The sequence below is a fragment of the Actinoplanes ianthinogenes genome (assembly GCF_018324205.1).
Classification (GTDB): domain Bacteria; phylum Actinomycetota; class Actinomycetes; order Mycobacteriales; family Micromonosporaceae; genus Actinoplanes; species Actinoplanes ianthinogenes.
The window spans coordinates 7,861,843-7,976,373 of record NZ_AP023356.1 but is presented as its reverse complement, the minus strand read 5'-3'; the positions used below and the strand labels follow the sequence as shown (position 1 = coordinate 7,976,373).

96 protein-coding genes, 1 pseudogene and 1 riboswitch (2 of these 98 cut by a window edge) are annotated in these 114,531 nt (G+C 71.8%); of the genes and pseudogenes, 45 read left to right on the top strand and 52 right to left on the bottom strand.

The window, feature by feature from the left end; translation table 11 throughout:
• The 4 genes from Aiant_RS35915 to Aiant_RS35900 form a co-directional block, all read right to left on the bottom strand.
• Window positions 1–569 carry the 5' portion of a phosphatase PAP2 family protein gene (locus Aiant_RS35915; RefSeq protein ID WP_229830292.1) on the bottom strand. It extends 208 nt beyond the left edge of the window, so only the first 569 of its 777 coding nucleotides appear in the window; it begins with the start codon at window positions 567–569; the stop codon falls past the left edge of the window.
• Window positions 570–826: 257 nt separating this feature from the next.
• A complete protein-coding gene (locus Aiant_RS35910; protein WP_189331797.1) occupies window positions 827–1,831 on the bottom strand; it encodes a tetratricopeptide repeat protein in 1,005 nt (334 codons plus the stop codon).
• Between the two features lie 112 nt (window positions 1,832–1,943).
• On the bottom strand, window positions 1,944–3,272 hold the full coding sequence (locus Aiant_RS35905) for an AAA family ATPase (protein ID WP_189331798.1): 1,329 nt from the start codon (window positions 3,270–3,272) through the stop codon (window positions 1,944–1,946).
• 204 nt (window positions 3,273–3,476) lie between these two features.
• The gene (locus Aiant_RS35900; protein WP_189331799.1) at window positions 3,477–4,550 is read right to left on the bottom strand and encodes an epoxide hydrolase family protein; all 1,074 of its coding nucleotides are present in this window, start codon (window positions 4,548–4,550) and stop codon (window positions 3,477–3,479) included.
• 53 nt (window positions 4,551–4,603) lie between these two features.
• Between Aiant_RS35900 and Aiant_RS35895 the strand changes: the two genes are divergently transcribed.
• The gene (locus Aiant_RS35895) at window positions 4,604–5,035 is read left to right on the top strand and encodes a MarR family winged helix-turn-helix transcriptional regulator (protein ID WP_189331800.1); all 432 of its coding nucleotides are present in this window, start codon (window positions 4,604–4,606) and stop codon (window positions 5,033–5,035) included.
• Window positions 5,036–5,091: 56 nt separating this feature from the next.
• On the opposite strand, the gene Aiant_RS35890 is transcribed toward Aiant_RS35895, so the two are convergent.
• The 3 genes from Aiant_RS35890 to Aiant_RS35880 all read right to left on the bottom strand — a co-directional run bounded on the left by Aiant_RS35890 (window position 5,092) and on the right by Aiant_RS35880 (window position 7,583).
• Window positions 5,092–6,054: a C40 family peptidase gene (locus Aiant_RS35890; RefSeq protein ID WP_189331801.1), complete on the bottom strand. Its 963-nt coding sequence runs from the start codon at window positions 6,052–6,054 to the stop codon at window positions 5,092–5,094.
• 15 nt (window positions 6,055–6,069) lie between these two features.
• A riboswitch (cyclic di-AMP (ydaO/yuaA leader) is annotated at window positions 6,070–6,205 on the bottom strand.
• Between the two features lie 113 nt (window positions 6,206–6,318).
• Window positions 6,319–7,236, bottom strand: a complete 918-nt coding sequence (locus tag Aiant_RS35885) for a M56 family metallopeptidase (RefSeq protein WP_189331802.1) — start codon at window positions 7,234–7,236, stop codon at window positions 6,319–6,321.
• A complete protein-coding gene (locus Aiant_RS35880) occupies window positions 7,233–7,583 on the bottom strand; it encodes a BlaI/MecI/CopY family transcriptional regulator (protein WP_189331803.1) in 351 nt (116 codons plus the stop codon). Before Aiant_RS35880 ends, Aiant_RS35885 begins: the two co-directional genes overlap by 4 nt.
• 76 nt (window positions 7,584–7,659) lie before the next feature.
• On the opposite strand from Aiant_RS35880, the gene Aiant_RS35875 reads away from it, so the two are divergent.
• From Aiant_RS35875 to Aiant_RS35860, 4 genes are all read left to right on the top strand, one after another.
• Complete coding sequence (locus Aiant_RS35875; protein ID WP_189331804.1) at window positions 7,660–9,075, top strand: cytochrome ubiquinol oxidase subunit I; 1,416 nt, start codon at window positions 7,660–7,662, stop codon at window positions 9,073–9,075.
• 11 nt (window positions 9,076–9,086) lie between these two features.
• On the top strand, window positions 9,087–10,067 hold the full coding sequence (cydB, locus tag Aiant_RS35870; RefSeq protein WP_189331805.1) for a cytochrome d ubiquinol oxidase subunit II: 981 nt from the start codon (window positions 9,087–9,089) through the stop codon (window positions 10,065–10,067).
• Between the two features lie 275 nt (window positions 10,068–10,342).
• On the top strand, window positions 10,343–14,641 hold the full coding sequence (locus tag Aiant_RS35865) for an ATP-binding cassette domain-containing protein (protein WP_189331879.1): 4,299 nt from the start codon (window positions 10,343–10,345) through the stop codon (window positions 14,639–14,641).
• A gap of 9 nt (window positions 14,642–14,650) precedes the next feature.
• The gene (locus Aiant_RS35860; RefSeq protein WP_189331806.1) at window positions 14,651–15,193 is read left to right on the top strand and encodes a TetR/AcrR family transcriptional regulator; all 543 of its coding nucleotides are present in this window, start codon (window positions 14,651–14,653) and stop codon (window positions 15,191–15,193) included.
• On the opposite strand, the gene Aiant_RS35855 is transcribed toward Aiant_RS35860, so the two are convergent.
• From Aiant_RS35855 to Aiant_RS35845, 3 genes are read right to left on the bottom strand one after another with little or no spacing between them, the layout of a single operon-like run.
• Window positions 15,183–15,689, bottom strand: coding sequence for a GNAT family N-acetyltransferase (locus Aiant_RS35855; protein ID WP_229830294.1), 507 nt, complete (start codon window positions 15,687–15,689; stop codon window positions 15,183–15,185). The two genes, Aiant_RS35860 and Aiant_RS35855, sit on opposite strands and share 11 nt — an antisense overlap.
• A gap of 12 nt (window positions 15,690–15,701) precedes the next feature.
• Entirely contained in the window at window positions 15,702–17,303 is a 1,602-nt protein-coding gene (locus Aiant_RS35850; RefSeq protein WP_229830295.1) for a methyl-accepting chemotaxis protein, read from the bottom strand.
• Window positions 17,300–17,827 (bottom strand): hypothetical protein, encoded by a 528-nt coding sequence (locus tag Aiant_RS35845; protein ID WP_189331807.1) that lies wholly within the window; start codon window positions 17,825–17,827, stop codon window positions 17,300–17,302. The genes Aiant_RS35850 and Aiant_RS35845 overlap by 4 nt, the downstream gene beginning before the upstream one ends.
• 47 nt (window positions 17,828–17,874) lie before the next feature.
• On the opposite strand from Aiant_RS35845, the gene folP reads away from it, so the two are divergent.
• Entirely contained in the window at window positions 17,875–18,732 is an 858-nt protein-coding gene (folP, locus tag Aiant_RS35840) for a dihydropteroate synthase (protein ID WP_425322728.1), read from the top strand.
• A gap of 1,008 nt (window positions 18,733–19,740) precedes the next feature.
• Here the strand turns inward: folP and Aiant_RS35835 are convergent.
• Window positions 19,741–20,295, bottom strand: coding sequence for a TetR/AcrR family transcriptional regulator (locus Aiant_RS35835; protein ID WP_189331809.1), 555 nt, complete (start codon window positions 20,293–20,295; stop codon window positions 19,741–19,743).
• 79 nt (window positions 20,296–20,374) lie between these two features.
• Here Aiant_RS35835 and Aiant_RS35830 point away from each other — a divergent pair, with 79 nt between their 5' ends.
• Window positions 20,375–21,775 carry an MFS transporter gene (locus Aiant_RS35830; RefSeq protein ID WP_189331810.1) on the top strand — a complete coding sequence of 467 codons (1,401 nt, stop codon included), beginning with the start codon at window positions 20,375–20,377 and terminating at the stop codon, window positions 21,773–21,775.
• Between the two features lie 409 nt (window positions 21,776–22,184).
• On the opposite strand, the gene Aiant_RS35825 is transcribed toward Aiant_RS35830, so the two are convergent.
• The 3 genes from Aiant_RS35825 to Aiant_RS35815 form a co-directional block, all read right to left on the bottom strand.
• Window positions 22,185–22,532, bottom strand: a complete 348-nt coding sequence (locus tag Aiant_RS35825) for a hypothetical protein (RefSeq protein WP_229830298.1) — start codon at window positions 22,530–22,532, stop codon at window positions 22,185–22,187.
• Window positions 22,533–22,700: 168 nt separating this feature from the next.
• Window positions 22,701–23,330: a DUF4241 domain-containing protein gene (locus tag Aiant_RS35820; protein WP_189331812.1), complete on the bottom strand. Its 630-nt coding sequence runs from the start codon at window positions 23,328–23,330 to the stop codon at window positions 22,701–22,703.
• 29 nt (window positions 23,331–23,359) lie between these two features.
• Window positions 23,360–25,120, bottom strand: coding sequence for a LamG domain-containing protein (locus tag Aiant_RS35815; RefSeq protein ID WP_189331813.1), 1,761 nt, complete (start codon window positions 25,118–25,120; stop codon window positions 23,360–23,362).
• Between the two features lie 146 nt (window positions 25,121–25,266).
• Between Aiant_RS35815 and Aiant_RS35810 the strand changes: the two genes are divergently transcribed.
• Genes Aiant_RS35810 through Aiant_RS35800 form a run of 3 tightly spaced genes read left to right on the top strand, consistent with a single transcriptional unit; the run spans window position 25,267 to window position 27,119 of the window.
• Window positions 25,267–25,698 carry a hypothetical protein gene (locus Aiant_RS35810; RefSeq protein WP_189331882.1) on the top strand — a complete coding sequence of 144 codons (432 nt, stop codon included), beginning with the start codon at window positions 25,267–25,269 and terminating at the stop codon, window positions 25,696–25,698.
• Between the two features lie 10 nt (window positions 25,699–25,708).
• Window positions 25,709–26,479 carry an LLM class F420-dependent oxidoreductase gene (locus tag Aiant_RS35805; RefSeq protein WP_189331814.1) on the top strand — a complete coding sequence of 257 codons (771 nt, stop codon included), beginning with the start codon at window positions 25,709–25,711 and terminating at the stop codon, window positions 26,477–26,479.
• Window positions 26,480–26,534: 55 nt separating this feature from the next.
• Entirely contained in the window at window positions 26,535–27,119 is a 585-nt protein-coding gene (locus tag Aiant_RS35800) for an ATP-binding protein (RefSeq protein ID WP_189331815.1), read from the top strand.
• On the opposite strand, the gene Aiant_RS35795 is transcribed toward Aiant_RS35800, so the two are convergent.
• Window positions 27,103–28,545 carry a GntP family permease gene (locus tag Aiant_RS35795; RefSeq protein ID WP_189331816.1) on the bottom strand — a complete coding sequence of 481 codons (1,443 nt, stop codon included), beginning with the start codon at window positions 28,543–28,545 and terminating at the stop codon, window positions 27,103–27,105. The genes Aiant_RS35800 and Aiant_RS35795 overlap by 17 nt on opposite strands.
• A gap of 29 nt (window positions 28,546–28,574) precedes the next feature.
• Window positions 28,575–29,009, bottom strand: a complete 435-nt coding sequence (locus Aiant_RS35790) for a MarR family winged helix-turn-helix transcriptional regulator (protein ID WP_189331817.1) — start codon at window positions 29,007–29,009, stop codon at window positions 28,575–28,577.
• 86 nt (window positions 29,010–29,095) lie between these two features.
• On the opposite strand from Aiant_RS35790, the gene Aiant_RS35785 reads away from it, so the two are divergent.
• Window positions 29,096–29,728, top strand: coding sequence for an FMN-dependent NADH-azoreductase (locus Aiant_RS35785; protein WP_189331818.1), 633 nt, complete (start codon window positions 29,096–29,098; stop codon window positions 29,726–29,728).
• A gap of 1,787 nt (window positions 29,729–31,515) precedes the next feature.
• Here Aiant_RS35785 and Aiant_RS35780 read toward each other — a convergent pair.
• Window positions 31,516–32,196, bottom strand: coding sequence for an SDR family oxidoreductase (locus tag Aiant_RS35780; protein WP_189331819.1), 681 nt, complete (start codon window positions 32,194–32,196; stop codon window positions 31,516–31,518).
• Between the two features lie 72 nt (window positions 32,197–32,268).
• Here Aiant_RS35780 and Aiant_RS35775 point away from each other — a divergent pair, with 72 nt between their 5' ends.
• Window positions 32,269–32,826, top strand: a complete 558-nt coding sequence (locus tag Aiant_RS35775) for a TetR/AcrR family transcriptional regulator (protein WP_189331820.1) — start codon at window positions 32,269–32,271, stop codon at window positions 32,824–32,826.
• Here Aiant_RS35775 and Aiant_RS35770 read toward each other — a convergent pair.
• Both Aiant_RS35770 and Aiant_RS35765 read right to left on the bottom strand, forming a co-directional pair.
• On the bottom strand, window positions 32,797–33,399 hold the full coding sequence (locus Aiant_RS35770; protein WP_189331821.1) for an acyl-CoA-like ligand-binding transcription factor: 603 nt from the start codon (window positions 33,397–33,399) through the stop codon (window positions 32,797–32,799). The genes Aiant_RS35775 and Aiant_RS35770 overlap by 30 nt on opposite strands.
• Window positions 33,396–34,907 (bottom strand): MFS transporter, encoded by a 1,512-nt coding sequence (locus Aiant_RS35765; RefSeq protein WP_189331822.1) that lies wholly within the window; start codon window positions 34,905–34,907, stop codon window positions 33,396–33,398. Before Aiant_RS35765 ends, Aiant_RS35770 begins: the two co-directional genes overlap by 4 nt.
• 132 nt (window positions 34,908–35,039) lie before the next feature.
• Between Aiant_RS35765 and Aiant_RS35760 the strand changes: the two genes are divergently transcribed.
• From Aiant_RS35760 to Aiant_RS35745, 4 genes are all read left to right on the top strand, one after another.
• Window positions 35,040–35,198 carry a hypothetical protein gene (locus tag Aiant_RS35760; protein WP_189331823.1) on the top strand — a complete coding sequence of 53 codons (159 nt, stop codon included), beginning with the start codon at window positions 35,040–35,042 and terminating at the stop codon, window positions 35,196–35,198.
• A gap of 90 nt (window positions 35,199–35,288) precedes the next feature.
• Window positions 35,289–37,037: a hypothetical protein gene (locus Aiant_RS35755; protein WP_189331824.1), complete on the top strand. Its 1,749-nt coding sequence runs from the start codon at window positions 35,289–35,291 to the stop codon at window positions 37,035–37,037.
• On the top strand, window positions 37,030–37,368 hold the full coding sequence (locus tag Aiant_RS35750) for a hypothetical protein (protein ID WP_189331825.1): 339 nt from the start codon (window positions 37,030–37,032) through the stop codon (window positions 37,366–37,368). The genes Aiant_RS35755 and Aiant_RS35750 overlap by 8 nt, the downstream gene beginning before the upstream one ends.
• A gap of 275 nt (window positions 37,369–37,643) precedes the next feature.
• On the top strand, window positions 37,644–39,107 hold the full coding sequence (locus tag Aiant_RS35745; protein WP_212846604.1) for an NF041680 family putative transposase: 1,464 nt from the start codon (window positions 37,644–37,646) through the stop codon (window positions 39,105–39,107).
• A gap of 8 nt (window positions 39,108–39,115) precedes the next feature.
• Here the strand turns inward: Aiant_RS35745 and Aiant_RS35740 are convergent, their stop codons facing one another.
• Window positions 39,116–39,976 (bottom strand): zinc finger Ran-binding domain-containing protein, encoded by an 861-nt coding sequence (locus Aiant_RS35740; RefSeq protein ID WP_189334042.1) that lies wholly within the window; start codon window positions 39,974–39,976, stop codon window positions 39,116–39,118.
• A gap of 76 nt (window positions 39,977–40,052) precedes the next feature.
• The gene (locus Aiant_RS35735) at window positions 40,053–42,968 is read right to left on the bottom strand and encodes a galactose oxidase family protein (RefSeq protein ID WP_189334041.1); all 2,916 of its coding nucleotides are present in this window, start codon (window positions 42,966–42,968) and stop codon (window positions 40,053–40,055) included.
• 171 nt (window positions 42,969–43,139) lie between these two features.
• On the opposite strand from Aiant_RS35735, the gene htpG reads away from it, so the two are divergent.
• Window positions 43,140–44,984 carry a molecular chaperone HtpG gene (gene htpG / locus Aiant_RS35730; RefSeq protein ID WP_212846603.1) on the top strand — a complete coding sequence of 615 codons (1,845 nt, stop codon included), beginning with the start codon at window positions 43,140–43,142 and terminating at the stop codon, window positions 44,982–44,984.
• 78 nt (window positions 44,985–45,062) lie between these two features.
• Here the strand turns inward: htpG and Aiant_RS35725 are convergent, their stop codons facing one another.
• Window positions 45,063–46,376 carry a nucleobase:cation symporter-2 family protein gene (locus tag Aiant_RS35725; RefSeq protein ID WP_189334039.1) on the bottom strand — a complete coding sequence of 438 codons (1,314 nt, stop codon included), beginning with the start codon at window positions 46,374–46,376 and terminating at the stop codon, window positions 45,063–45,065.
• Window positions 46,377–46,384: 8 nt separating this feature from the next.
• Entirely contained in the window at window positions 46,385–46,654 is a 270-nt protein-coding gene (locus tag Aiant_RS35720) for a hypothetical protein (protein WP_189334038.1), read from the bottom strand.
• A 188-nt stretch (window positions 46,655–46,842) separates the two neighbouring features.
• Here Aiant_RS35720 and Aiant_RS35715 point away from each other — a divergent pair, with 188 nt between their 5' ends.
• On the top strand, window positions 46,843–47,208 hold the full coding sequence (locus Aiant_RS35715; protein ID WP_189334037.1) for a hypothetical protein: 366 nt from the start codon (window positions 46,843–46,845) through the stop codon (window positions 47,206–47,208).
• On the opposite strand, the gene Aiant_RS35710 is transcribed toward Aiant_RS35715, so the two are convergent.
• Window positions 47,205–47,549 carry a hypothetical protein gene (locus Aiant_RS35710; protein WP_189334036.1) on the bottom strand — a complete coding sequence of 115 codons (345 nt, stop codon included), beginning with the start codon at window positions 47,547–47,549 and terminating at the stop codon, window positions 47,205–47,207. The two genes, Aiant_RS35715 and Aiant_RS35710, sit on opposite strands and share 4 nt — an antisense overlap.
• 115 nt (window positions 47,550–47,664) lie before the next feature.
• Between Aiant_RS35710 and Aiant_RS35705 the strand changes: the two genes are divergently transcribed.
• A complete protein-coding gene (locus Aiant_RS35705; protein ID WP_229830867.1) occupies window positions 47,665–48,534 on the top strand; it encodes an alpha/beta fold hydrolase in 870 nt (289 codons plus the stop codon).
• Window positions 48,535–48,568: 34 nt separating this feature from the next.
• Here the strand turns inward: Aiant_RS35705 and Aiant_RS35700 are convergent, their stop codons facing one another.
• Window positions 48,569–49,168: an HAAS signaling domain-containing protein gene (locus Aiant_RS35700; protein WP_189334035.1), complete on the bottom strand. Its 600-nt coding sequence runs from the start codon at window positions 49,166–49,168 to the stop codon at window positions 48,569–48,571.
• 116 nt (window positions 49,169–49,284) lie between these two features.
• Between Aiant_RS35700 and Aiant_RS35695 the strand changes: the two genes are divergently transcribed.
• Complete coding sequence (locus Aiant_RS35695; RefSeq protein ID WP_189334034.1) at window positions 49,285–50,169, top strand: ABC transporter substrate-binding protein; 885 nt, start codon at window positions 49,285–49,287, stop codon at window positions 50,167–50,169.
• Here the strand turns inward: Aiant_RS35695 and Aiant_RS35690 are convergent.
• Window positions 50,153–50,896, bottom strand: coding sequence for a CDP-alcohol phosphatidyltransferase family protein (locus Aiant_RS35690; protein WP_189334033.1), 744 nt, complete (start codon window positions 50,894–50,896; stop codon window positions 50,153–50,155). The two genes, Aiant_RS35695 and Aiant_RS35690, sit on opposite strands and share 17 nt — an antisense overlap.
• Before the next feature lie 82 nt (window positions 50,897–50,978).
• On the opposite strand from Aiant_RS35690, the gene Aiant_RS35685 reads away from it, so the two are divergent.
• From Aiant_RS35685 to Aiant_RS35665, 5 genes are read left to right on the top strand one after another with little or no spacing between them, the layout of a single operon-like run.
• Window positions 50,979–51,953 (top strand): zinc-dependent alcohol dehydrogenase, encoded by a 975-nt coding sequence (locus Aiant_RS35685; protein ID WP_189334032.1) that lies wholly within the window; start codon window positions 50,979–50,981, stop codon window positions 51,951–51,953.
• Between the two features lie 59 nt (window positions 51,954–52,012).
• Window positions 52,013–52,414 carry a 6-pyruvoyl trahydropterin synthase family protein gene (locus Aiant_RS35680; protein ID WP_189334031.1) on the top strand — a complete coding sequence of 134 codons (402 nt, stop codon included), beginning with the start codon at window positions 52,013–52,015 and terminating at the stop codon, window positions 52,412–52,414.
• Window positions 52,411–53,436, top strand: a complete 1,026-nt coding sequence (locus tag Aiant_RS35675) for a glycosyltransferase family 4 protein (RefSeq protein ID WP_229830865.1) — start codon at window positions 52,411–52,413, stop codon at window positions 53,434–53,436. Before Aiant_RS35680 ends, Aiant_RS35675 begins: the two co-directional genes overlap by 4 nt.
• A complete protein-coding gene (locus Aiant_RS35670; RefSeq protein WP_189334030.1) occupies window positions 53,433–54,185 on the top strand; it encodes a class I SAM-dependent methyltransferase in 753 nt (250 codons plus the stop codon). Before Aiant_RS35675 ends, Aiant_RS35670 begins: the two co-directional genes overlap by 4 nt.
• A gap of 59 nt (window positions 54,186–54,244) precedes the next feature.
• Window positions 54,245–55,333: a lysylphosphatidylglycerol synthase transmembrane domain-containing protein gene (locus Aiant_RS35665; protein WP_189334029.1), complete on the top strand. Its 1,089-nt coding sequence runs from the start codon at window positions 54,245–54,247 to the stop codon at window positions 55,331–55,333.
• Window positions 55,334–55,335: 2 nt separating this feature from the next.
• Here Aiant_RS35665 and Aiant_RS35660 read toward each other — a convergent pair whose 3' ends face one another.
• Window positions 55,336–56,025 carry a RibD family protein gene (locus tag Aiant_RS35660; protein ID WP_189334028.1) on the bottom strand — a complete coding sequence of 230 codons (690 nt, stop codon included), beginning with the start codon at window positions 56,023–56,025 and terminating at the stop codon, window positions 55,336–55,338.
• An 86-nt stretch (window positions 56,026–56,111) separates the two neighbouring features.
• Here Aiant_RS35660 and Aiant_RS35655 point away from each other — a divergent pair, with 86 nt between their 5' ends.
• From Aiant_RS35655 to recQ, 3 genes are read left to right on the top strand one after another with little or no spacing between them, the layout of a single operon-like run.
• On the top strand, window positions 56,112–56,753 hold the full coding sequence (locus Aiant_RS35655) for a GTP cyclohydrolase II (RefSeq protein WP_189334027.1): 642 nt from the start codon (window positions 56,112–56,114) through the stop codon (window positions 56,751–56,753).
• 50 nt (window positions 56,754–56,803) lie between these two features.
• On the top strand, window positions 56,804–58,708 hold the full coding sequence (locus tag Aiant_RS35650) for a SpoIIE family protein phosphatase (protein WP_245006635.1): 1,905 nt from the start codon (window positions 56,804–56,806) through the stop codon (window positions 58,706–58,708).
• Window positions 58,709–58,760: 52 nt separating this feature from the next.
• On the top strand, window positions 58,761–60,875 hold the full coding sequence (recQ, locus tag Aiant_RS35645; RefSeq protein ID WP_189334025.1) for a DNA helicase RecQ: 2,115 nt from the start codon (window positions 58,761–58,763) through the stop codon (window positions 60,873–60,875).
• A gap of 1,247 nt (window positions 60,876–62,122) precedes the next feature.
• On the opposite strand, the gene Aiant_RS35640 is transcribed toward recQ, so the two are convergent.
• Entirely contained in the window at window positions 62,123–62,530 is a 408-nt protein-coding gene (locus Aiant_RS35640) for a VOC family protein (protein WP_189334024.1), read from the bottom strand.
• A gap of 121 nt (window positions 62,531–62,651) precedes the next feature.
• On the opposite strand from Aiant_RS35640, the gene Aiant_RS35635 reads away from it, so the two are divergent.
• The gene (locus Aiant_RS35635; RefSeq protein ID WP_189334023.1) at window positions 62,652–63,515 is read left to right on the top strand and encodes a class I SAM-dependent methyltransferase; all 864 of its coding nucleotides are present in this window, start codon (window positions 62,652–62,654) and stop codon (window positions 63,513–63,515) included.
• Between the two features lie 64 nt (window positions 63,516–63,579).
• Here Aiant_RS35635 and ppdK read toward each other — a convergent pair whose 3' ends face one another.
• Window positions 63,580–66,258 (bottom strand): pyruvate, phosphate dikinase, encoded by a 2,679-nt coding sequence (ppdK, locus tag Aiant_RS35630; RefSeq protein WP_189334022.1) that lies wholly within the window; start codon window positions 66,256–66,258, stop codon window positions 63,580–63,582.
• 280 nt (window positions 66,259–66,538) lie between these two features.
• On the opposite strand from ppdK, the gene Aiant_RS35625 reads away from it, so the two are divergent.
• Window positions 66,539–66,922, top strand: coding sequence for a hypothetical protein (locus Aiant_RS35625; RefSeq protein WP_212846602.1), 384 nt, complete (start codon window positions 66,539–66,541; stop codon window positions 66,920–66,922).
• Window positions 66,919–68,022 carry an MAB_1171c family putative transporter gene (locus Aiant_RS35620; protein WP_189334020.1) on the top strand — a complete coding sequence of 368 codons (1,104 nt, stop codon included), beginning with the start codon at window positions 66,919–66,921 and terminating at the stop codon, window positions 68,020–68,022. Before Aiant_RS35625 ends, Aiant_RS35620 begins: the two co-directional genes overlap by 4 nt.
• On the opposite strand, the gene Aiant_RS35615 is transcribed toward Aiant_RS35620, so the two are convergent.
• Both Aiant_RS35615 and Aiant_RS35610 read right to left on the bottom strand, forming a co-directional pair.
• A complete protein-coding gene (locus Aiant_RS35615) occupies window positions 67,970–68,380 on the bottom strand; it encodes a helix-turn-helix domain-containing protein (RefSeq protein WP_189334019.1) in 411 nt (136 codons plus the stop codon). The genes Aiant_RS35620 and Aiant_RS35615 overlap by 53 nt on opposite strands.
• A 273-nt stretch (window positions 68,381–68,653) precedes the next feature.
• Complete coding sequence (locus Aiant_RS35610) at window positions 68,654–69,343, bottom strand: hypothetical protein (protein ID WP_189334018.1); 690 nt, start codon at window positions 69,341–69,343, stop codon at window positions 68,654–68,656.
• A 175-nt stretch (window positions 69,344–69,518) separates the two neighbouring features.
• Between Aiant_RS35610 and Aiant_RS35605 the strand changes: the two genes are divergently transcribed.
• From Aiant_RS35605 to Aiant_RS35595, 3 genes are read left to right on the top strand one after another with little or no spacing between them, the layout of a single operon-like run.
• Window positions 69,519–70,979 carry an FAD-linked oxidase C-terminal domain-containing protein gene (locus Aiant_RS35605; RefSeq protein ID WP_189334017.1) on the top strand — a complete coding sequence of 487 codons (1,461 nt, stop codon included), beginning with the start codon at window positions 69,519–69,521 and terminating at the stop codon, window positions 70,977–70,979.
• Window positions 70,979–72,154 carry an FAD-binding oxidoreductase gene (locus Aiant_RS35600; RefSeq protein ID WP_189334016.1) on the top strand — a complete coding sequence of 392 codons (1,176 nt, stop codon included), beginning with the start codon at window positions 70,979–70,981 and terminating at the stop codon, window positions 72,152–72,154. Before Aiant_RS35605 ends, Aiant_RS35600 begins: the two co-directional genes overlap by 1 nt.
• Window positions 72,154–73,530, top strand: a complete 1,377-nt coding sequence (locus tag Aiant_RS35595) for a (Fe-S)-binding protein (RefSeq protein WP_189334015.1) — start codon at window positions 72,154–72,156, stop codon at window positions 73,528–73,530. Before Aiant_RS35600 ends, Aiant_RS35595 begins: the two co-directional genes overlap by 1 nt.
• 159 nt (window positions 73,531–73,689) lie before the next feature.
• Here the strand turns inward: Aiant_RS35595 and Aiant_RS35590 are convergent, their stop codons facing one another.
• On the bottom strand, window positions 73,690–75,405 hold the full coding sequence (locus Aiant_RS35590) for a SulP family inorganic anion transporter (protein WP_189334014.1): 1,716 nt from the start codon (window positions 75,403–75,405) through the stop codon (window positions 73,690–73,692).
• Entirely contained in the window at window positions 75,405–76,715 is a 1,311-nt protein-coding gene (locus tag Aiant_RS35585) for a chloride channel protein (RefSeq protein ID WP_189334013.1), read from the bottom strand. The genes Aiant_RS35590 and Aiant_RS35585 overlap by 1 nt, the downstream gene beginning before the upstream one ends.
• Before the next feature lie 122 nt (window positions 76,716–76,837).
• Between Aiant_RS35585 and Aiant_RS35580 the strand changes: the two genes are divergently transcribed.
• A complete protein-coding gene (locus Aiant_RS35580) occupies window positions 76,838–77,887 on the top strand; it encodes a cellulose binding domain-containing protein (RefSeq protein ID WP_189334012.1) in 1,050 nt (349 codons plus the stop codon).
• A 113-nt stretch (window positions 77,888–78,000) separates the two neighbouring features.
• Here Aiant_RS35580 and Aiant_RS35575 read toward each other — a convergent pair whose 3' ends face one another.
• The 3 genes from Aiant_RS35575 to Aiant_RS35565 form a co-directional block, all read right to left on the bottom strand.
• Window positions 78,001–78,738, bottom strand: a complete 738-nt coding sequence (locus Aiant_RS35575) for a DUF6348 family protein (RefSeq protein WP_189334011.1) — start codon at window positions 78,736–78,738, stop codon at window positions 78,001–78,003.
• A gap of 18 nt (window positions 78,739–78,756) precedes the next feature.
• Window positions 78,757–79,083, bottom strand: a complete 327-nt coding sequence (locus tag Aiant_RS35570) for a putative quinol monooxygenase (RefSeq protein ID WP_189334010.1) — start codon at window positions 79,081–79,083, stop codon at window positions 78,757–78,759.
• Between the two features lie 180 nt (window positions 79,084–79,263).
• Window positions 79,264–81,381, bottom strand: coding sequence for an MMPL family transporter (locus Aiant_RS35565; RefSeq protein ID WP_189334009.1), 2,118 nt, complete (start codon window positions 81,379–81,381; stop codon window positions 79,264–79,266).
• Between the two features lie 172 nt (window positions 81,382–81,553).
• Here Aiant_RS35565 and Aiant_RS35560 point away from each other — a divergent pair, with 172 nt between their 5' ends.
• From Aiant_RS35560 to Aiant_RS35550, 3 genes are read left to right on the top strand one after another with little or no spacing between them, the layout of a single operon-like run.
• Entirely contained in the window at window positions 81,554–81,826 is a 273-nt protein-coding gene (locus Aiant_RS35560; RefSeq protein ID WP_189334008.1) for a hypothetical protein, read from the top strand.
• Between the two features lie 16 nt (window positions 81,827–81,842).
• A complete protein-coding gene (gene smpB, locus Aiant_RS35555) occupies window positions 81,843–82,322 on the top strand; it encodes an SsrA-binding protein SmpB (protein WP_185041330.1) in 480 nt (159 codons plus the stop codon).
• A gap of 11 nt (window positions 82,323–82,333) precedes the next feature.
• A complete protein-coding gene (locus Aiant_RS35550; protein ID WP_189334007.1) occupies window positions 82,334–83,068 on the top strand; it encodes an alanyl-tRNA editing protein in 735 nt (244 codons plus the stop codon).
• On the opposite strand, the gene Aiant_RS35545 is transcribed toward Aiant_RS35550, so the two are convergent.
• The 5 genes and pseudogenes from Aiant_RS35545 to Aiant_RS35525 form a co-directional block, all read right to left on the bottom strand.
• Window positions 83,069–84,205: a sugar ABC transporter substrate-binding protein gene (locus Aiant_RS35545; protein ID WP_189334006.1), complete on the bottom strand. Its 1,137-nt coding sequence runs from the start codon at window positions 84,203–84,205 to the stop codon at window positions 83,069–83,071.
• A gap of 249 nt (window positions 84,206–84,454) precedes the next feature.
• Window positions 84,455–85,471, bottom strand: coding sequence for an ABC transporter permease subunit (locus Aiant_RS35540; protein WP_189334005.1), 1,017 nt, complete (start codon window positions 85,469–85,471; stop codon window positions 84,455–84,457).
• Window positions 85,468–86,346 (bottom strand): annotated as a pseudogene (locus Aiant_RS35535) (ABC transporter ATP-binding protein). Before Aiant_RS35535 ends, Aiant_RS35540 begins: the two are co-directional and overlap by 4 nt.
• A complete protein-coding gene (locus tag Aiant_RS35530; RefSeq protein ID WP_189334004.1) occupies window positions 86,343–86,726 on the bottom strand; it encodes a GntR family transcriptional regulator in 384 nt (127 codons plus the stop codon). Before Aiant_RS35530 ends, Aiant_RS35535 begins: the two are co-directional and overlap by 4 nt.
• Before the next feature lie 85 nt (window positions 86,727–86,811).
• The gene (locus Aiant_RS35525) at window positions 86,812–88,239 is read right to left on the bottom strand and encodes an NAD-dependent succinate-semialdehyde dehydrogenase (RefSeq protein WP_189334003.1); all 1,428 of its coding nucleotides are present in this window, start codon (window positions 88,237–88,239) and stop codon (window positions 86,812–86,814) included.
• Window positions 88,240–88,328: 89 nt separating this feature from the next.
• Here Aiant_RS35525 and Aiant_RS47135 point away from each other — a divergent pair, with 89 nt between their 5' ends.
• Entirely contained in the window at window positions 88,329–89,198 is an 870-nt protein-coding gene (locus Aiant_RS47135) for an NAD(P)-dependent oxidoreductase (RefSeq protein WP_229830862.1), read from the top strand.
• 145 nt (window positions 89,199–89,343) lie between these two features.
• On the opposite strand, the gene Aiant_RS35515 is transcribed toward Aiant_RS47135, so the two are convergent.
• Window positions 89,344–89,802 (bottom strand): NUDIX hydrolase, encoded by a 459-nt coding sequence (locus Aiant_RS35515; RefSeq protein ID WP_189334002.1) that lies wholly within the window; start codon window positions 89,800–89,802, stop codon window positions 89,344–89,346.
• Window positions 89,803–89,847: 45 nt separating this feature from the next.
• On the opposite strand from Aiant_RS35515, the gene Aiant_RS35510 reads away from it, so the two are divergent.
• Window positions 89,848–90,471, top strand: a complete 624-nt coding sequence (locus tag Aiant_RS35510) for an L-threonylcarbamoyladenylate synthase (RefSeq protein ID WP_189334001.1) — start codon at window positions 89,848–89,850, stop codon at window positions 90,469–90,471.
• Here the strand turns inward: Aiant_RS35510 and Aiant_RS35505 are convergent.
• The 5 genes from Aiant_RS35505 to Aiant_RS35485 form a co-directional block, all read right to left on the bottom strand.
• Window positions 90,461–92,206 carry an AfsR/SARP family transcriptional regulator gene (locus tag Aiant_RS35505; protein WP_189334000.1) on the bottom strand — a complete coding sequence of 582 codons (1,746 nt, stop codon included), beginning with the start codon at window positions 92,204–92,206 and terminating at the stop codon, window positions 90,461–90,463. The two genes, Aiant_RS35510 and Aiant_RS35505, sit on opposite strands and share 11 nt — an antisense overlap.
• A 126-nt stretch (window positions 92,207–92,332) precedes the next feature.
• Entirely contained in the window at window positions 92,333–93,643 is a 1,311-nt protein-coding gene (locus Aiant_RS35500; protein WP_229830859.1) for a GDSL-type esterase/lipase family protein, read from the bottom strand.
• 98 nt (window positions 93,644–93,741) lie between these two features.
• The gene (locus tag Aiant_RS35495; protein WP_189333999.1) at window positions 93,742–94,830 is read right to left on the bottom strand and encodes a lytic polysaccharide monooxygenase auxiliary activity family 9 protein; all 1,089 of its coding nucleotides are present in this window, start codon (window positions 94,828–94,830) and stop codon (window positions 93,742–93,744) included.
• 4 nt (window positions 94,831–94,834) lie between these two features.
• Window positions 94,835–97,756 carry a glycoside hydrolase family 48 protein gene (locus tag Aiant_RS35490; RefSeq protein WP_189333998.1) on the bottom strand — a complete coding sequence of 974 codons (2,922 nt, stop codon included), beginning with the start codon at window positions 97,754–97,756 and terminating at the stop codon, window positions 94,835–94,837.
• Between the two features lie 12 nt (window positions 97,757–97,768).
• Window positions 97,769–100,414: a cellulose binding domain-containing protein gene (locus Aiant_RS35485; protein ID WP_189333997.1), complete on the bottom strand. Its 2,646-nt coding sequence runs from the start codon at window positions 100,412–100,414 to the stop codon at window positions 97,769–97,771.
• A gap of 331 nt (window positions 100,415–100,745) precedes the next feature.
• Between Aiant_RS35485 and Aiant_RS35480 the strand changes: the two genes are divergently transcribed.
• The 4 genes from Aiant_RS35480 to Aiant_RS35465 all read left to right on the top strand — a co-directional run bounded on the left by Aiant_RS35480 (window position 100,746) and on the right by Aiant_RS35465 (window position 105,829).
• The gene (locus tag Aiant_RS35480; RefSeq protein WP_189333996.1) at window positions 100,746–102,110 is read left to right on the top strand and encodes a UDP-glucose dehydrogenase family protein; all 1,365 of its coding nucleotides are present in this window, start codon (window positions 100,746–100,748) and stop codon (window positions 102,108–102,110) included.
• Between the two features lie 357 nt (window positions 102,111–102,467).
• Complete coding sequence (locus Aiant_RS35475) at window positions 102,468–103,838, top strand: ABC transporter substrate-binding protein (RefSeq protein ID WP_189333995.1); 1,371 nt, start codon at window positions 102,468–102,470, stop codon at window positions 103,836–103,838.
• Window positions 103,839–103,976: 138 nt separating this feature from the next.
• Complete coding sequence (locus Aiant_RS35470) at window positions 103,977–104,918, top strand: carbohydrate ABC transporter permease (protein WP_212847283.1); 942 nt, start codon at window positions 103,977–103,979, stop codon at window positions 104,916–104,918.
• Window positions 104,915–105,829 carry a carbohydrate ABC transporter permease gene (locus Aiant_RS35465; RefSeq protein WP_425322638.1) on the top strand — a complete coding sequence of 305 codons (915 nt, stop codon included), beginning with the start codon at window positions 104,915–104,917 and terminating at the stop codon, window positions 105,827–105,829. The genes Aiant_RS35470 and Aiant_RS35465 overlap by 4 nt, the downstream gene beginning before the upstream one ends.
• A gap of 961 nt (window positions 105,830–106,790) precedes the next feature.
• On the opposite strand, the gene Aiant_RS35460 is transcribed toward Aiant_RS35465, so the two are convergent.
• Window positions 106,791–107,510 (bottom strand): NADPH-dependent FMN reductase, encoded by a 720-nt coding sequence (locus Aiant_RS35460; RefSeq protein WP_229830857.1) that lies wholly within the window; start codon window positions 107,508–107,510, stop codon window positions 106,791–106,793.
• 63 nt (window positions 107,511–107,573) lie between these two features.
• Here Aiant_RS35460 and Aiant_RS35455 point away from each other — a divergent pair, with 63 nt between their 5' ends.
• Window positions 107,574–107,945: a MerR family transcriptional regulator gene (locus tag Aiant_RS35455; RefSeq protein ID WP_189333992.1), complete on the top strand. Its 372-nt coding sequence runs from the start codon at window positions 107,574–107,576 to the stop codon at window positions 107,943–107,945.
• 78 nt (window positions 107,946–108,023) lie between these two features.
• Here the strand turns inward: Aiant_RS35455 and Aiant_RS35450 are convergent, their stop codons facing one another.
• The 4 genes from Aiant_RS35450 to Aiant_RS35435 all read right to left on the bottom strand — a co-directional run.
• A complete protein-coding gene (locus tag Aiant_RS35450; protein WP_189333991.1) occupies window positions 108,024–108,701 on the bottom strand; it encodes an ABC transporter ATP-binding protein in 678 nt (225 codons plus the stop codon).
• Complete coding sequence (locus Aiant_RS35445) at window positions 108,698–109,630, bottom strand: ABC transporter ATP-binding protein (RefSeq protein ID WP_189333990.1); 933 nt, start codon at window positions 109,628–109,630, stop codon at window positions 108,698–108,700. Before Aiant_RS35445 ends, Aiant_RS35450 begins: the two co-directional genes overlap by 4 nt.
• On the bottom strand, window positions 109,627–112,284 hold the full coding sequence (locus Aiant_RS35440; protein WP_189333989.1) for an FtsX-like permease family protein: 2,658 nt from the start codon (window positions 112,282–112,284) through the stop codon (window positions 109,627–109,629). Before Aiant_RS35440 ends, Aiant_RS35445 begins: the two co-directional genes overlap by 4 nt.
• Before the next feature lie 73 nt (window positions 112,285–112,357).
• Window positions 112,358–114,531, bottom strand: the 3' portion of a protein-coding gene (locus Aiant_RS35435; RefSeq protein ID WP_189333988.1) for an ABC transporter permease. It continues 706 nt past the right edge of the window; only the last 2,174 of its 2,880 coding nucleotides appear in the window; its start codon lies beyond the right edge, outside the window; the stop codon is at window positions 112,358–112,360.

The following is a 114,531-nucleotide window of genomic DNA, read 5'->3' as shown; positions in this document are numbered from 1 at the left end:
CGGGACGACGTCGCGGCGATCAGGGCGATCGCGACGACCACGGCCCAGCCGACGTGCAGGGAGGGCATGGCGGCGTACTGGTTGGACAGGTGGTCGGTCTCCGGGGCGCCGTAGACGGCCGGGCCGTAGAGGCGGCCCAGGTCGAGCATGCCGGTGTCGGTGACCATGCGGGGCGGGGCCAGCGGCATCACGAAGTGCACCAGCAGCGCGGCGCCGGTCGCCAGCGCGAGCACGTTGCGGGTCCAGCGGTAGTGGGCCGGCCGGCGCAGGTAGAGCCAGATCAGGCAGGCGACGGTGGCCGGGAAGTGGACGTAGGCGTAGTAGCAGTTCGCCAGCTCGACCAGGGTGGGCCAGGACAGCAGGCGGCGCTGGACGCTCAGCTCGCCGGGCAGGCGCAGCCAGCGCTCCAGGTCCCAGATGGTGCGGGCGTTGCCGAACGCCTCACCCACGTGACCGTTCGCGGCCAGGCGTCCGATCTTGTAGACCACGAACATGACCGCGACCAGGCCGAGCTCACGGAGCGCGGAGAGCCAGCGGGACCGGGTGGCGGCGGGTGGGGCGACGGTCACGCCAGGCTCCTCGGCGACGAAGAACGGAAAGGGAACGGGAGGTAGCGCGGCACCGGCCCGATAAATAGAGAAAAGTCGCTACATCGCGGGAGGAGGGCGATATGACGGGACACCGGGGTGACCCTAGTACCGGCTCGCAACACCGGTCCTGACCTGCGGGTTCAGCAGAACGGCAAAGTCCCGGTGTCCACCGCTCAAGCGGAACCTGAATCAACCATGACGCACAGCATCCGGCGATCTTGCCAGGCGTGCAAGATTCATCGGGCCGATAGTGACGTTCCCCGCACCCCGCTCGCCACCGAGACGAGCCACAGGACGGCGGCCGCGGCGAGGGGCTGCCACTGGGCGCTCACCGCGTACGCAAGAAGGAGCGTGACCGACAGGCCCACCGTGACCAATCCGATGATCACCGCGCGTCGCGGCAGGAACCGCAGGCACCGCCAGGGCAGGCGCCCGGCGGGCAGCAGCACCCGGGCCGCGAAGGCGACCATCACGACCCCCGCGACCAGCGCGATCCCCCGCGCGAGCAGCTCCGCGAGCGGCCACCGCACGGCCGCGAGAAGCATCGCCAGGACCAGCGGGATCCCGGCCGCCACTCCGCGCCGCAGCCCGGCCAGCACGCCGACGATCGGCCAGGCCAGGGCCTCGCCGCCGAGCCGGGCCGGATGATCGGCGGCCAGTTCCCGGAGGCCGCGCATGGCGGCGCCGACGTGCAGGCGTTCCGCGTCGAGCAGCGCGATCAGCCAGCGCCCGGCGGGGCTCTCCGGATCCTCGGCCAGGGCCGCCCGGGTGGCTCGGGTGGCGGCCCGGCGGCGGCCCGCGACCCGCTCCACCTCGGCGAGCGTGAGCAGGCTCGGCACCGACCGCGGATCGAAGGCGACCGCGGTCCGGGCCGCAAGGCGGGCCCGCGCGAAATCCCGCGCCGCGGCGTGGGCGCGGGCCAGCACGCGGTGCATCTCCGGTTCGCCGGGACGCAACCGCGCCGCTTCGCTCGCGGCCGCGACGGCTTCTTCGGTACGCGTGAGCACGATCAGATTCTCCGCACGTTCCGCATGAGCCCCCGCCCCAGCGGGTCCCGCCGCGATCGCGGCGTCCGCGGCGGCGAGCGCGTCGTCGTGCCTCCCGGCCAGCCGGAGCACCGAGGCGAGCAGCGTGAGCAGTTCAGGGTCACCGGGGCGGTCCAGCAAGGCGCGGCGCACCTCGGTCTCGGCCTGGTCGAACCGGCCCAGCCCGGCGAAGATCCGCGCCCGCGCCTCAGTCACCCGACGCCCACCGTCGCCGCGTCACCTGATGGCTCCCCCACCGGCCGTGGGCCGGCGAACAGGCACCCCGGGGCGTCCGGAGCCGAGGTGCGAGCGGGGCCGCGGTCATGGCTCAGCGGGACTTGCGTTTCTTGAGGTAGGCGGCCAAATCGTCGTATTCGCCGCTCTGGTTGGCGAACATCGCCACGTTGCGGGCGGTGGTGAACCAGGCGTCGGTGGAGGGACGGATCTCCGCGGCGGCGGCCAGCATGTCGGCCTGGTTGATCATGCGGATCTCACCGGTGGCGATCGCGTCACGCATCGCGAACTCGGCGGCCGTCTCGCACAGGTGGGCCAGGTCGGCGCCGGAGAAGTTCTCGGTGGCCGCGGCGACCGCCGCCAGGTCGACGCCGGCGACCGGGCGATCGCGCAGGTGGAACTCGATGATCGCGGCCCGCGCCGGGCCGTCCGGGGGCAGCACCAGCACGGTACGGTCGAGCCGCCCCGGCCGGCGCAGCGCGGCGTCCACGTCCCACGGCGCGTTCGTCGCGGCCAGCACGAACACACCCTCGTTGCCGCCCTGCACGCCGTCCAGCTCGGTGAGCAGCTGGTTCACCACGGTACGCATCGCCGACGAGTGCAGCTGGCTGCGCTTGTGCCCGAGCGCGTCGATCTCGTCGAGGAACAGGACGCACGGGGCGTGCCCGCGAGCCGACTCGAACAGGTCGTGCAGGTTGCACTCGGAGCTGCCCACCCACATCTGCAGCACGTCAGTGATCGACAAAGAAATGAACGCCGCACCCATCTCGCCCGCGACCGCCCGGGCCAGAAACGTCTTGCCGCAGCCGGGCGGGCCGTAGAGCAGCAGACCGCCGCGCAGGCTCTTGCCGAACAGGCTGCGCAGTTTCGGGTTGCGCAGCGGGCCGAGGAAGGAGACCTCGAGACGCTTCTTGACCTCGGCCATGCCGCCGACGTCGGCGAGGGTGACGGTGGAGCGCTCGACGTCGAAGGCCCGGTCGCCGTGCCCGGTCACCGGCTCCGGCTCGTCACCGGACCGGGCGAACCGCGGCGGGACCACGTCCCCGAACTGCTGCTCCATCGCTGCCCAGTCGACCCCGGCCGGCGCCCCCGATGCCGGCGGCTCCGCGGCCGACCTTTCCGATGCCGGCGGCTCGGCGGCCGGCGTCTCCGCTGACGCCGGAGTCGAAGGTGCCACGGCATCCGGGGCTGGAAGGGAGGCGGCAGACGGCGGCGCAGCGGCCGGGCCGGCCAGCGCGGACGTCATCAGGGTCCGGGCCGTCGCATTCCCCGGCTCCCGGCTGAGCACCTGAGCGGCGTGCTCGATCGCCTCGGCCCCGCGCCCGGCCGCAACCAGCAGCTCGGCCAGGTGCAGCCGCAGCGGCAGATCGTCGGGGCGACCCTGCACCGCCGCGATGAGGCTCTCGATCAACGCGTCGCTCATGGAACGCGATTATGCCCGCGTCCGCCCCACCCACCACCTCCGGCCGGTGCTCAGAAGCATCTCCGCCGGCTCAACGGCAAGTCGTCCACACCAGCGCGCTGTCCACAGCCCGCCCCCGCACGATCTCGCCTCCGCATCACACTGTCTTCGGGGAGGCCCCCCTGGGCGGGCGGGGACCGGGACGTGGCCGGATCGACACCGTGATCAGCGATTGTCGAGGCTGCGGAAGAACGCCGTGACGTCCTCGGCGAACAGCTCCGGCACCTCCAGCGCGGCGAAGTGCCCACCTCGCGGGAACTCCGTCCAGTGCCGCACGTCGTACCGCTGCTCGACCAGCGGCCGGACCGACTGCGTGAGGTCGCCCGGCAGGACCGCGACACCGAGCGGCGCCGCGCAGGTCACCGGCACGTTCACCGCGCTCTCCTTGATCAGCCGGGCGGACGACGCGGCGGTCCGGTGGAACCAGTGGTGGGCCACGTCGGCCAGGATCCGATCGTCCGGCACCGGGGTGGCCGGGTCGGACCACCGGTCGAACTTGTCCGCCCAGAACGCCAGCAGCCCGGTCGGCGAGTCGTTCAGCGCATAGGCCGGGGTCTGCGGGCCGGCGGCGAACAGCAGCTGGTGCGGGTGCCGATTTTTCGCCAGCTCCATGGTCTTGGCGAGCCGCGCCTGGTCGGCGGCGCTCAGACCCTCCGGCGAGCCGGGCGTGGGCAGGTAGTTGACGTGCACGCCGACCACGTTGTCCGGCGCGGCGGCGGCCAGGTGCCGGGAGACGCCGGAGCCCCAGTCGCCGCCCTGCGCGCCGTAGCGCCGGTAGCCCAGCCGGCTCATCAGCTCGGCCCAGGCCTCGGCGACCCGCTGCTGGCTCCAGCCGCGCCGGGTGGTGGGCCCGGACAGGCCGAAGCCGGGGATGGCCGGGACGACCACGTGGAAGTGCTCGGCGAGCCGGTCGACGACGTCCAGGAACTCGACCGTGGAGCCGGGCCAGCCGTGGGTGAGCACGATCGGCAGGGCGTCCGGGTCGGCGTTGCGCAGGTGCATGAAGTAGACCCGGTCACCGCCGATCTCGGTGACGAACTGCGGGTACGCGTTGAGCTCGGCCTCGTGCGCCCGCCAGTCGAAGGTGAGCCACCGATCGGTGAGGGCGCGGACCCGGGCCAGGGGGATGCCGTAGTCGTCGCCGGCGCCGGGCAGCTCGTCGGGCCAGCGGGTGCGGGTGAGCCGGTCGGTCAGGTCGTCGAGCTCGGACTGCGGGAGGTGGACGCGGAATTCGTTCATGCGGCTAACGTTAGACAAACTAACGTTAGTTCGTCCAATGTTATGCTGGACACATGGATCAACTGCCGAGCTGGCTGCTCACCCAGGCCGCCGCGCACGCACACCGGCTGGTCGGCGACGGGTTCGCCGAGGTGGGCGCGCGGGGTTATCACTACCGGCTGCTGGAGTCGCTGATCGCGGACGGGCCGGCCAGCCAGGCGGCGCTCGGGCGGCGCACCGGCATCCACCTCAGCGACCTGGTCGGCGCGCTCAACGAGCTGGAGGAGGACGGATATGTGGCCCGCTCCCCCGACCCCGGCGACCGGCGGCGCAACGTCATCACGGTGACCGAGACCGGTCAGGAGCGGTCGCGGGACCTCGCGGAGCGGGCGGCGGCGATCCAGGACGAGTTACTGGCGCCCCTGAGCGCGGGAGAGCGCGAGCAACTGGCGGCGCTGTTGCGAAAGGTGCTGACCGGCGCTTCCCGCCGTACGCAAAGGGTCTGAAAAGCGAACCGCTCCCGGCGCGGGCCGGGAGCGGTTCGGATACCTGGACCGGAGGGTCAGCCCGCGGGCCGGCGATAGCCGGCGATCGGCCCGCGATCGATCGTCGCCATCCGCACGTGGTCGCCCGTGTGCGGCGCGTGCACCACCATGCCGCCACCGATGTAGATGGCCACGTGGTGCACGTCGGAGTAGTAGAAGACCAGGTCACCCGGCTTCAACTCGCTCCGGCTCACCGACTTCCCGGAACCCCACTGATCCTTCGTGTAGTGCTCGAGATGCACGCCGACGGCCGCCCACGCCGCTTTCGTCAGACCCGAGCAGTCGTAGCTGTTCGGGCCCTCGGAACCGAAGACGTAGGGCTTGCCGATCAGGTCGCAGGCCCGCTGCGCGGCCCGGCCACCCATGTCGTTGGTGTAGTCGACCGGGCACGGGCCGGTCTTGTACGGACCGTCGTCGGTGTCGCCGTACGCCTTGAGCCGCAGCTTCTGGAGGGAGGTGATCTCCTTCTCGATCGCCGACTTCTTGGTCTTGAGGTCGGTGTCCCGAGTGGCGATCTCGGTCGCCAGGGCGTCCAGTTTCTCCTTGTCAGCGGCGTACTTGTCGCGCAGCGTCACGACGCTGCTGATCGACTCCCGGCGGTTGGCGGCCAGCTGCTCGAGAAGCGAGAGCTTCTCGGTCAGATCGTTCGGCGAACCGCCCAGGATCGCGCCCATGGCGCTCGGCGGACCCTGCATGTAGGCGTCGGACGCGAGCCCGCGCACCTCCGCCAGCGCCACGTCGACCTGTTTCTGCAGCGGGGCGAGCGTCTTGTTCAGCTGCTTCTGCTGCTTCTGCAGCTTGAGCAGCTTCCCGTGGGTGTCGTTGTAGTCCTCGATCACCGGCTCGAGTTCGTTCCACTGCTTGTCGATCTGGTCCTCGACGCTGGACGGCGAGGGCGTGGCGTGGGCAACGACGGGTCCGGTGAGAACGAGTCCGGCGGCGGCAACCGCGGCGAGCAGGCCGCCTAGTACGCGCTTCACGTAGGTGCGTTGTCCTTTCTTCCACTCGGCCGCCGACCGGGTTAGCTGACGGGTTCGGGCGGGAAGCACGCCCGGCCACCGTTGCGATGGCTTCACCCCACACACCTGGGTCCCCGGCTCGCCGTCTCCGGCGATTAGGCGGTGGCTCGTCAGATCGGCCGGATGGACGATGGGGGGCTGCCGAACCGGGGACCACCGTACTCGGATCATGCAGGCAAATGAAGCTTGCCCGCGCGGCGAAACCGCCCGCACACCTTCCAATACTCAGAGTGAGCGAAATGGCCACGCGTCCAGGGCCTGCCCAAGCCAGGGCACCACCAGGATCACGGTAGGTAACACCAGGAGACCGGCGGCGGCGACCCCGGCGAGCACCGAGAGCGTCCTCGAGGTGGGCGCCGGACCGGTCAGCCGGTCGAGCCTGCGGGAGCGGGATTCACCCGCCGGGTCGGCCGGGGCCTCCTCCGCGAGGGGTACGGCGTCGGACAACCGGGCCAGCGCGGCGCGCAGTGGGGCCGCACCGACCCGGCGCCGGGCGGCGTCGTCGGACACCATCTCGAGCAGCAGGTGCACCGCGTCGAGCGGCGCCCGGGAGCGCAGCGGTCGCGGCACCGCCTGATAGAACGCGGTGAACGACTCCATCACCAGCTCGTGCCGGTGCCGCAGGTGCGCCTGCTCGTGTGCCAGCACGGCGTCCACCTGCGACCGGTCCAGAATCCGCAGCACCGCGTCGCTGAGCACCACCCGCGGCTCCCGGCCGGGCACGCAGTACGCCAGCGGCAGCGCCCCGTCGAGCACCCGCACCTCGGCGCCGCCCAGCTCCCGGTGCCGTTCGGCGCGGTCGAGCAGATCGGCGAGCATCCGGTGCCGCTCGCGCCGGGCGCGTGCCCGCGCCGAGACCTTGATCAGCGAGATCAGCAGCCGGATCACGATGGTGGCCGCCACCGCGAGGGAGAAGATCAGCGCCGCGACGGTCCACGGGTGGTCGGCGCCGGCCGCCCGGGTCAGCTCCTCCGGGGCGGCCAGCACCACCCCGAGGGCGCAGAGCACCGCGGTCAGGGTGAGGGCCTGCCAGAGCAGGACGGCGGCGACCGGCGCGCGGTCGGGCCAGCGGGCGCCGGCCAGGATGCCCGGGACGACCAGCGAGAGCGTCAGCCCGAGGGCTCCGAGGATGAGTGCGGTCACGTCTCTTTCGGTGTGGCGTCCAGGGCGGCTTGGATCGCGCCGGGGGGCAGCTGACCGAGGAAGTATGCCAGCGCGGCGTCCTGATCGGGGGAGGCGCTCAGGGCGTCCATCATGAGCGCCGCCGTCATCTCCTCGCGAGTCTGCGCGGCGGCGTACTTATAAGCTTTGTCCGCTTTTATTTGGACAACGAGCTCTTTTTTCGCGAGACGGTCCAGGACCGTCATGACGGTCGTATATGCCAAGTCGCGGTTTTGGCTGATTCTTTCGTGCACCTGCCGGACGGTCAGCGCCTCCGGAGCATCCCAGAGCTGCGTCATGACCTCGCGTTCGAGATCGCCTAGTGCCATGTGACCCATCCTACTAGAGCCGGTAGTACTACGTCTCGTAGTATCTACTACGAAGAGTCGTAGAGGGGGCTTCCCGATGGACGTGCTCGACCTGACCCGGCTGCAATTCGCCGTCGTGACGATCTATCACTACCTGTTCGTGCCGCTGTCGATCAGCCTGTCGGCGACTGCGGCGGGACTGCATCTGACCTGGTTGCGGACGGAGAATCGCAAGTATCAGGAGCTGACGAAATTCGTCGGCAAGCTGCTGATCGTCACGTTCGCGGTCGGCGTCGTCACCGGGCTCGTCCAGGAGTTCCAGTTCGGGCTCGGCTGGAGCGCGTTCGCCAAGTTCTACGGCGACGTGTTCGGGCCGACCCTCGCGATCGAGGGGATGCTCGCGTTCTTCCTGGAGGCGACCTTCCTGGCGCTCTGGTATTTCGGGTGGGAGCGGCTCCCCCGCAAGCTGCACGCCGCGACGATCGTGGTGGTCGCGGCCGGGACCCTGCTCTCCGCCTACATCATCCTGGCGGCCAACTCGTTCATGCAGAACCCGGTCGGCTACGAGCTGGACGCCACCACCGGGCGCGCCCACCTGACGAGCTTCTCCGCGCTGATGACCAACGAGGTGGTGCTCGCGGCGTTCCCGCACACCATGGCCGGGGCGGCCATGGCGGGCGGAGGCCTGCTGCTCGCCATCGGCGTGTGGCGGCTTGCGGCCGACACCGGTTTCCGTACGCTGGCCCGGCTCGGCGCCTGGCTGACGCTGATCGGCGGCGCGCTCACCGCGCTGACCGGCGACCACCTCGGCAAGGTGATGACGGCGGTGCAGCCGATGAAGATGGCGGCCGCGGAGGCGCTGTACTCGACGACCACCGGGGCGCCGTTCTCGGTCTTCGCGCTCGGGAAGCTCGGACACGAGAAGCCGTTCCTGACCATCGAGGTGCCGCGGCTGCTGTCCTTTCTGGGCACCGGATCCTTCGACGGGACCGTGCAGGGGATCGACGATCTCCAGGCGCAGTACGTGGCGCAGTACGGCCCGGGGAGCTACGTGCCGATGATTCCGGTGGCGTTCTGGACGTTCCGGCTGATGATGGGCGCCGGCATCGCCGGGATGGTCCTGGCGGCGTATTACCTCTGGGCCTCCGCCGGGAAGAAGTCGCGGCTGCCGCTCCTCCCCGCCTTCCTGCAGAGGGGCGCGGGAGTGCCGGGCTGGGCCAAGCGGATCCTGCTGCTCTCGCCGCTGCTGCCGGCCGCGGCCAACACGTTCGGCTGGATCTTCACCGAGACGGCTCGGCAGCCGTGGCTCGCCTTCGGGATCTCCAAGGTGGCTGACGGGATCTCCCCGGGGCTGACCAGCGCCGAAGTCATCGCTTCGCTGGCCGGGTTCACGCTGGTCTACGGGTTGCTGGCGATCGCCTGGTACAAGCTCGTTGTCCATCTCTCGAAAAAGCCGCTTACATCCGAAATTTTGGATAAGTCGCCCGCGGCTGAACCCGCCCCGGCCTACTAGGAGACCGTCGCATGATCACCTTCTGGTTCGCGATCCTCGTCCTCGCCTGGGTGCTCTACTTCGTCCTCGAGGGCTTCGACTTCGGCGTCGGGTTGCTCGCCCCGTTCCTCGGCCGTGACGAGCACGAACGCGGCGCGGCGATCCGCACCATCGGCCCGTTCTGGGACGGCAACGAGGTCTGGCTGGTCGCCGCGATCGGCGTCACCTTCGCCGCCTTCCCGGACTGGTACGCGGTCCTGCTCTCCGCCCTCTACCTGCCGATGGTCGGCATCCTGCTGCTGCTCGCGATCCGCGGCGTGGCCCTGGAGTTCCGCGGCAAGCACGATTCACCCGCCTGGCGCCGCCGCTGCGACTGGCTGCTCGCCGGCTCGTCGGCCGGCGTGGTGCTGCTCTGGGGCGCACAACTCGGCGTCTTCGTCCACGGACTCGCGCTCGGCGCCGACGGCACGGTGATCGGGAACGGTCTCGGCCGCAGCCTCGCCCCGCTGCTCACCCCGGCTGCCGGGCTCGGCGCGCTGGCCGGGCTGCTCGGCACGGTGCTGCTCGGCGCGACGTTCCTGGCCCTGCGGACCACCGGCCCGGTCCGCCGCCGCGCCGTCGCCCTGGCCCGGCACGCCGGAAACGCCGGCACGGTCGGCCTGCTGCTCGCCGGTGTCGCCACCGGATCGCGGCTGACGCTGGTCGCGGCGGTGCTCTGCTTCATCGCCGGGATGCTGGCCCGGCAGGGCCGGGAGGGCGGGGCGTTCGCGGCGACCGCGCTCGGGGTGGCCGGGGCGGTGCTCGCGGTCTTCACCGCGCACGGGTCGGTGGTGCTGCGCAGCACCCTCGACCCGCTCTGGTCCCTGACCCGCTCGGAGGCCGCGGCCAGCCCGTCGTCGCTGAAACTGATCACCGTGGCAGGCGTGCTCATCCTGCCCGGGGTGCTCGCCTATCAGGCCTGGTCGTATTGGGTGTTCCGCCGCCGGATCGCCAGCGAACGGATCCCGTCGTGAGTCTCCGCGGCGCACGGCCCGCTGCTCGCCGTCTGCTTTCGATCAAACCCCTTTCCGGTACGCCCACAGCACCCGGCCCCGACACACCCGCCCCGGGCCTCCCCGCCTCACCCCGTCCCGACACACCCGCCGCACCAGGCCCATCCACGGCACCCGACTCGCCGTCGGGAGCTGGCTTGCCGGCAGCACCCGACTCCCCCGCAGCAGCCGGCTCGCCCGCCGACGCCCCGGCTCCGGACGAGCATCGCTCCGGGCCGGCTGGGCCGGGGCGGCGGGTGGCTCGTGGGCCGGTCGATCCGCGGCTGCTGCGGCACGCGCGGTCCGGGCGCGCCGGAGTCGCCCTGCTCGCCCTGATCGGAACCGGACAAGCTGCCGCAACCCTCGCCATCGCGGTCGCGCTCTGCTGGCTGGTCGCTCCGTCCCTGTCCCGCTCGATCCTGCTCGGCGGATCCCGGCCGGCCGCGATCACCCTGCTCGCCGGGGCGTTCGCGGCCCGCGGCCTGCTCTCCTGGGCCGAACAGGTGGTAGCCCGCCGCACCGCCGCCCGCGTCACCGACGAGCTACGCCGCTCCCTGCTCGCCGCCATCATCCGGCGCGGCCCGGCCTGGGTGGCCTCCTACGGTGCCGGCCGTCTCACCACCATCCTCGGCACCGGCCTCGACGCCCTGCGCCCGTGGTTCTCCGGATACCTGCCGTCCCTGGTCCTCGGCGTCCTGCTCCCACCCGCGGTGCTCGCCGTGATGGCCCTCGTCGACCCGGCCTCCGCGGTGATCGCCCTGCTCACCCTCCCCTTGATCCCGCTGCTCGGCGCCCTGATCGGCTGGGCCACCCAGGCCCGCGCCCGGCAACGCTGGGACGCCGACGCCCGCCTGGCCGGCCACTTCCTGGACGTGGTCCGCGGCCTGGGCACCCTCAAGATCTACGGCCGCGCCGAACGCCAGACCGCCGTCATCGCCGACCTCACCGACCAGCACCGCCGCGCCACCCTGCGAGTGCTCCGGGTCGCCTTCCTCTCCTCGACCGCCTTGGACCTGGTCGGCACCCTCTCCGTCGGCTTGATCGCCGTCCAGGCCGGCATCCGAGTGGCCGACGGCTCCATGCCCCTGGCCCCGGCCCTGCTGGCCATCCTGCTGGCCCCGGAGGCCTACCGCCCGCTGCGCGAGATGGCGGCCCGCTACCACGCCGCCACCGACGCCACCGCGGTCATCGCCGACGTAGACGACATCCTCACCAGCCACAACCCCCCGGCTGGCCCCCACGGCCCTACCGCCCCGCCCCAAAGGACCCTGCGAACCAGCCCGAACCCCCCGGCTGGCCTCCACGGCCCTACCGCCACGCCCCAAAGGGCCTTGGGAACCAGCCCGAACCACCCAGCTGGCCCCCACAGCCCCATCGCCACGCCCCAAAGGGCCTTGGAGACCAGCCCGAACCACCCAGCTGGCCCCCACAGCCCCATCGCCACGCCCCAAAGGGCCTTGGAGACCAGCTCGGACGACCCGGCTGGCTCCTACGGCCCTATCGCCGCCGCTGAATGGGCCGTGGGGACCAGCTGGGGTTCTGCGGACGGGACCTTGCCGACGGCGGCCGGGCGGTGGGGGGTGCTCGCGGCAGGGGTGCGGGCGAGCTACCCCGGAATGGGCGGCGACGCGCTGCGGCTGGACGAACTCTCGGTCCGCGCGGGTGAGGTCGTCGCGCTGCGGGGGGCGTCCGGGGCGGGCAAGAGCACGGCGTTGCGGGTGTTCGCCGGGCTGCACCCGGCCGACGCGGGAGCGGTCGCGGTCGGCCGGGCGTTCCATCTGCCGCAGCGCCCCACCCTGCCGCACGCGCGAACGGTCGGCGAGGCCTTCGCGACGGACGCCGGCGACGAGGAGATCCGCAGCGCGCTGCGGATGGTCGGACTGGACCGTGAGGTCACCCCGGACACGCCGCTCGGCGAACACGGGAACGGCCTCTCGGCCGGTCAACGCCAACGCCTGGCCCTGGCCGCGCTGCTGCACCGGGCCGGCCGCGTGATCATCCTGAGCCGGCGATCCGCCGACCGTCCGCACCGCGGCGACCCCGGCCCGAAACGCCGCCCGACGCCGGTCGTCACGCTGCTGCTCGACGAGCCGACCGCCCACCTGGACCCGGACGCCGAGCGGCTGGTGGTGGCCCGGTTGCGGGAATTCGCCCAGCGCGGCTGCGCGGTCCTGGTGGTAGCCCACCGCCCGGCCCTGCTGACCGCCGCCGACCGCGTCGTCACGGTGAGCCCGCCGCCCGGAACCGGCCCGGTCGCCACCGCCGCCGACCTTGCGGCGCCCCCGAACCCGGGGTCGGACACCACCGCGGCCGCCCCGGACCCGTCGGCTGGCGCCACCAGACCCGCCGGTACCCCGGCCGCGCCGGACGATGCGGCCGGCCCGGACCCGTCGGCTGGCACCACGCAACCCACCGCTGCCCCGGCCGCGCCGGAGGATGCGGCCGCCGCGGACCCGTCGACCGGCACCACGCGACCCGCCGGTACCCCGGCCGCGCCGGACGATGCGGCCGCCGCGGACCCGTCGACCGGCACCGCGCCCGCCACGCGACCCGCCGCTACCCTGGCCGCGCCGGGCGATGCGGCCGCCGCGGACCCGTCGACCGGCGCCACGCGACCCGCCGGTACCCCGGCCGCGCCGGACGATGCGGCCACCCCGGACCCGTCGACCGGCGCCACGACCGCCACGCGACCCGCCGGTACCCCGGCCGCGCCGGACGATGCGGCCACCCCGGACCCGTCGGCCGGCGCCACGCGACCCGCCGGTACCCCGGGCGCGGCGGGCGAGGATGCCCGGGGGCCGTGGTGGCGGCGGCCGTGGGTGGCGGCGGCGCTCGGGGCGGCGGCGGTCCTGGGTGGAATCCTGCTGACCGGGTCGGCGGCGTGGCTGCTGGTACGGGCGTCGTCGCTGCCGCCGGTGCTGACGTTGTCGGCGGCGGTGGTGCTGGTCCGCGGGAGCGCGGTGGCTCGGCCGCTGCTGCGATACCTGGAGAGGCTGGTCGCGCACGATGTCGCCTTCGCGCGGCTGGGCGGGCGGCGGGCGCGGGTCTATGCCGACCTGATCCCGCGGGTGCCCGGGCCGGGCCTGCACCGGCGCGGGGACCTGCTGACCCGCCTGGTCGACGATGTGGACGCCCGGGTGGACGGGCTGCTGCGGGGCTGGCTGCCGGCCTGGTCCGCGCTGGTCACCGTGGTGGTGGCCGGGGCCGCGGCGATGCTGATCACGCCGGTGGTGGCGGCCCCGCTGGCGATCGGGGTGCTGATCTCCGGGGTGCTCGCGCCGCTGCTGGCCGGATGGCAGGCGGACCGGCAGGACGCGGCGACCGGGGTGGCCCGGGCCGCGCTGCGGGACGCGATGGTGGAGACGGTGGACGGCGTCGAGGAGTTGGGCGGCGGGGCCGGGCGCTCCGGCGTACCGGAAAGTCGCAGCCGGACCCTGGCGGACCTGGAGGCGCGAGCGGCCCGGACCGCCGGACTCGCCGCCGCGGTCGCCCACCTCGGGTGGGCCGCGGCCGCGGCCGGCACCGCTCTCGCCCTGGCCGGCGCCGGGATCTCCGCGGAGTGGAGCGCGGTCCTGGTGCTCGGCGTGATCGCCCTCGGCGAGCCGCTGGTCACCCTCCCCGAAGCCGCGGTCGCACGACGCCGGGCGGCCGGCGCCGAACGCCGGGTCGCCGCCCTGACCCAGCGGGTGACCTCGCCGCGCACCTCGGCACCCAAAGCGCGCACCACGGCACCCGAAGCGCGCACCACGGCACCCGAAGCGCGCACCACGGCACCCAAAGCGCGCACCACGGCACCCGAAGCGCGCACCACGGCACCCGAAGCGCGCACCGCAGCACCCGAAGCGCGCACCTCGGCACCCGACGCACGTGCCGCGGTGCGGGCGGGCCACGGGATCGCGGACGGGGCGGGCGACGGGATCGCGGACGGGGCGGTCTCGGTCTCGGGGCTGGTGGCGGGGTGGGACCCCGCGGCGGAACCGGCGCTCGACGGCATCGACCTGGAACTCAGGCCGGGCGCCAAGGTGGCGATCACCGGGCGCTCCGGGTCGGGCAAGTCGACGCTCGGGGCGGTGCTCGGCGGCCTGCTCGCACCCCGCGCCGGTGACGTGCGGGTCGGGGGGAAAGCCCTGCTCGTCGGGGACGAAACGGGACATGTGTTCGCTTCGACCGTACGGGAGAATCTGCGTCTCGCGAAGCCGGCCGCGACCGATCCGCAGCTTGTCGCCGCGCTGCGGCGGGTCGGTCTCGGCCCGTGGCTGGCCGGGCTGGCGGACGGCCTGGACACCTGGCTGGGGACCGGCGGGAGCACGATGTCGGGCGGGCAGCGGCGGCGGCTGGCGACGGCGCGGGCGCTGCTGGCCGATCCGGCGCTGCTGATCCTGGACGAGCCGACCGAGGGGATCGACGAGGCCGGGGCGCGGGAGTTGATGGCGGACCTGCTGGACGCGGCGTCCGGGCGTACCGTGCTGGTCTTCGCGCACCGCGCGGAGGGCTTCGATCTGGTAGACGAAATTTACGAACTGTCCAGCGCTAAGCTAAATGTCGGAGTCCTCTAGGCTGGGATCATGGCACGCACGCCGGTCCCGGGCACCCGTGACACCATCCTGACCGCGGCCGCCGGGCTCTTTTACCGGTACGGCGTCCGCGCCGTCGGCATGGCCCAGGTCGTCGAGGTCGCGGGCTGTGGGAAGAACCTGCTCTACCGGCACTTCCCGAGCAAGGCGGAGCTGGCCGCGGCCTACCTGACCCTGGCGAGGCGGGAGCGCGAGCAGGCCACCGCCGAGGCCCTGCGCTGGGCGACCACCCCGGCCGAGCAGCTGATCGCCCTGGTCAGCGAGGTGGCCGAGAGCACCCGCCGTCCGGGGTATCGCGGCTGCGCCTTCCGCAACTATCTCACCGAGTTCCCGGGCGCCACCGACGAGCCGGCCCAGGTGGCCCGGGGGTACCTGAGAGACAGCCGCGCCCTGGTGGACCGGCTGGTCGCCGAGCTGGGCGGGGACGCGCTGCTGGCCGACCGGATCTGGCTGATCGTGGACGGGCTGCACAGCGGCTCGCCGGAGCAGGCCCGGGTCGCCCTGGACTGGGTCACCGAACTGGTCAGGCCCTGAGGTCGAGGGCGTAGAACAGCTTGTCGTAACGGGCATCCCCGAAAGCGACGAAACGCTCCAAGACCCCGTATCGCCGGAACCCGAGTGACTCGTAGAGCGCCGCCGCCGCGACGTTGTCCCCCCGCACGTCCAGCGTCAACACCTCGATCGACGCCGCGACCGCGGCATCGATCAGAGCGGTCATCACCGCCCGCCCCACCCCCATGCCCTGAAATCTCGGGCTGATCGCGAACTTCTCGATGTCCGCGTTCACCCGATGGGTCGGCCGGTCATATCGCCGCCAGTATCCGAATCCCACCGGCAGATCCCCGGAGTACGCCACCACCAGCGTCAACTCTTCGGCGAGCAGCGCCGCGACCTCCGCCACCGGAGGCGGCGCCACCCACCCGAGAGCCGCTCCCCCGGCCACCAGCTCCCGGACCAGCTCCCCGAGAGCAGCCGCCTCCGACCGCCCCAGCCCCTCCGGGCCGATCACCCGAACCTCGACATCGCCCACCGGGAAATTCAATCAGGTCCGGTACACCGCCACCGTCGCCTGCAGATCCGCCGCTGTCCGGGCCAACTCCGCCGCCGTCTGCTGTGTCTCGGTCGCCCCCGCGGTGACCTGCGCCGCCGCCTGGGCCACCCCGGCGATCGTTCCGGCGATCGCGCTGGACCCCTCGGCCGCCTGTCCCACGCTGCGCGCGATCTCCGCCGTGGTGGCCGTCTGCTCCTCCACCGCCGCCGCGATCGTCGTGGCGTAGTCGTTGATGGTCGCGATCACCCCGGCGATCTGCTGGATGGCGTGCACCGCCCCGTCCGACTCGGCCTGGATCGCGGCCACCTGCGCGGTGATCTCCTGGGTGGCCCGCGCGGTCTCCTGCGCCAGGTCCTTGACCTCGGCCGCCACCACCGCGAACCCCTTGCCCATCTCCCCGGCCCGGGCCGCCTCGATGGTCGCGTTCAGGGCCAGCAGGTTGGTCTGCTCGGCGATCGAGGTGATCAGCGCGACCACCGTGCTGATCTGCGTGGACGCCTCGCCGAGCCGGGACACGCTGGTGTTCGTGTGCTCCGCGGTCCGGGCCGCGTCGGCGGCGACCCCGGCCGCCTCGTTGGCGCTGTTCGCGATCTCCCGGATCGAGACGCCCATCTCCTCCGCGCCGGCGGAGACGGCCTGCACCCCCTCGGACACCCGCCCGGCCGACTCGGAGACCGTACTGACCTGCACCGACGTCTCCTCGGCCGAGGCCGAGAGCTCGGAAGAGACCGAGGACAACTGCTCGGAGGCCGAGGCCAGCACGTCGGCGCTGCCGCGTACCCGGCCGACCATGCCGTCCATCGCCTCGGCGGTGTGGTTCAGCGCCTCGGCCATCCGCCCGACCTCGTCGCGGCTCTCCACCGGGGCCCGGGCGGTCAGGTCGCCGTCGCGCAGCCGGTCCAGGACGTCGACGCAGCGGGACAGCGGCCGCACGATCATCCGGCTGGCCGTCACCGCGAGGGCCACCCCGACCGCCGCGCTGAGCGTCAGCATGAGCAGCACCCGCCACTTGGTCGACTGGTAGCGTCGCTCGGCGGTGTCCTCCTGGGCCGCGGTGGCCTGCACGGTCAGGTCGGAGAGCTTGGTCAGCCGGGCACGGACCTCGGTCATCAACGGCGCGATCTGCGACGTCCGCACCGCGTTGACCCGGGCCCGGTCGCCACTGGCCGCCAGCGGCAACAGGCTGCTCGACACAACATCCCGATATTTCGCCCAAGCGTCCTTAAATCCTGCCAAAGCTGACGACGCCTCGCCGTCTATCGGATACGTCCCGTATTTCGTGGCGTACTGATCGACCTGCTCCTCCGCCGCCGTCAACCCCGACGACGCCGCAGACCGCCCCGCACCGTCCACCGCCAGCAGGTCGTCGCCGACGGCCAGCCACGCCTGGTTCACCGCACTCCGCAGGCTGCCGATCGTCTCCAGCTCCAGGCTGTGCTGATAGCCGCTCTTGACCTGGTTGTTCGTCGCGCCCAGGCTGTCCATCGCGAACATGCCGTCGGCCACGCTGAGCAGCGCGACCACCAGCACCGCGAACATGATCTTCGTGCCGACCCGCCGATCGGCCAGCAGACGAAACGCCCGTCCGGTCACCTTTTCACAGTGTCATCCCGATAGCCGTTGCGGGCGCTCTCCAGACGATCCCGGGTGAACTCACGCGGGGCGCGCCGATATCGCGCCCGGCCGGCCGCGGTCCGGAACGCCGACCGGGGCACCGACCAGCCGCCGCCCAGCATCCGTTTGCGCACGAACAGCAGCACCTCGTCGACGGCCGCGGCGGCACGGACGCCGTCGGTCCGCGCGTACCGGTCGGCGACCAGCATCCACTGGCCCGGATCGAGCAGCTGGGACGGGGTGGCGCCGTCGCCCCAGCGGAACATTTCCCCCGCTCGGGGGAACGGCTCGGGCTCCCGCGGCGCCCGGAACAGGTACTGCCGGTACCGGCCGCAGCCGGGGCAGTCCCAGTCGTACCGAAGGGTGTTCTCCGCACCCACGGCCAGCACCGAGGCGCTCCAGGGCAGTCCGCGACCTGGGAATTCACCGTTTCCGCAGGAGCATGGGGAGAGCTCTAGGAACAGCGTGGTCTCGGCGCTGGTCCGGGCGAAGGGGATGCGCATGCGAAAACGCTAACCATTGCTTGTTAGGGTCGGCGACCGTGAGCGACATCAGCGGCGCCCGGGTCATCGGCGGCCGGACCTTCGATTTCTCCCGCCAGGTCGTCGTGATGGCGATCGTGAACCGGACCCCGGACTCGTTCCACGACCAGGGCCGCACGTTCGCTCTGGAGAAGGCCACCGAGGCGGTCCGGGCCGCGGCCGCCGAGGGCGCCGACTGGATCGACATCGGCGGCGTGCCGTTCGCGCCCGGCCCCGAGGTGACCGCCGCCGAGGAGCTGGACCGGGTGCTGCCGGTGGTCGAGGCCGCGCAGGACCTCGCGGTCGTCTCGGTCGACACGTTCCGTCCCGAGGTCGCCGCCGAGGTGATCAAGCACGGCGCCGGCGTCGTCAACGACACCTCCGGCCTGCGCGACCCGGAGATGGCCGACGTGGTCGCCGGCACCGACGCCCAGCTGGTCATCTGCCACAGCCTGGCCGCCCCGCGCACCGAGCACCCGAGCCCTCGCTACGACGACGTCACGGCCGAGGTCGGCGCGTTCCTCCGGGAGAAGGTCGAGCTGGCCCTCTCCCGCGGCGTGCGACCGGATCAGATCATCATCGACCCGGGCCACGACCTGAACAAGAACACCCTGCACTCACTCGAGATCACCCGCCGCCTCGACGAGATCGCCGCCATCGGATACCCGATGCTGGCCGCCCTGAGCAACAAGGACTTCATCGGCGAGACCCTGGACCGCCCCCAGCAGGAACGTCTCGCCGGCACCCTGGCCACGGTCGTCTTCAGCATCCTCCGCGGCGCCCGCATCATGCGAGTCCACGACGTCCGCGCGGCCAGCGACGCCATCCGGATGACCGAGGCGATGCTCGGCTGGCGCGAGCCCGCCTACCTCCGCCACAACATCTGACCCGGTCTCAGACCGCTTCTGATCAGGATCAACCAGCTTCTGTACGACCTCGTGCCACCACAACCGCACCCACCCGTCCCGTGGCTGCACGCGACGTCCGCCCCGCTCAAGACCGCAACGCGACCGCCGGGCTGATTCCCGGGTCACGGCATGCGCTGCCCGCCGAGCCGACACCCAGCTGGCACCTACCGCCCTATCCAGGCCCGGAACAGGGCCATGCACGCCAGCCCGACACCACCGGCTGGCGCCTACCGCCCTACCCGGGCCCGAGACAGGACCATGCACGCCAGCCCGACACCACCGGCTGGCACCTACCGCCCTACCCAGGCCCAGAACAGGACCATGAACGCCAGCCCGACACCACCGGCTGGCACCTAACGCCCTACCCACGCCCGAGACAGGACCATGCACGCCAGCCCGACACCACCGGCTGGCGCCTACCGCCCTACCCACGCCCCGAACAGGACCATGCACGCCAGCCCGACACCCCCCGGCTGGCACTTAACGCCCTACCCACGCCCCGAACAGGACCATGCACGCCAGCCCGACACCCCCCGGCTGGCACTTAACGCCCTATCCAGGTCCGGGATAGGGCTGTGAGCGCCAGCCCGACACCACCGGCTGGCACCTAACGCCCTACCCACGCCCGGAACAGGACCATGAACGCCAGCCCGACACCACCGGCTGGCACCTAACGCCCTACCCACGCCCGAGACAGGACCGTGAGCGCCAGCCCGACACCACCGGCTGGCACCTAACGCCCTACCCACGCCCGAGACAGGACCATGCACGCCAGCCCGACACCACCGGCTGGCACCTAACGCCCTATTCGGGCCCGGGATAGGGCCATGGGCGCCAGCCTGGGCTTCGCTTGCGCGGCTCTGGGGGCGAGTCGTGGAGTGGCGGGCGCGGCCAGGGCACGCGGGGCGGGAGTGATTTGGGGGCGGTTCTGGGCGTACCGGAAATGGGCGGTCCGGGGAAGAAGCGGCCGGGAGCTAACCGGGTGGTTCACGGCTCCGCGTGGTCGTGGAAGGTGCTGAGCAGGGACGTCATCCAGGGCTGCTCGGGGACGGCGTCGGGGCCGAAGACGCGCATGGCGCCCAGGACGGTGATCAGCATGCCGTGGGCGAAAAACTCGCGGGTCTCCTCCGGGGTGGCGCCGGTGAGGTCACGGACCGTTTCGTAGAGGCTGCCGTAACAGGCGCGGACGGCGTCGCCGACGACCGGGTCCTCGGCGGCGGCGAAACCGTGCAGCAGGACGACGAGGAGCTCGCGCTCGGCGAGCAGGTCCTTGTAGGCGTGGCCGAGGCTCTCCAGGGTCGGCTCCCGGTCGGCGGCGGTGCGCCACAGCGCCTCGATGCGCTGGCCGGCGTAGCGGACCGTGGCCAGGAACAGCTCCTGCTTCGACCCGAAGATCCGGATCACGTAGGGCTGTGACACACCGGACAGCCGAGCCACCTGGTCGGTGGACGTGCCGGCATATCCGCCCTGGGCAAAGGCCTGGAGAGCGGCGGCGACGATCTGTTCCTGGCGTTCCGATGCGGTGAGGCGGCTCCGAGTCACGTTGACATGTTATCAGTTGATGCTTACCGTGCTTAGTTATCAGCCGATAACAACTTACGGCTCGTTCCAGGGGGAAGACGTGACCACTCTCGTTTCGGACCAGCCCGTCACCCGGGCCCGAGGCACCAGACCACTGGCCGCCGTGCTCGCCGCCGTCGGCATCCCGACCTTCATGGTGTCGCTGGACAACCTGGTGGTCAGCACCGCGCTGCCGGTGATCCGCACCGAGCTGCACGCGTCGATCACCGACTTGCAGTGGTTCGTCAACGCGTACACGCTGCCGTTCGCGGCGTTCCTGCTCACCGCCGCCGCGCTCGGCGATCGGCTCGGCCGGCGGCGGATGTTCCTCGGCGGCATCGTCATCTTCACGCTCGCCTCCGCGGCCGCCGCGCTCTCCACCGAGGCCTGGCAGCTCACCGCCTCCCGCGCGGTGCAGGGGCTGGGCGGCGCGGCGATCACCCCGCTGGCCCTGACCCTGCTGGCCCAGGCGGTGCCACCGCGATTGCGCAACGCGGCGGTCGGCATCTGGGGCGGCATCACCGGTCTCGGCGTCGCGGTCGGCCCGGTGGTCGGCGGCGCGGTCGTCGACGGCCTGCACTGGTCCTGGATCTTCTGGCTCAACGTGCCGGTCGGCGTGGTCGCGGTGGTCCTGGCCACCACGGTGCTCGACGAGTCCCGGGGCGACGGCCGCAGGCTCGACCCGCTCGGCCTGGTGCTCTCCGCGAGCGGCATGCTGCTGCTGATCTGGGGCGTCGTCGACGGGCCGGACCGGGGCTGGACGTCACCGCGGGTGCTGGCCATGCTCGGCTCGGCGGTCGCGCTGCTCGCCGGCTTCCTGTTCTGGCAGTCGCGGAACCCGTCCCCGATGCTCCCGCTGCGCCTCTTCCGCAGCCGCGGGTTCAGCCTGGTCAACGCGGTGACCCTGACGTTCTCCGCCGGGGCGTTCGGTTCGGTCTTCCTGCTCGCCCAGTTCTTCCAGGTGGTGCAAGGGCTCAGCCCGCTCCAGTCCGGCCTGCGCACCCTGCCGTGGACCGCGGCCCCGATGATCGTCGCCCCGCTGGCCGGCCTGCTCGCCGGCCGGATCGGCCAGCGCGTCCTGATCTTCGCCGGTCAGGTCTTCCTCGCCGCCGGCGTGCTCTGGATCGGCCTGGGGCTGTCGGTGACCGCGTCGTACCCGTCGCTGATCGGCGCGTTCGTGCTGGCCGGCATCGGCATGGGCCTGACCTTCGCCCCGGTCAGCACGATGGTGCTGGCCAGTGTGGACCAGGCCGAGCAGGGCGTCGCCTCGGGCACCAACAACACGATCCGCGAGTTCGGCGTGGCGGCCGGGGTGGCGGCGCTGTCGTCGATCTTCAGCTCGCTGGGCGGGTTCACCAGCTTCGAGTCGTTCCTGGACGGGACCCGGCCGGCCGTGCTGACCGGTGCAGCGATCATCGCGGTGGGCGCGGTGGTGGCGGTCTTCCTGCCGCGGCGCGCTTGATTCTTTCGGTACGGCGCGAGGCGGCCGGTGCTTCCGGCCGCCTCGCGGCGTCCGGCCACGGGCGGACAACCGTCACCCGGACCGGGCTGCCGCGCGGAATGATCGAAAAGAGACAGACGGAAACAATAGCGCGTGAACTGTTGCACTCACGCAACATGGCTGCAACGATGACCTTCAATTCCGAGCCGCAGGTCTCCGCGAGGACACGGCTACGTCCGGCCGGCCCCACCCCGCCTCGCGAGCACCACTCAGCACGGAGCACCGCTCACCGCCCCCGGCGAGCGAAGACAGCGTGTGCCGGACCTCCGACCGGCACACGCTGTACCTTTCTCACCCGCATCGGCTCATCCCCGTGGTGCCAGCTCAGCCGATCGGTACCGGAGCGGCCGGTGTTTCCCGCCGCGCAGGCTCAGCCGACGTTCCAGCCCGGCGGCAGGTCGGCGCCGCACAGGTCGCAGAGGAAGACGTCCTCCTTGACCAGGTTGACCGCGGCGCAGGCCGGGCAGCGGCGGAAGGTGAACTCGGCCGTGAAGGCGTCGTCGTGGCGGATGCCGGCGGCGTCGAGGGCGGCGGCGACCGCGGGCCAGCAGGAGGGCTCCGGGCAGTATCCGGTCGACTGGTTGGTGACCTGGTCGACGTGCCAGCCGTCGTCGTGGCGGAAGCTGATCTCGCCGGCCGCCAGGACCGGGGCGCCGCCGGCGCAGGCGACATGCTCGGAGTTGCGGGGCGCGAGGAGGAGGATGCCGGCGGGGCTCACAACGTACGTAAAAATCTCCCCGGCGACGAGCGGACCCGGAGGCGGCAGCGGGCCGTCAGCGGGCAGCGGGCCCGCGGGTGGAAGCGGGCGGCCGGGGCCGGTCCCGGCGGACGTCGCGACATCCGCCGGGCCGACATAGTGATAGAGGCGCGGCATGGCCGGAAGGGATCAGGGAACGACCAGGAAGTCGGTGACGAAGGACGCCACCTCCCCGGTGGCGGTGCGGCCGACGAAGGTCGGGTAGTAACCGTCACCCCAGCCGGACTCCACCATGATCACGTTTCCCCCGGTCCTCTCGTCGATCACGCGGTCGAAGAGGCCCGGGACCGGCTCGTCGGGGAACTCCTCCGGATCGAACGCCTCCTCGAACTCCTCCGAGTCCCAGCGAGCCAGGGCGCGGGACACGGTGATGTCGGCGAACGCGCCGGCGCCGGTGTCCACCCCGTAACCGTAGAACTCGCCCTCCTCCAGACCGTCCGGGTCGTCGCCGTCGACCAGCGCCAGCTCCCACGACGCGACCGGCTCGTCGCGGATCACCAGCTGCACGGCGGCGACGCGGCGCTGCCACTCGCGGTCCTCCTTCTCCAGGACCGCGACCCAGCCGACCGTCCGATACCGCCCCGGTGGGACGGCGATCGAGAACGGCTCGTCCTCCTCGTCGGTCACGCCCGGGTCGAAGGCGGCCAGCTGCCCGGTGGGCAGGGTGAGCTCGCCGAGCGGGTGCGACTCGACGACGTAGGTCACGTCGTCCTGGACGTAACGGGCACCGGCCTGGAGGAGGCGGTCGAGTTCAGGCATGCGCGCAAGGTACCGGACCGGTGTGACAGTTATCCGATGTGCACCCAGACGTCATCGAGAGTTCCATGAAATTGGTCGTTGTCAGCGCCGGCGCCCTTGCCGCCGACGGTGAACGGCGAGCTGGTGTCCACCCCCTCCTCGACCGGGACCGGGACGCTGGCCTGCAACACGTCGTCGACCAGGATCGACAGGGTCGGGCCGGTGCGGCGGCACTCCAGGCTGTGCCAGTTGCCGTCGGCCACCGAGACCCGGCTGCGCGCGAGATAGGTGGTCGCGGCGCCGAAACCGCAGCTCGGCTTGCCGGAGACGCCGTCGACCTGGAGCTTGTACTGGCCGCCGCCGGTCGAGTAGCCCTTCTGCAGGATGTTCTCGCCGCTCGACGTCTCGGCCGGCGAGAGGAGCACGCCCGCGCCGTACCGTAAGGGTTTGGTCCCGGGGTTGAGGTCCGGGGTGTTCTCGCCTTGCAGCACCAGGCGCGGACAGGCCGCGCCGGTGCACTTCGCCGGGAACTGCAAGGCTTGCCCATTGCCGTGCGGGACCAGTTTCGGTACGCCACCAGCCCGCGCCACCGTCCGCAGCAGGTGTCCCCGCCCGGATCCGTCGTCGAACGTCCCGTCCGCGATCGTGGTGTCGAAGTTGTACGCGGCGACGTACTGCGACGCGGCCGGCGCGTCCTCGGTCCGCGGGCCGACGGCGCCGAACTCGGCGTACCGCTTGCGCGGCAGCCCGCCCACGACGGTGAAGTCACCGGCCGCGCTGATCGCGCCGAGTTCCGTGCTGGCCGCCAGGGAGCGGGTCCCGGCGACGCCGTTGGCCTGCGGCGCCCACTCCAGGAGGTTGCCCTGCGCGTCGACGGCGGCCAGCTTGCCCCGGACCGCCGAACCGTCCGTGCAGATCCCCTTGACCCCGTTGTTCGTGGTGGTGCACGCCTTGTCGAAGTGCCCACCGACGTAGACGGTCCCGCCCAGCACGGCGATCGCCTGCGCGTCCCCGTCGAACACCCGGGTCCAGCGGGTCGAGCCGTCCCGGGTGTACGACACCGCCCGCCCACCCTGCCCGCCGAGCGCCGCGTAGACCCCGTCGTCGGCGGCCGCCAGGGCGAACACCTGGGACACCGGCTTGGGCAGGAACGTCCGGTCGAGCACCCCGGTCTCCGGGTCCACCGCGCTCAGCCGCAGCGTCGACCGCGCACCGTTGGTCTTGTGGAACCGGCCGCCCAGGTAGATCCGGTCGGTCCCGGCCGCCAGCGCGTTCACCGTGTCGTCGGTGGTCGGCGCCCAGGCGTCGAGCGCCCCGGTCGCGGTGTCGAACGCGGCCAGGTTGGCCCGGGGCGTCCCGTCCACCGCGGTGATCCGGCCGGCCAGGTAGACCCGGCCGTGCGCGGCGGTCAGGGCGTTCGGCTGCCCGTTGACGGTGTGCCGGAGCGGGGTGAGCGTGCCCTCGGTGGCGGTCAGCCCGGCGATCGCGTCCCGGGGCTCACCGTTGATCTGGTCGAAGTCACCGGCGGCGTAGACGGTGTCGCCGTCCACGGCGAGCGCCCGGACGTTGGCGTCGGCGCTGGGCTTCCAGTCGAGCAGGGCGCCGGTGCGCGAGTCGAAGGCGGCCAGGCGGGTGCGTTCCACGTTGCGGCCGTCGACGATGGCCCGGGTGAAGTTGCCGCCGACGTATACGGTGCTGCCGCGGTAGGCGACCGCGTAGACCGAGCCGTTGAAGGAGGGGGAGGTCACCGGGCTGGACGAGACGATCTCGGCGAAGGCCGTGCCACCGGCCGCGACGAGCATAGCCGCCATTCCGGCGATAAGGGCTTTTTTCGGGAAATTGGCCACGTCCGTAGCTAACTTCTGACCCGCGCAAAGGTGGCGCACACGATGGGCGACTTCCGCCGGGCCGAACTATGCTGCCGCGTACGCGATAGAGAAAGGGGAATGCCGTGCCGATGCTCCGCCGTGTCGCCGCGTCCGTCACCCTGCTGGCCACCGCGGCACTGGCCGCCGGCTGCGAGATCGAGCTGAACCCCGAGTCGATCCCCGCGCCGTTCAGCGTCGCGCCGGTGCCCTCCGCCTCGGCCACCCAGCCGAAATACGTGTGCACCGCGGTCTACAAGATCCTCACGGACGGCGCGGTCAAGGCCGCCGGCTGGGCGACCCACAAGGGCGACGACGCCAAGGCCGGCTTGCAGAAAACCTTCTCCGACATGGCCGCCCAGGTCACCGCCGCCGGCGCGCAGAGTTCCGACCCGGCCCAGCGGGCCGCGGTCGACGAGGTGGCCGCCGCCCTCACCAGGGGCAGCCAGTCCGAGGATCCGAAAGCCTTCCTCAACGGAGACTTCGTCACGGTCGGGCAGAAAATCGACAACACCTGCCCCTAGGCTTCCCTACATGATCGATAGGCCGGTTCGGATCGGGCTGCAGTTGCAGCCGCAGCACATGGACTACCCCACCATCCGGCGCACCGCCGCCGAGGCCGAGGAGGCCGGGGTCGACGTCCTGTTCAACTGGGATCACTTCTATCCGCTTTCGGGCGAGCCGGACGGGCTGCACTTCGAGTGCTGGACCATGCTCGCCGCCTGGGCCGAGTCCACCTCCCGGGTGGAGATCGGCGCCCTGGTCTCGTGCAACAGCTACCGCAACCCGGAGCTGCTCGCCGACATGGCCCGCACGGTCGACCACATCTCCGACGGCCGCCTGATCCTGGGCATCGGCTCCGGCTGGTTCGAGCGGGACTACACCGAGTACGGCTACGAGTTCGGCACCGCCGGCGGCCGGCTCGACGACCTCGCCACCGCACTGCCCCGCATCGAGTCCCGCTGGGGCAAGCTCAACCCGCCGCCCACCCGCAAGATCCCGGTGCTGATCGGCGGCGGCGGCGAGAAGAAGACGCTGCGCCTGGTCGCCAAGCACGCCGACATCTGGCACTCGTTCGCGGCCGGGGAGGCCCTGGAACACAAGCTCACGGTACTCGGCGAGCACTGCGCCGCGATCGGCCGCGACCGGGACGAGATCGAGGTGTCGGTGGTCGCCAAGCCGGAGACCCGCGACGCCGCGCGCGAGCTCGGCGCGCGGATGTTCACGGTGCACGTCGGAGGCCCGAAACCCGACCTGGGCGAGCTGCGGGAGTGGCTGTCCTGGCGCGACGAGGTCAACGGCTGACACCTCGGCGCATGGTGTCGGTACCATCGCCGCGTGATCCGCCGGACATCGATGGATGCGGCGAGTCGCGCTGTTCAGCGGGTTCTGGCTGTTCGTCGTCACCCGCGCACAAGCCAACGGGCAGGCCGGGTGGACCGGTGGGTTCATCGCGGTGGCCGGGCTGACGTTCGGTCTGGCCCAGGTCGTCCTCGGCGCCCTGGCCCTGCGTAGGGAAACGCCGGCCGGCACACTGATGGTGACCTCGCTGACCGCACCGCAACCCCCACACACGCACCGGGGGCGTGACGGTCTGGTCGGCGAGCTCACCGGGCTCGCCGGGCGGCGGCACCGGGACCAGCCACGGGTGCAGGTTCTGCACGGCATGGGCGGGTCCGGCAAGAGCACCGTCGCGCAGACGCTGCTGGCCGGAGCCCGGGACCAGTTCGCCGCGCTCCTACCCCTGCGCGAGCGCATCCTCGGCCCGGAACATCCGGAAACGCTCGCGACCCGTCACGGCCTCGCCTTCTGGACCGGCTCCGCGGGTGACCCCGCAGCCGCACGCGATCAGTTCGCCGCCCTCGTTCCCGTCCGGGAACGCGTTCAGGGCCCGGCGCAGAGCGGGGATGTAGGCCGGCCGACGGCGGTCAAACGACCAGGCTGAGCAGCATCACGCAGGCGAAGCCCACCACCGAGATGATCGTCTCCATCACCGACCAGGTCTTGATGGTCTGCCCGACGGTCATCCCGAAGTACTCCTTGACCAGCCAGAACCCGGCGTCGTTGACGTGCGAGAAGAACAGCGAGCCGGAGCCGATCGCCAGCACCAGCAGGGCCACCGTGGGGTGGTCGAGGGTGGCGGCGAGCGGGGCGACGATGCCCGCGGCGGTGATGGTGGCGACCGTGGCCGACCCGGTCGCCACCCGGATCCCGACCGCGACCAGCCAGCCCAGCAGCAGCGCGTTGAGGTTGGCGTCCTGGGCCGCGTCGGCGATCACGTTGCCCACCCCGCTGTCGACCAGGACCTGCTTGAAGCCACCGCCGGCCGCGACGATCAGCAGGATGCCGGCGATCGGGGGCAGCGCCCCGCCGAGGACCGCGTTGGTCTGGCGCCGGTCCATGCCGGCCCGGTGACCGAGCGTCCACATCGCCAGGAAGACGCCGAAGAGCAACGCGACGACCGGCTGGCCGAGCACCTCGAGGACGTCACGGACGTTGTTACCTTTCGGCAGGGTCAGCTCGGCGATGCCGCGCGCCAGCATCAGGACGATCGGCAGCAGCACGGTCAGGATCGCCGGCCAGAACCCCGGATCGCGACGACGATTTTCGGTACGGTCGGGCACCCCGTCCGCGTCGAGATCAGCCGGGTTCCCGGGCCCGCCGGAGGCCCGGTTCGCGTCCGCGTCCGCGTTGTCCGCGGGCTCCCGGGTGATCCCCCGCTCCGGCACCGCCACCGGCACCCGCGCCGCGATCCACTTCCCGTAAACCGGCCCGGCCACGATCACCGTGGGGATCGCGCAGATCAGCCCGAACATCAGCGTCAGCCCGAGATCCGCGTGCAGGCTGTCGATCGCCACCAACGGTCCGGGGTGCGGCGGCACCAGGCCGTGCAGCACCGACAGACCGGCCAGCGCCGGAATCCCGATCAGCAGCAGCGGAACGTTGGTCCGCCGCGCCACCAGCAGCACCATCGGCACCAGCAGCACCACGCCGACCTCGAAGAACAGTGGCAGCCCGACCAGCGCCGCGACCCCGGCCATCGCCCAGGGCAGCGCCGCACCGGACACGCCCGCGACGATCCGGCGCACGATGCCGTCCGCCCCGCCCGACTCGGCCAGCAGCACCCCGATCATCGACCCGAGCGCGATCAGCACGCCCACGCTGCCGGTGGTGCTGCCCAGCCCCGTGGTGAACGAGGTGACCACCTTCCCGGGCGCCGCGCCGGCCACCAGGCCGAGCACGCCGGATCCGGTGATCAGGGCAAGGAACGGATGCCATTTCGCCCAGGCGATGAGCAGGACCACCGCCGCGATGCCGAGGACCGCGGCGACGATCAGCTGGCCGGTGCCGGCATCGGTGATGGTCGACATGCCGCGCGGTTACCCATCCGGCGTTTGTTTCACTCCTGTTTCCCGAGCACCTTCGCCAGCGCGGTCGCCACGGTCGCCGCCTCCTCCGCCGACATCAGACCGGTGAAGTGCCGCTGGATACCGTCCAGGTAGACCGGTGCGGCCTCGCGCAGCCGCTGCCGCCCGGCGTCGGTGATCGTGGCGTGTGCCGAACGCCGATCGTCCGGGTTGCTCTCCCGGGCCACCAGCCCGGCCGCGACGAGCTGGTCGACGACCCGGCTGACCCGGGTCCGGCTGACCACCGCCCGCTCCCCCAGCTCGCCCATGCTGAGCCGGCCGTCCGGGGCGTGCCGCAGCTCCAGCAGCACGTCATACCAGGTCAGGGGCAGGCCGCAGGCGCTCTGCAAAGCGCGGTCCAGCACCGGCACGAGGGTGGCGTGCACCCGCAGCAGGGCACCCCAGGCCGCGGTTTCGGTGTCGCTCATCACCACAGCGTACCGAAAACTTGTGCGTGCGCACGCACTGGGCGTAGAAATGTGCGTGCGCACGCACTACCGATTGAGGAGTCACCATGAAGCTGCTGCACATCGCCGCCTCCCCGCGCGGCGAGCGTTCCGAGTCCCTCGCCGTCGCCCGCACCTTCCTGACCGCGGCCCAGGAGGCCCAGCCCGGCCTCGAGGTCGAGGAGTGGAACCTCTGGGACGGCACGCTCCCGTCCTTCGGCCCGCCGGCCGCCGCCGCGAAGATGTCCGTCTTCGCCGGCCAGGAGCCGACCGGCGAGGCCGCCGAAGCCTGGGCCGCGGCGACCGCCACGTTTCACCGCTTCGACGCCGCCGACCGCTACCTGTTCAGCGTCCCGATGTGGAACGCCGGTGTGCCCTACATCCTGAAGCAGCTCATCGACGTGATCAGCCAGCCCGGCCTGGTCTTCGGCTTCGACCCGGAGGCGGGGTATTCCGGTCTGCTGCACGGCAAGAAGGCCGCGGTCATCTACACCAGCGCCGTCTACGGCCCGGGCCGCCCGCCGTCCTTCGGCGACGACTTCCAGGCCCCCTTCCTGTCCGGCTGGCTCCGCTGGGCCGGCATCCACGACCAGACCGAGATCCACTTCCGTCCGAACTTGGCCACCGCCGACGCCGAGACGGCCCGAACGCTCGCCCACAGCCAGGCTCGCGAACAGGCCAAACTCTTCCTCCAGCCCTGACCTCGGGGCGCTTGCCACGCGGTCAGCCAGGTCCGGGGTCCGCCCTAGTCCGGTCACCCCGGACCGCTCGCCGCACGGCCGTCGCGGGCCGGGATCCGCTCCCCCGGCAAGGTCACCCCGCCGACCGGCGCCAGGCCCGCTTCGCCAACGATCGCCCTTTCGGTACGACCGGGGCCCCGTCCCACGCCTTGTCCACAGTCCCGCCGGGAACGCGCCGCCCGCCAGTCACGGCCAACCAACGATCCCCTCGTCACCCGCCTGGAGTTCGCCGCTAACTCGCTAACAAAAGTCCGACATATCCGTTAAGCCCGCCGTCGCCGAGCCAGCCCACCCTGCTCGCCCCCACCCGATCCCGGCTGGCCCCGGCGGCCCTATCCAGGCACGAGACAGGGCCGTGAACGCCAGCCCGACAACCCCGGCTGGCACTGGCAGCCCTATCCAGGCACGAGACAGGGCCGTGAACGCCAGCCCGACAACCCCGGCTGGCACTGGCAGCCCTATCCAGGCACGAGACAGGGCCACGAACACCAGCCCGACAACCCCGGCTGGCACTGGCAGCCCTATCCAGGCACGAGACAGGGCCGTGAACGCCAGCCCGACAACCCCGGCTGGCCCCGGCGGCCCCATCCAGGCACGAGACAGGGCCACGAACACCAGCCCGACAACCCCAGCTGGCCCCGGTGGCCCCATCCACGCACGAGACAGGACCGTGAACGCCAGCCCGACAACCCCGGCTGGCACTGGCGGCCCTATCCACGCACGGGACAGGGCCGTGAAGGCCAGCTCGAGAACCCCGGCTGGCACTGGCGGCCCCATCCGGGCGCGAGACAGGGCCATGAACGCCAGCCCGACAACCCCGGCTGGCACTGGCGGCCCCATCCGGGCACGAGACAGGGCCATGAACGCCAGCCCGACAACCCCGGCTGGCACTGGCGGCCCCATCCGGGCACGAGACAGGGCCATGAACGCCAGCCCGACAACCCCGGCTGGCACTGGTGGCCCTATCCAGGCGCGAGATAGGGCCGTGAACGCCAGCCCGACAACCCCGGCTGGAGCTGGTGGCCCTATCCGGGCGTGGGATATGGCTTTGAGGGCCAGCTGGGGTGGGGGTTGTGCTGCGGGGCCTGATTTGAGGCGGGACAACGGTGGCGAGCGCTGGGGAAACAGCGGGTGCGGACGACGCGATCGGCGTACCGGGAATCGGCACCGCCCCGGGCATTCGCCGGCGGCAACCGGGACCGCGGGCCGCACGCCATCGAACGAGCGGGCCCGTGACCGTGACCAGCCGCGGACTTGGGCGGCGGCCGCGTCGGTGACCACCAGCCTTGGGCACCGGAGTAGAAGGGCGCCCGTCTCGCCGCGCCCACAGGGCGCCCGATGCCGCGGGGTCACCCCTGGAAGGGCGGGCTTTGACCGGCCACGGTCACGCGGGGCACGACGAGCTTTGCCACGGGAGGACAGGCTTTGGCCGGCCACGGGCACGCGGGACACGACGAGCTTCGCCACGGGAGGACGGGCTTTGGCCGGCCACGGGCACGTGGGGCACGACGAGCTTCGCCACGGGAAGGCGGGCTTCGGGCCACGACAAGCCTCAACTCGGCAAGGCCGGCTCGACCGATCAAATCCGGCACCGGGCCTCACGCCGGAGAGCCAGGCCTGACCGGCCACGAGGCGGCGATGGTGTCGCGGGCGCCGGCCCGGCCGTCGCGAGCCTCAGCGCCAGTCGCTCGCCGTCGACGGTCGCGTCGCGGGACTCGACCCGGGCGGGCCGGCTTCACCGGGTGCGGTCAGGCGGGGGTTCCGGCAAGGCTCGCCTTCACGGAGCGGGTCAGGTCGTCGCCGAGGACCTCCGGGGCTCCGGCGGCGACCGCGTCCAGGGCGAGCTTCGCGACCAGGGCCGGGTCGGTCTTGCGGTCGGCGGGCACCGCGGCGGCCATGTCGGTGTCCATGTAGCCCACGTGCAACCCGGTCACCGTGATGCCACGGGGGGCGAGTTGCTCGCGGGTGGCGTTGGTCAGCGCCCAGGCGGCGGCCTTGCCCGCGGAGTACGAACCGTAGGCGGCCGGGTGCAGCCAGGACAGCACGGAGAGAACGTTCAGCACCGCTCCCCCGCCGTTCGCCTCGATCACCGGGGCGAAGGCGCGGGTGGCGGCGAGCGTACCGAAGAAGTTGGTCTCCAGCTCGGCGCGGATGAGGTCCAGGTCGCCGCCGATCAGGGGCTGGCCGGTGGAGACGCCGGCGTTGTTGATCAGCAGGGTGGCGTCGGCGGCGGTCGCGGCGGCGTCGGCGACCGAGGCCGGGTCGGTGACGTCGAGGCGCAGCGGGATGGCGCCGGGCAGGTCGATCGACTCCGGGCGGCGGGCCGCGGCGTAGACCTTGGCGCCGCGGTCGAGCAGCTGGGCGGCGAGGTGACGGCCGAAGCCGCGGTTGGCACCGGTGACGACAGCGATGGCGGTAGTGAGTTCCATGCGGATTAGATTATGACTGTCATCTAACGTCGGCAAGGTAATAGATGACACACGCAATCTATAGTTGCCGGCATGGGACGGGTATCGCAGGCACAGGCCAGGGAGAACCGGGAGCGGATCGTCGCGACGGCGGCCGGGCTGTTCCGGGAGCGGGGGATCGCCGGGGTGAGCGTGGCCGACATCAGCGCCGCGGCGGGGCTGACGCACGGCGGGTTCTACAAGCAGTTCGAGTCCAAGGACGCGCTGGTCACGGAGGCTATCGGGTACGCCTTCGCGGAGCAGGCCACGCGCCTGACGGAGACCGGCGCACGAGACGGGCGGCGAGCGCTGCTGGACGCGTACCTCAGCATCGGTCATCGGGACGAGCCCGCCGCGGGCTGCCCGACCGCCGGATTCGCCGGCGATGTCGCCCGCGCAGCGGGCGGCGAGCCGGCCCGCGACGCCTACGCCGAGGGGGTCGAGGCCTACGCGCGGATGCTCGGCACGACCGGCGAACCGGATCTGGCCGCGGTCAGCACCATGGTCGGTGCGCTGCTCCTGGCCCGGGCCACCGCCGGTACGGCACTCTCCGAGCGGATCCTCACCGCGGCCCGTGACTCGCTAGCCGAGCGGGAGACCCTTCTGGAGTAGGTCGAGGCCCTCGATCAGATGATCGAAGTCGGAGTAGTCGAGGGTCGCCTGCCCGAGCATCCGCCCGGGCGGCAGGATCGCCAGCACCAGCCCGGCGATCGCGCCGCTCATCGCCCGGACCCGGATGTCGCCGGCCGGCAGCCCGCACCGCTCGGCGATCGCCCCGGCGATCAGGTCGATGGCGTCGGCCATCTGGTTCATCGCGCGGGCCCGCAGCTCGGGCACCTCGGAGAAGAGCTTCTGCCGGCGCCGCTCGCTCTCCCACGCCTCCGGCGTCAGGCCGGTGAACACCTCGCGCATCGCGCGCCGGATGGCCTCGATCGGCGGGACCTCCGGAGGCTGGGCACGGACCGCGGCGAGCAGCATCGGGTCGTAGTCGTCGATCAGGATGACGTCTTCCTTGGCCGGGAAGTAGCGGAAGAACGTGCTCGGCGAGACCTCGGCCGCCTCCGCGATCTGGTCGACGGTGGTCGACGCGTACCCCTGCTCCTCGAACAACCGCATCGCGTGGTCGCGAATGGCGGCCCGGGTCTTCGCCTTCTTGCGTTCGCGCAGGCTGGGGGTCGCTGTCATACCCCCGATTCTGCCAGCACCGTCGGTTCCGGCGTCCCGGCCGGGCGGCGGGTGCGCCGGGGCAGGATCAGCACCAGCAGCACCCCGGCGGCGGCGACCACACCGGTGGTGACCAGCGCGGCGTCCATGCCGTGGGTGAACGCGTGCCGCACCGCGTCGAGCATCCCGAGATCGCCGGACTGCCTCGCGACGGCGACCCCGGAGGCGGCACTGTCGCGGGCCGCGGCCGGGAGTCCGGCGGCGTCGACCCGGTCGCGGTACCCCGAGTTCAGCACGGTGCCGAGCACCGCCACGCCGATCGCGCTGCCGACCTGGCGCATGGCCTGGATCAGACCGTTGCCGACGCCGCCGCGGGACGGGGTGAGCGCGCCGATGGCCGCGTTCATGGACGGTGGCAGGGTGAAGCCGAGCCCGATCCCGGCCACCGTGATCCAGGCGGCGACGTAGCCGTATCCGGTGTCCGCTCCGGTGCGCGAACCGGCCAGCAACGCGCCGGCGATCAGTGCCAGACCGGCGCCGACGACCAGGCGGACGCCGAACCGGGCGACCAGTTTGTCGGCGAGCCGGGCGCCGACCAGCAGCCCGCCGATCACCGGGAGCAGGCGCAGGCCGGAGCCGAACGAGTCCTCGCCGCCGACCGCCTGGAACAGCTGCGGCAGCGCGAAGAGCAGGCCGAAGAAGGAGAAGCTGGCGACCGTGGCGAGCACCGACCCGCCGGTGAAGCCGCGGGAGCGGAACAGGTCGAGGTCGATCAGCGGCGTCGCCGCCCGGCGCTGCCACAGGACCAGGGCCAGCAGGGCGACCAGTCCCCCGGTGAGCACGCCGAGCGCGCGCGGGTCGGTCAGGCTGCGCTCGCCGGCCTCGATGATCCCGTAGGTGAGGCCGACCAGCCCGATCGCGGAGAGCAGCACGCCCGGCAGGTCGAGGCGACGAGTCCGGTCGCCGTGCGACTCGGGCACCCAGGCGACGATGGCCAGCAGGCCGAACACCACGATCGGCAGGTTGATCAGGAAGACCGAGCCCCACCAGAAGTGGTCGAGCAGCCAGCCGCCGAGCAGCGGGCCGAGCGGGATGCCGAGCGCGTTCGCGGTGATCCAGATGCTCAGCGCGCGCGGACGGCTCTGCTCGTCGAAGACGACGGCGAGCACCGCGCCGATCAGCGCCATGATCACCGCCGAGGCGAGACCGAGCGCGGCGCGGGCGGTGATCAGCTGGCCGCTGGTGGTCGCGTAGGCGCACCAGGCGGACGCGGCGCCGAACACCGCCAGGGCGCCGAGCAGGAATCGCTTGCGGCCGAACCGGTCGCCGAGCATCCCGGCCGGCAGCAGGGCGGCGGCCAGGACCAGCAGGTAGGAGTTGGTGAACCACTGCAAGTCGCCGGTGGAGGCGTCGAGGTCACGGGCCAGGGTCGGCAGCGCGACGCTGAGCACCGTGCCGTCGAGCCCGACCGCGAGCGTGCAGAAACAGAGGGCGGCGAGCGCAAACCAGCGCGCTTTGGAAGTAACCATGAAATGACGGTAACTCTCAAATTCTAGTAGCTGTCACTTTACTCAGACGGCTCTCAGCTTTGGCGCGCCTTGCGCGCGGGCTGGCGCGGCTGTGTGAAGATCTTGGATGGCGATGTGGGGGTGGGGATTGCCATGAAGAAGGTGCTCGGCTGGGTCCTGCTGTTCCTGCTGGTCTTCTGGATCGGCACGAGCCCCGGGCCGGCCGCCGACGTGGCCCGCAGCATCTGGGACGGAATCGCGAACATCTTCACGAACATCGGCACGTTCTTCGTCGAGCTCGCCAACGGCTGACCGCCCGGTGGCGCATTGACGACGGCGAGTGACGCCGCCTACCGTCTGTCCGATCAGGATCCCGCACCTCACGACCTCCGGACTGACGCCATGACTGCCGTGCACGACCTTCCGGGGGCAGGTCGCGCCCCGCTGTCCATGCCTCGGTACGCCCGGTCCAGCGACCGCCTCAGCAACACCACGCGATATCTGTGCACCGCGGCGTTCCTGATCCCCGGCTTCGCCGATCAGGTGGTCGACGAGTTGATCGGCGAGTTGCGCCGATCGGTGCCGCCGTCACACGGCTTCGACCTGGACCCGGTCGTCCGGCAGTGCTTCCGGGTCCGCCGCCGGCGGGTCTTTCAGCAGCTGGCGGCGACGGCGCTGTTGCTGCTGGCACTGCTGGCCAGCCCGATGACCACCTTCGTGGTGGGCTACCTGGGCCTCCTGGTCCGGCTCGGCCGTTCGGCCTCGCTGCGCGCGCTGCTGCGCCGCCTGCACCTGCACTTCTTCCGGTGGTGGATCATCTGGGTGCTGGCCGGGTTCCTGGTGGCCGCGGCGGTCTGGACGTGGCAGTTGGTCACCACGGCGCTGGTCAGTTACGACCTGGTGGCCGTCGACATCCCGGCGGTCGACGACGTCCTGGCCGGGCACACCGACCGGCCGCTGCTCGCCCTGCTCGCCCTCGCCGGCATCGTCGCGGTGTCCTGGGCGTTCCGCCGCGACGACTACCGCGTGGTCACCACCGAGTTCGGCGCCGGTGCACCCCATCAGCGCCACCGGCTGCGGGACTCGCTGGTCGAGGACCGGCTCGCGATGATCGCCGCCGCCCAGCGCGGCAACGTCGTGGTGCACCACGACGATCCGTTCCTCGGGTGCGGCGCGGTCGAGCAGGGCTGGTCGTTCAGCATGACGCTGCGCCCGCGCGACCCGTCCGGGATCCGCCCGGAGGAGCCGGTGGCGATCGACCCGGTGGCGCTGAACCGGCGGCTGAAGACCGCGATCGAGGCGATGCGCGCCGACTGGCTGGACGAGGGCCAGCGGGTGACCGGGCTGTCGGTCCGGCCGTACGTGGTGGCCGACGGCATCCGCGACGAGAACGACCCGGTGATCGACCGGGAGACCGGCATGCCGTACACGATGGCCGACGACGCCACCGTGGACGCGATCGTGGCGAACCCGCAGGGCGGGCTCCGGCAGTACCTGCGGGTGGTGATCCCGGTTCGCGGCAAGGCGATCCGCGACGAGCGCGGGGAGGTCATCCTCAACGCGCAGGCGCTGGGCATCTCGGTCAGCGCGTTCGTGCACGTCGCGGTCGAGGGCGGGATGCTGTACGCCGAGTTCCTCGGCACCGTGCTGCCGCCGCTGCGCGCCGAGTGCCAGGTCGCCGACACCCTGCGGCCGGCGAAGGCCGGTTCGTACGCCCTCGGCGGGGTGCTCCGCGGCGCGCCGGTCGACGTGATCGCCGGGCCGTACCGGCTGCTCCGGGCGCTCAGCCGGGTGGCCCGGCTGCGCTGGCGGATGCGCGCGTCGCTGAACCGGGCGGCCGAGTTCCGCACCCACGACTACGGCGCCCGGCTGAGCGTGCGCGACCTGGCCTCCGCACCGGAGCCGGAGAGCTACCTGCAGAAACTCGACGGGATCAAGTACGTCAAGCTGGTCGACCGGATCGTCGGCGAGGCGATCGTCGACTACCTGGTGGAGAACGGTGTCGACCCGCTGGAGTTCCGGCAGGCGGTCAACCAGATCACGCTGCAGAACAGCAGCCTGGTCCAGGTCGGCACGATCCAGGGCGGGCAGAACGACTTCGGCGGCACCGGCAACGTGTTCACCACGACGGGAGGACCCACCCATGGCTGACTCGAACACCTTCAACATCGGCGGCGTCTACGGCGGCCAGAACGACTTCGGCGGCTCCGGCAACGTCTTCAACCAGCAGGTCAACGGGCTCGACGCGGCCGCGGTGGCCCAGTTGCTCACCCGCGTGCGGGACAACCTCACCGACTTCCCGGACCCGGAGGCCGCCGGGCGCAGCGTCACCGAGCTGCAGCGGGCGCCGGTCGCCGAGCTGGCCCGGCCGGGCCGGCTGCGGACCCTGCTGGAGGACCTGCACCGGTACGCCCCGGCCGGCTCCGAGGCGCTCGCCGCCCTGACCGCCGTGATCACGGCCGTCCGCGGGGTGACCGGCTAAGGCCTGTTTCATAACCCGGCCGAGTGCGAGGCGAGGTCAGGAGTGTGGCTGGCAACGGCCGCGATTTGCCCGCATACAACACCGGTATGCGGGCAAATCGCGGACGCTGCCAGGCGCGCTCCTGGCCACGCCGCAGCCCCGGTCGGGTTATGAAACAGGCCTTAGCTTGAGTTTTAACGTGCGGCCTGGCGGTATCGACCCTGGCTGATCATGGAGACAGCCCTTGATCGATGATCTTCTTGTCTAGGGAAGAAAACCGAATCAAGGGCTGTCTGTTGATCAGTGTGCACGACGCCGCTCCGACTGACGCGGTCGGGCAGCTGACCGCGTTTAGGCAGGAGTTCCACCGCTGCCTGAGCCACCGTCCGGATGCTTTGTTCGAGCTGGTGGACGCACTGTTGTGCGGGGACGGCCCGGTGATCTCGCTGCCCGAGCTGTCACTGACCGGTGAACATCGGCGGGGCCATGGTTCGCTGTACGCGGCCCTGAGCCGCGGCCGTATCGACGTCGACCGGCTACGGACCGCCTTGGCCTCGGTCACCGTCCCGAGAGCCGCTGACGGACGGATCGTCCTGGCCGTGGACGTGACCTGCTGGCTGCGACCCGAGGCCCACACCAGCCGGCAACGGGTGCTCTGCCACACCTACGGCCGCGGCAAGGACACCCACATCATGGTCCCGGGCTGGCCATACTCACTGGTCACCGCCCTGGAGACCGGCCGCAGCTCGTGGACCGCACCCCTGGACGCCCGCCGCCTGGCACCCGGCGACGACACTGCCACGATCACCGCCGGGCAACTCCGCGACGTGGTCGAACGGCTCATCGCCGCCGGACACTGGCAGCCCGGCGACCCCGACATCTGGATCGTCGCCGACGCCGGCTACGACGGACCCCGACTGGCGTTCCTGCTCACCGACCTGCCCGTGCAGATCCTGGTCAGGATGCGCTCCGACCGAGTCCTGCGCCGGCCTGCACCAGCCCGGACGCCAGGCACGACCGGCCGTCCGCCCCGCCACGGCGGCGAGTTCCTCTTCGGCGACCCTGCCAGCTGGGGCGAGCCCGACGCGGCTACCACGACCGACACCCGCCTCTACGGCGCCGCGACCGCCCGAGCCTGGCACCGGCTGCATCCGCGTCTGACTCACCGCACCGCCTGGATCAGCCAAAACGGGCAGCTACCGATCATCGAGGGCACCGTCATCAGACTGAGCGTCGAACAACTGCCGTCCGGCGGCAACCCGAAACCGGTCTGGCTCTGGTGGTCCCACCCCACCGCCGACAGCCACGAAGTCAACCTGGCCTGGCAGGCATTCCTCCGCAGGTTCGACATCGAGCACACCTTCCGCATGCTCAAACAGACCCTCGGCTGGACCCGCCCAAAACTACGCGACCCCGAGGCCGCCGACCGCTGGGCCTGGCTCGTGCTGGCGGCCTACACCCAACTGCGACTCGCCCGAGCAGCGGTCAGCGACCTACGCCGCCCCTGGGAACGACCCATGCCTGCCGAACGGCTCACGCCCGCCCGCGTCCGACGCGGGTTTCGGAACCTGCACAGCAGGACCGGCAGTCCTACTGCTGCACCGAAACCCTCCCGGCCAGGCCCCGGACGCCCACCCGGCCGCCGCAACAACCAGCCAGCCACCCGCCACGACGTCCACATCGTCACCAGCCCAAACACCAGCCCAAGCGACAAGACGAAGAGAATCTCGAGCAGCCCCAGACCACGCCGCACCGGTTAAAACTCAAGTTAGATGCCCTGCCGGTCGCGAATCGGCAGACCCAGCTGCTGGGCGATCGGATTCCAGACCGCCAGGAATTCCTCTTTCGCCTCGCCGGCGGCCGTCGACTTATCGTCGGCGGCGGCGTCGAGACGACGGGTGGCAGCGGTATTCCGGCAACCGTTCCGCTGCTTTTCCTCCGCCCATTGCACGTAATACCGGTCGGCGGCGAGAGAATGCTCGAACGCCGATTTCAGGGCGCTCCGGGCCTGTTCCCCGGCCGGGAAGGCGGACAGGTCGAGAGCCGCCAGCGTGTCGCGCTCGGCGCCGCGCTCGTCGCCGGCCTCGCGCAGCCCGCTGATCGCGCCGGCCAGGCCGGTGCAGCCCTCGACCGACTTGATCGCCCGGTTCAGCTTGTCCCGGCTACGCTTGCTGCGGTCCAGGAGCTGGTCCATCGCCGCGCCCTGCGCCTGCGGGTCGGCGGCCGCCACGGTCGGCGACGTCGTCGCCGGATCATCGGTCGACGGAACCGTGGCGACGCTGCTCTCGGCCACCACGACACCGGGCGGGCCGTCCGGGGTGTCGCTGTGCCGCCGCGCCAGCGCGACCCCGCTGACCGCGCCGGCCAGCGTGAGCACGGCGACGCCCACCAGCACCGGACGGGCCAGCGGCCGGGGCTCGACCAGCCGGTCCTGGAAGCCGTCCTCGGCCGGCACCTCGTCGTCCTCGTCCCGCGCGGCGACCGGAACCGGCCGCGGCGCCGGCGACCGCGGCGCCGCGGACCGCGGGACGGGAACGACGGCCGTCGGAGCCTCCCGCAGCGGATGCTCGCAATTGTCGCAATAGTCGAGCGACGGGTCGTTGTCCAATCCGCAGACCTCGCACTTCATCGCCCGAGCATAGTCACATAGACATCGGTGATAAAACCCGGAAACGGCCCCGGAATGGTCCGGGGCCGTTTCCCCCTCAGCCGATACGGATGGTCTTGGCGACGCTCGGAACGCCCTTGGCGTCCAGGGCGAACAGCATCCAGTAACCCGGCAGGGCGATGCCCGGGTCGGACGGGATGGTCAGCTGGTAACCACCGGTCACCGCCGCCGGGGGCAGGGACAGGCGGCGCTGGTCGGTGTCGACGCTGTGCGTCGCGGTGCCCATGCGGACGATGGCGAAGGACTTGACCGCCCGGTCGGTGCTGACGGTGATCTTCGCGCCGTTCGCGGCGGTGGCCGGGGCGGTGGTGATCGACGGCCGGGCGGCCGGCTTGCCGTCCTCGGTGAGCAGGTACGGCGGGGTGAAGATCTCCGCGTCGAAGTGGTTCGCCGCGCAGCCCTCGCCGCACAGCCCGCCACCGCCGGTGAAGACCCGGCCGTCCGGCATCAGCAGCGCCACGCTGTGATAGGTCCGCGGGATCGCCGCCGCCGACAACGTCGTGAACGTCTCGGTCGCCGGGTCGAACAACTCGGCACTGAGGACGGCGGTGTTGTCCGAGAACGGCACCGGATAGTTCTCCCCGCCGAAGACCGCGACCTTGCCGTCGGGCAGCACCACGCTGTTGTGGAACGCCCGGGTGTTCGCCATCGGCGCGACCTTGCGGGTGGTGACCGCCGACCCGTCGACGCTGAGCACGTACGCGTTCGCCGTGGCGTTGTTGTTCTCGTAGTTCGGCGCGCCACCCACCGTCAGGATCTTGCCGGTGTCGTACATGACGGCGTTGCCGTTCATCGCGTCCCCGTCGTCACCCCGCACCCCGGCCGGGCTGACCCCGCCGGTGCCGCTGGTGGTGTACCAGTTCATCGCCTTGCTCGGGCCGGCCTGCAACACCTTCCCCCCGGACCAGGCGAACAGCCAGGCATGGTTGTCCTTGCGATAGTCCCCGTTCGGGTTCGCGTCGGCCGTCAGCATCGGCGCCGCGTCCGCCCCGGGCAACGCCGTCCAGCCCGTCGACGGCGACCACACCTCACCGGCCTTGTGCGGACTCCCGTTGTAGCCACCCCAGCCACCGCTCCACGACCCACCGATCGTGAACACCCGCCCGTCACCCAGCGTCGCGCTCGCCTGATACCCCCGCGGCGTCGTCATGGCCGGCCCGCTGGTCCAGGCGTCCGTGGCCGGGTCGTAGATGCTGGTCTTCTCACTGTTGTTGCCACCGGTCACGAGAATCCGGCCGTCCGGGAGCGCGGAGATCCCGGGACAGAACATGTCGTGCCCGGTGTCGGTCACCGTCCGCTGGGTGACCACCCCGGTCGCCGGGTCGTAGGTGGCCGTCATCGTCAGCCCACCGCCGCCGCCGAACGAGTCCGGCCGGAACGCCGACCACGTCAGGATCTTGCCGTTCGGGAGTTGCGCGGCGGCCACCGGGACCAGCGGGAAACCGACCGGGGCACTCCACACCCCACGCTTCGGGACCACCGACCCGCTCGGGCCCAGCAGATCCAGCTCCGCCGCACTGCTCCACGGTCCCCGGTTCCCCGCCTCGGACAGCGCGGTCAACCGTACGTACCGGGCCGGAGCGGGTGGGAAGATCACCGTCTGGCGGGCCGGGCTGTCCGCGAACGTCCCACCGGTCAGCCGGTCCGTCCAGGTCGTGCCGTCGGTCGAGGTCGCGATCTGGTACCGCCCGATCCGGCCGTTGCCCGACGCGGCCGGGCGGGGCAGGTAGGCGAGCCCGCCGACCAGCGCCGAGCCGTGCAGGTCGATCGTCACGGTGTGCGGCAGGGCCGGGACCGGCGCGACGCTCCACGCGCTGTGCCAGATGGTGGCCGGGTCGCCGTCCAGCACGTTGGCCACCCGGCCGTTCTCCGCGGCGGTCTCCTCGCTGTCGGTCGTCGCCGTCCACCCGGTGCGGGCCAGGGTCGGGTCGGTCCGGCCGAGCACATTGATCTCGGCGGCGCTGCTCCACGGACCCCGGTTGCCTGCCTCGGAGAGCGCGGTGAGCCGGATGAACCGGGCCAGCGCCGGTGCGAACGTGACCGTCTGCGCGTCCTGGCTGTCGATGAACGCCCCGGTGGCCGCCGACGGTCCCCAGGTGACGCCGTCGGTGCTGGTCTCGATCCGGTACTGGCCGATCAGCCCGTTGCGGGTGCCGTCCTGCCGGGGCAGGTAGCTGAGCCCGGACACCAGGTTGGTGACCTTCATGTCCACGGTGAACGTGTGCGGCAGCGGCGCGGCCGGCGCCACGCTCCACGCGGTGTGCCAGATGGAGGCGGTGTTGCCGTCCAGGGCGTTCGCGGCGGCGCCGTTCTCCGCGGCGGTCTCCTCGCTGTCGGCCGCCACGGTCCACCCGGTCCGCGGCAGGGCCGGGTCGGTGCCGCCGAGCAGGTTGATCTCCGCGGCCGCCGAGCGGGTGCTGCGCCCGCCCGCCTCGGTCACCGCGACCAGCCGGACGAACCGGGTGATCACCGTGGTGAAGGTGACCGTCTTCAGCGTCGCGTCGTCGGCGAACGTGCCGGTGGCCGCGGCGCTCCAGGTCGTCCCGTCGTCACTGATCTCCACCCGGTACTGCCCGATCCGGCCGTTCGCCACGCCGGGCCGGGGCAGGTAGGTGAGCCCGCTGACCGCCACCCGGTTGCCGGTGTCCAGCGCCACCCGGTGCGGCAGCGCCCCGGTCCCGCTCAGCCACGCGGTCGCGCTGTCCCCGTCGAGCACCCGGGCCGCCGTCGACTGCCCGCTGTCCGCCGTCACCGTCCAGCCGGTACGCGGCAGCGGCAACGGCGTGGTCACCGCCACCGGCACGGCTCGCGGCATGATGTGCCCGGCGTGCGGGTCCGGCGCCGCCGGCGCAGCGGCCGGCGCGGGCCGGTGCAGCGCCACCGCGGCACCGGCGATCAGACATATGACCAGGGCGGCCGCCGTTCTGGCCCACCACCCACCATGGATACGCATGTTTGTCCCCCCAGATCGATCTCGGGAGAACCACATCGCATCCGTCGATGTGAGACTGTCGCCGAGCGGACAGTCGGGCGTGGTTCGGTGGGTCTTTCCCGTGCTGCTGACCGGGCGGCCCGGCGGTCGTCATACGATCGGCCGGGAAACACCGGACAAGGACGGAAACGGGTGACGATGGAGACGTTGGAGTTCCAGGCCGAGGCGCGCCAGCTGCTACAGCTGATGGTCCACTCGATCTATTCGAACAAGGACATCTTCCTGCGTGAGCTGATCTCGAACGCGTCCGACGCGCTGGACAAGCTGCGCCTGGCCAAGCTTCAGGACGGCCTGGAGGCGGACACCTCCGACCTGCACATCGAGATCGAGGCGGACCCCGAGGCGCGGACGCTGACGGTCCGGGACAACGGGATCGGCATGACCCGCGAGGAGGTCGTGGCGCTGATCGGCACGATCGCCAAGTCTGGCACGGCCGAGCTGCTGGCGAAAATCAAGGAGGCGTCCGAGAAGAAGGGCGACGCCGAGCTGATCGGCCAGTTCGGGGTCGGGTTCTACTCGACGTTCATGGTCGCCGACAAGGTCACCCTGGTGACCCGCAAGGCCGGCACCGAGGGGCACGGCACGCGCTGGGAGTCCGCGGGCGAGGGCACGTACACGATCGACGACGAGCCGGACGCGCCGGTCGGGACGACGGTCACGCTGCACCTGCGGCCGAAGGACGAGGAGGACGCGCTCTACGACTACGCCGACGAGTGGCGGATCAAGGAGATCGTCAAGCGGTACTCGGACTTCATCTCGTTCCCGATCCGCAAGGGCGACGAGACGCTGAACTCGCAGAAAGCGCTCTGGGCCCGCCCGCGCAGCGAGGTCACCGACGACGAGTACCACCAGTTCTACCGGCACATCAGCCACGACTGGTCGGACCCGCTCGAGATCATCAACATGAAGGCGGAGGGCACCTTCGAGTACGAAGCTCTGCTCTTCATCCCGTCGCGCGCCCCGCACGACCTGTTCCAGCGGGACGCCCGGCGCGGCCTCCAGCTCTATGTCAAGCGCGTCTTCATCATGGACGACAGCAAAGAGCTGATCCCGGACTACCTGCGGTTCGTCAAGGGCGTCGTGGACGCGGCCGACCTGTCGCTGAACATCTCCCGCGAGATCCTCCAGCAGGACCGGCACATCCAGATGATCCGCCGGCGCCTGGTCAAGAAGGTCCTGTCCACGATCAAGGACCTGATGAGCAGCAACCCGGAGAAGTACGCGACGTTCTGGCGGGAGTTCGGCCGGGCGGTCAAGGAGGGCCTGCTCAGCGAGCCGGACAACCACAAGCCGATCCTGGAGATCGCGTCGTTCGGCACCACCGCCCAGGACGAGCCGACCACGCTCGCCGCGTACGTGGAGCGGATGAAGGAGGGCCAGGAGGAGATCTACTTCCTGACCGGCGAGTCCCGTTCCCAGGTGGTGAACTCGCCGCACATGGAGGCGTTCGCCGAGCAGGGCTACGAGGTGCTGATCCTCACCGACCCGGTCGACGAGATCTGGGTCGACGCGGTGCCGGACTTCGACGGCAAGAAGCTGCGCTCGATCGCCCGCGGCTCGGTCGACCTGAAGAAGGACGAGGAGGAGGCGGAGCCGGAGGGCGACTTCGCCCCGCTGCTCGGCTTCCTCAAGGAGAAGCTGGACGAGCAGGTCAAGGAGGTGCGCCTGTCGCACCGGCTGACCACCTCGGCCGCCTGCCTGGTCAGCGACCAGGACGACATCACCCCGGCGCTGGAGAAGATGTACCGGGCGATGGGCCAGGAGGGCCCGCGGGTGAAGCGGATCCTGGAGCTCAACCCGAACCACCCGCTGGTCGCGGGGCTGCGCTCGGCGTACGAGCGAGGCGCCGAGGACCCGGCCCTGCCGGAGACCGCCGAGCTCCTGTACGGCACCGCCCTGCTCGCCGAGGGCGGCGACCTGGAGGACCCGGCCCGCTTCGCCAAGCTCCTGGCCGACCGGCTGGCCCGCACCGTCTGACCCGCACGGCACGACAGAGGCGCGGCCCCCACCGGGGCCGCGTCTCCCTTTTTCGGTACGCGCTGACCCGGCCCGGCGTCACACCGGCTCGGTCGCCGGCTGGTCGGTCCTCTCCGGGGTGGACGGTGCACCGGTGCCGTTGAAGAGGAGGTTCAGCAGGAAGACGACCACGACGGTGGTGGTGATGCTGCTGCCGAAGACGATCTGCAGCTGGTCGGGGAGTTTGCCGTAGAAGTTCGGAGCGACCACCGGGATCATGCCGGCGCCCAGCGAGACGGCGATGATCAGCAGGTTCTGGGTGCCGTCGAAATTCACCCGGCGCAGGCTCCGGATGCCCACCGCGGTGACGGTGGCGAACATGACCAGGGCGGCGGCGCCGATGACCGGGCCGGGGACCGCGGCGATCACCTCGCCGAGCTTGGGGATCAGGCCGAGCAGGACCAGGATGACGCCGGCCGCGGTGACCACGAAGCGGCTGCGGACCCGGGTGACCTGGACCAGGCCGACGTTCTGGGCGAAGGCGGTGTCCAGGAACGAGTTGAAGACGCCGGCCAGGATCCCGGAGAGGCCGTCGGCGGCCAGACCGCGGGCGATGTCGTTCTCGGACGGCTTCTTCCCGACCGCCTCGCCGACCGCGATCATGTCGGCCGTCGACTCGACGTAGATCACCAGCATCACGACGCACATCGAGATGGTCGCGGCGGCCTGGAACTGAGGGGCGCCGAAGTAGAACGGGCGGGCCAGGCCGAACCAGCCGGCGTCGCCGACGCCCGAGAAGTCGACCAGGCCCATGAGGGAGGCCACCACGACGCCGAACACCAGGCCGATCAGCACCGCGAGCGAGGCGACGAAACCGGTGGTGAAGCGATTGATCAGGATGATCAGCAGGATGATCGCGCCGGCCAGGGCGAGGTGGCTGAGCGAGCCGTACCCGGGGGCGCTGTCGTCGTTGCCGGCGATCAGACCGGCGCCCGCGTCGATCAGGGACAGCCCGATGATGGTGATCACCGTACCGGTGACCAGCGGCGGGAACAGGTGGATGATCTTCGCGAACGGCTTGGCGACGAGCAGGCCGAAGACGCCGGAGGCGAGGATCGCGCCGTAGACGGCGGGCATGCCGTATTTCGCGCCGATCAGGATCATCGGGTTGAGCGCGGTGAAGGTGGCGCCGGCCACGACCGGCAGGCGGACGCCGAAGATCTTCCAGACGCCCAGGCTCTGCACCACGGTGACCACACCGGCCACGAACAGGTCGGCGTTGACCAGGATCGCGATGGTGGTGCCGTCGAGCTTGAGCGCGCCGCCGACGATCAGCGGGACGGCGACGCAGCCGGCGTACATGACGAGGACATGCTGCAGGCCGAGCACGGCGAGCCGGCCGAAGGGCAGCATCTGGCCGGTCAGCAGCCGGGGCCGGCGGCCATGCCCTTGACGATGCGGTAGCGGGAGATGTCGCCCTGCACGTACGGGCGCAGCTGCCGGATCGAGGTCGGGTCGGTCCCGTTCATCGCGATGAAGCCGACGATCGCCGTGTTCACGGTGCGGCACGTCGCCTTGTCCGCGACGAGCCGCGCCTGCGCCTCCAGCTTGGACGGGTTCAACGCAGAGTAAGAAGCGGTGCCGACACTCAGAGTCACCGCACAGGCCGTTGCCATCTCGATCAAGCGCACGAGAGGAGGCTAGTGATGATCACGCGGCGTAACACTGGCCCGTTCGGGCAAGATCGCTCGTACGGACAGCAACACAACGTGTGGTGTGCCATTCCGGAGGAATGAATCCTGATGAGGGTTTACGCGATCGCTGCCGCTTTTATACCGTGATTACTCGGAGCAACGGTCTGATAGCGCTGGAGGATCCCATGCGTCGTGCCGCTGTCGTTCTCGCCCTCGTCCTCGCCGGTCTCTGGATCGCCTCACCGGCCCAGGCGTTCGCCCACAACAACGTCCACAACACCTACCTGCACGCGGTGCTCGACGGCCTCACCCTGCTGGTCGTCTCGGCACCGGTGTGGACCGCGATGCTGTGGAGCGGCCACCGCAAGTGGCTGCTGGCGGCTCTGATCGCGGTGGTGCAGATCCCGGTCGCGGTGATCGGTTTCGTGCCGATCGTCAACCCGTACCTGCACCTCGCGCTCTTCCTCGCGGCGATCACGATGACCGCCGTGTCCCTGCGGATCGTCCGCAACCAGGCCCGCGCCACCGCCCTGGCGCCCGCGGAGCGCTAAGCCAGGGTCTTCACCCAGTCCCCGGTGGACGCGCGTACGGCCAGGCCGATCACGGCCTGGCCGTCTCTTATCAGCTCGACCCGCGGGCAGCCGTCGGCTGCCGGGTGCCAGCCGCCGGCCGCGTCCCGGACCGCGTGCCGCCGGCAGTGCTCCTCGTCGACGAAGCCCCAGGCCAGCAGAACCTCCCGGTCGCCCAGCGAGTATCGGCCGACGCTGGCGATCCGGGCGCCCTCGGGACGGCGGAAGAACTCGGCACGCAACCCCGGCACCGGCCGGCCCTCGAAGGCGGCGTCATCCTCGGTGCGATGCGGTACAAATTCGTCCAATTCGGGCAGATCCACACGGGTAGTCAAGCACATCGGACCGGCCCCGGCCCGGAGCATGTCACGGTGATCTCGTCATCCGTTGTGACCGGCTTTTAACCTGACTGTCGGTGAGCGCCGCCACAATGGCCTGGTGGTGACCGAGACGATGATGCCGGTCAACGGCATACAGGTGTGCCTGGAAACCTTCGGCGAACGCACCGATCCGCCTCTCCTGCTGCTCGCCGGGGAGGCCAGCTCGATGGATTGGTGGGACGACGAGTTCTGCCGCCGGCTGGCCGCCGGCGGTCGCTTCGTGATCCGGTACGACCATCGCGACACGGGCCGATCCACCCCCTTCCCCGCCGGGGCGGCGTACTCCGGGGTGGACCTGATGAACGACGCGCTCGGTGTCCTCGACGCCCTCGGCGTGCCCGCCGCCCACCTGGTCGGGCTGTCCCTGGGCGGCGCACTGGCCCAGCGGATCGCGGTCGAGCACCCGCACCGGGTGCTCACCCTGACCCTGATCGGCACCAGCGCCGGTCTCGGCCCGGACGCCGTCCCGGTGCTGGCCGGCGTCGGTGCGGTCGCGGTCCGCACGCCGGCGGCCACCGAGGTACGCCTGCGCACCGCCACCGACGAGGTCGACTGGTCGGACCGGCGGGCCGCGGTGGCCGAGCTGATCGCCGAGGTCAAGTCCCGCGGCGGCCCGTTCACCCCGGACGAGCCACAGCTGCGCCGCCTCGCCGAGCGTGTCTTCGACCGCTCCGCCGACCTGGGCGCCGCCCGGCTCAACCACCGCGAGGCCGGGTACGGCCCACCGGTGCGCGACCGGCTCGCCGGGATCGAGGCGCCCACGCTGATCCTGCACGGGACGCTCGACCAGCGCTTTCCCGCCGAGCACCCGCGCGAGCTGGCCCGGGTGATCCCGGGCGCCCGGCTCGTGTGGCTGGAGGGCGTCGGTCACGAGGTCCCGCCCCGCGCGGTCTGGGGCCAGGTCCTCAGCGAGATCCTGGACCGGTGAGCCGCTCCCGGCGCACGCCGGCAAGCGGGGTGAGTCAGTCGCGGCGCATGCCGGTCAGCAGGGTGAGGCCGGCCGCCACCGATCCGGCGCAGGCCGCGAGGTAACCCAGCAGCAGCGCCACCCCGGCCCCGGCGCCCCACCCGGCCAGGACCAGGACCACCAGCATGGCGACCCCGCACGACCCGGCGGCGAGCACCCACCCGGCCGCTTTCTGCCCCACCGACCACCGGGGCGATCCGGTGGCGATCAGCAGGCCGGCGCCGGGCGCCAACCCGGGCATCAGGAACGTGCCGCCGATCAGCAGCGCGATCACCGTCGACTCGGGGCCGCCGACCACCGGCACCCGGGCCGGCACGGGCGCCACGGCCGGCGGCGCGGAGATCGGTGTGGGCAGGCGCAGGTGCAGCGGCAGATAGCCACGGCGGGTCACCTCGGCCAGCTCGTCGGGCGGTCCGAGCCGGGTCAGCACCGGCGTCGGATCGGTGCCCGGCTCGTGCCGCATGGCGAGGTAGTCGGTCACCGTCTTCATCAGCTCGTCGCGGCGGGTGGGCGGCAGGTCGTCACTCGCCGCCCAGAGCGCGGCCAGGTAGTCGAGGACCAGGGTGTCGGCGTGGGCCAACGGGGCTGTCGTCATCTCGGTTCCCCCTCCAAGCGATGTGGTTCAGCATCGCCAGGGCACGCTTTCCGCACATCGGACCCGGGTAGGGTTTCCGCGCCCTCCACATCCACCTTTCGGCCTAGTGTCAGGGGATGCGACTGGTGTCCCTGCTGCCCTCCGCCACCGAGATCGTGTACGCCCTGGGGCTCGGCGACGACCTGGTCGGCGTGACGTTCGAGTGTGACGAGCCACCGTCCGCGCGGTCCTCGAAGACCGTGGTGGTCGGTGGGCGGGACACCACCGGGATGACGCCGGCCGAGATCGACGCCTACGTGCACACGCAGATGGCGGCCGGCCGCGACCTTTACACACTGCACGCGGACGCGCTGGCCGATCTGGCGCCGGATCTCATCCTGACCCAGGACCTGTGCCGGGTGTGCGCGCTGCCGTCCGGGCACGTCGGGGACGCGCTCGCCCATCTCGGCTGCCAGGCCGAGGTGCTCAGCCTGGATCCGTACTGCCTGGCTGACGTGCTGGCCACGTTCATCGAGGTGAGCGTGGCCACCGGCGTACCGGAAAAGGGCCGTGAGCTGGTCGCGGGCCTGGAGTCGAGGCTGGCCGCGGTGGCGGCGGCGGTCGCCGGCCGCCCGCGGCCGCGAGTGGCGATCGTGGAGTGGGTGGATCCGCCGTTCACCGGCGGGCACTGGGTGCCGGACCTGGTCACGGCGGCCGGTGGCGAGGCGGTGGCGGCGCGGCCCGGCAAGCGGTCGGTGCAGGTCTCCTGGGCCGAGCTGGCCGCCCCCCGGCCGGAGATCGTGCTGGTCACACCGTGCGGTTACCACCTGGACGGTGCGGTGCGGCAGGCGGAGGCGGTGCTGCCGCACTTCCCGGATGCTCAGGTGTGGGCGATCGACGGGGACGGCCTGGTGGTCCGGCCGGGGCCGCGCCTGGTCGACGGCGTCGAGGCGATCGCCGGCATCCTGCATCCGTCGGTGGTGCCGGTCCCGCGCCCCGGGATGGTCACACGCGTCCGGTGACGAAGGACCGCCGGCGCACCGCGGTCCGGTGCAGCCAGTTGATGTCCCGGACGAAGGACCAGGTGAGCGAGGCCAGCGCGACGGCCAGGACGGCGACCGAGGCCCAGTACGGCAGCAGGCCGGAGGCGACCAGCGCGAGCAGGACGCCCTGCTGGGCGGCGACCACCTTGCGGGAGAAGCGGGGCGGCAGGGCGGCGTTGAGCCAGGGCAGCGCCCACGAGGCGGCGACGAAGGCGTAGCGGAACGCGCCGATCGCCAGCGCCCACCAGCCGTAGTGCGCGGCCGCGTAGACGCTGAGCACCAGGATCAGGAACGCGTCGACCTCCATGTCGAAGCGGGCGCCGAACTCGGAGGAGGTGCCGGTGCGGCGGGCCACCTGCCCGTCGACGCCGTCCATGGCCAGCGCCACGGTGGCGAGCGTGACCAGCAGCCAGACCGGCACCGGGTGGCCCAGCACCGAGCTGGCGACCATCGCGGTGACGCCGCCGGCCAGGATGGCCCGGCTGAAGGTGACCAGGTTCGCCCAGCCCAGGAACGTCATCCCGGTGCGCTGGAGGGCGGCGCCGAGCACGCCGCAGAGGACCACGCCGTACGCGATCCCGGCGATCCCGCCGCCCAGGGTGAGTCCCGCGGTCCCGGCCAGCACGGCGAGCAGCACGAGCTGCGCGGCGAACCCGGCGAAGGGCGCCCGGGACGGGGTCGTCGTGGTGGCGGTACTGATGGTCACCGTGCCTCCTGGACATAGGGTCGTAACCGCTGTCCTCCACTCACACGCTTGTCGAGGACTTTCGGTTCAGAGGAGTTGGTTCGTGTTCGACGCGAGGGCCTTTTGGTTGGCTTCCCCCGGATCGGGAGAGATACGCACCGAATCGGTGCCGGATCCCCTCCCCGGGGAGGTGCGGGTGCGCACCCTGCACTCCGGGGTGAGCCGCGGCACCGAGACGCTGGTCTTCCAGGGACGGGTGCCGCAGAGCCAGTGGGCCGGCATGCGGGCGCCGTTCCAAGCAGGGGATTTCCCGGCGCCGGTGAAGTACGGATACCTGAACGTCGGGGTGGTCGAGTCCGGTCCGGACCACCTCGCCGGGCGCACGGTTTTCAGCCTTTTCCCGCACCAAACCGCATATGTCGTCCCGGCGGACAAGGTCACCGTGGTGCCGGACGGTGTCCCGGCGGCGCGGGCCGTCCTCACCGGGACGGTGGAAACCGCGGTGAACGCCGTCTGGGATGCCCGGCCCCAGCTGGGTGATCGGATCACGGTCGTCGGTGGCGGCATGGTCGGGTCGTCGGTGGCCGCCATCCTGGCCGGCTACCCGGGCGCCGACGTGCAACTGGTGGACGCCGACCCGGCCCGCGCCGCGGTCGCCGAGGCCCTGGGGGTGCGTTTCGCCCGACCGGACGAAGCGGAAAAAGAGCGGGATATCGTGATTCATGCCAGCGCCAACCCGGCCGGCCTCGCCAACGCACTGGAGCTGCTCCGCACCGAGGGGACCGTGGTCGAGCTCAGCTGGTACGGCGATCGCACGGTCCCGCTCCAGCTGGGCGAGCATTTCCACTCCCGCCGCCTCACCATCCGCAGCAGCCAGGTGGGCGGCATCGCCCCGGCGCGCGGCCGCTCCTACGCCGAGCGCCTGACCCTCGCCCTGGACCTGCTGCGCGACGACCGCTTCGACGCCCTGATCACCGGCCGGTCCGACTTCGAGGACCTGCCCGAGGTGATGCCCCAGCTGGCCGACGGCAGCCGGCCGGCCCTGTGCCACGTCATCGACTACCCCGGCGTGAATTGATCTTCCACGGGCGGGTACCCGTTAGAGCAGTAGAGATCCGCGAGCCGAGGAGAGAGCCCTTGTTCAGCGTCACCGTCCGCGACCACATCATGATCGCGCACAGCTTCTCCGGCGAGGTCTTCGGACCCGCGCAGCGGCTGCACGGCGCCACCTTCCTGGTCGACGCCACGTTCCGCCGCCCGGAGCTGGACGAGGACAACATCGTCGTCGACATCGGTCTGGCGAGCGAGCAGCTGAAGACCATCTGCGGCAGCCTGAGCTACCGCAACCTGGACGACGACCCGGAGTTCTCCGGCGTCAACACCTCCACCGAGTTCCTGGCCAAGGTGATCGCCGACCGCCTCGCCGTCCGGGTCACCGCCGGCGAGCTCGGCCCGGGCGCGAGCGGCCTGACCGGCATCCAGGTCACCCTGCACGAGTCGCACATCGCCTGGGCCAGCTACGAGCGAACCCTGCGGTGAGCTTCCCGCTCCACGCGGTGCTGCCGGGCGGCGTCGACGATCCGGCAGCACCGAGCGGCGGCAACCGCTACGACCGCGAGGTCCTCAACCGCATGCCGGCCGCCGCGCGGGAGGTGGTCGGCGCCTGGCCGCGGCCCGCCGCCGCCGACCGCGACCGCCTGTCCCGCGTCCTCGCGGAGTTCCCGGACGGCGCGACGGTCCTGCTCGACGGGCTGGTCGCCTGCGGCGTCCCGGAGGTGCTGGAGCCGCACGCCGCCCGGCTGCGCCTGGTGATCCTGGTGCACCTGCCGCTCAGCGACGAGACCGGCCTCTCCCCCGCCGAGGCCGCCGAGCTGCGCGCGCGGGAACGCCGGGCCCTGCACCTGGCGGCGGGGGTCGTCGCCACCAGCGATCAGGCCGCCGCACACGTGGCGGCGATGCACGACCTGGCCCGCGTTCACGTGGCGGCCCCGGGGGTCGACCGCGCCGAACCGGCCGTGCCGAGTCCCGGCGGCCACCGCCTGCTGTGCGTGGCCTCGCTGACCCACCGCAAGGGCCAGGATCTCCTGATCAAGGCCCTTGCCCAGCTCACCGACCTGACCTGGGAGTGCACCTTCGTCGGCGCGGGCACCAAGCCGGATGCTCCGATGACCGGGAACATCCGGTTCGCGGGAGCACTCGCGGGCGCGGAGCTGGCGGCGGCCTACGCGGACGCCGACCTGTTCGTCCTGCCGTCCCGCGGCGAGACCTACGGCATGGTGATCACCGAGGCGCTCGCCCGCGGGCTCCCGGTGGTGGCGACCGAGGTGGGCGGCGTCCCGGAAGCGCTCGGCAGCACGCCTGCCGGCGTACCGGGAACTCTTCTGCCTCCGGAAGACCCGGACCGCCTCGCGGCCGTCCTGCGGACCTGGCTCACCGATCCTGAGCTGCGCGATCGCTGGCGCGCGCGGGCGCGAGCCCGCCGCGAGACCCTGACCGGCTGGGACGAGACCGCCCGCCGCCTGACCGCCATCCTGCACGACATCGAGAAAGGAACCAGATGACCGGAGAATTCAGCCCCGACTGGCTGGCCCTGCGCGAGCCCGCCGACGCCGACGCCCGCTCCCTCGACCTGGTCGGCCTGCTGCCGCAACCGGTCAAGGTGATCCGGGACCTGGGGTGCGGCACCGGCTCGCTGGGCCGCTGGCTGGCGCCGAGGCTGCCGGTCCCGCAGTTCTGGATCCTCACCGACCGCGACCACGACCTGCTGGAGATCGCCGCCGACCGGATGCCGGAGGGCGTCAACGTGGCGATCGACGAGCGGGACGTGACCGCGCTGACCCGGGACGACCTGACCGGCGCCGACCTGGTCACCTGCTCGGCGCTGCTGGACCTGCTGACCGCCGCGCAGATCGACCGGCTCGTCGAGGTGTGCGCCCAGGCCCGGACGAACGCGCTGTTCACCCTCTCGGTCACCGGCGACGTGCGGTTCACGCCGGAGGATCCGCGGGATGCCGGGGTGCGGGACGCGTTCAACGCGCACCAGCGCCGCGACTCGCTGCTCGGGCCGGACGCCGCGGAGTACGCGGCGGCCGCGTTCGCCAAGGCGGGGGCGCGGGTGATCACTCGGGAGAGCCCGTGGCGGCTCGGCCCGGACCGTCCGGAACTGATCACCGAGTGGCTGCGCGGCTGGGTGGGCGCGGCCGCCGAGGAGCGTCCTGACCTGCCGTCCGAGGAGTACCTGAGCACCCGGGGAGAGACCGTTGCGGAGGTCACAGTCGGGCATCAGGATGTTTTAGCGATCTTCGAGTGAACCGAGTCGCGGCGGTCGGGCGTACTAGTCCCTGAGGATCGACGAGGGGACGAAACAAAGTGAGCCGATCGTTCTGGGCCTGGGTCCGCCTGCTCGGCGGCGCCGGGATCATCGCGCTGGTGCTCTGGCGACTGGGCACCGGCGCCTTCCTGGACGGGCTGCGGGTGCTGGACACCGGCACGCTCGCACTGGCCTTCGGGATCGGCGTGCTGACCACGGTGCTCAGCGCCTGGCGGTGGTGCCTGGTGGCCCGCGGCCTGGGCATGCGCCTCTCGCTGAAGGACGCGACCGCCGACTACTACCAGGCGCTGTTCCTGAACGCGGCGCTGCCCGGCGGCGTGCTCGGCGACGTCGGCCGGGCCGTCTCGCACGGGCGTGAGGAGGGCGACGTCGGGCGCGGGGTGCGCGCGGTGGTCCTGGAACGCACCGCGGGGCAGATCGTGCTGCTGGTCGTGGGCGGGGCGGTGCTGTTCACCGTACCGTCGCCGGTGTTGACCCTGATCGGGGAGCACGGACCGGTGGTCGCGCTGACCGCCGCGGGCGTCACGGTCCTCGCGCTGGTCCTGCTCCTGGTGGTGAAGCGGGCGCGGCGCGGCGGCTCCCGGCTCTCCGGTGGCGTGCGGACCGGCGCCGCGGAGATCCGCTCCGGGCTGCTGGCCCGCCGCAACTGGCCGGGCGTGCTGTTCGCCTCCGCCATGGTGCTGGCCGGGCACCTGGCGACGTTCCTGGTCGCGGCCCGGGTGGCCGGCAACGGGGCGTCGCTGCTGAAACTCGCCCCGATGCTGCTGCTCGCGCTGCTGGCCATGGGCATCCCGCTGAACGTCGGCGGCTGGGGACCCCGCGAGGGCGTGCTGGCCTGGGCGTTCGGCGCGGCCGGGCTGAGCGCCGAGCAGGGTGTGACGATCGCGGTCGCCTACGGGATCTGCGCCTTCGTGGCGGCGGCGCCGGGCGCGATCGTGGTCGCGGTCCGGGCCGCGCGGAAGCTGCGCCGGTCCGCGGTCCCCTCCGCGACGCCGCCCGTGATCCCGCCGATTGCCGCGCCCTCGGCGCCGCTGCGGGTCCGGGTCGTTCTTCCGGTACGCACTCCCGCGCTCGCGAAGCCCGCCCGGGTCCACCGGTCCTCGGCACGGGAGCGGGTCGCGGTTTGACCTCAGCCCTGAAAACGGTCCGAGAGCCCGTAGCGGAGCAGCACGCAGTCGCCGATCTGGCGGACCTCGGCGAGCGTCGCACGGTTTTTCGGCCCGGCCGGGAAGGCGCCGTCGTGCACGAAGCGCGGCGCCCGCGAGTCACCGACGAAGAACGGCGCCACCACCACGTGCAACTCGTCCGCCAGGTCACGGGTGAGGAACTGGGTGTGCATCATGCCGCCGCCCTCGACCATCAGCCGGCGCACCCCGCGCGCGGCCAGGTCGGCGCTGACCAGGTGCACGTCGACCGGGTCGCCGCCGTCCACCACGGTGGCCACCGCGCCGAGCCGCTCGCGGGCCCGGGCCAGCGCCGGTGTGGCGCAGTACACCAGTTTCTCCGACGCGCCGGTGGTGAAGAACGACGCCGCCGGGTCGAGGTCGGCGCGGCTGGTCACGGTCACCTTGACCGGGTTCTCCGGGAGGCCGCGGGCGAGCCGGTCCGCGCGGCGCGCGGCCGAGCGGACCAGCAGGCGCGGATTGTCCTGGCGGATCGTGGCGGCACCGACCAGGATGGCGTCGCAGCCCGCGCGCACCTCGTCGACCCGGTCGAAGTCAGCGTCGTTCGACAGGAGCAGCCGCTCCTCGGTGGTGTCGTCGAGGTATCCGTCGATCGACATCCCACAACTCAACAAGGTGTAAGGACGCTCAGCCATCGTGGCGTCCACGATAATCCGCGGTGTGCGGCGACCGATCTTCGGGCACAGCTTCTGCCAGCGGCATCAATCAATGGGGAGGACCGATGATCAAGGCCACCGTCCGGCGGCAGGTGACCGTTCCGCTACGGTTTTCCGACGGGTACGGCACCACCGCGCAGGTGATGACCTTCGACTCGCTCGCGGACGGGCGGGAGCACCTGCTGCTCGGCCTCGGTGACTGGCGCCGGGCGCTGACCAAGTCGGCCGCCGGTGGGCGGGCGCCGCTGGTCCGCCCGCACAGCGAGTGCCTGACCGGCGACGTGTTCGGCAGCCAGCGCTGCGACTGCGGGCCGCAGCTGCGCGAGGCCGCCGAGCGGATCACCGAGCAGGGCGGGTTCCTGCTCTACCTGCGTCAGGAGGGCCGCGGGATCGGGCTGTACGCGAAGCTGGACGCGTACGCGTTGCAGGACGACGGGCTGGACACCTACGAGGCGAACCTGGCGCTCGGGCACGGCGAGGACGAGCGGGACTACACCGCCGCCGCGCAGATGCTGCTCGCGCTGGGTGTCGACCGGATCCGGCTGCTCAGCAACAACCCGGACAAGGCGCGACAGCTGGACAAGCTGGGCGTCGAGGTGACCCAGCGGGTGCCGACCGGCGTGCACGTGTCCGCGGCCAATGTCCGATACCTGCGGACCAAGGCCTCACACACCTCGCACACCATCGAACTGCCCCTGGCCGAGTGACCTCGGGTTCCGTGTAGCGGCGTTTCCGGCACGATGGCATGGTGACGGACGTGAACATCCCGGAGGCGGGCGACCTCGACGCCATGCTGACCGCAGTCGATCAGCTGCCGTTCATCGTCGCCGTCTTCGAGGGGGACGAGCTGCGCCTGGCCGGCTGGAACGCGGCCACCCGCGCCGTGATCCCCGGCCGGGACGCGCTCGGCCGCCCGATCGAGGAGGTGCTGTCCGACCTGATCGGGCAGCAGTTCGTGGACGCGTACCACGAGGTGTACCGGACCGGCGAGCCGATCGCGGGCAGGCAGTGGCGGGCACATCTGGACCAGCCGGACGGCTCGGTGCACGAGATGTTCGCGACGTTCACCATCGTGCCGTGGCGGGACCCGGACGGGTCGGTGCGCGGGGTGATCGGGGCGGCGTTCGACGTGACCGAGCTGGCGCGTACCCGGCAGGTCGCCGAGACCGAGGCGGCCCAGCTGCGCCGGCGCTACGAGCAGAGCCGGGACGTGATCACCGAGTTGCAGCGGGAGCTGCTCCCGGCCGGGCTGCCGGTGCTGCCCGGGCTCCAGATGTCGGCGAGCTACCTGCTCGCCGACGCGGACACCGCGGCCGGTGGGGACTGGTTCGACGCGGTGCCCCGGGCCGACGGGTGGGTCGCCCTGGTCGTCGGCGACGTGGTCGGGCACGGGATCACCGCGTCCGGGGCGATGGGGCAGCTGCGCGCGGTGCTCCAGGAACGGCTCGACTCCGGCGCGCCGATCGGCGAGGCGCTGGCGGCCGCCGACCGGTTCGCCGGACGGATCCGGGCGGCCCACGCGGCCACGGTCTGCCTGGCGCTGCTCGATCCGGTGAGCGGGGAGTTGGCGTACTGCACGGCCGGGCATCCGGCGCCGCTGGTGATCTCTTCGACCGGGACGGCCCGGTTCCTGCCCTCGACCGGCGGGTCACCGCTCGGGACCGGCGGGGTGTTCCCGGTGCGGCAGGACCGGCTGGCGCCGGGTGACCTGCTGCTGCTCTACAGCGACGGGATCCTGGAGCGGCCGCTGGCCGGCGACTCCTCCGCGACCGAGCTGGCCAAGGTGGCCGGCGACGCCGCGGTCGGGCGGGCGTTGCACGAGCCGGGGGCGACCGCGGTGGAACGGGTCTGCGCGCAGACCATCGAGCTGCTGGTGCGGACCGGCGGGCATGCCGACGACATCACCCTGCTGGCCGCGCAGCGGGTCGAGGTCGTACCGGAACTGGTCCTCGATCTGCCGGCCGACCCGGCGGCGTTGCGCGGCGCCCGGCTCGAGCTGGGCCGCTGGCTGGCCGCGCTGGGCGCGGCCGAGCCCGACGTGTTCGTGCTCCAGCACGCGCTCGGGGAGTTGGCGACCAACGCGATCGAGCACGCCTCCGGCGAGGACCCGGTTTCGGTACGGGCGAAGCTGACCGCCGCGGGCGTGGTCGAGGCGACCGTCACCGATCACGGCGGGTGGCGTACGCCGGAGCGGCAGCCGGTCCGCGGCCGTGGCCTGGCGCTGACCGCGCAGCTGGTGCGCAGCCTGCACGTGGAGCCGGGGGCGCACGGGACGGTGGCGACCGTGCGGCATCCGCTGAACCGGCCGGCCCGGCTGCTGGCCGGCTTCGACGACGCCCCTCGTGGTCCGGAGCCGTCCGCCGAGATGGCCGTCTCCGAGTTGCCCGGCGACGACGAGACCCGGGTGCGGGTGGACGGGCCGATGGACGCCGCCTCGGCGGCGCAGGTGCGGCAGGATCTGCTGCGGCGCAGCCGGGGCGGGACGGTGCCGATGACCGTGGACCTGACCGGGGTGACCCACCTGGCCAGCGCCGGGGTGGCCGCACTGTTCCAGATCGCCGAGCACCACCGGGACCAGGAGGCGGCACTGACGCTCATCGCGTCCCCGGGCAGCCCCGCGCGGCAGATCCTCGACCTGGTCGGGCTGCCGGTCACCCCTTAGAGTCATCCACAGGGCTGGGCGGGATGTCGGTCCCCCTCTCTACTATCGCTGGGTGACTTCCGCTCCCCCGATCCCTGTGACCGACGCCGTCGACGCGCTCAACCGCGTGTTCGGCTATCCGGAGTTCCGCGGCCAGCAGCACGAGATCGTCGAGCACGTGATCGGCGGTGGTGACGCCCTGGTGCTGATGCCGACCGGCGGCGGCAAGTCGCTGTGCTATCAGATTCCCGCGCTGGTCCGGCCCGGCACCGGCGTGGTGATCTCCCCACTGATCGCTCTGATGCAGGACCAGGTCGACGCCCTGCGCACCCTGGGCGTCCGGGCGAACTTCTTGAATTCGACGCAGGACTTCGAGGAGCGCCGCCTGGTCGAGGCCGAGTTCGTCGGCGGCGAGCTCGACCTGCTCTATGTGGCGCCCGAGGGCCTCGGCACGGCAAGCGTGCAGCGACTGCTCGACCGGGGCACGATCTCGCTGTTCGCGATCGACGAGGCGCACTGCGTGGCGCAGTGGGGCCACGACTTCCGGCCGGACTATCTGGCCCTGTCGATGTTGCACGAGCGCTGGCCGGACGTGCCGCGGATCGCGCTGACCGCCACCGCGACCACCGCCACCCGCGACGAGATCGCCGCCCGGCTCCAGCTCACCGGCGCGCGGCACTTCACCGCCAGCTTCGACCGCCCCAACATCCAGTATCGGATCGTGTCGAAAAACGAGCCGAAACGGCAGCTCCTGGAGCTGCTGCGGACCGAGCACCGGGGCGACGCCGGCATCGTCTACTGCCTGTCCCGTGCCTCGGTGGAGAAACACGCCGAGTTCCTCACGCAGAACGAGATTCCCGCGCTGCCCTATCACGCCGGCCTGGACCCGCGGACCCGGGCGCGCAACCAGGCCCGGTTCCTCCGCGAGGAGGGCCTGGTGATGGTCGCGACGATCGCGTTCGGGATGGGCATCGACAAGCCGGACGTGCGGTTCGTCGCCCACCTGGACCTGCCCAAGTCGGTGGAGGGTTATTACCAGGAGACCGGCCGGGCCGGCCGGGACGGGCTGCCGTCGACGGCCTGGCTGGCCTATGGGCTCCAGGACGTGGTCCAGCAGCGCAAGATGATCGACAGCTCGGAGGGCGACCTCGCGTTCCGCCGCAACGCGGCCCGGCACCTGGAGGCGATGCTCGCGCTGTGCGAGACGGTCTCCTGCCGCCGCGCTCAGTTGCTGGCGTATTTCGATCAGGAGGCCGCGGCCGCGTCCTGCGGGAACTGTGACACCTGCCTGGCCCCGCCCGAGTCCTGGGACGGCACGGTCGCCGCGCAGAAACTGCTGTCCACGGTCTTCCGGCTGAAGAAGGAGCGGAACCAGAAGTTCGGCGCCGGGCAGGCCATCGACATCCTGCTGGGCAAGCGCACCGACAAGGTGTCCCAGTTCCGCCACGACCAGCTGTCGGTCTTCGGCATCGGCACCGAGCTGCGCGACACCGAGTGGCGCGGGGTGGTCCGGCAGCTGCTGGCCGGGGGTTACCTGGCCGTCGAGGGTGAGTACAGCACCCTGGTCCTCACCGACCGCAGCACCGCCATCCTCCGCGGCGAGGCGACCGTGATGATGCGCCGCGAGATCCCGAACCAGCGCCTCCGCTCCCGCACGGCCTCGTCGTCCTCGTCCTCGTCGCGCACGCCCGCCGTGGCCCCGGCCGACTTCCCCGCCGAGGCGGAGCCACTCTTCGAACGCCTCCGGGCCTGGCGCGCCGCGACCGCGAAGGATCAGAGCGTCCCGCCCTACGTGATCTTCCACGACAAGACGCTGCGCGCCATCGCCGCCCTGTCCCCCACGTCGATGGACCAGCTGGGCACCGTCAGCGGCGTGGGCCAGAGCAAACTGACCAAGTTCGGCACCGACGTCCTGGCCGTGGTCCGCGGCGAAGACCCGACCGCGGCCACCGACCCTGCGGCCACCGACCCTGCCGCGGCGACCACCGGCCCTGCCTCCGCGACCACCGGCCCTGCCTCCGTGACCACCGGCCCTGCCTCCGTGACCACCGGCGCTGCCTCCGCCGCCGTCCCGGCCAGGGCCTTCATCGGCGATCCGTATAACGGCCACCTCGACGACGATCAGCCCGACGACGACTTGTTCCCGCCGCCCGAGGAGCCCTACGACTACTACGACGGCCCCGAGTAGCAGTCGCTGTCACCCAGCCGGGTGCCGCACCTTCGCGGCCCCGGTTGACGGTGAGCAGGGCACCGGAACGGAGCGCCGGACCCGGACGGCACCAGGCCGACGGCGGGCGCGCCACCGCAACGAAGCGGCACGACCCGAGATTGCAGGGCTGGTCCTGGTGGCCCTATCACGTGCCTGGATAGGGCCACCAGGACCAGCCCGAGACTGCCGGGCTGGCGCTCACGGCCCTATCACGTGCCGGGACAGGGCCACCAGGACCAGCTCGAGACTGCGCGGCTGGCGCTCACGGCCCTATCACGTGCCGGGACAGGGCCACCAGGACCAGCTCGAGACTGCGCGGCTGGCACTCACGGCCCTACCACGCGCCGGGACAGGGCCACCAGAACCAGCCCGACACTGCCCGGCTGGCACTCACGGCCCTACCACGCGCCGGGACAGGGCCACCAGAACCAGCCCGACACTGCCCGGCTGGCACTCACGGCCCCATCACGCGCCGGGACAGGGCCACCAGAACCAGCCCGACACTGCCCGGCTGGCACTCACGGCCCCATCACGCGCCGGGACAGGGCCACCAGAACCAGCCCGACACTGCCCAGCTGGCACCCACGGCCCCATCACGCGCCGGGACAGGGCCACCAGAAGAACCAGCCCGACACCGCGCAGCTGGCGCTCACGGCCCTACCACGCGCCGGGACAGGGCCACCAGAAGAACCAGCCCGACACCGCGCAGCTGGCGCTCACGGCCCTACCACGCGCCGGAAGAGGGCCACCAGAACCAGCCCGACACCGCGCAGCTGGCACTCACGGCCCTATCACGCGCCGGGACAGGGCCACCAGAACCAGCCCGACACTGCCCGGCTGGCACTCACGGCCCCATCACGCGCCAGGACAGGGCCACCAGAACCAGCCCGACACCGCGCAGCTGGCACTCACGGCCCTATCACGCGCCGGGACAGGGCCACCAGGACCAGCCGGGCGGCACCGGGTTGACGTTGAGCACAACAACGCCGCGACCCGGGCGGCATCCGGGGCGGGGGTGAGCACGCCGCCGGAGCGGAGCACCGTGAGCCGGGCGGCATCAGGCCGGCGGTGGGCGCGGTGCTGTGGGCGTACCGGAAGAGGCGGATCGTGGTCGGAGGCGGAGGGCGGACAGCAACCGGCCGCGCGCCCGCATGGACCGGGTCGCGCAACGGCCGGGACAGGCCGCAGCAGGGGGTGGCAGCCGCCCGGAGGCGGCTGCCGAGGGGTCAACCGGCGACCACGTTGACCATCCACGGAACACCGAAGCGGTCCGTCAGCTGGCCGAACTCGTCGCCCCACATCTGTTTCTCGAAGGGGACGCTCACCGTGGCGCCGTCGGCCAGCTTGTCCCAGAACTCGCGGAGATTGTCCTCGGCGTCGCCGGAGATGCTGACCGTGCTGGTGGTGCCGGGGGTGAAGGGCATGCCGGGCGGAGTGTCGGACGCCATCAGGGTGTAGCCCTGCGGCGTCTCCAGCATCGCGTGCATGACCTTGTCCTTGATCGACTCGTCGGGGGCGCCGAACTCACCGAAGGTGTTGATCCGCAGCTCGCCGCCGAAGATCCTCTGGTACGCCTCCATGGCCTCGCGGCAGTTGCCGTCGAAGGACAGATACGGGTTGAGGCGTGACGCCATCACAGGCTCCTTTGCCGTTGAAGTTGCCGTCGAACGCTGTCACCCCGGACGCTAGACCGACCCCCCGACATTTTTCGACGGATCGACGCAGCCCTAACCCGGATGAGACCAGGGAGGCCGGATGACCTTCGACGAGGCGACCGAGCAGCGGATGGCGGCCATCGCCGCGAACTGGGACGAACGCACCCCGATCCACCTGAGCAGCCGCTTCTACGACGTGGTGAACCGCGCGCCGGAGAGCTGGTTCGCCGACTACGAATGGGCCGACCTGGGCGACCTGACCGGGCGCGACGTCCTGCACCTGCAATGTCACCTGGGCACCGAGACGGCCGCGTTCGCCCGGCGCGGCGCCCGCTCGGTGGTCGGGCTGGACCTGTCCGAGGTGGCCGTCCGCGAGGCCCGCCGGCTGGTCGCCGGCCGCTTCAAGCCGGATCAGATCGAGTACGTGCACGCCAACGTCTACGACGCGGAGCAGGCGCTCGGCGGCCGCACCTTCGACGTGGTCTACACCGGGAAGGGCGCCCTCTGCTACCTCCCGGACCTGGACCGCTGGGCCGACACGGTGTCCGCGCTGCTCCGCCCGGGCGGGCTGGTCTACATCGTGGAGTTCCACCCGGTGCTGCGCTCGCTGGGCCTGGTGCCGCGCGGGCCGGACGACCGGGAGCTGGTGCTGCGCAAGGATTATCTGGAGGGACGGGGCCCGATCGAGCTGGACGCCACGTACACCTACACGGACGGGCCGCCGCTGACCGGGGCGACGAGAAGTTACGAGTGGGAGCACGGGCTCGGCGAGATCGTGTCGGCGCTGGTGGGTGCCGGGATCGTCGTACGCAAACTGTCCGAGAGCGATCGGATCCCCTGGCCCCGGTGGCCGCACATGGCCGACACCGGCGACGGTTTCTGGCGGCTGCCCGACGACCAGCCCCGGCTGCCGCTGCTGTTCGCCCTGCTGGGTGTGAAGCAGCACCGGCCGGAGGCGGCCTGAGAGGTCCTGGCGGGCGGCCCCGATTCCGCCGCGTAGTGGTCGCGGGGCCGCCCGGGTTCAGGGGTCAGCGGTGGTCGGAGCCCTCCGACTCGACCGCCGCGCGCCCGGCCTCCAGCCGCGCGATCGGGACCCGGAACGGCGAGCAGGACACGTAGTCCAGCCCCACCTCGTGGAAGAAGTGCACCGAGTCCGGGTCACCGCCGTGCTCGCCGCACACGCCGAGCTTGAGCCCGGGCCGGGTCGCCCGGCCCTCCTCGGCCGCGATCCGGACCAGCCGCCCGACGCCCTCGGTGTCGATCGACTCGAACGGGCTGATCCCGAAGATGCCCAGCTCCAGGTAGCGCCAGAAGAACGCGCCCTCGACGTCGTCGCGGGAGAAGCCCCAGCCCATCTGGGTCAGGTCGTTGGTGCCGAAGGAGAAGAACTCGGCCGCCTCGGCGATCTGCCCGGCGGTCAGCGCCGCCCGCGGCACCTCGATCATCGTGCCGATCAGCACCTCGACGCCGGAGTCCCCGATCACGTCGGCGATGATCCGCTCGGCCTCGGCGCGCACCGTCTCCAGCTCCTGCACCGCGCCGACCAGCGGCACCATGATCTCCGGGCGCGGGTTGCCGCCCTCGGCGGCGAGTGCCACGGCGGCCTCCGCGATGGCCCGCACCTGCATCCCGAAGAGTCCGGGAATGACCAGGCCGAGCCGGACCCCGCGCAGGCCCAGCATCGGGTTCTGCTCGTGCATCCGGCGGACCGCGGCGAGCATCTGCTCGTCGTGCTCGACCCGCCGGCCGTGCTCGTGCGCGACCGCGACCTTGACCGCGAGCTCCTCCAGGGAGGGCAGGAACTCGTGCAGCGGCGGGTCGATCAGCCGGACGGTGACCGGCAGCCCGTTCATCTCCCGGAAGATCTCCAGGAAGTCGGCCCGTTGCAGCGGCTGGAGCGCGGCGAGCGCGTCGTTGCGCTCGGCGTCGGTGCGCGCCAGGATCAGCCGCTCGACCAGCTCGCGGCGGTCGCCGAGGAACATGTGCTCGGTACGGCACAGCCCGATCCCCTGCGCGCCGAACCGCCGCGCCCGGGCCGCGTCGGCGCCGGTGTCGGCGTTGGTGCGCACGTTCAGCCGACGCTTCTCGTCGGCGTGCGTGATGATCCGGTGCACCGCCGCGACCAGGGGCTCGTTGGCGTGTGCCGGGTCCAGGTCACCCTCGAAGTACTGCACCACCTCGCTGGGCCGGACCGGCACCTCGCCGAGGTAGACCCGGCCGGTGGTGCCGTCGATGGAGATGACGTCGCCCTCGTTCACGACCGTCTCGCCCACCGCGAACGAGGAGGAGCCCACCTCGACCTCGTCGGCCCCGCAGACACACGTCTTGCCCATGCCGCGGGCCACCACGGCGGCGTGCGACGTCTTGCCGCCGCGGCTGGTCAGGATGCCCCGGGCGGCGATCATGCCGGGCAGGTCGTCCGGGTTGGTCTCGCGGCGTACCAGGATCACGGACTTCCCCTGGGCGGCGGCCTCGACCGCCCGCGCCGAGGTGAAGACCACCTCGCCGTAGGCCGCGCCCGGAGACGCGCCGATGCCCCGGGTGACCGATTCCGGCGATCCGGAGAGGTCGAACCGCGGGAACATCAGCTGCCCGAGCTGGTTGCCGGTGACCCGGGTGAGCGCCTCGTCCAGGTCGATCACACCCTCGTCGACCAGTTGGGCCGCGATGGTGAAGGCCGCGGCGGCGGTGCGCTTGCCGACCCGGGTCTGGAGCATCCACAGCTTGCCGCGCTCGATGGTGAACTCGATGTCGCAGAGGTCGCGGTAGTGGCCCTCCAGCGTCGCCATGATCCGCATCAGCTCGTCGTAGCTGCGCTTGTCGAGTTTCTCCAGCTCGGCGAGCGCGAGGGTGTTGCGGATGCCGGCCACCACGTCCTCGCCCTGCGCGTTGGCCAGGTAGTCGCCGTAGACGCCCTGCTCGCCGCTGGCCGGGTCGCGGGTGAAGGCGACGCCGGTGCCCGAGTCGGCGCCCAGGTTGCCGAAGACCATGGCGACCACGTTGACCGCGGTGCCCAGGTCGGCCGGGATCCGCTCCTGCCGCCGGTAGAGCACGGCGCGGTCCGCGTTCCACGACCGGAAGACCGCTTCGACCGCCAGATCCAGCTGTTCGCGCGGATCCTGCGGGAAGTCGTGCCCGGTGTGTTTGACAAAGACCTTTTTGTACGCCGTGACCAGCGCCTTCAGGTCGTCCGCGTCCAACTGGACGTCGTCCTTGACGCCCTTGGCCGTCTTCGCCTCGTGCAGCGCGTCCTCGAACTCGCCGCCCGGCACGTCGCACACGGTCTTGCCGAACATCTGGATCAGCCGCCGGTACGAGTCCCAGGCGAACCGGTCGTTCCCCCCGGCCTGCCGGGACAACCCGGCCACCGACGCGTCGTTGAGCCCGACGTTGAGAACGGTCTCCATCATGCCGGGCATCGAGAACTTGGCGCCGGAGCGCACCGAGACCAGCAGCGGGTCGTCCGGGTCACCGAGCCGGCGGCCCATCGCCCGTTCCAGCGCGGCCAGGTGCTCGTCGACCTCGGCGGCCAGGCCGGGCACATGCGTGCCGACGCGCAGGAACTCCTGGCACGCCTCGGTGGTGATGGTGAATCCGGGAGGAACCGGCAGGCCGAGGTTCGTCATCTCCGCGAGATTGGCGCCCTTGCCACCCAGCAGGTCTTTGAGGTCCTTGTTGCCCTCATGGAAGTCGTAGACGAACTTCATGCCGCACCCACCTCCACCTAAGAATCCGCGGCCGAATACGTTCGTGCCCCGAGATTCGTAAGGCTAAGCACGTCTACGGTGAATAGTTAACAGTCACGTGGACTTTTACACACCCACGCGAAGGTCCCTGATCGGATCACGCTCTCTCCGCGCAGTTACGAGCATCGGGCACCCACCGGGTACCGTTTCGGCAATGGAGGGTCTGCGCCGGCGTTGCGAACGGCGACTGCGCGGCATCCGCGTCCCGCATCCTTTCGACCTCGACCTTTTCAGCGCTGAAGTGGCTGCGCGGCGCGGCCGCCCGCTGCACCGCCGGCCACTGTCCGGGCTGGGCAGCGGGGCGCCCTGCGGGCTCTGGCTGGCGACGCCCTCGGCGGACTACGTCTTCTACGACCCGGGCACCACCCCGCTGCACGCCGAGCACATCGTGCTGCACGAGATCGCGCACATCCTCTGCGACCACTCGGCCGGTCCGGCGTTCTCGCACCTCTTCCCGGACCTCGACCCGGAGCTGGTGGTCCGGGCGCTGGGCCGCAGCGGGCACACCACCGCCGACGAGCGGGAGGCCGAGATGCTGGCCTCGATGATCCGCACCGCGGCGATGCCGGAGCGCGACGACCCGCTCGGCCGGTTCGCCGCCGCGCTCGGCGTCCACCTGTCGTGACGGCCGGCGCCGCCCTGGCCACCGTCCTCTGGCTGGGTACCCTGGCGCGCCTGCCCGCGATCCGGGAGAACGCGCGGCAGCGGCTGCTCTGGGGCAGCCTGCTGGCCGGTGCGCTCGCGGTCACCGTGGCGCTGCCGGCGCTGAACGCCGGGCGGGACGTGCCGATGCCGGCGCACCTGCTCGGGGTGTTCTCGGCGTACCTCTTGCTGCGGCTGATCTCGCTGGTCACCGGCTCCGGGCGGGTGGCCCGGCAGCGGGCGCTGACCGCGGCGGTGCTGGCCTTCCTGGTGCTGACCGGGTGGCATGGGGTGCCGGCCTGCGCGGACTCGCTGACCGCCGGGGTCACCCCGAGGGACGCGGCGTACTGGCTGGTGCTCGACGGCTACCTGATCCTGATCCTGATCCGGGCCGGCTGGGCGTGCGCGACGGTCCGGCGGGGCGCCCCGGCCGGCGCGCTGCGCGACGGGCTGCTCGCGATGGGGGCCGGCAGCCTGCTGCTGGCCGGGTACGCCGCCGGTGAACTGGCGCTCGTGCTGGTCCGGGGCGCCGGCGTGCAGGTGGACTTCCGCGTCTGGCAGCCGTACCCGGAGGCGCTGCACGCCGCCGGGCTGGTGCTGTTCGTGGCGGGTGGCACCGCTCCCCCGGCGGCCCGGCTGCGGGCGGTGCTGGGGGCGTATCGGACGCTGCTGGTGCTGCGGCCGCTGTGGAACGCGATCCGGCGGGCGTTCCCGCAGGTGGTGCTGATGCAGCCGGCCCGGGCGGCGCTGGTCTTCCCGGGCTCGGCGGGTGCCCGGCTGCGGGTGTACCGGCGGGTGATCGAGATCCGGGACGGGATGCTGGCGCTGCGCGAGCACCTGCCGGCCTGCCCGGCGGCGCCGCCCGGCGAGGATCCGGCGGTGACCGAGGCGCGGGCGCTGATCGAGGCGCTGCGGCGGCGCGCGTCCGGCGAGCCGCCGGCCGAACCGGGCGGCGCCTGGGCGGTGGTCGGCCCGGAGATGGCCGACGAGGTGGCCTGGCTGTCCCGGGTGAGTGCGGCGTACCGCGTGCTCAGCCGGCAGTCGGGTGCTCGGACTCCCAGACCTGCCGGATCGCCTCGCTGATCGTCTCCCGGCCGCGCGGCGACACGTCGGCGGCCCGCAGCGCGATCTCGGTGACCCCGGCGGTGCGCAGGCTGCGCAGCAGCTCCAGTTGGGAGTCGACCCGGGCGGCCAGCTCGTCGTCCAGGAAATACGCCACCGGCACGCCGAAGTAGGCGGCCAGGGCGGTCAGATGCTGCACGGTCGGGTTGTCCCGGCGGCCGGTGCGCAGCTGCCAGATGTAGGTGTGCGAGATCGAGATGCCCTGCCGCTCCCGGATCGCCTCGGCGACCGCCATGTGGCTGGGCTCGGGCCCGCCCGTGGTGCGGAAGAGCCGATCCAGCTTCCCCGCGATCGAGAAGACCCCTCCTGTAGCGGCCACTCCGCACCACCCCCCACCGGTGACTCTCCCAGATGGACGCCATGAGCAGCAACGATGCCCTGCGGGCAGGCTGATGCACATCCCCCGATGCCGGCGGCCGTAAACTGAGGTTGATGAGCCAGGCATGAGCCTAGGCGAGAGTTGAGCATCGCTCAAGGTTCGAAACCTGGGAGTCGCCCGAGAGTGGGCAAAATAAGGGCGCCGCTGCGAATTCCACGGGGGAAGAACTCGCAACGGCGCACCGCGAACATTAGACCAAGCGCGTCCGCCTGTCTATCCCACCCGCTGGACGACCGAGCCGACCAGCTTCTTCCAGTCCGCCTCGAAGCCGGGCGCGGACTCCGACTTGTTCAGCTGATAGATCGCGTAGGTGTCGACGAGCACCACGTTGCGGGTGGTCAGCACGGCCACCGCGGTGTCCGCGGTCCCAGGGTGGCTCGCCTCGTACTTCTTGTGCCGGACCAGCGCGAACCCGGACCAGCCGCCCTCGCTGAGCTCCTGCACCTCGACCGTCTCGACGTAGGCCGGCTCGGACTTGTCGCTGGTCACCGTGGCCGGCACGGAGACCGACGGCGGGCAGCCGTCGGCGACCGCGCGCAGCAGCGCCTGCCCGGCCTGCGCCGCTTTCTGATCCGGGTAGACCAGGGCGAGCTGCTCCAGGGTCTGCGCGCCGGTCTCGCCCTCGTCGGCGAACGACGAGGACACCGGGTCGGCGCCCGGCGGCAGCGACGGCGGGGTGCTGGCGCCGCCGCAGAAACTCACCATCTGCTGCGGGTCGGCGCTGGTCTCCGGCGCGCTCCAGGTCGGACCGATGTCGGCGGCCTGCAGGAACGCGCCGCGCATGGTCGTCACCTCGATCCGGCCGGCGTCCGGGGTGTCGTCGTCCGAGCTACAGCCGGCCGCCGCGACCAGGGCGAAGACGGCGGCGACGGCGACCCGGAGCGGTCTGGCGGTCACGAACATCCGGCCATAGTGACAGACTTCGGCCGACGGACGAAAAGCTCGACGGGGCGTGACGTCACGCCCACCCAGGGCTCCCACCGTGAGCTCCGGAGTTTTCCACAGGCACGAGGTCGGCCGTCGCGCGCCGCAGCGATCACCGATAGCGTGGCGGTAGGCGTCAGCGAGGAGGCCTGTGATGACCGGCATCGATGCATTGGCGGCTCGGCTGCGGGCCGCGATCGGTTCGCGACGGGTGCTGACCGACCGCCAGCAACTCCGGACGTACGAGTGTGACGGCCTCGCCCATTACAAGGTCATCCCCGCCCTGGTCGCCCTCCCCGGCACCGCCGAGCAGGTCGCCGCGGTGGTCCGGGAGTGCGCCGCGGCCGGCGTCCCGTTCGTCGCCCGCGGCTCCGGCACCGGCCTGTCCGGTGGCGCCCTGCCGCACGCCGACGGCGTGCTGATCGTGACCTCCCAGCTCCGCGAGATCCTCGACGTCCGGCCGGAGGACGAGCGCGCCGTGGTCCAGCCCGGCGTGATCAACCTGCAGGTCACCAAGGCCGCCACCCCGCACGGTTACTACTACGCCCCCGACCCGTCCAGCCAGCAGATCTGCTCGATCGGCGGCAACGTCGCGGAGAACTCGGGCGGCGCCCACTGCCTGAAATACGGCTTCACCACCAACCACGTCACCGGCCTCGAGGTGGTCACCCCGGACGGCGACCTGGTCCGGCTCGGCGGCCCCGCCCCGGACACCCCGGGTTACGACCTGCTCGGCGCGTTCGTCGGCTCGGAGGGCACGCTCGGGGTGGCCACCGAGGTCACCGTCAAGCTGACCCGGCTGCCCGAGACGGTCCGCACGCTGCTCGCCGCGTTCGGCTCCACCGACCAGGCCGGCGCCGCCACCTCGGCGATCATCGCGGCCGGCGTGGTCCCGGCCGCCATCGAGATGATGGACGCGCTGGCCATCGAGGCCGCCGAGGCCGCCGTCCGGTGCGGTTACCCGGCCGGCGCCGGCGCCGTGCTGATCGTCGAGCTGGACGGGCCGGCCGCCGAGGTGGATGCCCAGTTCGACGAGGTCAGCGCGCTCTGCGCGGCGCACGGCGCGTTCGAGACCCGGATCGCCGCCGACGACACCGAGCGGGCGCTGATCTGGCGCGGCCGCAAGTCGGCGTTCGCCGCCGTCGGCCGGATCAGCCCGGACTACATCGTGCAGGACGGGGTGATCCCGCGGACCGCGCTGCCCGAGGTGCTGCGCCGCATCGGCGAGGTCGCCGCCGAGCACGGCGTCCGCGTGGCGAACGTGTTCCATGCCGGCGACGGCAACCTGCATCCCCTGGTGCTCTTCGACGACACCGTGCCCGGCCAGGCCGACCGCGCCGAGACGGTGTCCGGGGCGATCCTCGACCTGTGCATCGAGCACGGCGGCTCGATCACCGGTGAGCACGGCGTCGGCGTCGACAAGGCACGCTACATGCCACGCATGTTCAGCGACGCCGACCTGGACACCATGCAGCTGGTCCGGTGCGCGTTCGACCCGGACGGGATCGCCAACCCGGGCAAGGTCTTCCCCACCCCACGGCTGTGCGGCGAGCGCCCGGGCCGCCGGCAGGGCGCCCATCCGCTGCACGAGCAGGACGTGGCGGAGGTCTTCTGATGGGCGTGCTCGACGAGCTGACGACGAAGGCCGGGGGCGAGGACGCGGTCGGCGGCGTGCCGGCCCGCCTGGTCGCCGCCCCGCGGGACACCACCGAGGCGGCCGCCCTGATCAGCGCCGCGCAGGGGCTGAGCGTGGTGATCCGCGGCGGCGGGACCAAGCTGGACTGGGGTGTCCCGCCCCGCGAGCTGGACCTGATCATCGACACCCGGCGGCTGACCGGGGTGGTCGAGCACGCCGCCGGTGACCTGATCACCGTGGTCCGGGCCGGCACCCCGATGGCCGAGCTGCACGACCTGCCCGGCCAGCAGCTCGCGCTGGACGCGCCGCCCGCCGCGACAGCCGGCGGCACGGTCGCGGCCAACGCCTCCGGTCCCCGCCGGCTGCGTTACGGCACGGCTCGCGACCTGCTGATCGGCATCACCGTGGTCCGCCCGGACGGCACGATCACCAAGGCCGGCGGCAAGGTGGTCAAGAACGTCGCCGGTTATGACCTGGGCAAGCTCTACACGGGCGCCTTCGGCACCCTCGGGCTGATCACCGAGTGCGTCTTCCGGTTGCATCCGGTTCCGGCCGCTGCGATTTTCGTACGCGCGACCGCCCCGCCCGGACACGCCGCGCGGGTCCTGGCCGGACAGTTCGCCGCCAGCGCGTGCGAGGTCAACGCCGCCCCCGGGGCGGAGCCCGAGCTCGCGGTGCTGCTGGAGGGCACCCCGGCCGGCGTGCGGGAGCGGGCGGCCGCCGTGGCGGAGCTGCTCGACGGCGAGGTGTCCGGCACAGCACCGGAGTGGTGGGACGTGCTGCCCTGGCCGGACGGCGGCGTCGGGATCAAGCTGACCGGCAGGTTGTCGCAGGTCCCGGCGTTGGTGGCGACCGCGGTCGGGGCGGGCGCGACGGTGCGTGGCTCGGCGGGCGCCGGGGTGCTCTATGCGGGCTTCCCACCCGACGGGGAGGGGGCGGACGCCGTGGTCGAGGCCGGGCGGGCGGTCGAGCTGCTGCGGGCGGCGGCCGTCCGGGCATGTGGGCACGCCGTGGTGCTGACCGCGCCGGACGGGGTGCGCGACACCCTGGACATGTGGGGGCCGGTGCCGGGGCTGGAGCTGATGCGCCGGGTCAAGGACCAGTTCGATCCGCACTACCGGTTCGCCCCGGGCCGCTTCGTAGGAGGCATCTGATGGCTGATGTGGACGCGACCCGGGGCACCGGGCCGGTTCCGCCGGACGCGCTGCGGGCCGCGGAGAACGGGGGCGGGGCGGGGGCGTTCGACGGGGTGCACCCGCCGTCGAGTGAGCTCGTGTCCGACTGCGTGCACTGTGGGTTCTGCCTGACCACCTGCCCGACCTACGTGTTGTGGGGCGAGGAGATGGACTCCCCGCGCGGCCGGATCCATCTGATCGCGCAGGGTCTGGAGGGCGAGCCGCTGAGCGAGTCCATGGTCACCCACTTCGACCGGTGCCTCGGCTGCATGTCGTGTGTGACCGCGTGCCCGTCCGGGGTGCGGTACGACCGGCTGATCGAGGACACCCGAGCGCAGGTGGAGCGGCGGCATCCCCGGTCGGCACGGGACCGGGCGTTGCGGGCGGCGATCTTCTCGGTGTTCCCCTATCCGCGGCGGCTGCGGTTGTTGCGGGGGCCGCTCTGGGCGTACCGGAAATCGGGTTTGCAGGGTTTGATCTCTCGCAGTGGGCTTCTGGAGCGGCTCGCGCCGACGCTGGCCACGCTGGACTCGCTGGCGCCGCGGCTGCGCCGCGTGCCGCGACCGCCGCGCCGGGTCGCCGCCCGTGGCACGCGGCGGGCCGTGGTGGGGATGCTGACCGGGTGCGTGCAGTCGGCGTTCTTCCCGGAGGTGAACTCGGCGACCGTGCGGATCCTCGCGGCCGAGGGGTGTGACGTGCTGATTCCGCCCGGGCAGGGATGCTGCGGGGCGCTGAGCGTGCACAACGGGCGGCGGGCCGAGGCGGAGCGGTTCGCGCGGCGGCTGATCGACACGTTCGAGCGCACCGGCATGGACTACTTCGTGGTGAACGCGGCGGGGTGCGGGTCGTCGCTGAAGGAGTACGGCGAGTTGCTGGCGGACGATCCGGGTTACGCGGGGCGGGCGGCGGCCTTCGCGGCGAAGGTGCGCGACCTCGCGGAGTTGCTCGACGAGCTGGAGCCGGTGGCGAGACGGTATCCGCTGCCGGTGACGGTGGCCTATCACGACGCCTGCCATCTCGGGCACGCGCAGGGCATCCGGGCCCAGCCGCGGGCGCTGCTGCGCGGCATCCCGGATCTGGAGCTGCGCGAGATCGCCGAGGCGGAGATCTGCTGCGGCTCGGCCGGGGTGTGGAACGTGCTGAACCCGGAGGCCGCCGCCGAGCTGGGCGACCGCAAGGCCGCCGCGGTCCTGGACACCGGGGCGTCCGTGCTGGTCACCGCGAACCCGGGCTGCCTCATGCAGGTCGCGGCCGCGGTCCGCCGGCGCGGCGGGACGATCGCGCTGGCGCACACGGCGCAGGTCCTCGACGCCTCGATCCGCAATCTGGGAGCGGCCGCACTCGCCGGCCGCTGACAGAGCAGCCGGGCGAGCCGCCGCCAACAGAAGTAGCCGCGCGCCGCCGCAGACAGAGCAACCGGGCGAGTCGCCGCGGACAGAAGTAGCCGCGCGCGCCGCCGCAGACAGAAGTAGCCGCGCGCGCCGCCGCGGACAAAGCAACCGCGCGAGCCGCCCTCACCCGCCGCTGGCAGGGCCGCCGGGCGCGGCGTCGGCGCGGCGGAAGGCCGCGCGAGCCTCGACGGCTGTCGCGAAGACCCGCTCCGCGCCGATCCGCTCGGTCACGCCGAAGCGGTCGAGCTGCTCGCGCAGGTGGTCGGTCACGGCCACCACGCCGAAGACGACGTTGCGCCCGGCGAGGTTCTCGGCGAGTTCGGCCAGTGTCTGGCCACCGGTGTAGTCCAGGTCGTCGACCGCGTCGGCCAGGAGCACGAACCAGCGCGGCCGCGGGTCCACGTCGACCAGCGCCAGGGCCTCCTCCATCAGGCGCGCCGCGTTCGCGTAGAAGAGCCCGACACCGAAGCGGTAGATCACCAGGCCGGGTTCGGTCACCGCGCCGGGCTCGGCCGGGACCAGCCGCAGCCGGCCCTCGGCGTTCAGTGAGACCACGGTGTCGACCGGCGCGTAGTGCCGGCGCACGTGCAGCAGCACCGACAGCACGATCGCCAGGACGATGCCCTGCTCGACACCGACGCCGACCACCACGGCCGCCGTCACCAGCGCGATCCAGAACTCGTCGCGCCGCAGCCGCCAGATCGCCCGCATCCCGGCGATGTCGATCAGCTTGAGGCCGATCAGGAAGACCACCGCCGAGAGCACCGCGGTCGGCAGGTACTGCAACGGTTTCGTCAGGAACAGCAGCACGACGGCGACGGTCACCGCCATCGTCAGCTGCGCGACCTGGGTACGGCTCTTCGCCTCGTCCACCATCTCGGTCTTGGTCGGGCTGCCGTTCACGACGAAACTGCTGCTCAGCCCGGCGGCGACGTTGGCCAGGCTGAGACCGACCAGATCGGTGTTCGCCGAGAACCGCTCCCGGTACCGGACCGCGTAGGCACGGGAGGTGGCGGCGCTCTGCGCGATGATCACGACGAACATGGATACCGACACGCCCAGCAGGCCACCGACGTCGCTCCAGGTCACGCCGCTGGGAAAGCCGAGATGGGGCAGGCCGCTGGGCACCGGCCCGAGGATCCCGACGCCGTGGGCGCGCAGATCGGCGACGTAGCTGACGGCGATGGACGCGACCACGGCCACCAGGCCACCGGGTACCGCCTTGATCCACCGCCCGAAGACGAGCAGCGTGGCGAGCACCGCGACCGACACCGCGACCGTCGGGCCGGACGCCTGGCCGATCTCGCCGAGCGTCTTGCCGAGCCCGACCAGCGTCCCGCTCAGGTGGCCGGCGTCGACCTTCGGCGCGGGCACGCCGAGCATCCCGCCGATCTGCCCGGCGGCCACCTGCACGCCGACCCCGGTGAGGAAGCCGACCAGGACGGTGCGCGAGATGAAGTCGGCGAGGAACCCCAGCCGGACCAGCCGGGCCAGGATCAGCAGCACGCCGCAGATCAGCGCGGTCAGCGAGGCGAGCGCGAGCCACTGCGACGAGCCGGGCGCCAGTCCCGCGATGCCCAGCGCCGCGATGCCGCCGTACATGATCGCCGCGGTGGCCGAGTCGCCGCCGACGACCAGGTGCCGGGAGGAGCCGAGCAGACCGAAGACGACGGCCGGCAACAGGATCGTGTAGAGGCCCGTGATCACCGGCGTCCCGGCGATCGTCGTGTAGCCCATGACCTCGGGAATCGCGAGCGCGGCGAGCGTCACCCCGGCGACCACGTCCTGGCGCAGCCAGCCGCGCCGGTAGGGCACGATCCCCTGGAGAAGCGCCGCCATCAGATCCGCGGTTCGGTGGCGGGGCCGCGCGCCGCGAGCAGCAACGTGGCGATGTAGGCGACGACGACGGCCAGGATGACCAGCGGAGCGACCCCGGCGCCGGCACGGGTCAGCAGCAGGGCGATCAGGATCGAGGAGAGGGGTTGGCGCAGCATCGCGACCAGGGTCGCGCCGACCAGCACACCGATCGCCGCGGTCGGGGTGGACCCGGGCAGGTGCCCGGCGAGGAGCCCGCCGGCCAACCCGATGAAGATCGCCGGGAAGGTGGGGCCGCCCCGGGCGGCGCCCAGGGACAGCGCCCAGGCCAGCGCCTTGCACACCAGGAGGAGCGCCACGATGCCGAGGGAGAGGGTCCCCGCCTGGTGCAGCAGCGGGATCATCGCCTCCTGCCCGGAGAAGAGCACGGCTTCGCCGGACTGTCCGCTGATCTCCTGGAAGGCGACCGCGATCAGGCCGACGAGCAGGGCCGCCACCGGGGTGAGCAGCAGGCGCCGGCCCTCCACCGCGTGCCGGACCACCTTCGCGAGCCGCAGGACCAGGTGGACCAGGAGCGCCGCCGCGAGTGCCAGCGGCACCGTCCACAGGAAGTCGGTGAGTTGCGGCGTCGGGTAGGCGGCGAGGCTGAGCGGCGGCAGCGCGAACGCGTCGGTGCTCAGCCCGGTCAGGGAGCCGACGCCGACGAACATCAGCGAGCCGATCCCGGCCGCGAGCAGGCCGGGCAGCAGGATGACCGGCAGCGTGGAGCCGCCGAGGCCGGCCGCCTCGATGATGATCACCGCGCCGACGACCGGCGATCCGAAGATGGTCGCGAGCGCGGCGAACGCGGCCGACGCGGCCACCACCTGGATCGCCTGGTCCGGCATCGGCCGGCGGGACAGGCCGAGCAGCCACAGGGCCAGGCCGGTGCCGAGGGCGAGCAGGGGCGCCTCCGGGCCCAGGACCAGCCCGAGACCGATGGTGGCGACGGCGGCGAGCAGGACACCGGGGACGTCGACGGGCCGGGTGGGCGGGCCGGTCTTCAGGCCCTCCGAGGGCTCGTGACCACCGTTTCCGGGCAGCCGGGCGATCGCGACCGCGACGATCACCCCGGCCAGTACGAGCACCGGCAGCGGCCACCACCAGGGCGTCTCGGCGAAGCCGAGGGAGTCCGGCAGGTCCTCGTACACCCCGACCTGAAGCCAGTGCGTGATCTCCAGGAACGCCCAGGAGGCGATCGAGACGACGACACCGATCAGGGCGGACAGCACCAGCAACAGCCAGTACCGCCGGCTGCGCAGGAGTGCCGACGCGTCCACGGCAGCGCTGGTCATGACTGACAGGAATACGCGAGCATCGTCCGGCCGCGCCTCACCCCGCATGGATGAGCGCCGCCGCGGTATCGATGTATGTTGATGGGAGCGCTCCCACACCCCTGCACCGCGGAGGTAAGACCATGCACCGAAGAAGGCTGGCCGTCCTCGCCAGCGCCTGTGCCCTGCTCGCCGGCTCCGTGTTCGCCACCGCCACCCGGGCGAACGCGGCGGCCGGCTGCTCGGTCCAGTACACCGTGTCCAGTCAGTGGCCGGGCGGCTTCGGCGCCGCGGTCGAGATCACCAACCTCGGCGACCCGGTCACCGCGTGGTCGCTGGGCTTCACGTTCACCGGCGGCCAGACCGTCACGCAGCTGTGGAACGGCTCGGTCAGCCAGTCCGGCTCGGCCGTGACCGTCCGCAACGCGGCCTGGAACGGCGCCGTCGCGACCGGCGGGAAGGCCTCGTTCGGCTTCAACGGCTCGTGGACCGGCGCCAACCCGACGCCGACCGATTTCTCGGTCAACGGCGTGCTCTGCTTCGGCAGCACCACGACGCCCAGCACACCGCCGTCCTCCCCAGCGACCACCAAGACCAGGATCATGGCGCTGGGCGACTCGATCACCGGCTCCCCCGGCTGCTGGCGGGCCCTGCTCTGGCAGAAACTCCCGGCCGACCGGGTGGACTTCGTCGGGACACTGCCCGGCCAGGGCTGCGGCTTCGCGTACGACGGGGAGAACGAGGGGCACGGCGGTTACCTGGCCACCACCGTGGCGAACCAGAACCTGCTGGTCGACTGGCTCGCCGCGACCCACCCGGACGTCGTGCTGATGCACTTCGGCACCAACGACGTGTGGAGCAACCTGCCGGCCTCGACCGTCCTGGCCGCGTACACCACCCTGATCAAGCAGATGCGCGCCAGCAACCCGGCGATGAAGATCCTGGTCGCGCAGATCATCCCGATGAACCCGTCCACCTGCGCCGAGTGCGCCCAGCGGGTGGTCGACCTGAACGCCGCGATCCCGGCCTGGGCGGCCGGGCTCAGCACGGCCGCCTCACCGATCACCGTGGTCGACCAGTGGACCGGTTTCGACACGGCCACCGACACCTACGACGGCGTGCACCCCAACGACGCCGGCAACGTCAAGATCGCCAACCGCTGGTACCCGGCGCTCGCCGCCGCCATCTCCTGACCCGCTCGCCCGGCCAGGCCCCGCCAGGCCGGGCAAGCCAGATCAAACCCCGCTTTCCGTACGCCCATCAGCGCACCCCCCGTCCGACGCACCCCTCGCCACCCGGCCACCGCTCAGACCGGGTGAACGGCGACCGCGAAGAAGCGGCAGAACACCACGTCGGTCACCTCCGGCCAGGGCAGGGCGGCCATCGCCGCGGTTGCCTCCTCGGCGACCTCACCGTTGACGCGCACCTCGGCCGTCAGCGAGTCCGGCGTCAGGCAGAGGAACACCTTGATGCCGTTGTTCACCGGGCGGTCGAGCGCGCCGGCCAGATAGGGCGACAGGGCGCCGAGCAGATGGTGCTCCAGCATCGCCTCCTGGACAGCTGACCCGCTCGCCTCGTCCCGGCCGTACGCGAGCACCGGCGAACTGATCGTGTGCCATCCGGCCAGCCCGGCCGGGTCGTCCGCGTCCAGCCGGGTGGCGAACTCGCCCCGCCCGCCGGACGCCATCTCCATAAAGCACGCGCCGGACGTCTGCCGCCAGATGCCCAGCGCGAAGCCGAGCGCCTCGCGCGGCTCGCCGATCCCGCTCACGCAGTCCACGATCAGACCCTCGTCCCGGCGGTCCAGCCGGGTGGAGAAGGCGATGTCGTAGTGGCTCTCCGACGACGTGTGGTTGGGCAACGCCATGACCGCCCAGGGTTCGTGCCGGCCGAGCAGCACGCCGTCCTTGACGACGGCGGGGGCGACGAGCGCGGGCGCCGTCTCGCCGATCACGGCACGGACCTGCCACATGATCTCGTCATCCGACGGGCGGCCGGTGGGCGGCGGAGCCGGCTGTCGCTGGGAACGTCTTCTCCAGAACACCGGCACACCGTAGGCGATCTATCCGTCGACGCGCATCTCCCCCAACTCCGCCCAGCCGTCCTGGTCGACGGACTGGCTGACGATCTTCGGGGTGGCCATCAGGTATCGCGGGAGGTCCTGCTGCGCCTGCTTGAAGTGCGCCGACCCGACGTGCTCCGCCCCCGCGGCCCCGTCCTTAAACGCCTCGACCAGCACGTACTCCTGCGGGTTGTCCAGGCTGCGGGACCACTCGAACCACATGCAGCCCAGCTCGGCCCGGGTCGCCTCGGTGAACGGCGCGGCGACCCGCGGCCACTCGTCGGCGTGCTCCGGCTTGATCAGGAACTTCGCGGTAATGAAGATCATCGCTGTGTCCTCTCGCGCTGTCGGTTGCCCGGGTCCCCTCATCATCGCGCCCGGACCGGTGACAACGCGCGAGGTCCGCTTCGGCTTTTCCCACCCCGCTTTCGGTACGACCTGCGCGTCGTACCGGAAAGCGGCGGCCGGAAGCCGGAGCGGACCTCGCTGGTGCCCGCGGTCCCGGGGTCAGTCGGAGTGCGGGGTCAGGACCGCCGGGGCGGGCGACACCGGGGCGTCGACCGACGGGTCGTGGTGGAACAGCGCGCTCGGCCACCACATCCAGCGGCCGACGTCCAGGGTGAGCGCGGTGACCAGCACCGAGCGGACCACCAGGGTGTCCAGCAGCACGCCGAAGGCGACCGTGAAGCCGATCTCGGCGAACGCCACCAGCGGCAGGCTGCCGAGCGCGGCGAACGTGCCGGCCAGCACGATGCCGGCCGAGGTGATCACACCGCCGGTGGCGGCCAGGCCGATCACGGCGCCGCGCCGGGTGCCGTGCTCGCGCGCCTCCTCGCGGACCCGGGTCATCAGGAAGATGTTGTAGTCGATGCCCAGGGCGACCAGGAAGACGAAGACGAACAGCGGGAACGCGGTGTCCTCCCCGGCGAATCCGAAGACGTGCCGGAAGATCAGCGCGCTGACCCCGAGCGCCGCCGCGAACGACAGCACCACCGTGGCGATCAGCAGGATCGGCGCGATCAGCGAGCGCAGCAGGACGGCCAGGATGACCAGCACGACCAGCAGCACCAGCGGGATGATCAGCCGGTTGTCGTGCTTGTTGGCCTCGTTGATGTCCAGGGTCAGCGCGGTCAGGCCGCCGACCTTGGCGTCCGCGCCGGGGATCGGGTGCACCGCCTCGCGGACCGCGATCACGGTGTCCTCGGCCGCCGGGCTGTCCGGCGCGTCCTTCAGCGTCCCCTCGAACTGGACCAGGCCGTTCTTCACGACCGGGTCGCTGACCTCGGTGATGCCGGGTACACCGGCGAACGCGGTGCGCACGGCGTCCTGCTGCGGCGCGTTCGCGATCACCACGACCGGTTGGCCCTGCCCGGCCGGAAAGTGCTTGGCGAGCACGTGCAGGCCGGTGACCGACGGCTGATCGCTGGTGAACGAGTCCTCCTGGCTGAGGCCGTTCGCGTTGAGCTGGAGCAGGCCGAGGACCATCGCGCCGAGCACCACCGTGGTGGTCACCCAGACGGTCCGCGGGCGGCCGGCGATCCGGTTGCCCACCCGCGCCCAGACGCCCGTGGCGGTCGGCTCGGGCGTGCCGTACCGCGGCTTGACCGGCCAGAACAACCACCGGCCGCAGATCACCAGCATGGCCGGGAGCAGGGTCATCATGGCGAGCAGGCCGACCACGATGCCGAGCGCGGCGACCGGGCCCAGGCCGCGGGTGGAGTTCACCTCGGCGAGCATCAGGCAGGACATGCCGATCGCCACGGTCGCGGCGCTCGCGATGATCGCCGGACCGGCCCGGTGCAGGGCGAACATCATCGCCTCGTGCCGGTCGGCGTGCCGGCGCAGCTCCTCGCGATAGCGGGCGACCAGCAGCAGGGCGTAGTCGGTGCCGGCGCCGAAGACCAGCACGGTGAGGATGCCGGCGCTCTGCGCGTTGACCACCAGACCGGCGTGCTTGGCGAGCAGGTAGATCACCGCCTGGGCGGTGGTCAGCGCGACGCCGGCCGTGATGATCGGCAACAGCCACAGCACCGGACTGCGATAGGTGACCAGCAGGATCACCGCGACCACGATCAGCGTGGTGTACAGCAGGGTGCCGTCGATGCCCTCGAAGGCGCTCGCCGAGTCGGCGGCGACCCCGGCCGGCCCGGTCAGGTAGATGCCGAGCCCGTTCTCCCCCGGCCCGGTGATGGTCTTGATCTGGTCGACCACGCCGGCGATCTTGTCCCAGCCGTCGGTGTCCACCTTGATCGGCACGATGACCTGGAGCGCGGCCTTGTCCTCGGACGGGAACGGCCCCTGCACCTGCCCGGACACACCGGGCACCGCGGCGATCGCCTTGGCGTCGGCGGCGGCTTTCTGCTGGTCGGCCGGGGTGATCCCGGAGGGCCGCTCATAGACGATGATGGCCGGCGCGATGTCGTCCGGCTGGAACTGTTTCTGGAGCTCGGCGACCTGGGTGGCCTCGGCGTCGCCGGGCAGCCAGGAGGCGTTGTCGTTCTTCTCGACGCTGCCCAGTTTGCCGGCCAGCGACCCGGCGAACACCAGGATCACGATCCACAGTGCCAGCACCACCCACTTGGTGCGTCGGCCGCAGACCAGCCGGGCAAAGGATCCGGTCGTCATCGTTTCCCCCCAACAATTCGACCCGCGGAGCGTAGGCACGCTCATAGATCCATCAGAACCCCCGCGGCGGCGAATCAGGGTTACCTCAGGGGTGAGCTGCGCCACGGGGAGTACGGGCGCGGGTGTCCGGTACGGACGACGGCGTACTGCGGATGGCGGCATAATCGATCGGGTGACCAATTGGGAGTATGCGCGGCTGGAGTACCGCGCGGCGGGCACGCTGGGCACCGACCGGTTCATGGACTGGACCGCGACGTTCCATCACCCGGGCGGGGTGCTGCGCTGGGGCACCGACGAACGCTTCGATGATTTGCGCCATCTGAACCGGGCGGGCGCCGCCGGATGGCAGTCCTACGACCGGGCGGTGATCCACGTGCAGGGCGAGCCACATCGCCTGAGCAGCGTGACATATTCGATGCGCCGCCCGATCCCCTCCGTCGAATGATCGCTAGTCTCTGAGGGTGGCCAAGGAGACCGGGACCAAGCTGATCGCCTCGAACAAGAAGGCGCGGCACGACTACGCGATCCTCAAGACGTACGAGGCGGGCCTGGTGCTGGCCGGCACCGAGGTGAAGTCGCTGCGCCTGGGCCGCGCGTCGCTGGTCGACGCGTTCGCCCAGGAGCACGAGGGCGAGATCATGCTGTACGGGCTGCACATCGCCGAGTACGGCTTCGGCAGCTGGACCAACCACGCGCCGCGCCGCACCCGGAAACTCCTGCTGCACAAGACCGAGATCATCAAGATCCTGAACACGCTGGGGGACGGCACCGGGCTGACCCTGGTGCCGCTCTCGATGTACTTCAAGGACGGCTGGGCGAAAGTCGAGCTGGGGATCGCCCGCGGCCTCAAGTCGTACGACAAGCGGCAGGTGATGGCGGAGCGGGACGCCAAGAAGGAAATCGCCCGCGAGATGGGCCGCCGGCTGAAGGGCCGCCGCTAGATACTGGTCCGGTGACCGAACGTCTCGACTGGATCGATCCCACGCTGCGCGAGTGGGACTGCACGGTGCTCTGGTCCGATCCGAGGGATCCCGAGGCCGGGATCGTGCTGGACCGGTCGGCGTTCTACCCCGGCGGCGGCGGGCAGCCGCCGGACCACGGGGTGCTGCTCTGGGAGGGCGTGCAGACCCGGATCGTCGACACCCGCAAGGGCGACGATCAGTACCTGATCGCGGCGCCCGGGGATCCGGTGCCGCCGGCCGGGACGAAGGTGCGCGGCGCGCTCGACGACGAGCGGCGGAGCAGCCTCATGCGTACCCACTCCGGCCTGCACATCCTCTGCGGCGCGGTGTTCCGCGACTTCGGCGCGCTGGTGACCGGCGGCAACATGCAGCCCGGCGAGGCCCGGATGGACTTCAACCTGCCGGAGGTGCCGGCGGGGTTCAAGCAGGCGCTGGAGGACGCGGTCAACGCGGAGATCACCGCGGACCGCAAGATCGTCGCCCGGGTGCTGCCCCGGGAGGAGGCGCTGCGCATCCCGACGCTGGTGCGGACCCAGGACGCGCTGCCGCCGCTGGAGAACCCGGAGATCCGGGTGATCGACATCGTCGGCCTCGACGTGCAGGCCGACGGGGGCACCCACGTGGCGTCGACGGCGCAGGTGGGCCGGGTCGAGGTGGTCAAGGTGGAGAGCAAGGGCCGGCAGAACCGGCGGGTACGGATCCGGATCACCGGCCCCCGCTCGTGATCACTTGGCCTGGAGGCCGTACTTCTTGCACGCCCTGGTGAACTTGGCGGTGCAGATGTCCTTGGTCGTGACGAAGCCGTCCTTCACGACCTCGCTCATGATGTTGGTCGCGGTGATCAGTTTCGGCTGGAGCAGCACGGAGGCGACGTAGGCGCCGGACTCGGGGTCCTTGACCTTGTCCTTGGCCGTCTTCTTCTCGCCCTTGACCAGGGAGATCGCCAGGTCGGCGGCCGAGCCGGCCTCCTCCTTGAGCGACTTGTACACGGTCATGCACTGGTCACCGGCGATGATGTTCTGGAGCCCCTCGACGGTGGCGTCCTGGCCGGTGACCGGGACCTTGCCGTTCAGGCCCTTCGACTTGAGCACCTGGATCGCGGCGTTGCCGAGGCCGTCGTTGGCGGCGAGCACCCCGCCGACCTTCGGCCACTGCTTCAGCATCTGCGCGAAGATCTCTTTGCCCTCGTCGTTGTCCCAGTCCGGCACGAACTGGTCGGGGCCCTTGACGTACACGTTGTTGTCGTACTGCTGCTGGAGCACCGAGTCGTAGCCGCTCTTGAACAGGGTGGCGTTGTTGTCGGTCGGCGAGCCGTTCAGCTCGGCGATGATCGGCCTGTCCGCCTTCTGCGCGGTCAGGCAGTTGATCAGGCCCTGGGCCTGCATCTGGCCGACCGTCTCGTTGTTGAAGCTGACGTAGAAGTCGGCGCCGCCGTTGAGGGTGAGCCGGTCGTAGTCGATCACCGGGATCTTGTGCGACTTGGCGTTGTCGATCACGGCCTTGCCGCTGATCGAGTCCAGGTTCGCGATCATCAGGACCTTGACGCCACTCCTGATCATGGCGTCGGCGATCCCCTTGAACGCCTCCTTGTCGCCCTCGGCGTTCTGGATCTCGTACGGCACATTGGCGCTCTTGAACGCGGCCTCGAGGTACTTCGGGTCGTCGTTCTTCCACCGGGTGGAGCTCTTGGAGTCCGGCAGGATCACGCCGACGCCGTTCTTGCCCTTGCCCGAGGAGGTCGCGTTCGACGTCGTGGTGCTGCTGTCGCCGGAGTCACCGCCGTCCCCGCCGTCGTCACAGGCCGTAAGCGTGACCGACGTCATCAGGCCGGCGGCGACAAGTGCGAGCAGTGCCTTGCGCATGGCAGTAGAAGTCCTCTCAGGGGTGGATCCCGACCTGCGTGGGGGGTTGCCGGGAAGCCCGCCAAGTATCGGCCAACGCGCCTCGGCCGCAACATCGGGTGTAGGCCTGAGTGCAAGATTATTCACTTCGCCCCGCGTCACCGGCAAGGCATCACGGACGGTATTGACAAGTTCCTTTTTCCGAAACTGCGAAACCGGGCCGCAACAAGGCACGGCGGCACGCTCGCGCATGCCGCCGTGAATCGTCTCTCAGATCAACCGGCGCCTGATCCACCACAGCGAGAAGGCCGAAAGGGCGAGGCCGAGGGCCACCAGAAGGCCGAACTCACGCCACTGAACGGTCCAGAACTTCGCGTCCGGCACGTAGGTCAGCTTGGTGCGGAGATTTTGCGCCCGTAGCCACTCCGGACAGGTCAGCCGATCGTTGGGGGCATCCGGGCCGCACTTGGTGGTGTCCGCCGGGCCGCGGAACTCCGCCCCGGTCGTGGTGATGACCGAACTCTTCATGATCCAGGCGTTCCGCATCTCCAGGACCGGCTCCAGGCGCATCTCCTTGGTGCTCATGTCGAACCCCATCCCCATCCGCTGCGTCGTGTCCAGCGCGGTGATCGTGGTGACCGGCTGGGCCAGCCAGGGGCGCACCAGCATCGGCATCGCGATCTGGAGGCCGGCGACCAGCAGCAGGGTCACCACCATCGCGGTCACGGTCCGGCGCAGGAGCAGGCCGGCGGTCACCCCGATCACGAACGCCAGCACCGCGTAGCCGACCGGCACGATCCCGCGCGCCTGGAAGATCAACGGGGTGATCCGGTCCCCGGTGGCCAGGTCGATCTGGTGGGCCCACCGGCTGAGCACCAGGCTGAGCAGGCCGGTGCCGAGCGCGGCCGCCGCCCCGCCGAGCGCCAGCTTGACCAGCAGCCAGCGGCCCCGGCCGACCGACTGGCTGAAGACCATCCGGTATGTGCCGGTCTCCAGCTCCCGGGCCACCAGCGGCGCGCCCCAGAAGATCCCGAGCAGCGCCGGCAGCAGGGCCATCGCCACCATGCCGACGTTGTAGAACTGGCGTACCCACCCGGTCTGCAAGGACTGGCGGAACGTGTCCGCCGCGGCCTCGCAGGCGTCGCCCCGGCAGCCGGTGAAGCCCGCCGCGGACGCCAGGTCACCCACCTGCGTCCAGGTCAGCGCCAGGCCGGCCAGCAACACCAGCAGGAGCGCGCCGGTGGTCAGCGCCGGGGTGCGGAACTGCCGCCAGGTCAACCAGATCATCGCTGTCCCTCCAGCACCCGGGAGCCGGCCGGGGCGGCCGCGCCCATGTACGTCAGCACCAGGTCCTCCAGGCTCAGCCGGTCCACCTGCCAGGACGGGTCGTCGATCGGCGCGGTGCTGCGCACCACCAGCGTCGACTGCCGATCGGTGTGGCTCGCCTCGATCACGTCCCGGCCGCCGCCGAGCGACTCGGCCGAGCGCCGCGGGCCGACCAGCCGGTGATGGCTGGCGAGCAGTTCCTCCACGTCACCGGCCACCCGCACCCGGGAGCCGACCAGGACGATCAGGTGGTCACAGACCCGCTCCAGGTCGGCGACCAGGTGCGAGGACATCAGGATGCTCATCCCGTGCTCGGCGGTCAGCTCCATCAGGCCCTGGAGGAAGGCGCGCCGCGCCAGGGGGTCGAGCGCGGCCACCGGCTCGTCGAGCAGCAGCAGCTCGGGGTGCTTGGCCGCGGCCACGGTCAGCGCCAGCTGGGCGCGCTGGCCGCCGGAGAGCTTGCCGGCCTTCTGCGCCGGGTCCAGGCCGACCTGCTCGATCCGCCGCCGGGCGAGCCCGTCGTCCCAGCCCGGGTTCAGCCGGGCGCCGAGCTTGAGGTGCTAGGCGACGGTGAGGCCGGCGTAGACCGGGGTGTCCTGGGCGACGAAGCCGACCCGGGGCGAGCCGCTGACCGGCTTGCGCCCGAGCACGTCGATCCGCCCCGCGGTCGGATCGAGGAGCCCGCAGGCGAGCTGGAGCAGCGTGGACTTGCCGGCCCCGTTCGGGCCGACCAGGCCGGCGACGTGGCCGGCCGGGATGTCGAGGGTGCAGCCGGACAGGGCGGTACGCCGTCCGTACCGTTTGGTCAGCCCCTCGGCGTGCAGTGCGCTAGTCATGCCCGCGCCTCCGAAAAATCCCGAAAAGTACTGAGAAAGAGGGCCTCGATGCTCTCGTTGTCGAGGCCGGCCTCCCGCGCCTCGCCGAGCCACCGCTGCAAGCTGTGCCGCAGCGGCTCGTGCTCGCCGGGCGAGCCGAGCGTCTTCGTGACGAACGTGCCCACGCCGGGCCGGGCGGCGACCAGCCCCGCGTACTCCAGCTCCCGGTACGCCTTGGACACCGTGTTCGGGTTGATCGCGATCCGGGCCACCACCTCCTTGACGGTGGGCAGCTTGTCGCCCTCCTTGAGCACACCCAGCCGGAGCGCGTGCCGCACCTGCTGGATGAGCTGCATGTAGGGCGCGACCCCGGACCGGGCGTCCAGGTGAAACTCGATCACCTCACCACCTCCATTTCACTAGTTACCTAGTACAATAGGCACAGAGAAAAGGCGGCCGTGTGGCCGCCTTTTCAGATGGTGCGAACTACCAGTTCACGGCGATGTATTTGGACTCCAGGTACTCCAGCAGGCCCTCGTGGCCGCCCTCCCGGCCGATGCCGCTCTGCTTCACCCCGCCGAACGGGGCGGCCGGGTCGCTGACCAGCCCACGGTTCAGCCCGACCATGCCGGCCTCGATCCGCTCGCTGACCCGCAGGCCGCGCGCCAGGTCACCGGTGTAGACGTAGGCGACCAGGCCGTACTCGGTGTCGTTGGCCAGCCGGACCGCCTCGTCCTCACTGGTGAAGGTGACGATCGGGGCGACCGGTCCGAAGATCTCCTCGCGCAGGATGGCCGCGTCGGCGCCGACACCGGTGAGCACGGTCGGCGGGTAGTAGAAGCCCGGCCCGGCCGGCCGGCTGCCGCCGGTGACCGCCTCCGCCCCGTCGGCCAGCGCGCCTTTCACCAACTCGTCGACCTTCGCCACGGTGTCCTCGTTGACCAGCGGGCCGACCTGGGTCTTCTCGTCCGTGCCCGGACCGACCACCAGCGCGGACATCCGCTGGGCGAGCCGGTGGGCGAACTCGTCGGCCACGCCCGCCTCGACGAAGAACCGGTTCGCCGCGGTGCACGCCTCCCCGCCGTTGCGCATCTTGGCGAGCATCGCGCCCTCGATCGCGGCGTCCAGGTCGGCGTCGCCGAAGACCACGAACGGGGCGTTGCCACCCAGCTCCATCGAGGTGTTCACGACGTTCTCCGCGGCCTGGGCGAGCAGGATCCGGCCGACCTCGGTGGAGCCGGTGAAGGAGATCTTGCGGACCCGGGCGTCGCGCAGCATGGTCGAGACGACCTTGCCGGAGCTGCGCGAGGGCAGCACGTTCACCACACCCTCGGGGACGCCGGCCTCGGCCAGGATGCCGGCCATCGCGAGCGCGGTGAGCGGGGTGTCACTGGCCGGCTTGAGGATGACCGTGCAGCCGGCGGCGAGCGCCGGGCCGATCTTGCGGGTGGCCATCGCGGCCGGGAAGTTCCACGGGGTGACCAGCACACAGACGCCGACCGGCTGCCGGGTCACCAGGATCCGGTTGGTGCCGCCCGGCGCGGTGGTCACGTTGCCGTCGATGCGCACGGCCTCCTCGGCGAACCAGCGGAAGAACTCGGCCGCGTAGGTGACCTCGCCCTTCGCGTCGGTGAGCGCCTTGCCGTTCTCCAGGCTGATCAGTTTCGCCAGCTCGGCGGCGCGCTCGGTCATCAGCTCGAACGCCTTGCGGAGCACCTCACCGCGTACCCGAGGGGGTGTCGCGGCCCAGCCCGGGCCCGCGGCCGCCGCCGCGTCCACCGCGGCGATCGCGTCCACCTCCGCACCGTCGGCGACCGTGGCGATCGTGTCGCCGGTCGCCGGATCGAGCACGTCGAACCGGCTCCCCGAGGTCGCGCCCACCCACTTGCCGCCGATGAAAAGTTCCGTCTCCATGGGCACAGCATTCTCCGGATCCGGACGAGCCGCCACGCTTCCCCGATTGGACCCCTCGCGCACCCTCGGTGACCACTAGCGTGAGCTGGGTGACGGTGGGATTTCTCGGGCTGGGCGTGATGGGCCGGCCGATGGCGCTCAACCTGGCCCGGGCCGGGACAGACCTGCTGGTCTGGAATCGCTCGCCGGCGGCCGCCGAGGCGTTGCGGGCGGCCGGGGCCGCCGTCGCGGCCGAGGCCGCCGACGTGTTCGCGGGCGCCGACGTGGTGCTGATGATGCTGGCCGACGACCAGGTCGCCGACCGGGTGCTGGACCGCGACGCGCCCGGCTTCGCGCCGATGGTCGCCGGGCGCACCCTGGTGCACATGGGCACCACCGCGCCGGCCTGGTCCCGCGGGCTGGAGGAGCAGGTCCGGGACGCCGGCGGCCACTACGTCGAGGCTCCGGTGTCCGGGTCCCGGGTGCCCGCCGAGACCGCCCAGCTGGTCGCCATGCTGGCCGGAACCGATCAGGACGTCGACCGGGTCGCGCCGCTGCTGGCGCCGATGTGCCGGGAGACCGTCCGGTGCGGCCCGGTGCCCAACGGCCTGCTGATGAAGCTGTCCGTCAACACCTTCCTGATCAGCATGGTGACCGGGCTGGCCGAGTCGTTCCACTTCGCCGACCGCCACCACCTGGACCGGGGCACCCTGCTGGCCGCGCTGGACGCCGGCCCGATGGCCAGCCCGGTCTCCCGGATGAAGGCGCGCAAGCTGCTCGACCGCGACTTCTCGGTGCAGGCCTCGATCCGCGACGTGCTCTACAACAACCACCTGATCGTCGAGGCCGCCGAGACGGCCGGCATCTCCTCGCCGCTGCTTGACACCTGCCTGGAGCTTTACGCGGAGACCTCGGCCGGCGGACACGCGGACCAGGACATGGCCGCGGTGATCCACGCCCTGGAGTCCCGCTCCGGCTGAGCGGGGACGCGTCTGCCGCGGCGTCCGCCGCCCGCTCCCGGTCAGACCGGTTTCCGGTACGCGTCTGCCGCGGCGTCCGCCGCCCGCTTCCGGTCAGACCGGTTTCCGGTACGCGTCTGCCGCGGCGTCCGCCGCCCGCCCCGGGTCAGACCGGTTTCCGGTACGCGAGAGCGCGGCAGAGCCCGGGCAGCGACGGAGGCTCCAGGACGTCGGGCAGGCCGGCGAAGTCGTCCGGGTGGACCCAGGCGACGCCGACCAACTCCGCCCGCTCGTAGGGGAGCAGGCCGTCGCGGCCGATCGCCGGGGTGGGCTCGGCGAAGCGGGCGGTGAAGAACTGCTCGGGGCCGATCATGCGGCGGCCCTTCCACACGCACTCCCGCTCGACCACGACGAACTCCGGGTCGATCGCCTCCGGGTCCAGGCCGGTCTCCTCGGTCAGCTCGCGGCGGGCGGCCTCGAGCGGCGTCTCACCCGGGTCGATGCCGCCGCCGGGCGGCTCCCAGAGGCGGTGGCCGTCGGTGGGATCCTCCCAGTTCAGCAGCAGGACGCGGCCGTCGGCGTCGAAACAGACGATGCGGACGGCGGGGCGGCGGACGATCTCCATGCCCCTGACCCTACGGTCCGGCCGGGCAGGCATAAGCTGCCGAGAGTGGCGAAGTACTTCGACGTGCACCCGGACAATCCGCAACCCCGCAGCATCCAGCAGATCGTGGGGGTGATCCGGGAGGACGGACTGATCGCCTATCCGACCGACTCGTGCTTCGCGCTCGGGAGCCGGATGGGCAACAAGGACGGGCTGGACCGGATCCGGGCGATCCGGCACCTGGACGACCGGCACCACTTCACGCTGATGTGTCACGACTTCGCGCAGCTCGGGCAGTTCGTGCAGATCAACAACGCGCTGTTCCGGGCGGTGAAGGCGAGCACGCCGGGGCCGTACACGTTCATCCTGCCGGCCACCAAGGAGGTGCCGCGCCGGCTGCTGCACCCGAAGAAGAAGACCGTCGGGGTGCGGATCACCGCGCACACCACGGCCCAGGCGATCCTGGCCGAGTTGGGTGAGCCGCTGGTCTCCAGCACGCTGCTGCTGCCCGGCGAGCCGGAGCCGATGACACAGGGCTGGGAGATCAAGGAGGCGCTCGACCACGCGGTCGACGCGGTGGTCGACTCCGGCGAGTGCGGCACCGAGCCGACCACGGTGATCGACCTGTCCGAGGGTGAGCCGGAGGTGCTCCGGGTCGGCGCCGGCGATCCGGCGCGGTTCACGTCCTGAGGGCCAGCCTGGTCAGCGCGGGGTCGCGTTCGGCCGGGCTGAGCAGGCTCTCCGCGTACGCCCGGAGCAGCTCGTGCATCATCCAGCGGCCCGTCCGGCGCTCGGTGAGCAGGCTGGCCGCGATCAGCTCGGCCAGTTCGGCCGTGACGTCCTCGCCGGCCAGCGCGGACGCCGCGGCCAGGTCCAGGTCGGGGTCGGTGACCGCGCCGATCAGCCGGAACAGCCGCGCCGCGCCGGAGCTGAGCGCCCGGTAGGACCAGGAGAACACGGTCCGCGGGTCGGTGGCCGCGTCCGGGCTGCGCATCCCGTCGAGGCGGGACGCGGCCAGCTCGGCGGCCAGGTCGGCGAGCGGCTGCCCGGGGCGCAGCGCCGCCCGGGCGGCCACCGTGACCAGCGCCAGCGGCAGCCCGGCGGTCGCCGCGGCCAGGGCCGCGCCGGCCGCGGGCTCGGCGGCGAGCCGGTCACCGAGCCGGTTCGCGAGCAGCTGCCGGGCGTGCGCGTCGTCGAGCGCGTCCAGGGTGATCGGGGTCGCGCCGTGCGAGGCGATCAGGCCGGTGAGCCGGTCCCGGCTGGTCACCACGACGGTGGGGCCGGGCGCGCCGGGCAGCAGCGGCCGGACGTGCTCGGCGTCCCGGGCGTTGTCGAGCAGCAGCAGCGCCCGGCGGCCGGCGAGCAGGCTGCGCAGCAGACCGGAGCGGGCGGCCGGGCCGGGCGGGACCGGGCGGCCCGGGTCGAGCGAGACGATCAGGTCGCCGGCCGCCTCCTCGGCGCCCATCGCGGTGGCGCACCGGTCGAAGCCGCGCAGGTCGAGGTAGAGCTGCCCGTCCGGGAAGCGGGCGCGATGGCCCCAGTGCACGGCGAGCGCGGACTTGCCGACACCCGGCGGCCCGGTGACCACGGTGAGCCGTTGCCGCTGGTCCAGCGTCGCCAGCTCGGCGGCCCGGCCGGTGAAGCCGGGTGCCGGGGCGGGCAGCTGGGCCGGGGTGACCCGCCCGCCGGCCGGGGCGCGCAGGATCCGGGTGTGCAGCTCGGTGAGCTCCGGGCCGGGTGCGGCGCCGAGTTCGTCGGCGACGGCGCCGCGGGTGCGGGCGAACGCCTCCAGGGCCTGCGCCGGGCGGCCGGCCTCGGCGAGCGCGGTCATCAGCACCGCCGCCAGGTCCTCGGCGGTCGGGTGCTCGGCGACGAACGGGGCGAGCCGCTCGGCCACCTCGCCGGCCCGGCCGACCTGGAGCCCGGCCCGGCCGAGCTGGGCGAGCGCGTCCAGGAACTCGCGGGTCAGGCCGGTCCGGACCCGGTCGGCCCAGGCGCCGGGAACGCCGGCCAGGGTGACCGGCTCCCAGCCGTCCAGGGCGTGCATCAGCAGCTCACCGGCCCGCTGGTGGTCACCGTCCCCGGCGGCGGAGCGGGCGTGGTGGATCAGGCGCCGGGCCCGGTAGAGGTCGACCTGCTCGGGCGGGACGTCGAGCAGGTAGCCGCCGGCGGTCCAGCGCAGCGTGTCCGGGCCGATCAGCGGGTCGAGGACGCGGCGCAGGCGGGTGGCGTACGGCGCCAGCGGCGTCCCGGAGCGCGGCGGCGTGCCACCCCACACCCGGTCGATCAGCACCCCGGCCGGGACCACCTGGCCGGGGGTGAGCAGCAGCGCGGCGAGCAGACAGAGCTGTTTGCCGGTGCCCGGGTCGACCTCGACGCCCTCGTCGGTGACCAGGCGAACCGGTCCCAGCAGCCGCCACCGCATGTTCCCCCGCCAAGATTCCTTACCGTTGGGGAGAACGATCCCCCAGGTGCAAGGGTTTTGCAAACGATCTTGGGCAGGATGGTTCGGCGTCCACGGGCCACGGGGGGCCGTGGGCGGTCCCGCCGGTCAGCGGAGCAGCGCCAGCGGGACCGCCGAGGCCAGGGCCAGCATCCCGGCGTCGTTCGGGTGCAGGTGGTCGCCGCTGTCGTAACCGCGCCACAGCCGTTCCGGGGAGCCGCCGTCGCGGACCGCGGCGTCGAAGTCGATCACCGCGTCGTACTCGCCGCTGTCCCGGATCCACTCGTTGAGCGTGCTCCGGGCGATCCGGTGCGCCGGGGCATCGTGGCCGCTGCCGCCGATCGGCAGCAGGGTGCCGCCGAGCACGGTGAACCCGGCCTGCCGGGCCCGGGAGATCAGCTCCAGGTGCCCGGCGATCAGCGGCGGCGCCGGGGTGCCGTGCCCGATGTCGTTGATCCCGATCAGGGTGATCAGGTACCGGGCGCCGGGCTGGTCCAGCGCGTCCCGGCCGAGCCGGCGCAGCCCGGCCGCGCCGATGCTGACGTTGGCGAGCGCGCCGGTCGTCCCGCCCGCGCCGGAGCCGCCCCCGCCGGGCGGGGCCGGGATGTCCGGGCCGGCCAGCAGCCGGTTGGCGTTGATGCCGGTGTTCAGCACGCCGAGCGGCAGGCCGGCCGCGCGGATCCGGGCGGCCAGCCGGTCCGGCCAGCGACGGTTGGCGCCGAGCGTGGTGACCGCGCCGCAGGTGATCGAGTCGCCGAACGCGACGACCGCGGCGCTCGGCCCGGCGGTGCGCACGCTGACCCCGCCGAGCAGCAGGTACCGGGTGTCGACCACGCCGCCGGACGGGTCGGGCGCGGCGGCCGCGTTGCCCGGCACGATCCGGTTGCGCTGGTAGGCGTGGGTGCCGACGGTGCCGATCCGGGTCCGGTCGGGCAGGTGGTAGCTGATCACCAGGTCGGCGCCGGGCGGCAGGGTGAGGTCCGGGACCGGGTCGCTGTGCAGGGTGCCGCCGGCCGGGAGCAGGGCGTCGGCGCGGCCGTCGAAGGTGACCCGGCGGATCGTGGCCGGGCGCATCGCGGTGCTGTCCGGGCCGCCGGCGCGCAGCCCGGTCCAGATCTCGCCGAGGCGTACCGGGGTGGTGCCGAACTCGTTGGACAGGGTGAGGCGGGGCTGGGTGCCACCCAGGCTCAGGTGCACCACCTGGCGGACGGTCCGGTCGGCCGGCAGCAGCGGTTCCCGGCTCGGCGTGGCCGTGGTCCCGGTGCTCCACGTGCCGGTCCAGCGTTGCTGGGCGCGGGCCGGCCGGAGCGGGCCGGCGATGCCCGGGGTGGCGATCAGCGCGGCCGACGCGGCGCCGCCGAAGAGCAGGGCGCGCCGGGTGGTGGCGCGCCCCAGGCTGGGGAGAAAATCTTTTCGCAAGATACGCGCAACGTAGGAAACGGGGGCAAGCCCCGTCAAGTCGGCCGTCACGAATCCGATCCGGGAGGTGACGCGACGTCACCCCCCGGATCGTCGCATCACCCGGTCGTGCAGGACAGGTTCTGCACCGTCGCGGGCGCGGTGCCGGAGCCGAGGAACCCGAACGTGGTGTAGTCGCCGGCGGCGATCGTACCGTTCCAGGTCTCGTTGCTCACCGTGACCAGTGAGCCGCTCGCGGTGGCCTTACCGCTCCACACCGATGCCAGGGTCTGGCTGCCCGGCCAGGTCCAGCCGACCTTCCAGCCGTTCACCGCGGTGGTGCCGGCGTGGACCATCACCTGGCCCTGGAAGCCGCCGCTCCAGGAGGAGACGACGTTGTACATCGCGGTGCAGCCGCCACCGGTGCCGCTGCCCGGCGTCGAGGCCGACGGGCTCGGCGCCGACGGACTGGGCGAGGACGGGCTGGGCGAGGTGCTCGGCGTGGTGCCGATCCCGGTCACCTCACCGTGCCCGCCGTCGAACACCACGTCGGAACAGCCGTAGAAGGTCTCCGTGCTGTCCGAGCGGGACCAGACCGAGTAGATCAGATGCTTGCCGGTCTTGTTCGACGGCAGTTTCCCGGTCCAGTAGTAGTGCCCGTCGTCGGTGCCCGGCCCGCCGTTCGCCGGCGGGTTGGTCACCTGGTCGAACGGCGTCGGCTCCAGGTCACCCCAGGCGAGCGGCTTGGTCGGGTCGTAACCGTCCTTGGTGATGTAGAGCGAGAAGGTGCCCGGGTGCTTGGCCCAGTCGTTGTACTGGAACTCCATCGTCGCGCCGGCCGTCAGGTGGGTGGCCGGCCAGTCGGTCCGGGCCAGGTTGAACCCGGTGAAGTTGTACGGGCCGCCGGTCCCGCCGCTGCACAGCTGACCGTCCGGGATGAAGCCGTTGACCCGGCCCGCCCCGTCCGAGCGGAGCACGGCGAACCAGTTGTACAGCGACGTGACACCGCTCTGCGCGACCGCCGCGGCGCAGGCCGCGTTCTTCGGCTCGATCGCGCCGGTGGTCGGGTTGCGACCGTCCTGGTAGCAGAACCAGGTCCGGCTACCGGGTACTTGGATGGCCCCGTGCGCCTCGGCCGCAGCCGGGAGGACCAGGGCCCCGGCCGCGGCGGCGACGAGCGCCGCCACGGCCAGACGGGCGAATTTCATGCGATCACCCCTCCGGGAACAGTCGGGCGAAGTCGGCGTAGCCGGTGGCGACGTCGACCTGGGCCCAGAACCGGTGGTAGTTGAAGGTGGGTGCGGCTCCGCCGTTCAGGTACGCCTGGACCTTCGGGAAGTCCGGGTCGTTCTTGTAGAAGGAGCGGATGTCGAGGAACGACACCCCGGGCTTGATCACGTCACCGTTCGGCATCTTGCCGCTCCAGCCGTTCGGGATGTAGATCCCCTGGCCGGTGGTGGCGTTGTAGGTGTCGTCCATCCGGTTGTAGTCGGCGCGCGTCTCGGTGACCGAGACACCCTTCGCGTCCTTGTGCGTCCAGATGGCGGAGAGCAGGTTCTTGGCCGCCGTCTTGGCGGCCGCGTTGCCCGACTTGGCGGCGTAGTAGGTCAGCAGCTTGGCGTACGAGCCCGCCACGCCCAGGTCGGTGCCCTTGCTCTTCACCGTGACGTGCAGGTTGGTGTTGGCCGCCGGGCTGGCGGCGTTCCAGGTGGCCGGCGCGCCGGACCAGGCCAGGTCGGACGGGATCTCGAAGCTGGTGGCGGTGATGGTGGAGTTCGCCAGCGCCCAGGGCACCCACTTGTCCAGGACGGTCTTGGCCTTGGTGTCACCGGTCGCGTAGTAGTACTCGGCGAGCCGCTCCAGCGACCAGGTCTGCATCCCGAACCACTGGTTGGACGGCGGGTCGGCGTAGACCGGGGCCTCGATGTACGACATCCCGTAGAAGGTCGGCGTGCCGGCCGGCGGCGCCGAGTAGCTGCCGTCCCAGCTGTTCGTCGCGCCACCGGCGATGGCGCCCTCGCTGGACTGCAGCCACTGGTAGAACTCCAGCTGCCGGCTCAGGCTGGCCTGCCAGTCGGCCTTGCCGGTGGCCGACTTCGGGGTCAGCGCCGTGGTGCTGGACAGCGCGTACGCCGCCATCGGGTTCTGGTAGCCGAAGTGGCTGGTGCTGGAACCGATCCGCCAGGCCCAGCCGGCCGACGTGTCGTAGGCGCCGCCCCAGGCGTAGTACCAGGACAGCAGGTTGCTGGAGCTGTTCTTGCCGGTGCCCGGCGCGCACGAGGTGGAGGTGCAGCCGGGCTGCTTGAAGTACTTGTCGTAGAACGCGTACCGCAGGTAGTCGCCCATCTTGGCGGCGTTCGCCACGGTGCCGGAGATCTGCGACTGCTTGCCCTGGGCGGTGGCCCACTGGTTGGCCCAGTAGGCGACCTGGATCGACCGGGCGTCGGCGTCCGGGGCGTTGGTGTACTTCCACTGCTTGGCGTACGACGAGTCCTTGGTGAACAGGTCCAGGTAGCCGTTCGGGCCGCCGAACTTGAACGTGTCGCAGGACGGCTGCGGCACGGTCTCGAAGGTCGACTCCTGCGGGCCGCGCTGGAACGTGTTGATGTACGTGACCCGGCTGGTGCCGTCACCGCAGTGGCCGAAGCCGTAGACGTTGTCCACGTCCATCAGCCAGTGCGTGCCGTAGATGTCGTCGGTGTTGTAGGTGCTCTTCAGCTCGGCGGCCAGCGGGTCGGTGCCGACCGACACGCTGCTGTCCAGCTGCGACGGGTACTGCGACGGCAACGGGTGCTCGGCCGCGTAGGTGGCCGGCTTCGACGCGTTGTAGTTGGCGTTGGTCGGCTGGTCGGCGTGCGACGGGATGATGTACTTCTCCATCGTCGACCAGGCGCTGTTGAACGGCGCCCAGTCCCCGGAGACCTGGCCGTGCTCGGCCTCCAGCCACAGCCAGTAGCTGAACGCCTCGCTGGTGGTCTCGTGCCCCTGGTCGGGCGCCTCGTCGATCAGCGTCTCGATCGAGTGGTAGGGCACGCCCTCCGGGCTGAAGTACCCGTTCGACGGGTTCTTGATGTCGTTGTACATCTGGGTGAACCGGGCGTCCACGGCGCCCGCCTTGACCACGCTCACCGCGACGCTGGCCGCGGTGTACCCGCTGGCCGTCGCCGTGATGGTGGCGGTGTCCCCGACCGCCGCCGAGCTGGCCGCCGCGACCGTCACGGCCTGGCCGGTGTTCCAGTTCGACGGGGTGAAGGTGAGCGTGGCCGGGGTGGCCGTGACGCTCGTGCTGCCGGTGCTGCGGGCCACCGCCACCGTGACGTTCGCGGTGGGCGCGGCGCTCAGCGCCAGCTTGAACGAGCCGCTGGCGCCCGGCTCCAGGGTCGCCGAGGTGGCGTCGGCGACGATCGACGGGGTGGTCGCGGCGTCCACGAAGACCGGGACGTCGGCGGTGCTGCTCTTGGTGCCGGCGTTGTCGTACGCGATGGCCTGCAGGTGGTAGGCCGCCGTCTGGGCCGGCACCCCGCTCCAGGTGTACGCGTACGGCGCGGCCGTGTCGGTGCCGAGCAGCAGGCCGTCGTGGTAGAACTCGACCTTCGCCACGCTCCGCCCGCTCGCCGCGGTGGCGGTGGCCGCGATCGGGATCGACGCCGGCCCGGTGTACCGGGTGTTCGCCGCCGGGCTGCTGATCGCCACGGTCGGCGCGGCCGTCGCGCCGTTGCAGGCCACCCCGTTCAGCGTGAACGCGGCCGGCACCGGGTTGGCGGAGCCGAACGTGCCGTTGAAGCCGGTGCTCAGCGTCGCGCCGGTGCCGATCGAGCCGTTCCACGACGCGTTGGTCACGGTGACGTGCTGACCGCTCTGGGCGTAGACGCCGCTCCAGCCCTGGGTGACCTTCTGGGACGCGTCCGGGAAGTCGTACTCGAGCTTCCAGGACGTCAGCGGGTCACCGGAGTTGGTGATGGCGATGTCGCCGGTGAAGCCACCGGGCCACTGGCTCTGCACCTTGTAGACGACCGAGCAACCGGCCGCGGCGTAGGCGGGTGGTCCGCCGGCCACGAAGGCCGCGCCGGCGCCGAGAACGGCGACGCCGAGGACGGCGGTCCTGCGTCGGAAACGCTGATGGGACTGTCTCACGGGGGTGTCCTCCTAGGGGACGCGGGAGCAGGAGACGGGAGACGGGACGGGATTGGTGGTGCCGGTGGTGCTGCCGAGGAACCCGAACGTGGCGGAGGCCCCGGACGCGATCGCGCCGTTGTACGACGCGTTGGTGACGGTCACCGCCGTGCCGGACTGGGTGGCGGTGCCGCCCCAGCCCTGCGTGACGGTCTGACCGGCGGTGTAGGCCCACTTGACGGTCCAGCCGGTGGTGGCGGTGCTGCCGGTGTTGGTCACCGTGACCTCACCCTGGAAGCCGCCGGTCCAGGAGCCGGTGACCTTGTAGGTCGCCGTGCAGCCGCCGGTGGGAGCCGGTGAGCTGGAGGAGGCGGACGGCGACGGGCTCGACGGGGACGGGCTCGACGGCGACGGGGACGAGGACGAGGACGACACTGACGGCACCGGGCCGGTCCGGTCGGCGTAGAGGATGCCCCGGCCGTTGGTGCCCAGATAGACACGACCCCAGATCCGCGGATCGCCGGCGAGCGCGTCACCCATGTTGCCGTACTGATGTTTGTCGTCATTGATCCGGACAAAGGTCGTGCCGGTGTCATCGGACCGATAGACCCCGTCGACACCGTCGACCGTCCCGACCACGAAGACCGCCGGGTGAGAAGCACCGGGCGCGGCCTTGCCGAAGGCGACGTTGATGCCCTCACCGACCGCGGCGAGCTTGGTGAACGTCTTGCCGGAATCGGTGGAGCGGAACAGCCCGGTGCTCGCGGCCACCCATACCGAACCCGCGATGCCCGGCACCGCCTTCAGGTGCAGGCGCCCGGTCGTCGGCAGGGCGAGAGACTGCGCCGCGAAGGTCGCTCCCCCGTCGGTGCTCGTGTAAAAGACGCCATTCGCGTACGCATAGAAGGTCTTGGGGTTGACCCTGTCGGATTCCACGATCGCCCCGGCGGGCAGCCCGGTCGACGCGGTCCAGCTGCTCCCCCGCGTGGTCGAGTAGTGGACGCCGGCGCCGGCCGGCGACCAGACCACGGAGGTGGCGTCCGCGCCGACCGCGACGGTGCCGCCGCCGGTGACGCCGGACGGTTCCTGGCCCTGGTACCAGTTCTTCCCGCCGTCGCTGGAGATGCCGATGTGCGGGGCGGCGTCGGCGTTGCCGACCCGGACGAAGAAGCTCGGGCTCAGCTCGGCGAAGTCCAGGCTGGTGTTGCTGCCCAGGCTCGGGGTGTCGTGGAAGTTGGCCGGGACGGTGTCCAGATCGGCGTGGTAGAAGCCGCCGATGTCTCCGAGCGCGCTGACCAGCGGGGCGCCGCTGGGCGGGCTGGCCAGGTCGAGGACCGCGGTCTCCTCGATGCCCTTGGCGGCCGGCTTGATCGTGATGGTGCCGCCGGAGTCCCACTTGGTCAGGTCGGTGGTGCCGTACAGGGTGGCGCCGGTGCCGTAGAGCATCCGGTTCGAGTCGAACGGGTCGATCGCCAGGGACTCGTTCATCCAGCCGAGCTTCGGGCTCTCCTCGGGCGCCTGGGCGGTGCTGTTGAAGTCCAGCCAGGGGTTCGCCGAGATGTCCAGGGTGTAGCGCTTGGAGCGGCTGGGGTAGCTGGTCCAGTCCCAGGCCCGGGTCCAGGTCGCGCCGTAGTCGGTGCTGCGGAAGAAGATCGCGTCCGGCCACCAGGAGATCTGGGTGGCCACCATCAGGGTGCCGGGGTGCAGGGTGTCGACCGTCAGCCCGGAGTATCCGTAATATCGGTCGGCGACGGCGGTGGGCGAGATGTCCGTCCACCCGCCGGTGGTCGTGTCGAGCCGGTAGACCTGTCCGGCCGCGCCGTCGTACGGGCCGCCGGTATCGCTGGTCGCGATGAAGAGGTATTTTCCGGAAATAACGCCCTTGTGGGCGATGTATCCGGTCGGCTGCCCCGCCACCCGCTCCCAGGTCGCCCCCGAGTCGAGCGAGCGGTAGACCGGGTTGTCCTTGTCGGCCACACCGACGTAGATCTGCTTCCCGCTGAACGTCACCCAGGTCAAACCCTGGTTCTGATTCAGGTAGCCGTTCGTGTCGGCCGGGTCCTGCACGTAATTTCCGGCATTCGGGAAGTTCGACACCTTGGCCCAGGTGACGCCGTAGTCCGTGCTGCGCCACAGACCGTTGCCACCCTCGGCCGCGAAGTAGACGTTCTTGTGGTTCGCCGGGTCGACGGCGAGCCGCTCGCCCATCCCCCGGCCCGGCATGTTGCCGCCGACCTTGAACGGCAGATCGGTCTTCGACCAGGTGGTGCCCTTGTCGGTGGAGCGCAGGACAGCCCCGTTGTTCGGGTCCCAGCTGTTCGTGTACATGCCGACCGCGGCGTAGACCCGGGTGGTGTCGACCGGGTCCGGCGCGATGCTGAGCACGCCGTTGTGACCCCAGTCGTCCTGGCCCACCTCGTCGAGCAGCGGGGTCCAGCTCTGAGCGGTCTGGTTCCAGCGGTACGCGCCGCCGATGTCGGTACGGGCGTAGATCAGGTTCTGCTCTCCCGGGTTGAAGACGATGCCGGGGACGAAGCCACCGCCGTCGATCCGGACGTTCCGCCAGGCGTACTGGTCGACGCCGGCAGCCGTGGCGGAGATCGGCTGGGAGACGACGGCGACCGCGGTGGCGGCGGCAACCAGGGCGGCGGCCAGGGAGCCGCCGACGGTTTTTCTCATGGGGGACCTTTCATTGACGTCCGTAAACCTGGGAGCGCTCCCACAGCGTCTGTCCCCGTCATCTGTCTGTCAAGAGCCGGAAACACCAGGGGCCCGTCGCCGCTCCACTACGGAGAGCGACAATGGGCTCGAATGACGCGATTCGATCTCCGTGACCTGGGTAAACCCCTACTCAGGCGCCGTGAGCAGCGACAAGGTGCTGGAGGGGCAGCTGTGTATCATTCGGCGGAACGCGTGGGCCGGTGCTGGCAAACCGGCTCGCGGCCAGTCGGCGGGATAGGTACCGGTACACGGCGTGACATCCGCCCCGTGTAGCGGTGGAGGAGATTGCATGAAGGTTTGTGTTGTCGGCACCGGTTATGTCGGTCTGACCACCGGAGTCAGCCTCGCCTTCCTCGGGCACGAGGTGACCTGCGTGGATCTCGACCAGCACAAGGTCGACATGCTGCGCGCCGGGAAGTGCCCGATCTACGAACCCGGGATGGAGGAGCTGCTCGCCGAGGCGGCGCCCAACCTGAGCTTCACCACCAGCTACGCCGAGGGGGTTCCCGGCGCCGACGTGGTGTTCGTGGCCGTGCAGACCCCCTCGGCCGCCGACGGCAGCCCGGACCTGCGCTTCCTGCGATCCGCCGCGGAGAGCGTGGCCCAGTCGCTGGACCACGAGTTCACCGTCGTGGTGAACAAGTCGACCGTGCCGATTGGCAGCGGCAACTGGGTGGACGCGATCCTGCGCGACTCGTTCGCGCAGCGTGCGGACCGCCCGGCCGGCGTCGAGTTCGCGGTCGCCTCGAACCCGGAGTTCCTGCGCGAGGGCAACGCCATCGCGGACACCCTGTTCCCGGACCGGATCGTGATCGGCTCGGACAACCCGCGCAGCCTCGAGGTGCTGAACCGGCTCTACCGGCCGATCATCAACCAGACCTTCACCCCGCCGACCTTCATGCCGCGACCGGAGGACGCCTCCGCGGTTCCGCTGGTCTCCACCGACCTGGCCTCGGCCGAGCTGATCAAGTACGCGGCCAACGCGTTCCTGGCCCTCAAGATCAGCTACGTGAACGAGATCGGCCAGCTGGCCGCCAAGGTCGGCGCGGACATCACCGAGGTGGCCCGCGGCATGGGCCTGGACCAGCGGATCGGCTCCCGGTTCCTGCAGCCGGGCGTGGGCTGGGGCGGCTCCTGTTTCGGCAAGGACACCAAGGCCCTGGTCGCCACCGCGAGCGAGTACAACCTCGAGATGCCGATCGTGAAGGCGGCCCGCGACGTCAACCAGCGGCAGCGGGCGATCGCCGTGGAGCGCCTCCAGGACGAGCTGCGCATCCTCAAGGGCCGCAAGATCGGCCTGCTCGGGCTGGCGTTCAAGCCGAACACCGACGACCTGCGCGACTCCCCCGCGCTGGACATCGCGAGCCTGCTGCTGGCCCGCGGCGCCCGGGTGCGGCTGCACGACCCGATCGCGGCCGAGCGCTTCCGCCGCGAGCAGCCGGAGCTGGCCCCGCACCTGAGCGAGACCCTCGACGGTGTGTTCGACGACTGCGACGCGGTCGTGCTGGTCACCGAGTGGGCGCAGTACCTGGAGCTGGACTGGAGCAAGTTCGTCGGGCTGATGCGCAACCCGCTGGTGCTGGACGGCCGGCACGCGCTCGACGGCGACCGGATGCGCCGCCTCGGGTACAAGTACCTCGCCGTGGCGGGCTGACCCCCGCCCCGCCCTCCCGCACCATCAACCGCCGTGGCTCTCCGCCACGGCGGTTTCCTTTTTGCGGAGTAGGGCCGATTCTGCCGGTTCCCGCGAAGCTCAACAAAACCGACTCACCCGCCGTATCATGACCTTGAAGTGCGGATAAATCGGCTTATAACCCGCGTCTAAGAGGAGCCCCTTCCGCCAATCTTCTTAACCGGTTAAGGTGCGCGCCCGTCGCCGCTATATCGTTACCGACTCGATCACGGGGAAATCATTGCGCAACTTGCCGGTTACCTCTTGACTGTTGGTCAAGAAGCGCTTCGGACGGCGGCGTCGCCAGACGCCGGAGGCGCTCAAGACATAGGGAGCAGCATGTTCGGTCTACGTGGGAGTTCGCGATCGCGAGTCGCGCTCGCCGGTGCCCTGAGCGCCGGGCTGGTCTTCAGCCTGGCTGCCTGTGGCGACGACAAGAGTGACTCGAGCGGTTCCACCGACGCGGCGTCAGCGGGTATCGACTGTTCGGTGTTCAGCCAGTTCGGCGACCTCAAGGGCAAGACCGTCTCGGTCTACACCGGCATCGTGACCCCGGAGGACACTCCGCAGAAGAAGTCGTACGAGCCTTTCGAGAAGTGCACCGGCGTCACGGTCAAGTACGAGGGCGACAAGTCCTTCGAGACGCAGATCCTGGTCCGGGCGAAGGCCGGCAGCCCGCCGGACATCGCGTACGTGCCGCAGCCGGGTCTGCTCCAGCAGCTGGTTGCCACCGGCGCCGCCAAGGAAGCCCCCAAGGAGGTGTCGGACAACACCGACAAGTTCTGGGGCAAGGACTGGAAGGCGTACGGCACGGTCGACGGCAAGTTCTACGCCGCGCCGCTGGGTGCCAACGTGAAGTCCCTGGTGTGGTACTCGCCGAAGGACTTCAAGGACAAGGGCTACACGGTCCCCACCACGCTGGACGACCTGAAGGCCCTCAGCGACAAGATCGCCGCCACCGGCTCCAAGCCGTGGTGCGCGGGCATCGGCTCCGGTGACGCCACCGGCTGGCCGGTCACCGACTGGGTCGAGGACTTCATGCTGCGCCTGTCCGGCGCCGAGACCTACGACAAGTGGGTCAAGCACGAGATCCCGTTCAACGGCCCCGAGTCCACCGCCGCGTTCAACGCCGTCGGTGAGTACCTGAAGAACGACAAGTACGTCAACGGCGGTCTCGGCGACGTCAAGAGCGTGGCCTCCACCACGTTCCAGGACGCCGGCCTGCAGATCCTCGAGGGCAACTGCTCGCTGCACCGCCAGGCCTCGTTCTACGCGGCCAACTTCCCGCAGGGCACCGACATCTCGGAGAACGGCCAGATCTACGCGTTCTACCTGCCGGGCAAGGACGCCACCACCAAGCCGGTCCTCGGCGGTGGCGAGTTCGTGCTGGCCTTCGCCGACCGTCCCGAGGTCAAGGCGTTCCAGTACTTCCTGTCCACCGACACCTGGGCCAACCTCAAGGCCAAGGCGTCGAGCGGCTGGGTCAGCGCCAACAAGGGCCTGAAGATCGAGAACCTGACCAACCCGATCGACGTGCTCTCCGCGAAGATCCTCCAGGACCCGAACGCGCAGTTCCGGTTCGACGGTTCCGACATGATGCCCGCCGCGGTCGGCTCGAACGCGTTCTGGAAGCAGGCCACGGCCTGGATCATCGGCCAGGACACGACCACCACGGTCAACAACATCGAAACCGCATGGCCCAAGAAGTGATCTGAGTTCTACTCCGAGGCCGGCCGGGATGCGCCCAGCATCCCGGCCGGCCATCGCCCTCTTTCCCCTCGGAACACCGAAGGAGGTCCGGGTCGCGTGTTCGATACCGCAAACGACACCCCTGAAAAACTTGTCCAGATGCTCTCCGCGCTGCTGCTGTTCGCCGCCGTGCTGGGCGTCATCCTCTTCCTCGCCAGCCGAGTCCGGGGCAAGCGCTCCGACACCTGGGTCGGCTACCTCTACCTGCTGCCGGTCGTGCTGCTGCTGGCCGTCGGCCTGGTCTACCCCGGTCTCCGCACCGTCTACGAATCGTTCTTCGACGCGCAGGGCAGCGCGTTCATCGGCGTCGACAACTACAAGACGATCTTCACCGACGGTGACCAGCTCTCCGTGCTGGGCAACACCATCATCTGGGTCCTGATCGTCCCGGTCGTCGCCACCGGCATCGGCCTGGTCTACGCCATCCTGGTGGACAAGTCCCGGTTCGAGTCGTTCGCCAAGGCGCTGATCTTCCTGCCGATGGCGATCTCGATGGTCGCCGCCGGCGTCATCTGGAAGTTCATGTACGAGTACCGCCCCGACCAGCAGAACGTGAAGCAGATCGGCCTGATCAACCAGATCATCGTCTGGCTCGGCGGCAAGCCGGTCCAGCTGCTGATCACCGACACGGCCAAGCTGAACACGCTGCTGCTGATCGTGGTGTTCATCTGGATCCAGGCGGGCTTCGCCATGACGATCCTGTCCGCCGCGATCAAGGCGATCCCGGACGAGATCATCGAGGCCGCCCGCCTCGACGGCGTCAGCCCGTGGAGCATGTTCGTCAAGATCACGCTGCCCAGCGTCCGGACGACCATCGTCGTGGTGCTGACCACGCTGGCCATCGGCACGCTGAAGGTCTTCGACGTGGTCCGCACGATGACCGGTGGTAACTTCCGGACCAGCGTCATCGCGAACGAGTTCTACAGCCAGCTGATCCGGGCCGACAACCAGGGCCTCGCCGCCGCGCTCGCGGTGGTGCTGTTCGTCCTGGTCACCCCGATCATCGTCTACAACATCCGCCAAGTCCGTCAGGAGGCATGATGACGGCCACCCCTTTGGCGACCGCTCCGGAGCTCAAGGCTGAGACCCCGGGCGCGGCGGCCCTCGCGAAAAAGCGGCTCAGCTCGCCGTGGGCGTCCCTGGCCGCGATCGTGATCGCGGTGCTGTGGACGCTCCCGACGTTCGGCCTGCTGCTCTCGTCGTTCCGCCCGGAGATGGACATCAAGCGGACCGGCTGGTGGACGTTCTTCACCAACCCGCAGGTCACGCTGGACAACTACCGCGCGGTCTTCGACAGCGACACCGGCGTCAACCTGGGCACCTACTTCGTCAACTCGCTGATGATCTGCATCCCCTCGGTGCTGATCCCGGTCTCGCTGGCGGCCCTGGCGGCGTACGCGTTCGCCTGGGTCAACTTCCGCGGCAAGAACATCCTGTTCGTCGCGGTCTTCGCCCTGCAGATCGTCCCGCTCCAGGTCACCCTGATCCCGCTGCTGACCATCTTCGCGAAAGCCGGGATCGCCGGGACGTTCTGGCCGCTGTGGCTGGCGCACACCACGTTCGCCCTGCCGCTGGCGATCTACCTGCTGCACAACTTCATCAAGGAGATCCCGGCCACCCTCATCGAGGCCGCCCGGGTGGACGGCGCGGGCCACGTGTCGATCTTCTTCAAGGTGATGTTGCCGCTGCTCACCCCGGCCCTCGCGGCCTTCGGCATCTTCCAGTTCCTCTGGGTGTGGAACGACCTGCTGGTCGCCCTGGTCTTCGCCGGCGGCGGCGACACGGTCGCCCCGATCACCCTCCAGCTGGCCAACCTCACCGGCACCCGCGGCACGGCGTGGCACCTGCTGGCCTCCGGCACGTTCGTCTCCATCATCGTGCCGGTCACGGTGTTCCTGCTGCTCCAGCGCTACTTCGTGCGAGGCCTCCTCGCCGGCAGCGTCAAGGGGTAGCGTCCGCTTCACCTGCTTCACCCCGGGGCCGCACCGTCTGGTGCGGCCCCGGTCTTGTCGCGGGTCGCTCCCGGTCCGCTGCGCAGCCACCCAGATCAAGTTCAAGATCATGCTGACTCGGATCGCGCTGATCACCGATCGTCGCTCCCGCCAGGGACCCTTCCGGGCCGGGCAGGACGCTGGCGCGTCCCGAACGCCCGCCCCTACAGGGCGACGCCCGCGGGTGGCCACGATCCGCTGACCCAACCCCAACCCCGAAACCGCCACACCCGCCTCGCGCGGCACAGTCCAGGCCCCGGCTGGCCCTGACGGCCCTATGCCCGGCCCGGATAGGGCCACCAGGACCAGCCGCATGCGTCCGGCTGGCCATCACAGCCCTATACCCGACCCGAATAGGGCCACCAGGACCAGCCGCATGCATCCGGCTGGCCCTCACCGCCCTACGCCCGACCCGGACAGGGCCACCACGACCAGCCGCATGCCGTCCGGCTGGCCCCCACCGCCCTACGCCCAGCCCGGACAGGGCCACCACGACCAGCCGCGTGTCGTCCGGCTGGCCCCCACAGCCCTATACCCAGCCCGAATAGGGCCACCACGACCAGCCGCATGCCGTCCGGCTGGCCCCCACAGCCCTATACCCAGCCCGAATAGGGCCACCACGACCAGCCGCGTGTCGTCCGGCTGGCCCTCACCGCCCTATACCCGACCCGAATAGGGCCACCAGGACCAGCCGCATGCATCCGGCTGGCCCCCACCGCCCTACGCCCGACCCGGACAGGGCCACCACGACCAGCCGCGTGCATCCGGCTGGCCATCACCGCCCTATACCCGACCCGGACAGGGCCATCAGGACCAGCTGCGTGCTGTCCGGCTGGCCCCCATGGCCCTATGCCCGGCTCGGATAGGGCCATGGGGGCCAGCCGGACTGCGCACGGCGGACCGCGAGCGGCGGCCGCGACCGCTACCGGCTGGCAACCTCGTGGCCTGGCAGGCAGACCCCGGCGGGCCGCAACCGGCATCGGCAGCGGGTTGGCCGGGGGCAGCCTGCGAGGAGGGCGGTCATCGGGCGTAGGGGCGGTCGTGCCGGGCGGTCCGCAGGGTCGTCGCCCACCAGCTGAGCTCGTGCAGGGCCGCGTCGAAGGCCTCGCCCACCGGCCGCGGGCGGGTCGAAGCCGACCGGGCCGAGGTGCTCCCACGGGCGGGACAGGCCGACGACACGGCGGGTGGTGACCACGTGGAGTTCGGCGAAGACGCCGCGCAGGTGTTCGGCGGCGAGCAGGCCGCCCTGCACGCCGTAGCTGAGGATGGCCGCCGGTTTGAACATCCACTCCCGGTAGTGCCAGTCGATCAGGCGCTTCAGGCCGGCCGGGTAGCTGTGGTTGTACTCCGGGGTGACGATCAGGAAGGCGTCGGCGGCGTCGATGCGGGCCGCCACACCGGACGGCGAACTGCCGCCGGGACGCAGCGCCCCGTCGTCGGGCAGGTCCGCCTCGGCGCAGTCGATCAGGTCGACCTCGACCTGGTCGGTGGCCGCGCGGAACGCCGCCCATTCCGCGACGGCGCGGCTCATTCGCTGGTCACGGACGCTGCCGGCGATCACCGCGAGGTGCAGCGGCTCGGTGCTGTGCTGATCCGGATCGGTCGGGACGGTGGGCCGGGTGGCCAGGTTCGTGTCGGTCATGAGGACCACGCTCGGCCTTCAACATATGTTGAAGTCAAGCCGGGCGCGGGGCAGGATGGGGCGATGAGCGTCACGCAGGCACCGCCCGGTTTCGTCCTGACGGTGAGCGAGGTGGCCGCGGCGGCCGGGGTCGCGCCGTCCGCGGTCCGCTTCTACGAGCAGCACGGCGTCATCCGGGCCGAGCGCACCTCCGGCGACCAGCGGCGCTTCGACGACGCCGCGGCCTGCCGGATCAAGGTGGCGAAACTCGCGCAGCCGGTCGGCCTGACGGTCCGCGAGATCGCCGAGATACTGGGCCGCCTGCCGGACGATCCCGCCTGCGACGACTGGGGCCGGGTCGCCGAGACGCTGATCGCCGAGGCGGAGGCCCGGACCGCCGCGCTCAAGGCGCAGCTCGCCGCCATGAACTCCGGCGCGCGGCTCTGCGAGCTCTGACGCGACGTCTTTCACGATCAAGACCCGCTTTCGGTACGACCGACGCGACGCGCGCGCCGGTCGTACCCGAAGCAGGTTTTAAAGAGACTCGACCAGGCGACCGTCGCGCAGGGTGAGGACGCGGTCGGCCCGGTCGATCAGGTTGGGGTCGTGGGTGGCGACGAGCGCGGTCATGCCGCGCGCGTCGACGATGGCCCGGAGCAGGTCCATGATGGCCCGGCCGGTGTCCGAGTCCAGCTGGCCGGTCGGCTCGTCGGCGATCAGCAGGTCCGGGTCGTTGGCCAGGGCGCGGGCCAGCGCCACCCGCTGCTGCTGGCCGCCGGAGAGCTCGCCGGGCCGCTGGTTGGCCTGCCCGCCGAGACCGACCAGCTCCAGCAGCACCGACACCCGCTCGTCCCGGGTGGCCGGGTCCCGTTTGGCCAGGCGCATCGGGATGCTGACGTTCTCGGCCGCGGACAGGATCGGGATCAGGCCGAACGACTGGAAGACGAAGCCGATCGTGTCCCGGCGCAGTTCCAGCAGGTCGGCCTCGGAGGCGGAGGTGACGTCCCGGCCGGCGACCGCGATGGTGCCAGCGGTCGGGCGGTCGAGGCCGCCGATCAGGTTAAGCAGGGTGGTCTTGCCGGCCCCGGACCGGCCGCGGACCGCGACCAGCTCGCCCTTGTCGGCACTGAACGAGACGGTCGAGAGGGCGTGCACCACCCGCTCCCCCGTTCCGTATTCCCGGGACAGCCCGGAGACCTCCACGACGCTCATGCTTGCTCCCCCGGGCGGACTTCGACGTGGTCGGGTTCGAGGTTGAGGCGGACCCGGTCGCGCAGGCTCAGCGCCTCGACGAACGCGGCCGGCAGCTGCAACCGGCCGGCCCGGTCCAGCACGGCGTACTCCTCGGTGACGTGATGCTCGGTGCCGTCCTCGGCGAGCCGGGCGGAACGGCGTACCTCGGAGGCGGTCTTGCCGTCGCGGATCGCGACCGCCCGGCGGACCTGGTCGGCCACGTTCCGGTCGTGGGTGACCACCACGACGGTCACGCCGAGCTCGGCGTTGACCGTGCGCAGCGCGCCGAACACCTCGTCCGCGGTGGCCTCGTCCAGCTCACCGGTCGGCTCGTCGGCGAACAGCACCTCCGGGTCGTTGGCCAGGGCGACCGCGACCGCGCAGCGCTGCTGCTCGCCGCCGGACATCTCGGCCGGGCGGCGGCCGGCCTTGCCGCCCACCCCGACCATCTCCAGCAGCTCCTGCGCCCGCTTCCGCTTGCGGTTGCCGGCCAGGCGCATCGGGAGCTCGACGTTCTCCCGGGCGGTCAGGTACGGCAGCAGGTTACGCGCGGTCTGCTGCCAGACGAACCCGACGACCTTCCGCCGGTATTCGAGGCGCTTCTTCGCGGTCATGCCGAGCAGATCGAATCCGGCCACCTTGGCGATGCCGGCGGTCGGCTCGTCGAGCCCGGACAGGATGTTGAGCATGGTGGACTTGCCGGAGCCGGACGCGCCGACGACGGCCAGCAGCTCCCCGCGGTCGACCACCAGGTCCAGGCCTTGCAGGGCCATCACCTCGACGCCCTCGGTCCGGAAGATCCGGACCAGGCCGTCGCAGACGATGTGCCCGCTGAGCCGGTCCTGACCGCCGGCCCGGGCCGCGGCGCGTTCCGCCGCCTTCCGCTCCAAATCAGCCAGATCGGTCATGACTGCTCCTCTCCCAACCTCAGCACCGTGCCCAGGCGCAGGCGGCGGTTGGCGATGTTCTCCACGACGAGCGCGGCCAGCACGGCGAACGCCGCGACGACCAGGACACCGCCGGCGAACCACGGGTCGAGGGTGATCCCGGCGGTCACCCCGGAGGTGAAGCCGCTCAGGCCCAGCGCCGGGCCGATCAGTGCGGGCAGCACGAACCCGGCCAGCCCGCCGGCCAGCACGGCCACCCCGATCAGCGGCAGGATCTCGAAGATCAGCAGGCGGCGGCCCTGCCGCGGGGACAGGCCCATGGTCCGCAGCCGGGACAGCGTCCGGCCGCGGGCCGGGGCGCCGGTCAGCACGGCGAGCGCCACCGCGGTCAGCGACAGCGCCGCCGCGGCGATCATGCCGGCCGCGAAGGTGAAGCTGAGCGCGCCGTCGACGCCGCGCTGCTCCAGCGTGGCCCGGTAGGCGGTCCGGGTGGTCACCACCGCGGGAACCGCCAGCGCCCCGTCCTTCTGCTGCTTGCCGGTGAGCCCGGCCAGAAGGGCGCGCTGGCTGTCGTCGGCGGCCTGCCGGACCCGCTCCGGGTCGAACCCGGAACCTGCCACCAGGATCCGGTTCGGCAGGATCGGCTGGAAGTCCGGGATCGGCATGGCCTGCCGCGGCAGCACCATGAAGTCCCGGGCCTCGGTGCTCAGGCCGGGCACGGTCGCCTGGACGCGCGCGACGGTGAACGCGTAGTCCCGGCCCTGCACCTCGACCCGCCCGCCGCCGCCGCCGAGCTGCGCGGCGAGCCGCGGCGAGACGATCACCGGCACCGCCGCCCCGCCGGGCTTCGCGCCGACCAGCACGTCCGGCAGGTCCAGCCCGGCGGTCGCCGCGTCCACCACCATGGCCTGGGTCTGGGTGAGCAGCGGCGTGGTGTCGCCGCGCACCGTGGCGCCCTGGTACAGCAGCATCGAGGTGGCCTTGGTGACGTGCGGCAGCGCGGCGATCCGGTCCGCCACGTCCGGGCCGAACCGGTAGCCGCTGACCGTCGCGTCGGCCGGGACGGCCAGCTCCGCCGCGTGGTCCCGGGCGGCGCCGACGGTGCTGGTCACCGTGCCGGTGAACAGGCCGGTGGCGATCGCCACGACCAGCACCGCGAGCGGGCCGGAGTGCAGCGGGGCGCGGCCGGCGCCGCTGAGGCCGAGGAAGGCGATCGCGCCGCGGGCCCGGGCGGTCAGGTTCCCGGCCCAGCGCAGCGGGAACGGCACCAGCCGCAGCGCCACCACCGAGGCGGCCAGGGCGAGCAGGACCGGCGCGGCGATCAGGTACGGGTCCACCCCCGCCCCGGCGTCCAGCCCGCGCCGCCGCAGCAGGTAGATCCCGCCGCCGGCGAGCAGCACCAGGAACGCCTCGGCGGTCAGCCGGCGCGGCGACGGCCGCAGCGAGGCCGCGTCCGGCCGGTGCCCGGAGAACGCCGGGTGCCGGGCGCCGAGCGCGGCGAAGAGCGGGGCGGCCAGCACCGCGACCAGCGCGACCGCCAGCACGAGCAGCGGCTCCTCGGGCGCGGCCCGGCCGGGGAGCAGGAGGCCGGCCAGCCAGCCGGCGGCCACCGCGATCGGCACCACGGTCAGGGTCTCCCGCACGGTGCGGCCGGCGACCGTGCGTACCGCCCCGCCCCGCGCCCGGACCAGCGCGAACTCGGCCCGCCGCCGGTCGGCCATCAGCCGCGCGGCGAGCAGGATCAGCCCGGCCGCGGTGGCCAGGATGCCGGCCTGGACCACCGCCAGCAGCGCCCGCACCGCGCCCACCTGCTCGTCGAACTGGCCGAGCGTGGTGTCCAGGCTGCTCTGCAGGGCGGTCAGCTCGGGCGGGACGCGCCGCGCGGTGGCCACCGCCTTGGTCAGGACCTTCACCTGGTCCGCGGTGATGCGCTTCTCGTCCAGGCGGTAGCGCCACCGGTCGCCCAGGTTCGCCAGCGCGGCGCCGATCCTGATGACGCCGGGCTGGTCGGTGAGCAGCACCGCCTCGCTGCGCTGGCCCTCCCGCGGGTCGGGGCAGGCGCCCGGGGCGAGCTCCTGGTCGGACCAGATCGGGTCGGCCGGGTTGACCGGCGTGAAGATGCCGACGACGGCCGCCTCGACGCGGCCCGCCTCGGAGCCGAGGCTGACCCGGTCGCCGACCTTGATGCCGAGCGCCGCCGCCGCGTCCCGCCCGATGACCAGCTCGGGCGTCCGGCCGGACTTCGGTCCCCTGCCGTCGACCATCGTGACGGTCCCGTTCGAGCCGGTCTGCCAGCGCACCCGGACAAGGTTGGGGCACTCGCCGGGCTCGACCCCGGCCGGGCGGATCGAGGACAGCTCGGTCTCGGCGATGTACCAGGAGCCGGCGACCATCCCGGGCAGCGGCTCGGGCAGACCCCGATGGATCGGCTCCAACCGGCCGGAACCCTCCGCCCGGCTGGGCTCGCCGCCCTGCCGGATGCCGGAGTAGGTCAGGTCGCGGCTGGCGGCGGGCAGCTTGGCGATGTCGCCGCGCAGGCCGTCGTCCGTGCGGCCGTTGGCCAGCCGGACCGGGCCGGAGACCAGGAACGCGGCCAGCGCGGCGAGCACGGCGAGCAGCGTGAGCTGGCCGGCGAACGCACGAACCCGCCTCAGCACGCTCCCGAGCTCGCTCATGCCGTCACCTCCGCTGCGCTCCGGCGCCGCCATGAGCGGAAAACTGAGCCGGCCGATTCGCTCCCGAGCTCGCTCATTGGTCCTCCCCCAGTCGCAGGCGGGTTGCCGGCAGCCGGCGGGTGGCGGACAGCGCGGTGGTGGCGCTGACCGCCAGGGCGATCGCGACCAGCACGGCGGCGCTGCCCAGGGTGCGGCCCCAGAGGATCTGCAGCAGCGCGTCCGGCACCGGGCGCCCGGCCGCCGGGGTGAGCACCAGCAGCGGAGCCATCGTGGTGGCGACCAGCAGGCCGACGCCGAGGCCGGCGAGCGCGCCGAGCCCGGCCAGCAGCGCCTGCTCGACGACCAGCGAGCGGGCCAGCAGCCGCGGCCCGGCGCCCAGGGTGTGCAGCACGGCCAGCTCGACCGAGCGGTGCCGGGCGGTGGCCCGGGCATCCGCCGCGATGCCGGCCGCGGCCAGCAGCATCGCACCGAGCGCGGCGCCGAAGAGCGCGATCCGGGCCGCGGTCCCGTACGCGTCCCCGGTCGTGGCCAGCGCCCGCCGGTCCAGCACGCGCAGTCCGGGCAGGCCGGTGAGGTCCGGCGCGGTGCCGCTCAGCCACCACTCGCTGGTGTCGTGCACGACGCCGAAACCGAAGAGCCGGGCGTCGAGCGCGGCCCGGTCGGCCAGGATCGCCGGCCCGCCGGCGGTGCCCGGGACCCGGCTGACCACGGCGACCACCTTCACCGGCACCCCGCCGGTGCCCAGGTTGAGAAACGTGACCTTCCCGAGGGCGTCCTTCACCCCCGCGGTGACCACGATCGGCACCGGGGTCCAGGCGCCCTGGAAGGCCATCGTCAGGCCGCCGGTGACCTGGTAGGCACCCTCGGGGCTCGGGTAGAGCAGCGCATGCCCCTGGTCGGTCACCTGAAAGTCGCCGTCCTGCCCGGTGATCTTCCAGCGGCCGGTACCGGCGACCTTGAAACCGAGCAGGCCGGGTCCGCTCGCGGTGAACGTGATCGGATGCCCGCGATCGCTGAGACCGAGGTCGACGCGTCGTCCGCCGGTGAAGACCGCGACCGTGCGGATCGGCGCGGAGCTGGTGATCCGGCCCGGCTTCAGGGTGCCGGTCTCCCCCGGCCCGCCGTCCGAGGCGAGCTTGCCGAGCACCTCGGAGACCGGTGCGCCGAAGGCGTCGTCGCGGGCCTGGACCACGTCCCGGCCGATCGCGGCGTCCAGCGCGACCAGCTCGGCCGGGTCCTTGCCGGAGACCAGCGGGACGAAGTCTCGCCAGGCCGGCGCCACGGCGCGTACTCCGGGCAGCGCGGCCAGCTGATCGCCGCGGCCGGCCGGGGCGATCCCGCCGGTCTCGACCAGCCGCAGGTCCGCGCCGGCCTGCTGAACCGCCTGGTCGATGCGGGACTGCTGGGCGGTGGCGGCCAGGCACCAGGAGACGGTGGCCGCGGCCACCGCGAGGGCGAGCATCACCATCGGGCCGGCGTGCGCGCGCCGGCCGGCCTGCCAGGTGCCCAGCAGCGCGGACCGGGCCCGGCTGCGGTCCAGCCGGGCGGCCACGGCCCGGGCCACCGGCGGCAGCAACCGGATCGCCAGGACGGCGCCGGTCAGCACGCCGAGGGTGGGCGCGGCGGCGAGCAGCGGGTCGATGCCGAGGCCGGCGGCGCCGGTGGGTGCCGCGTACTGCCGCAGCTGGAGCCAGCTGAGCACGGCCAGGGCGACGACGACCAGGTCCAGGCCGACGCGGCGGACCATCGACAGGCGCTTGCGGCCGGCGGTCTCCGCGACGTAGGTGCCGCCGCGGCGCATCGCCGGCAGGCTCAGGGCGAGCACGCCGCCGACCCCGACCAGGGCCGCGACCAGCCAGATCCCGGTGTCGAGCCGGGCACCGGGCTCCTGCACCCGGGCCAGCGCCACGGCGAGCGGCGGGCCGAGCAGCACGCCCGGCAGCACCAGCCCGCACGCCTCGACCGCGGCCAGGCCGGCGAGCTGGCGGCGGGACGCGCCGCGGGCGCGCAGCAGCGCGGTCTCGCCGCGCCGGGACTCCGCCAGCAGCAGCGCGACCAGGGACAGCGCGTAGCCGCCGAGGACCACCACCAGCAGCATCGGGGTGACCAGGGTGGAACGCCGGACCAGGTCCGCCTTGGTCAGGCGATCGGCCAGCTCCGGCAGGCCGGTGGACACGGTCGCCGACGTCCCCAGACCCGAGGTCCGCGGCAGGCTCGCCTTGGTCGCGACCGCCTGGTCCGACGTAC

Bases quoted from the DNA above. Each gene is read 5' to 3' on its own strand.
- Aiant_RS35570 (WP_189334010.1), bottom strand. From the start codon at position 79,083: ATGATCTTCATTACCGCGAAGTTCCTGATCAAGCCGGAGCACGCCGAC.
- Aiant_RS35605 (WP_189334017.1), top strand. From the start codon at position 69,519: ATGACCGGCATCGATGCATTGGCGGCTCGGCTGCGGGCCGCGATCGGT.
- Aiant_RS35455 (WP_189333992.1), top strand. From the start codon at position 107,574: ATGAGCGTCACGCAGGCACCGCCCGGTTTCGTCCTGACGGTGAGCGAG.
- Aiant_RS35765 (WP_189331822.1), bottom strand. From the start codon at position 34,907: ATGGTTACTTCCAAAGCGCGCTGGTTTGCGCTCGCCGCCCTCTGTTTC.
- Aiant_RS35505 (WP_189334000.1), bottom strand. From the start codon at position 92,206: ATGCGGTGGCGGCTGCTGGGACCGGTTCGCCTGGTCACCGACGAGGGC.
- Aiant_RS35805 (WP_189331814.1), top strand. From the start codon at position 25,709: ATGATCGATAGGCCGGTTCGGATCGGGCTGCAGTTGCAGCCGCAGCAC.
- Aiant_RS35465 (WP_425322638.1), top strand. From the start codon at position 104,915: ATGATGACGGCCACCCCTTTGGCGACCGCTCCGGAGCTCAAGGCTGAG.
- Aiant_RS35895 (WP_189331800.1), top strand. From the start codon at position 4,604: ATGGATCAACTGCCGAGCTGGCTGCTCACCCAGGCCGCCGCGCACGCA.
- Aiant_RS35580 (WP_189334012.1), top strand. From the start codon at position 76,838: ATGCACCGAAGAAGGCTGGCCGTCCTCGCCAGCGCCTGTGCCCTGCTC.
- Aiant_RS35785 (WP_189331818.1), top strand. From the start codon at position 29,096: ATGAAGCTGCTGCACATCGCCGCCTCCCCGCGCGGCGAGCGTTCCGAG.
- Aiant_RS35495 (WP_189333999.1), bottom strand. From the start codon at position 94,830: ATGAAATTCGCCCGTCTGGCCGTGGCGGCGCTCGTCGCCGCCGCGGCC.
- Aiant_RS35725 (WP_189334039.1), bottom strand. From the start codon at position 46,376: ATGCTGCCCTTCGGCCGGCTCGCCGTGCTCGGCCTGCAGCATGTCCTC.
- cydB (WP_189331805.1), top strand. From the start codon at position 9,087: ATGATCACCTTCTGGTTCGCGATCCTCGTCCTCGCCTGGGTGCTCTAC.
- Aiant_RS35585 (WP_189334013.1), bottom strand. From the start codon at position 76,715: ATGACCAGCGCTGCCGTGGACGCGTCGGCACTCCTGCGCAGCCGGCGG.
- Aiant_RS35475 (WP_189333995.1), top strand. From the start codon at position 102,468: ATGTTCGGTCTACGTGGGAGTTCGCGATCGCGAGTCGCGCTCGCCGGT.
- ppdK (WP_189334022.1), bottom strand. From the start codon at position 66,258: ATGAAGTTCGTCTACGACTTCCATGAGGGCAACAAGGACCTCAAAGAC.
- Aiant_RS35735 (WP_189334041.1), bottom strand. From the start codon at position 42,968: ATGCGTATCCATGGTGGGTGGTGGGCCAGAACGGCGGCCGCCCTGGTC.
- Aiant_RS35635 (WP_189334023.1), top strand. From the start codon at position 62,652: ATGACCTTCGACGAGGCGACCGAGCAGCGGATGGCGGCCATCGCCGCG.
- Aiant_RS35780 (WP_189331819.1), bottom strand. From the start codon at position 32,196: ATGGAACTCACTACCGCCATCGCTGTCGTCACCGGTGCCAACCGCGGC.
- Aiant_RS35900 (WP_189331799.1), bottom strand. From the start codon at position 4,550: ATGAACGAATTCCGCGTCCACCTCCCGCAGTCCGAGCTCGACGACCTG.
- Aiant_RS35540 (WP_189334005.1), bottom strand. From the start codon at position 85,471: ATGATCTGGTTGACCTGGCGGCAGTTCCGCACCCCGGCGCTGACCACC.
- Aiant_RS35770 (WP_189331821.1), bottom strand. From the start codon at position 33,399: ATGACAGCGACCCCCAGCCTGCGCGAACGCAAGAAGGCGAAGACCCGG.
- Aiant_RS35595 (WP_189334015.1), top strand. From the start codon at position 72,154: ATGGCTGATGTGGACGCGACCCGGGGCACCGGGCCGGTTCCGCCGGAC.
- Aiant_RS35525 (WP_189334003.1), bottom strand. From the start codon at position 88,239: ATGGAGACGGAACTTTTCATCGGCGGCAAGTGGGTGGGCGCGACCTCG.
- Aiant_RS35755 (WP_189331824.1), top strand. From the start codon at position 35,289: ATGACTGCCGTGCACGACCTTCCGGGGGCAGGTCGCGCCCCGCTGTCC.
- Aiant_RS35470 (WP_212847283.1), top strand. From the start codon at position 103,977: ATGCTCTCCGCGCTGCTGCTGTTCGCCGCCGTGCTGGGCGTCATCCTC.
- Aiant_RS35760 (WP_189331823.1), top strand. From the start codon at position 35,040: ATGAAGAAGGTGCTCGGCTGGGTCCTGCTGTTCCTGCTGGTCTTCTGG.
- Aiant_RS35445 (WP_189333990.1), bottom strand. From the start codon at position 109,630: ATGACCGATCTGGCTGATTTGGAGCGGAAGGCGGCGGAACGCGCCGCG.
- Aiant_RS35700 (WP_189334035.1), bottom strand. From the start codon at position 49,168: ATGACGACAGCCCCGTTGGCCCACGCCGACACCCTGGTCCTCGACTAC.
- Aiant_RS35460 (WP_229830857.1), bottom strand. From the start codon at position 107,510: ATGACCGACACGAACCTGGCCACCCGGCCCACCGTCCCGACCGATCCG.
- Aiant_RS35845 (WP_189331807.1), bottom strand. From the start codon at position 17,827: ATGCGCATCCCCTTCGCCCGGACCAGCGCCGAGACCACGCTGTTCCTA.
- Aiant_RS35600 (WP_189334016.1), top strand. From the start codon at position 70,979: ATGGGCGTGCTCGACGAGCTGACGACGAAGGCCGGGGGCGAGGACGCG.
- Aiant_RS35750 (WP_189331825.1), top strand. From the start codon at position 37,030: ATGGCTGACTCGAACACCTTCAACATCGGCGGCGTCTACGGCGGCCAG.
- Aiant_RS35815 (WP_189331813.1), bottom strand. From the start codon at position 25,120: ATGGCGGCTATGCTCGTCGCGGCCGGTGGCACGGCCTTCGCCGAGATC.
- Aiant_RS35670 (WP_189334030.1), top strand. From the start codon at position 53,433: ATGACCGGAGAATTCAGCCCCGACTGGCTGGCCCTGCGCGAGCCCGCC.
- Aiant_RS35800 (WP_189331815.1), top strand. From the start codon at position 26,535: ATGCGGCGAGTCGCGCTGTTCAGCGGGTTCTGGCTGTTCGTCGTCACC.
- Aiant_RS35660 (WP_189334028.1), bottom strand. From the start codon at position 56,025: ATGGCTGAGCGTCCTTACACCTTGTTGAGTTGTGGGATGTCGATCGAC.
- Aiant_RS35590 (WP_189334014.1), bottom strand. From the start codon at position 75,405: ATGGCGGCGCTTCTCCAGGGGATCGTGCCCTACCGGCGCGGCTGGCTG.
- Aiant_RS35640 (WP_189334024.1), bottom strand. From the start codon at position 62,530: ATGGCGTCACGCCTCAACCCGTATCTGTCCTTCGACGGCAACTGCCGC.
- Aiant_RS35795 (WP_189331816.1), bottom strand. From the start codon at position 28,545: ATGTCGACCATCACCGATGCCGGCACCGGCCAGCTGATCGTCGCCGCG.
- Aiant_RS35875 (WP_189331804.1), top strand. From the start codon at position 7,660: ATGGACGTGCTCGACCTGACCCGGCTGCAATTCGCCGTCGTGACGATC.
- Aiant_RS35450 (WP_189333991.1), bottom strand. From the start codon at position 108,701: ATGAGCGTCGTGGAGGTCTCCGGGCTGTCCCGGGAATACGGAACGGGG.
- Aiant_RS35440 (WP_189333989.1), bottom strand. From the start codon at position 112,284: ATGAGCGAGCTCGGGAGCGTGCTGAGGCGGGTTCGTGCGTTCGCCGGC.
- Aiant_RS35610 (WP_189334018.1), bottom strand. From the start codon at position 69,343: ATGTTCGTGACCGCCAGACCGCTCCGGGTCGCCGTCGCCGCCGTCTTC.
- Aiant_RS35695 (WP_189334034.1), top strand. From the start codon at position 49,285: ATGCGACTGGTGTCCCTGCTGCCCTCCGCCACCGAGATCGTGTACGCC.
- Aiant_RS35860 (WP_189331806.1), top strand. From the start codon at position 14,651: ATGGCACGCACGCCGGTCCCGGGCACCCGTGACACCATCCTGACCGCG.
- Aiant_RS35775 (WP_189331820.1), top strand. From the start codon at position 32,269: ATGGGACGGGTATCGCAGGCACAGGCCAGGGAGAACCGGGAGCGGATC.
- Aiant_RS35715 (WP_189334037.1), top strand. From the start codon at position 46,843: ATGCGTCGTGCCGCTGTCGTTCTCGCCCTCGTCCTCGCCGGTCTCTGG.
- Aiant_RS35905 (WP_189331798.1), bottom strand. From the start codon at position 3,272: ATGAGCGACGCGTTGATCGAGAGCCTCATCGCGGCGGTGCAGGGTCGC.
- Aiant_RS35545 (WP_189334006.1), bottom strand. From the start codon at position 84,205: ATGCGCAAGGCACTGCTCGCACTTGTCGCCGCCGGCCTGATGACGTCG.
- Aiant_RS35810 (WP_189331882.1), top strand. From the start codon at position 25,267: ATGCTCCGCCGTGTCGCCGCGTCCGTCACCCTGCTGGCCACCGCGGCA.
- Aiant_RS35655 (WP_189334027.1), top strand. From the start codon at position 56,112: ATGATCAAGGCCACCGTCCGGCGGCAGGTGACCGTTCCGCTACGGTTT.
- Aiant_RS35485 (WP_189333997.1), bottom strand. From the start codon at position 100,414: ATGAGAAAAACCGTCGGCGGCTCCCTGGCCGCCGCCCTGGTTGCCGCC.
- Aiant_RS35790 (WP_189331817.1), bottom strand. From the start codon at position 29,009: ATGAGCGACACCGAAACCGCGGCCTGGGGTGCCCTGCTGCGGGTGCAC.
- Aiant_RS35480 (WP_189333996.1), top strand. From the start codon at position 100,746: ATGAAGGTTTGTGTTGTCGGCACCGGTTATGTCGGTCTGACCACCGGA.
- Aiant_RS35880 (WP_189331803.1), bottom strand. From the start codon at position 7,583: ATGGCACTAGGCGATCTCGAACGCGAGGTCATGACGCAGCTCTGGGAT.
- Aiant_RS35565 (WP_189334009.1), bottom strand. From the start codon at position 81,381: ATGACGACCGGATCCTTTGCCCGGCTGGTCTGCGGCCGACGCACCAAG.
- Aiant_RS35515 (WP_189334002.1), bottom strand. From the start codon at position 89,802: ATGGAGATCGTCCGCCGCCCCGCCGTCCGCATCGTCTGTTTCGACGCC.
- Aiant_RS35820 (WP_189331812.1), bottom strand. From the start codon at position 23,330: ATGCCTGAACTCGACCGCCTCCTCCAGGCCGGTGCCCGTTACGTCCAG.
- Aiant_RS35740 (WP_189334042.1), bottom strand. From the start codon at position 39,976: ATGAAGTGCGAGGTCTGCGGATTGGACAACGACCCGTCGCTCGACTAT.